86 protein-coding genes (1 of these 86 running past the window's edge) are annotated in these 115,343 nt (G+C 71.4%); 28 read left to right on the top strand and 58 right to left on the bottom strand.

Annotated features, from left to right (window positions below; all coding sequences use genetic code 11):
- Window positions 1-837 carry the end of a glycoside hydrolase family 15 protein gene (locus ACFV9D_RS24025; protein WP_385149775.1) on the top strand. It extends 987 nt beyond the left edge of the window, so 837 of the gene's 1,824 nt are visible here — the last part of the coding sequence; the start codon falls outside the window, past its left edge; its stop codon occupies window positions 835-837.
- On the opposite strand, the gene ACFV9D_RS24020 is transcribed toward ACFV9D_RS24025, so the two are convergent.
- The 8 genes from ACFV9D_RS24020 to ACFV9D_RS23985 form a co-directional block, all read right to left on the bottom strand.
- A complete protein-coding gene (locus ACFV9D_RS24020; RefSeq protein WP_385149773.1) occupies window positions 834-2,603 on the bottom strand; it encodes a cation:proton antiporter in 1,770 nt (589 codons plus the stop codon). The two genes, ACFV9D_RS24025 and ACFV9D_RS24020, sit on opposite strands and share 4 nt — an antisense overlap.
- 59 nt (window positions 2,604-2,662) lie before the next feature.
- Entirely contained in the window at window positions 2,663-3,721 is a 1,059-nt protein-coding gene (locus ACFV9D_RS24015; protein ID WP_385149771.1) for a cytochrome d ubiquinol oxidase subunit II, read from the bottom strand.
- On the bottom strand, window positions 3,718-5,199 hold the full coding sequence (locus ACFV9D_RS24010; protein WP_385149768.1) for a cytochrome ubiquinol oxidase subunit I: 1,482 nt from the start codon (window positions 5,197-5,199) through the stop codon (window positions 3,718-3,720). The genes ACFV9D_RS24015 and ACFV9D_RS24010 overlap by 4 nt, the downstream gene beginning before the upstream one ends.
- 35 nt (window positions 5,200-5,234) lie before the next feature.
- Window positions 5,235-6,074, bottom strand: coding sequence for an SDR family oxidoreductase (locus tag ACFV9D_RS24005; RefSeq protein ID WP_385149765.1), 840 nt, complete (start codon window positions 6,072-6,074; stop codon window positions 5,235-5,237).
- A 161-nt stretch (window positions 6,075-6,235) separates the two neighbouring features.
- On the bottom strand, window positions 6,236-7,840 hold the full coding sequence (locus ACFV9D_RS24000; RefSeq protein WP_385149763.1) for a GMC oxidoreductase: 1,605 nt from the start codon (window positions 7,838-7,840) through the stop codon (window positions 6,236-6,238).
- 121 nt (window positions 7,841-7,961) lie between these two features.
- Complete coding sequence (locus tag ACFV9D_RS23995; protein ID WP_385149760.1) at window positions 7,962-8,858, bottom strand: cyclase family protein; 897 nt, start codon at window positions 8,856-8,858, stop codon at window positions 7,962-7,964.
- 29 nt (window positions 8,859-8,887) lie between these two features.
- Window positions 8,888-10,369, bottom strand: coding sequence for a gluconokinase, GntK/IdnK-type (locus ACFV9D_RS23990; RefSeq protein WP_385149757.1), 1,482 nt, complete (start codon window positions 10,367-10,369; stop codon window positions 8,888-8,890).
- Window positions 10,370-10,430: 61 nt separating this feature from the next.
- On the bottom strand, window positions 10,431-10,844 hold the full coding sequence (locus tag ACFV9D_RS23985) for a hypothetical protein (protein ID WP_385149755.1): 414 nt from the start codon (window positions 10,842-10,844) through the stop codon (window positions 10,431-10,433).
- Between the two features lie 247 nt (window positions 10,845-11,091).
- On the opposite strand from ACFV9D_RS23985, the gene ACFV9D_RS23980 reads away from it, so the two are divergent.
- The 9 genes from ACFV9D_RS23980 to ACFV9D_RS23940 all read left to right on the top strand — a co-directional run bounded on the left by ACFV9D_RS23980 (window position 11,092) and on the right by ACFV9D_RS23940 (window position 25,204).
- Window positions 11,092-11,544: a DUF6325 family protein gene (locus tag ACFV9D_RS23980; protein ID WP_385149752.1), complete on the top strand. Its 453-nt coding sequence runs from the start codon at window positions 11,092-11,094 to the stop codon at window positions 11,542-11,544.
- A 36-nt stretch (window positions 11,545-11,580) separates the two neighbouring features.
- Complete coding sequence (locus ACFV9D_RS23975; protein ID WP_385149749.1) at window positions 11,581-11,877, top strand: SHOCT domain-containing protein; 297 nt, start codon at window positions 11,581-11,583, stop codon at window positions 11,875-11,877.
- A 170-nt stretch (window positions 11,878-12,047) separates the two neighbouring features.
- Window positions 12,048-15,782, top strand: coding sequence for a S8 family serine peptidase (locus ACFV9D_RS23970; protein WP_385149747.1), 3,735 nt, complete (start codon window positions 12,048-12,050; stop codon window positions 15,780-15,782).
- Between the two features lie 137 nt (window positions 15,783-15,919).
- Window positions 15,920-17,017 (top strand): transcriptional regulator TrmB, encoded by a 1,098-nt coding sequence (locus ACFV9D_RS23965; protein ID WP_385149744.1) that lies wholly within the window; start codon window positions 15,920-15,922, stop codon window positions 17,015-17,017.
- Window positions 16,995-17,129 (top strand): hypothetical protein, encoded by a 135-nt coding sequence (locus ACFV9D_RS23960; RefSeq protein ID WP_385149741.1) that lies wholly within the window; start codon window positions 16,995-16,997, stop codon window positions 17,127-17,129. The genes ACFV9D_RS23965 and ACFV9D_RS23960 overlap by 23 nt, the downstream gene beginning before the upstream one ends.
- A gap of 181 nt (window positions 17,130-17,310) precedes the next feature.
- Complete coding sequence (locus ACFV9D_RS23955; RefSeq protein WP_385149738.1) at window positions 17,311-21,219, top strand: Pls/PosA family non-ribosomal peptide synthetase; 3,909 nt, start codon at window positions 17,311-17,313, stop codon at window positions 21,217-21,219.
- A 44-nt stretch (window positions 21,220-21,263) separates the two neighbouring features.
- Window positions 21,264-22,655 carry a M1 family metallopeptidase gene (locus ACFV9D_RS23950; protein ID WP_385149735.1) on the top strand — a complete coding sequence of 464 codons (1,392 nt, stop codon included), beginning with the start codon at window positions 21,264-21,266 and terminating at the stop codon, window positions 22,653-22,655.
- A gap of 403 nt (window positions 22,656-23,058) precedes the next feature.
- The gene (locus tag ACFV9D_RS23945) at window positions 23,059-24,435 is read left to right on the top strand and encodes a nucleobase:cation symporter-2 family protein (RefSeq protein ID WP_385149732.1); all 1,377 of its coding nucleotides are present in this window, start codon (window positions 23,059-23,061) and stop codon (window positions 24,433-24,435) included.
- A 61-nt stretch (window positions 24,436-24,496) separates the two neighbouring features.
- Window positions 24,497-25,204, top strand: a complete 708-nt coding sequence (locus ACFV9D_RS23940; protein WP_385149729.1) for a transcriptional regulator — start codon at window positions 24,497-24,499, stop codon at window positions 25,202-25,204.
- Window positions 25,205-25,238: 34 nt separating this feature from the next.
- Here ACFV9D_RS23940 and ACFV9D_RS23935 read toward each other — a convergent pair whose 3' ends face one another.
- Window positions 25,239-25,787, bottom strand: coding sequence for a nucleoside-triphosphatase (locus tag ACFV9D_RS23935; RefSeq protein WP_385149726.1), 549 nt, complete (start codon window positions 25,785-25,787; stop codon window positions 25,239-25,241).
- Window positions 25,788-25,896: 109 nt separating this feature from the next.
- Here ACFV9D_RS23935 and ACFV9D_RS23930 point away from each other — a divergent pair, with 109 nt between their 5' ends.
- A complete protein-coding gene (locus ACFV9D_RS23930) occupies window positions 25,897-26,349 on the top strand; it encodes a YbhB/YbcL family Raf kinase inhibitor-like protein (RefSeq protein ID WP_385149723.1) in 453 nt (150 codons plus the stop codon).
- A 5-nt stretch (window positions 26,350-26,354) separates the two neighbouring features.
- On the opposite strand, the gene ACFV9D_RS23925 is transcribed toward ACFV9D_RS23930, so the two are convergent.
- Window positions 26,355-26,999 carry a protein-L-isoaspartate(D-aspartate) O-methyltransferase gene (locus ACFV9D_RS23925; protein WP_385149720.1) on the bottom strand — a complete coding sequence of 215 codons (645 nt, stop codon included), beginning with the start codon at window positions 26,997-26,999 and terminating at the stop codon, window positions 26,355-26,357.
- Window positions 26,989-28,092 carry a hypothetical protein gene (locus tag ACFV9D_RS23920; RefSeq protein WP_385149717.1) on the bottom strand — a complete coding sequence of 368 codons (1,104 nt, stop codon included), beginning with the start codon at window positions 28,090-28,092 and terminating at the stop codon, window positions 26,989-26,991. The genes ACFV9D_RS23925 and ACFV9D_RS23920 overlap by 11 nt, the downstream gene beginning before the upstream one ends.
- A 188-nt stretch (window positions 28,093-28,280) precedes the next feature.
- Between ACFV9D_RS23920 and ACFV9D_RS23915 the strand changes: the two genes are divergently transcribed.
- On the top strand, window positions 28,281-29,696 hold the full coding sequence (locus tag ACFV9D_RS23915; protein WP_385149714.1) for an amidase: 1,416 nt from the start codon (window positions 28,281-28,283) through the stop codon (window positions 29,694-29,696).
- Between the two features lie 86 nt (window positions 29,697-29,782).
- On the opposite strand, the gene ACFV9D_RS23910 is transcribed toward ACFV9D_RS23915, so the two are convergent.
- Window positions 29,783-30,586 carry an endonuclease I family protein gene (locus tag ACFV9D_RS23910; protein ID WP_385149711.1) on the bottom strand — a complete coding sequence of 268 codons (804 nt, stop codon included), beginning with the start codon at window positions 30,584-30,586 and terminating at the stop codon, window positions 29,783-29,785.
- A gap of 434 nt (window positions 30,587-31,020) precedes the next feature.
- Between ACFV9D_RS23910 and ACFV9D_RS23905 the strand changes: the two genes are divergently transcribed.
- The gene (locus ACFV9D_RS23905; protein ID WP_385149708.1) at window positions 31,021-31,977 is read left to right on the top strand and encodes a hypothetical protein; all 957 of its coding nucleotides are present in this window, start codon (window positions 31,021-31,023) and stop codon (window positions 31,975-31,977) included.
- Window positions 31,978-32,124: 147 nt separating this feature from the next.
- Here the strand turns inward: ACFV9D_RS23905 and map are convergent, their stop codons facing one another.
- The 12 genes from map to ACFV9D_RS23845 form a co-directional block, all read right to left on the bottom strand.
- Entirely contained in the window at window positions 32,125-32,892 is a 768-nt protein-coding gene (gene map / locus ACFV9D_RS23900; protein ID WP_385149705.1) for a type I methionyl aminopeptidase, read from the bottom strand.
- 114 nt (window positions 32,893-33,006) lie between these two features.
- Complete coding sequence (gene xdhC, locus ACFV9D_RS23895) at window positions 33,007-33,834, bottom strand: xanthine dehydrogenase accessory protein XdhC (protein ID WP_385149900.1); 828 nt, start codon at window positions 33,832-33,834, stop codon at window positions 33,007-33,009.
- Window position 33,835: 1 nt separating this feature from the next.
- Window positions 33,836-36,235 carry a xanthine dehydrogenase molybdopterin binding subunit gene (xdhB, locus tag ACFV9D_RS23890; RefSeq protein ID WP_385149703.1) on the bottom strand — a complete coding sequence of 800 codons (2,400 nt, stop codon included), beginning with the start codon at window positions 36,233-36,235 and terminating at the stop codon, window positions 33,836-33,838.
- Window positions 36,232-37,707: a xanthine dehydrogenase small subunit gene (locus tag ACFV9D_RS23885; RefSeq protein WP_385149700.1), complete on the bottom strand. Its 1,476-nt coding sequence runs from the start codon at window positions 37,705-37,707 to the stop codon at window positions 36,232-36,234. The genes xdhB and ACFV9D_RS23885 overlap by 4 nt, the downstream gene beginning before the upstream one ends.
- 379 nt (window positions 37,708-38,086) lie before the next feature.
- On the bottom strand, window positions 38,087-39,049 hold the full coding sequence (locus tag ACFV9D_RS23880) for an antibiotic biosynthesis monooxygenase (protein ID WP_385149697.1): 963 nt from the start codon (window positions 39,047-39,049) through the stop codon (window positions 38,087-38,089).
- 13 nt (window positions 39,050-39,062) lie between these two features.
- On the bottom strand, window positions 39,063-41,786 hold the full coding sequence (locus ACFV9D_RS23875) for a molybdopterin-dependent oxidoreductase (protein WP_385149694.1): 2,724 nt from the start codon (window positions 41,784-41,786) through the stop codon (window positions 39,063-39,065).
- Window positions 41,783-42,610, bottom strand: a complete 828-nt coding sequence (locus tag ACFV9D_RS23870; protein ID WP_385149691.1) for an FAD binding domain-containing protein — start codon at window positions 42,608-42,610, stop codon at window positions 41,783-41,785. The genes ACFV9D_RS23875 and ACFV9D_RS23870 overlap by 4 nt, the downstream gene beginning before the upstream one ends.
- A gap of 209 nt (window positions 42,611-42,819) precedes the next feature.
- Complete coding sequence (locus ACFV9D_RS23865; protein WP_385149688.1) at window positions 42,820-44,097, bottom strand: hypothetical protein; 1,278 nt, start codon at window positions 44,095-44,097, stop codon at window positions 42,820-42,822.
- 15 nt (window positions 44,098-44,112) lie between these two features.
- Window positions 44,113-47,481 (bottom strand): PQQ-binding-like beta-propeller repeat protein, encoded by a 3,369-nt coding sequence (locus ACFV9D_RS23860; RefSeq protein ID WP_385149685.1) that lies wholly within the window; start codon window positions 47,479-47,481, stop codon window positions 44,113-44,115.
- Between the two features lie 118 nt (window positions 47,482-47,599).
- Window positions 47,600-49,408: a hypothetical protein gene (locus ACFV9D_RS23855; protein ID WP_385149683.1), complete on the bottom strand. Its 1,809-nt coding sequence runs from the start codon at window positions 49,406-49,408 to the stop codon at window positions 47,600-47,602.
- A 102-nt stretch (window positions 49,409-49,510) separates the two neighbouring features.
- Window positions 49,511-50,719: an enoyl-[acyl-carrier-protein] reductase FabV gene (gene fabV, locus ACFV9D_RS23850; protein ID WP_385149897.1), complete on the bottom strand. Its 1,209-nt coding sequence runs from the start codon at window positions 50,717-50,719 to the stop codon at window positions 49,511-49,513.
- Window positions 50,720-50,861: 142 nt separating this feature from the next.
- Window positions 50,862-51,248, bottom strand: a complete 387-nt coding sequence (locus ACFV9D_RS23845) for a hypothetical protein (protein ID WP_385149680.1) — start codon at window positions 51,246-51,248, stop codon at window positions 50,862-50,864.
- A gap of 243 nt (window positions 51,249-51,491) precedes the next feature.
- On the opposite strand from ACFV9D_RS23845, the gene ACFV9D_RS23840 reads away from it, so the two are divergent.
- From ACFV9D_RS23840 to ACFV9D_RS23830, 3 genes are read left to right on the top strand one after another with little or no spacing between them, the layout of a single operon-like run.
- Window positions 51,492-52,253 carry a thioesterase II family protein gene (locus ACFV9D_RS23840; protein WP_385149678.1) on the top strand — a complete coding sequence of 254 codons (762 nt, stop codon included), beginning with the start codon at window positions 51,492-51,494 and terminating at the stop codon, window positions 52,251-52,253.
- Between the two features lie 46 nt (window positions 52,254-52,299).
- Window positions 52,300-53,061, top strand: a complete 762-nt coding sequence (locus ACFV9D_RS23835; RefSeq protein ID WP_385149675.1) for a class I SAM-dependent methyltransferase — start codon at window positions 52,300-52,302, stop codon at window positions 53,059-53,061.
- Entirely contained in the window at window positions 53,058-59,135 is a 6,078-nt protein-coding gene (locus tag ACFV9D_RS23830; protein WP_385149672.1) for an amino acid adenylation domain-containing protein, read from the top strand. Before ACFV9D_RS23835 ends, ACFV9D_RS23830 begins: the two co-directional genes overlap by 4 nt.
- A gap of 182 nt (window positions 59,136-59,317) precedes the next feature.
- On the opposite strand, the gene ACFV9D_RS23825 is transcribed toward ACFV9D_RS23830, so the two are convergent.
- The 11 genes from ACFV9D_RS23825 to ACFV9D_RS23775 form a co-directional block, all read right to left on the bottom strand.
- Complete coding sequence (locus tag ACFV9D_RS23825) at window positions 59,318-60,082, bottom strand: class I SAM-dependent methyltransferase (protein WP_385149669.1); 765 nt, start codon at window positions 60,080-60,082, stop codon at window positions 59,318-59,320.
- 82 nt (window positions 60,083-60,164) lie between these two features.
- Complete coding sequence (locus ACFV9D_RS23820) at window positions 60,165-61,460, bottom strand: MFS transporter (protein WP_385149666.1); 1,296 nt, start codon at window positions 61,458-61,460, stop codon at window positions 60,165-60,167.
- Complete coding sequence (locus ACFV9D_RS23815; RefSeq protein WP_385149663.1) at window positions 61,457-62,710, bottom strand: acetyl-CoA carboxylase biotin carboxylase subunit family protein; 1,254 nt, start codon at window positions 62,708-62,710, stop codon at window positions 61,457-61,459. Before ACFV9D_RS23815 ends, ACFV9D_RS23820 begins: the two co-directional genes overlap by 4 nt.
- On the bottom strand, window positions 62,707-64,011 hold the full coding sequence (locus tag ACFV9D_RS23810; protein ID WP_385149660.1) for an ATP-grasp domain-containing protein: 1,305 nt from the start codon (window positions 64,009-64,011) through the stop codon (window positions 62,707-62,709). The genes ACFV9D_RS23815 and ACFV9D_RS23810 overlap by 4 nt, the downstream gene beginning before the upstream one ends.
- A gap of 15 nt (window positions 64,012-64,026) precedes the next feature.
- A complete protein-coding gene (locus tag ACFV9D_RS23805; protein WP_385149657.1) occupies window positions 64,027-65,247 on the bottom strand; it encodes an aminotransferase class V-fold PLP-dependent enzyme in 1,221 nt (406 codons plus the stop codon).
- Window positions 65,248-65,250: 3 nt separating this feature from the next.
- Window positions 65,251-66,585, bottom strand: a complete 1,335-nt coding sequence (locus tag ACFV9D_RS23800; protein WP_385149654.1) for a pyridoxal-phosphate dependent enzyme — start codon at window positions 66,583-66,585, stop codon at window positions 65,251-65,253.
- Complete coding sequence (locus tag ACFV9D_RS23795; RefSeq protein WP_385149651.1) at window positions 66,582-68,048, bottom strand: Y4yA family PLP-dependent enzyme; 1,467 nt, start codon at window positions 68,046-68,048, stop codon at window positions 66,582-66,584. Before ACFV9D_RS23795 ends, ACFV9D_RS23800 begins: the two co-directional genes overlap by 4 nt.
- A gap of 102 nt (window positions 68,049-68,150) precedes the next feature.
- Window positions 68,151-70,046: a dipeptide ABC transporter ATP-binding protein gene (locus tag ACFV9D_RS23790; protein ID WP_385149648.1), complete on the bottom strand. Its 1,896-nt coding sequence runs from the start codon at window positions 70,044-70,046 to the stop codon at window positions 68,151-68,153.
- Window positions 70,036-70,896: an ABC transporter permease gene (locus ACFV9D_RS23785; RefSeq protein ID WP_385149646.1), complete on the bottom strand. Its 861-nt coding sequence runs from the start codon at window positions 70,894-70,896 to the stop codon at window positions 70,036-70,038. The genes ACFV9D_RS23790 and ACFV9D_RS23785 overlap by 11 nt, the downstream gene beginning before the upstream one ends.
- Window positions 70,893-71,879: an ABC transporter permease gene (locus tag ACFV9D_RS23780; protein ID WP_385149643.1), complete on the bottom strand. Its 987-nt coding sequence runs from the start codon at window positions 71,877-71,879 to the stop codon at window positions 70,893-70,895. Before ACFV9D_RS23780 ends, ACFV9D_RS23785 begins: the two co-directional genes overlap by 4 nt.
- A 23-nt stretch (window positions 71,880-71,902) precedes the next feature.
- The gene (locus ACFV9D_RS23775) at window positions 71,903-73,597 is read right to left on the bottom strand and encodes an ABC transporter family substrate-binding protein (RefSeq protein ID WP_385149640.1); all 1,695 of its coding nucleotides are present in this window, start codon (window positions 73,595-73,597) and stop codon (window positions 71,903-71,905) included.
- A 320-nt stretch (window positions 73,598-73,917) separates the two neighbouring features.
- Between ACFV9D_RS23775 and ACFV9D_RS23770 the strand changes: the two genes are divergently transcribed.
- The 5 genes from ACFV9D_RS23770 (at window position 73,918) to ACFV9D_RS23750 (ending at window position 80,131) form a co-directional block, all read left to right on the top strand.
- Complete coding sequence (locus tag ACFV9D_RS23770) at window positions 73,918-75,177, top strand: MFS transporter (protein WP_385149637.1); 1,260 nt, start codon at window positions 73,918-73,920, stop codon at window positions 75,175-75,177.
- 91 nt (window positions 75,178-75,268) lie between these two features.
- A complete protein-coding gene (locus ACFV9D_RS23765) occupies window positions 75,269-76,876 on the top strand; it encodes an ABC transporter substrate-binding protein (RefSeq protein WP_385149635.1) in 1,608 nt (535 codons plus the stop codon).
- Window positions 76,873-77,826, top strand: a complete 954-nt coding sequence (locus ACFV9D_RS23760) for an ABC transporter permease (protein ID WP_385149632.1) — start codon at window positions 76,873-76,875, stop codon at window positions 77,824-77,826. The genes ACFV9D_RS23765 and ACFV9D_RS23760 overlap by 4 nt, the downstream gene beginning before the upstream one ends.
- On the top strand, window positions 77,823-78,608 hold the full coding sequence (locus ACFV9D_RS23755; RefSeq protein ID WP_385149629.1) for an ABC transporter permease: 786 nt from the start codon (window positions 77,823-77,825) through the stop codon (window positions 78,606-78,608). The genes ACFV9D_RS23760 and ACFV9D_RS23755 overlap by 4 nt, the downstream gene beginning before the upstream one ends.
- Window positions 78,605-80,131, top strand: coding sequence for an ABC transporter ATP-binding protein (locus ACFV9D_RS23750; RefSeq protein ID WP_385149626.1), 1,527 nt, complete (start codon window positions 78,605-78,607; stop codon window positions 80,129-80,131). The genes ACFV9D_RS23755 and ACFV9D_RS23750 overlap by 4 nt, the downstream gene beginning before the upstream one ends.
- Window positions 80,132-80,347: 216 nt before the next feature.
- On the opposite strand, the gene ACFV9D_RS23745 is transcribed toward ACFV9D_RS23750, so the two are convergent.
- Together ACFV9D_RS23745 and ACFV9D_RS23740 are read right to left on the bottom strand one after the other, a co-directional pair.
- Window positions 80,348-80,641, bottom strand: a complete 294-nt coding sequence (locus ACFV9D_RS23745; RefSeq protein ID WP_385149623.1) for an anti-sigma factor family protein — start codon at window positions 80,639-80,641, stop codon at window positions 80,348-80,350.
- Entirely contained in the window at window positions 80,641-82,176 is a 1,536-nt protein-coding gene (locus ACFV9D_RS23740; protein ID WP_385149620.1) for an MFS transporter, read from the bottom strand. Before ACFV9D_RS23740 ends, ACFV9D_RS23745 begins: the two co-directional genes overlap by 1 nt.
- Before the next feature lie 239 nt (window positions 82,177-82,415).
- Between ACFV9D_RS23740 and ACFV9D_RS23735 the strand changes: the two genes are divergently transcribed.
- Window positions 82,416-82,919 (top strand): RDD family protein, encoded by a 504-nt coding sequence (locus ACFV9D_RS23735; RefSeq protein WP_385149618.1) that lies wholly within the window; start codon window positions 82,416-82,418, stop codon window positions 82,917-82,919.
- Between the two features lie 191 nt (window positions 82,920-83,110).
- Here the strand turns inward: ACFV9D_RS23735 and ACFV9D_RS23730 are convergent, their stop codons facing one another.
- The 8 genes from ACFV9D_RS23730 to ACFV9D_RS23695 form a co-directional block, all read right to left on the bottom strand.
- A complete protein-coding gene (locus tag ACFV9D_RS23730) occupies window positions 83,111-84,010 on the bottom strand; it encodes a TauD/TfdA dioxygenase family protein (RefSeq protein WP_385149615.1) in 900 nt (299 codons plus the stop codon).
- Window positions 84,011-84,033: 23 nt separating this feature from the next.
- A complete protein-coding gene (locus ACFV9D_RS23725; RefSeq protein WP_385149612.1) occupies window positions 84,034-84,402 on the bottom strand; it encodes a 4Fe-4S dicluster domain-containing protein in 369 nt (122 codons plus the stop codon).
- Complete coding sequence (locus ACFV9D_RS23720; RefSeq protein WP_385149609.1) at window positions 84,399-86,003, bottom strand: FAD-binding protein; 1,605 nt, start codon at window positions 86,001-86,003, stop codon at window positions 84,399-84,401. The genes ACFV9D_RS23725 and ACFV9D_RS23720 overlap by 4 nt, the downstream gene beginning before the upstream one ends.
- Window positions 86,000-87,355, bottom strand: coding sequence for an LLM class flavin-dependent oxidoreductase (locus ACFV9D_RS23715; RefSeq protein ID WP_385149606.1), 1,356 nt, complete (start codon window positions 87,353-87,355; stop codon window positions 86,000-86,002). The genes ACFV9D_RS23720 and ACFV9D_RS23715 overlap by 4 nt, the downstream gene beginning before the upstream one ends.
- A 101-nt stretch (window positions 87,356-87,456) precedes the next feature.
- Window positions 87,457-88,410 carry an ABC transporter permease gene (locus ACFV9D_RS23710; RefSeq protein WP_385149603.1) on the bottom strand — a complete coding sequence of 318 codons (954 nt, stop codon included), beginning with the start codon at window positions 88,408-88,410 and terminating at the stop codon, window positions 87,457-87,459.
- Complete coding sequence (locus ACFV9D_RS23705) at window positions 88,407-89,258, bottom strand: ABC transporter ATP-binding protein (RefSeq protein ID WP_385149600.1); 852 nt, start codon at window positions 89,256-89,258, stop codon at window positions 88,407-88,409. The genes ACFV9D_RS23710 and ACFV9D_RS23705 overlap by 4 nt, the downstream gene beginning before the upstream one ends.
- A 4-nt stretch (window positions 89,259-89,262) precedes the next feature.
- Window positions 89,263-90,330 (bottom strand): ABC transporter substrate-binding protein, encoded by a 1,068-nt coding sequence (locus ACFV9D_RS23700; protein WP_385149597.1) that lies wholly within the window; start codon window positions 90,328-90,330, stop codon window positions 89,263-89,265.
- Window positions 90,331-90,626: 296 nt separating this feature from the next.
- Window positions 90,627-90,710 carry a putative leader peptide gene (locus ACFV9D_RS23695; RefSeq protein ID WP_385149894.1) on the bottom strand — a complete coding sequence of 28 codons (84 nt, stop codon included), beginning with the start codon at window positions 90,708-90,710 and terminating at the stop codon, window positions 90,627-90,629.
- Window positions 90,711-91,467: 757 nt separating this feature from the next.
- Here ACFV9D_RS23695 and ACFV9D_RS23690 point away from each other — a divergent pair.
- The 3 genes from ACFV9D_RS23690 to ACFV9D_RS23680 all read left to right on the top strand — a co-directional run bounded on the left by ACFV9D_RS23690 (window position 91,468) and on the right by ACFV9D_RS23680 (window position 93,825).
- Complete coding sequence (locus ACFV9D_RS23690) at window positions 91,468-92,304, top strand: alpha/beta fold hydrolase (RefSeq protein ID WP_385149594.1); 837 nt, start codon at window positions 91,468-91,470, stop codon at window positions 92,302-92,304.
- 160 nt (window positions 92,305-92,464) lie between these two features.
- Entirely contained in the window at window positions 92,465-93,214 is a 750-nt protein-coding gene (locus ACFV9D_RS23685) for an LLM class flavin-dependent oxidoreductase (protein ID WP_385149591.1), read from the top strand.
- On the top strand, window positions 93,211-93,825 hold the full coding sequence (locus ACFV9D_RS23680) for an FMN reductase (protein ID WP_385149588.1): 615 nt from the start codon (window positions 93,211-93,213) through the stop codon (window positions 93,823-93,825). The genes ACFV9D_RS23685 and ACFV9D_RS23680 overlap by 4 nt, the downstream gene beginning before the upstream one ends.
- A gap of 256 nt (window positions 93,826-94,081) precedes the next feature.
- On the opposite strand, the gene ACFV9D_RS23675 is transcribed toward ACFV9D_RS23680, so the two are convergent.
- The 5 genes from ACFV9D_RS23675 to ACFV9D_RS23655 all read right to left on the bottom strand — a co-directional run bounded on the left by ACFV9D_RS23675 (window position 94,082) and on the right by ACFV9D_RS23655 (window position 100,800).
- Window positions 94,082-94,945: a carbohydrate ABC transporter permease gene (locus ACFV9D_RS23675; RefSeq protein WP_385149585.1), complete on the bottom strand. Its 864-nt coding sequence runs from the start codon at window positions 94,943-94,945 to the stop codon at window positions 94,082-94,084.
- Window positions 94,942-96,306 (bottom strand): carbohydrate ABC transporter permease, encoded by a 1,365-nt coding sequence (locus tag ACFV9D_RS23670; RefSeq protein ID WP_385149582.1) that lies wholly within the window; start codon window positions 96,304-96,306, stop codon window positions 94,942-94,944. Before ACFV9D_RS23670 ends, ACFV9D_RS23675 begins: the two co-directional genes overlap by 4 nt.
- A 10-nt stretch (window positions 96,307-96,316) precedes the next feature.
- Window positions 96,317-97,639, bottom strand: coding sequence for an ABC transporter substrate-binding protein (locus ACFV9D_RS23665; RefSeq protein ID WP_385149579.1), 1,323 nt, complete (start codon window positions 97,637-97,639; stop codon window positions 96,317-96,319).
- Entirely contained in the window at window positions 97,636-99,291 is a 1,656-nt protein-coding gene (locus ACFV9D_RS23660) for a glycoside hydrolase family 13 protein (RefSeq protein WP_385149576.1), read from the bottom strand. The genes ACFV9D_RS23665 and ACFV9D_RS23660 overlap by 4 nt, the downstream gene beginning before the upstream one ends.
- Window positions 99,292-99,525: 234 nt before the next feature.
- Entirely contained in the window at window positions 99,526-100,800 is a 1,275-nt protein-coding gene (locus tag ACFV9D_RS23655; protein WP_385149574.1) for an ABC transporter substrate-binding protein, read from the bottom strand.
- A gap of 123 nt (window positions 100,801-100,923) precedes the next feature.
- Between ACFV9D_RS23655 and ACFV9D_RS23650 the strand changes: the two genes are divergently transcribed.
- Genes ACFV9D_RS23650 through ACFV9D_RS23640 form a run of 3 tightly spaced genes read left to right on the top strand, consistent with a single transcriptional unit; the run spans window position 100,924 to window position 104,486 of the window.
- Entirely contained in the window at window positions 100,924-101,439 is a 516-nt protein-coding gene (locus ACFV9D_RS23650; protein WP_385149571.1) for a PadR family transcriptional regulator, read from the top strand.
- A complete protein-coding gene (locus tag ACFV9D_RS23645; protein WP_385149568.1) occupies window positions 101,436-102,191 on the top strand; it encodes an ABC transporter ATP-binding protein in 756 nt (251 codons plus the stop codon). Before ACFV9D_RS23650 ends, ACFV9D_RS23645 begins: the two co-directional genes overlap by 4 nt.
- A gap of 3 nt (window positions 102,192-102,194) precedes the next feature.
- Entirely contained in the window at window positions 102,195-104,486 is a 2,292-nt protein-coding gene (locus ACFV9D_RS23640) for an FtsX-like permease family protein (RefSeq protein ID WP_385149565.1), read from the top strand.
- A 66-nt stretch (window positions 104,487-104,552) separates the two neighbouring features.
- On the opposite strand, the gene ACFV9D_RS23635 is transcribed toward ACFV9D_RS23640, so the two are convergent.
- The 8 genes from ACFV9D_RS23635 to ACFV9D_RS23600 all read right to left on the bottom strand — a co-directional run bounded on the left by ACFV9D_RS23635 (window position 104,553) and on the right by ACFV9D_RS23600 (window position 114,916).
- Window positions 104,553-105,350, bottom strand: a complete 798-nt coding sequence (locus ACFV9D_RS23635; protein ID WP_385149562.1) for a VOC family protein — start codon at window positions 105,348-105,350, stop codon at window positions 104,553-104,555.
- Window positions 105,351-105,447: 97 nt separating this feature from the next.
- Window positions 105,448-105,654, bottom strand: a complete 207-nt coding sequence (locus ACFV9D_RS23630; RefSeq protein ID WP_385149559.1) for a Trm112 family protein — start codon at window positions 105,652-105,654, stop codon at window positions 105,448-105,450.
- Window positions 105,655-105,718: 64 nt separating this feature from the next.
- The gene (locus ACFV9D_RS23625) at window positions 105,719-106,600 is read right to left on the bottom strand and encodes a hypothetical protein (protein WP_385149556.1); all 882 of its coding nucleotides are present in this window, start codon (window positions 106,598-106,600) and stop codon (window positions 105,719-105,721) included.
- Window positions 106,601-106,604: 4 nt separating this feature from the next.
- Window positions 106,605-107,273, bottom strand: coding sequence for a class I SAM-dependent methyltransferase (locus tag ACFV9D_RS23620; protein ID WP_385149554.1), 669 nt, complete (start codon window positions 107,271-107,273; stop codon window positions 106,605-106,607).
- 176 nt (window positions 107,274-107,449) lie between these two features.
- Complete coding sequence (locus ACFV9D_RS23615; RefSeq protein WP_385149551.1) at window positions 107,450-108,760, bottom strand: condensation protein; 1,311 nt, start codon at window positions 108,758-108,760, stop codon at window positions 107,450-107,452.
- The gene (locus ACFV9D_RS23610; protein WP_385149892.1) at window positions 108,760-113,001 is read right to left on the bottom strand and encodes an alpha-(1->3)-arabinofuranosyltransferase; all 4,242 of its coding nucleotides are present in this window, start codon (window positions 112,999-113,001) and stop codon (window positions 108,760-108,762) included. Before ACFV9D_RS23610 ends, ACFV9D_RS23615 begins: the two co-directional genes overlap by 1 nt.
- Window positions 112,998-113,717, bottom strand: coding sequence for a class I SAM-dependent methyltransferase (locus ACFV9D_RS23605; protein ID WP_385149548.1), 720 nt, complete (start codon window positions 113,715-113,717; stop codon window positions 112,998-113,000). Before ACFV9D_RS23605 ends, ACFV9D_RS23610 begins: the two co-directional genes overlap by 4 nt.
- A complete protein-coding gene (locus tag ACFV9D_RS23600) occupies window positions 113,714-114,916 on the bottom strand; it encodes a glycosyltransferase family 4 protein (RefSeq protein ID WP_385149545.1) in 1,203 nt (400 codons plus the stop codon). The genes ACFV9D_RS23605 and ACFV9D_RS23600 overlap by 4 nt, the downstream gene beginning before the upstream one ends.
- Between the last annotated feature and the right edge of the window lie 427 nt (window positions 114,917-115,343).

The raw sequence follows: 115,343 nt of genomic DNA, 5'->3' as shown, positions 1-115,343 counted from the left end.
TCCTCCGACCTGGTCGAGGAGACCTTGGAGCACTGGGAGGGGTACTGCGGCTCCGCCCCCGTCCGCATCGGCAACGGGGCGGCGAGCCAGCTGCAACTGGACATCTACGGTGAGGCGCTCGACAGCATCTACTTCGCGCACCGGCACGGCATGCATCTCGACAACGGGGGCTGGACCGCGCTGCACACGCTGCTCGACTGGCTGGTCGACCACTGGGATCAGGCAGGGGAAGGCCTGTGGGAGACCCGCGGCGGCCGGAAGCACTTCACCTACGGCCGCGTGATGTCCTGGGTGGCCTTCGACCGCGCCCTGCGGATCGCCTGGGACGACGGCCGTCCCGCGGCCGGTGGCCGCTGGGGGGACGCGCGTGACCAGATCTACGCTCAGGTGCTCAGCAAGGGATGGGACCCGAACAAGCAGGCCTTCGTGCAGCATTACGGCGACGACGTACTCGACTCGTCGCTGCTGCGCATGCCGACGGTCGGCTTCATCACGCCGGACGATCCGATGTGGAAGTCCACCCTGGACGCGATGGACCGTGAGCTGGTCAGCGACAGTCTGGTCTACCGCTACAACCCCGAGGCGTCACCCGACGGGCTGCGTGGCTCCGAGGGGACCTTCTCCCTGTGCACGTTCATGTACGTCGACGCCCTGGCGCGGGCCGGACGCACCGACATGGCCAGGCTGGTGCTGGAGAAGATGCTCACCTACGCCAACCACCTGGGCCTGTACTCCGAGGAGGTCGGCCTGACGGGGCGACAGCTGGGCAATTTCCCGCAGGCTTTCACGCACCTTGCCCTGATCGACGCGGCGATCACCTTGGACGCGATGCTCTAGGGGTGGTCGGGGACGGGCCCGAGGAGGACGACGGTGTCACCCTCCTGCGGGACGGTCTGCTGCCTCTCCGTGACGGGATCCAGCCGGTGGTCGGCCCGCACCACGAAGAGCGTGTCGTGCTCCGGCGGCAGCGGGGAGGAGGCGGGCTGCACCACGAACCGGGCGCCCCGCTCGTAGCGTTCCGCCAGGACATGACGGACCAGGGGACGGCCGAAGAGGATGTCGCCGCCGGTGTAGGGAGCGACCACGCCATGGCTGTCGTGCGGTGGCCCGACCCGGTAGACGGGCCCCTCGACGTTGTCCTCCATCACGACCGAGGCGAGCGCGTTGAAGTCGTCGTCGTCGGTGGCCAGGAACACGGCCGTCACTCCCTCGAGCCGCGCCCCGGGGTTGATGGCCGTGGCCAGCAGATCGCCCTTGGCCAGATCGATCCCCGCCGCCTTGATCAGTTCCCGCTGCGCGTCGAGCCCCGCCCACATCAGCACGTCAAGTCCCGCGGACCGCAGGGCTCTTCCCAGGTCGACCACCCACGGCTCCCCGCCCACCAGGAGAATGCGCGTGCCCGCCGGTTTGACGACGCCCAGCCGTCTGGCCATGGGCGCCGCCGTCAGCGAGTAGAGCAGAACGGTTCCCACGATCACCAGAAACGTGACGGGAAGGATCCTCCCGGCCCCGCTCACCCCCCGGTCGACCAGGCTGGCGGAGAAGGCCGATGCCGTGGCTGCCGCGACGATGCCGCGCGGGTCCATCCACCCGATGAAGGCCCGCTCCCCTCGGACCAGACCCGATCGCGCCGTCGCGGCGAGGGCCACGAGCGGCCGCACCACCAGGACGAGGATCGCGATGAGGGCGAGCGCGGGAAGGAGCACCGGCACCAGGGATGCGGGGGTGACGGTGGAGGAGATGGAGATGAACAGCAGCCCGATGATCAGCTGGACCAGGGTCTCGAAGAAGGGACGCCGAGCAGGCATGTCGAACCCGCGGATGTTGGCGACGGCCAGTCCCGTGACGATCGCGGCGATGAGCCCCGTGTCGTCCCGCACGATGTCGCAGCCCGCCGACACGGCGATCACAGTGGCGAGTTGAGCCAGCGTACCGAGGGTCTCGCCGAGCCGAAGGGTCCGCAGAGTGAACCACAGCAGCGCGGTTCCCACGGCCCCGCCGACCAGCCCGACGGCCAGGCTGATGGCGAACTGGCCCAGCTGGTATCCACGGCCGATGTCGACCTGGTGCGTCGTGGCGATGGCGTGGAAGGTGAGCGCGCCGAGGATGCCGCCGATCGGGTCGGTCAGCGTCCCCTCCCAGATCAGGATGCGTCGCACCTTGTCGGTCGGCCGCACGAAGTCGAGCAGCGGACCCACGACGGTGGGACCCGAGACGACGAGGATCACGCCCAGCATCGCGGCCACGCGCAGCGGCATGTCGAACATCGCCGGTGACACCGCCGCGATGACCAGAAACGTGAGCAGCACCCCGTACACCAGCAGTCGTCCCACGATCCCCCGGGTGCGGCCGGTGAGCTTGCGCAGGTTGAGCCCCAGGCCGGCGTCGTAGAGGATCACCGCGACGGACAGCGACACCAGGTCGGAAAAGGCCGGCCCCAGCAACTTGTCCGGATGGATGACATCCGTGATCGCACCGGCGGCGAACCCGACCGGCAGCAGGATGATCAGGGCCGGGACGCGCAGCTTGCTCGCCAGGATCTGCGAGCCGGTGGCGAGCACCACCGTCAGGGCGAGTCCGAGAAAGATCTCGTCGTCGGTCACAGCGGCTTCCTTCGTCGGAGTCCGGGCGCGAGGGGGAGGGCCGGCGTGGGTCCGGGCGGTCAGCCGCCGGGGCCCGCACCGCCACCGTCTGTGCCGCTGCCTCTTCGCAGCTCGGCGTCGGTGAGTTCTTCCAGCTCACCGTGCGTGTCGAGCCAGTAGAGGAGGACGACGGCCGGCATGACGAGCACGAGGGCCACCAGGGTGACGATCGCCAGCCACGTGAGCGTGGCGGGTGCGCCCGCGGCGTCGGCCACGGTCAGCGACGTGGGGATGAGGTAGGGGCGCTGGGCCATGCCCCAGGCGATGACGGCGGAGGCGACGACCCCGACCGCCGCGACGCGCATCCACGCGCCCGGCGTCCGCAGGAGCAGCCACACTGTCGCGAGTGCGGCCACCCCGGCCACGACGACGAAGAGCAGCCCCAGGCCGTGGGTGAGTCCGTGCCACACGTGCGGGGAGTCCTCATGGGTGACGAACCCGGTGATCACCGCCAGGACGGTGAGCACGGCGAGACTGCCCAGCGCCCGCCACCGGAAGTAGCCGACCAGATCGGGCGCCTCGAACCGGCGGGCGTCCCCCGTGAGGAACACCGCGCCGAGGAAGGCGGTCGTCGCGATGGCGATCAGCCCGAACATCAGGGAGGTGGGGTTGGACCAGGCGTCCGCCGAGGCCTCGGTACCGGGCGCCACCCGTCCCGACGCGACCCCGCCGACGGCGGCACCGAGGAAGAACGGCGTGACGACCGAGGCCACGGCGAACACGGCACCGTACAGCCGCCGGCCCGCGAGCCGCCGCGACGGCTTGCGGAACGCGAAACCGGCGCCGCGCAGCACCAGGCCGATGGCGGCCAGGACCAGGGGGAGCCACATCGCCGTGAACACCGTCTGGAACAGGATGGGGAAGCCGGTCCACATGATCACGAAGACGAAGATCAGCCAGACGTTGTTGACCTCCCACACGGGAGCCATGGCGTGGTCGATGAGCCATCGGGGACGCTTGCCGCGTTCCGCGCCGCCGGCCGTCAGATCCCAGAAGCCGGCCCCGTAGTCCGTGCCGCCCGCGGAGGCGTACGCGGCCACGGCGAGGAGCAGCACCACGGCGATGAGGTCGGCGGTCATGGGCGGCCGTCCTCGGCCCCGGCGGCTCCGCGGTCCGCGGCGGGGGCGTCACCCGCGGGGACGGGTGCCCGCGGCCCGTACGGGGTGTCCGCCTCCGGCGCATGAACCGCACCTCCCGCGGCCCGCTCCTCGTCGGCCAGCCGCCACCGCGTGCGCATCTTGAGCAGGATGACGAGGAACGATCCGAACAGGAACACGTACACCGCCATCACCACGCCCAGCATGATCCACAGGGTGGTGGAGCGGGTCGAGGTCACCGCCTCGGCGACCCGCATGTTCTGGTAGACGATCCAGGGCTGACGACCCACCTCGGTGGCGATCCAACCCGACTCGACGGCCACGACGGAGGCGACGCCCGCACAGGCCGCGGAGCGGTAGAACCACTTCGAGGCGGGAAGCCGGCGGTGCCGCAGCCAGACCAGGCCGTACCAGAGGGCGAGCAGCACCAGGGCGGACCCGATCAGAACCATGATGTCGAAGGCCCAGTGGGCGATGGTCGCCTGAGTGGCCGTGGGGCGCTGGTCCGCCGGGACGGAGGTCAGTCCCACCACCTTGGTGTTCGGGCTGAATCCGGCCAGGAAGGAGTCGAGCAGAGGGATCTTGATGCCGCCCTTGACGGACCCGTCCTCCTGTAGACGCCCGAAGATGTACTCCGGTACCCGGGTGTCGGTCTCCCAGACGATCTCCAGCGCGGCGAACTTCACCGGCTGCTTGTGGAACACCGACCGGGCGATCGCGTCGCCCAGGACGAACTGCACCGGCGCCGCCACCGCGGCGATCGTGAACGGAACCGCGAAACCGAGCCGGTGGTAGTGGTCCCGGCGGCCGCGCAGCCAGCCCACGGCGTAGACACCGGACACCATGAAGCCCGCGGTGAGGACCATGGCCACGACGAAGTGCCAGTACTGAGGCCCGAACATCGGGGTGAAGATCGCCTTCCAGACGTTCACGTCGACCGGGTTGCCCTCGGAGTCGAGGGAGAAGCCCTGCGGCGTGTTCATCCAGGAGTTGGCGGCCAGGATGCCGAACGCCCCGAGCAGCGCGGCGGCCGGCAGCGGCAGCCCGAGCAGGAAGTGCGTACGGGGCTTCAGCCGCCGCCACCCGTACAGATAGATGGCGATGAGGACGGCCTCCAGGAAGAACGCCCAGGCCTCGACACCGAATCCGATGCCGAAGACGTCACCCCACCTGCCCATCAGCCCGGGCCAGAGCAGGCCGAACTCGAAGGAGAGCACCGTGCCGGTGACGATGCCGAGTGCGAACTGCACCGCCATGACGGCCGACCAGCGCCGCGCCAGGAGCAGCGCCGTCGCGTCCTTGCGGCGCAGCCCGCGGTAGTGCATGACCAGGGTGATGAAGGGGAAGGCCACGCCCAGGGGCACCAGGATGATGTGGGACGCCAGGGTGAAGGCCATGAGTTCCCGGGCCGGGAGAAGTTGGGCCGGGGCATCCGCCAGCAGGTGGAACGAGGTGGACATACACGCCTTCGCTGTTCGTGACGGTCCGGGAGAGGTCAGCCGCCGGTGGCGAAACCCGGGAAGAGGGTCATCCCGCCGTCGACGTACAGGGTGGTCCCCACCACGTAGTCCATGAGGTCGGAGGCGAGCGCGACCACGGCGTGGGCGATGTCCTCGGGGTCGCCGATCCGGTCGTACGGGATGAGCCTCAGGAGGTCCTCCCGGGCCTCGGGCGTCTCCCAGGCCGCGCGGTTGATCGGCGTCTTGATCGCCCCCGGGGCGACCGCGTTCACCCGAATCTTCTCCGGCGCGAGCTCCTGGGCCAGGGTCTGCATCATCATCTGCACACCGCCCTTGGAGGACGCGTAGTTGACGTGGCCCGACCAGGGGATGATCTGGTGCACCGAACTCATGCAGACGATCTTCCCGGCGGCGCGGGACACCTCGGGCACCACACCGCGGCGCCGGAACTCCTTGGCCGCCTCCCGGGCGCAGAGGAACTGACCGGTGAGATTGACGTCGATGACCTTCTGCCATTGGGCGAGGGTCATGTCGGTGAGCCGGGCGTCCCGCTGCAGTCCCGCGTTGGCGACCAGGATGTCGATGGTCCCGAACTCCTCGACCATCCGGTCCGTCATGGCCGTGACCTGGTCCTCCTGGGACACGTCCGCCTCGTAGGCCGCCGCACGCACCCCGAACGAAGCGATCTCCTCGACCACTTCCTCGGCCGCCTCACGTCCCGCCACATAGTTCACGACCACGTCGGCGCCGGCTCGGCCCAAGCCGATGGCCGTGGCCTTGCCGATGCCCGAATTGGCTCCGGTGACCAGTGCCTTCTGACCCTTGAGCAGACGTGCGGGGATCACACCCTGCGGTGCTTCCACGGTGGAACCCATGTTGCCCTGCCTCCTCGCTGCGCCGCTGCGCCCCGCCCGGCTGCCGCCGGGCGGGCACGGAGGTCACGCAATCACCGACTGCGGCGCGCGGCGCGCGGGGAGAACCGCCGTTGGGCCGTTGGGCCGAGCGTCTTCGTCCGATCGGGCCAGCAGCCCTGGTCTCAGCCCAGCCGGGCCAGGAGGTGGTCGCCGACCCGCAGGGCATTCGCGATGGCCGTCAAGGACGGGTTGACCGCGCCGATGCTCGGGAAGAAGCTCGTGTCGACGACGTACAGGTTGTCGAGGTCATGGGCTTTGCAGTTGACGTCGAGCGCGGAGGCGGCGGGGTCGGTGCCGAAGCGTACGGTGCCCGCCTGGTGCGCCGTCGCACCGATCGGCATGCCCTTGTGCAGGTAGAGGCTGCGGGACAACAGGTGGTGCTCGTGCATGCCCAGGTGGCCGAGCATGCCCTGCAGCTTGTGCCGCAGCCGCTTCAGGCCTTCGACGTTGTTCTTCTCGTCGAGAGCGAGACGGATGCGGCCGTCGCCGTCGAGGGTGACCCGGTTGTCGGCCAGCGGCAGGTCCTCACCGCACAGCCAGAAGTCGACGGCATGATGCGCCATCACCTCGAACGGCATGTCCGGTGTGACCGCACCGGCCCAACGCGGGGCCTCCCCGTGGATCTGCTCGGCGTCCGACTTGCCCAGCATCTGGATGCCGCCCAGCGGGAACTCCCAGTCGTCCGCGCCGAGGTACCAGTCGTGCAGGGCCAAGGTCTTCTGGAACTGGGTGTCGTTGGGTTCCTTCGACACCGCCATCAGGGCCATGTTGTTGTGCCGCATGTAGAACCGGCCGACCACGTCGGAGCTGTTGGCGAGGCCGTTCGGATGGTGCTCGTTCGCCGAGGCCAGGAGCAGCGCGGCGGAGTTGACCGCTCCGCAGGAGACGACGACCACGTCCGCCGTGAACCGGACCTCCGAGCCGTCGGCCGACCGGCCGACGACCCCGCTGACCGTGCGTCCACTCGCATCGGTCTCCAGGCGGACCACCTGCGTGTTCGTGACCATCTCGACGTTGGGATGCCGCAGAGCCGGCTCCACGCAGATGACCTCGGCGTCGGACTTGCCGCGCACCAGACACGGAAAACCGTCCACCCGGTTGCACCGGATGCACACACTGGAGTGGGTGGCCCGCCCCCCGTTCTCCTGGACGAGGTTGACACCGATCGGCAGGTGGAAGGGGTGCAGACCGCGCTTCTCGAGGTCGTCGCTCAACTGCTGGATGCGCGGCTCGTGCTCCACGGGCGGATGAGCGTACTGCGCGCTCACCGGACCCTCGCCGGGATCCTCGCCGTGCCGTCCATGCACGAGGTACAGGTGCTCGGCCTGCGTGTAGTACGGCTCCAGTTCCTCGTACCGGATCGGCCAGGCGGGGGAGAGGCCGCCGTGATGACGGAGTTCGCCGAAGTCCTCGGGCCGCAGCCGGAAGAGGGCGGCGCCGTAGAACTTGGTGTTCCCGCCGACGTAGTAGTTGACCTCGGGCGGGAACTCGTCGCCGTCCTTGTCCAGCCAGAACTCCGGTGCCCGGTACTTGCCCTTGACGAACACGGCCGTCGAGTCCCAGTTGTCCCGCTCACGTGGCAAGTAGTCGCCGCGTTCGACGAGGAGCACGCGCTTGCCGGAAGGCGCGAGCCGATGGGCGAGGGTGCCGCCGCCGGCGCCGGTCCCGATGATGATGACGTCGTAGTGAGGGGCGTCGCCCACGGCGACCACCGTCCTTGCGCTCATGGCCCTGCCCTGGCGCCAGGACCTGTCACTCCGCGCTGCGGAGACCCTGCCTTCCCACCCAGACGAACGTATCCGCCCTTCTGCCGAACGGCGACCGGGAGACGGCCGACCGCACCTGTGCTCACAGCACCGCGATCGGGTTCACGGGCGAGCCCGTGGCTCCGGGCAGCCGCAGGGGGGCGACCACACACAGGAAGCTCCAGCGCCCCGCCTCCGCGCAGACGGCGGCCAGGTCCTCGAACTGCAGGTAGTCCATCAGATGGATGCCCAGGACGTGGATCGCCAGGACGTGGACGGGGAAGGCGATGTCGTCCACCGCACTGGGCGCGGTGTCGTTGTTGCCGTCGCCACCCAGGACCGCGACCTCCCGCTCGGCCAGGAACCCCACGGCGGTCGGGTGGAGGCCGACCCGTGCCGTCGACGCGTCCCACGGCCCGAGTTCCGTACGACGGAGGCGATGCCCCACGCGGACGAACAGCAGGTCCCCCGGACCGACGCGGACCCCCTGCGAGGCCTCGGCGGCCGTCAGATCGTCGGACGTCACATGGTCGCCCGGCTCCAGCCAGGGCACGCCACGCAGCCGGGGGATGTCCAGGAGCACACCACGGCCGACGATGCCGTCCGCGACCAGGCCCACGGAGAGCGCACCGGCCCCCTCGGCCGTCACGCTGCTCGCCGGCACCCCGCCGTACAACTCCCCGTCGAACACCACGTGGCAGAGGGCGTCGAGATGGCTGTCCGCGTCTCCGTGCACGTTCATGGCGAAGCGGTCGGTGGCGAAGTGCAGCCCGTCCGCGGCGAGTTCACCCGGGGCGGGTCCGGTCATCCGGTGCTCCGCGGGCTCGGGGTCGTCGGGGCCCGGCACGGTCTCGATCGGAGCTGCCAGCGACACCGTGCGTCCGAGGCGTACCTCCGCACCGGCTGCCACGACGCGCTCGGGCGTCAGATGGCGGAGTGCGCCACGCCGACCGTCGCTCCGCAGTCGCTCGTAGAGCGCCCGGAAGTCGTGCGCGCTCATGCCGGATACGACCGGGGGCCGAGCGCGCGTCACAGGGACCCCCATGGGCTGAGGCCCCAGCGGAGCACGTGCGTGGCGCCCGCTTCCAGGACGGTGAGATCCGTGCCGCTGCGAAAGGCGTCCGGCGGACAGGACATGGCCTCGACGGCCACTGCGCGCCGCCTTCGTTCGGGGTCGGCCAGGGTGTCGCCCGTGTACACCTGGACGTACCGGGTGCCTTCGCCGAGCCACAGATCGACACCCCGTAGCCCGGAGGGGTCCGCCAGGCTGACGATCGCCCGGCCGCGCGCGTCGCGGTCGAGTCCGGTGAAGGCGGTGTCCAGTCGTAGATCGCCGATGGGGCGGGCGGTGCGGAAGTCGTACGCGGTGCCGTCGACGGGTTCCCTGCCGGTCGGCAGTCCCCGGTCGTCGGTACGGAGCCGGTACCGGGCGGGAACGGTCAGCAGCACGGTGTCGACGAGGTCGGTGCCGACCGTCAGATAGGGGTGCTGCCCGGCTCCGTAAGGTGCCGGCCCCGTACCGGAGTTGGTGGCGGAGATCGCGGTCTCGAGCCCTTCGGGACCGAGTCGGTACTCCGCGCAGACCTCGAGAAGGAAGGGATATCCGGGCTGAGGGCAGAGGGTCGTGCCGATTCTGACCGCGTCCTCGGTATGGGCGAGCAGCTTCCACAGGGTCCAGCGAAGGAGTCCATGGATCGCGTTGTTCTTCTCCGGTTCGGTCAGCGGGAGTTGGAGATCCTGGCCGCCGAAGCGGTAGCGTCCGCCGCCGACGCGGTTCGGCCAGGGGGCGAGCAGTTGCCCCCGCCCGCCGGTGATGGCGGACCCGGCGGAGAACCCGTCGAGCAGCGGTCTGCCGTTCATGGCGTAGTCGCGCAGAGCTCCGCCCAACTGGACGACCACGGCGCTCTGGCCGTCGCGGGTCAACTGCCACTGCGTACCCGTGGGGCTGGGGGACACGGAAGGCTCCTCACGTACGTCCGCTCGCTCGGTGCCGGCTCCGGCCGACGGACCGGCAGAGGCGGACTCCCCGCGCATCAGCGACAGCACCGCCGTGACGACGGCCTCCGGAGGCTGGTCGATCTCCACCACCAACGGGTGTTCGTCGGGCTCCGGCTCCTGCAGATCCGCGAGCTGGCTGTCCAACAGGTCCGCCGGGAAGAAGTGACCGTGCCGGGCGGCCAGCCGGGAGCGGATCAGCTCGGGCGATCCGTGCAGGTAGACCAGACGGACTCCGGGGCGCCCCGCCAGGAGCCTGTCCCGGTAGTCCCGCTTGAGTGCGGAGCAGGTCACCACGGCCCGGCGACGGGCCGCGAGCTCGCGATCCATCCACGCTCCGATGGCGTCGAGCCAAGGCCCCCGGTCGCTGTCGGTGAGAGCGTGACCGGCGGCCATCTTGGCGCGGTTGGCCTCGGAGTGGAACTCGTCCGCGTCCCGGTACGGCCGGCCGAGCCGCTCGGCGAGGAGGCGCGCCACCGTCGTCTTGCCCGACCCGGATACACCGACGACGAGCACCAGGTCCGGCAGCTGCCCGGTGCCCGTCCCGCGTGGCGCTGCATCCCTGGACGTGGGTCCCTCAGACCCTCGTCGGCCGGGGCGCGACGCACAGGCCCCAGATGATGAGGGCGTCGATCGCGATGATCAACAGTGCCCACCACGGCGTGTAGGGGAGCCACATGAAGTTGGCGATCATGCTGAGACCTGCCAGCACCACGCCGACGACCCTGGCCCACGTGGCGCCCGTGAACAGGGCCATGCCGGTGAGGGCGATCACGATGCCCAGGATGAGATGGACCCAGCCCCAGCCGGTGAGGTCGAGCTCGTAGACGTAGTTGCGCGTGGTCAGGAACACGTCGTCCTCGGCGATGGCCGAAATGCCGCCGAGCAGCGTCATGATGCCACTGAAGATCATGATGACGGCGGCGAACACCAACCAACCGCTCAGGTGCGTGTCCGCTCGCGAGCCGGGTTCGCTCACGTGAGTCGTCATGACAGGTTCCTCCCTGTCGTCTGGCCTGCCCGCCGACGTGTCTCCGTCCGGTGGGTCGGATACCTCCAATCTGACCCCCGCCGCCCCGCGGCGCATGTCGGCCGAACGAGCCACCCCGACGCTCCGCACGAGCGGCGACCGACCGGGACCGATGTGCGGCCACGGCGCCGCGATGCTGCAATGGAAAGCGGCGACGAGTGCGGTCCGCCCGTCGCATGTGGGGGATCGAGCCAGGCGAGGAGAGAGCATGAGCGTCGACGAATTCTCCGAAATGGGACCTGTCGACTACCTGATCTTGGAGTTTCCTGGCAATCGCATGACGGGTGAGGGCCTGCCACTGCTGCTGGATCTTGTCGACCGCCGCATCATCCGCATCCTCGACCTGTCCTTCATCCGCAAGGACGCGGACGGTACGGTCAGCGCGCTGGAGATCAGCGACTTCGACGGCGACGGCACACTCGACCTCGCCGTCTTCGACGGAGCCTCCTCCGGCCTGCTCGGCGAGGACGACCTCCAGGAGGCCGCGGCCGTCCTCGAACCCGGCAACTCCGCCGGAATCATCGTGTACGAGAACGTGTGGGCCGGGCCGTTGGCAGCGGCTCTGCGCCGCAGCGGGGCCCGGATGGTGGCCAACGGACGGATTCCGGTCCAGGCCCTCCTGGCGAGCCTGGAGGCCGCCGAAGCCGGGTCCGCCTCCTAGCGGCCGACGGCCGCCTCTACGACAAGGACGCGTGTCATGCCAGGTCTACTCCGCGGGGTCGCCCGCACCGCAGTCGTCGCCGGTACCGCCACTGCCGTCTCCAACCGGGTCTCGCGCCGTCAGGCCGGCCGCTGGGCACAGCAGGACTACGGGCAGGCCGCCGCGCAACCACAGCAGGGCTACGCCGCGCCCGCGCCGGCACCCGCGCCCGCAGAGGCGCCGTCGATGGAGACCAAGATCGGCCAGCTGAAGGAGCTGGCACAGCTGAAGGAACAAGGGGTGCTCACCGAAGCCGAGTTCGAGACCCAGAAGAGCCGCATCCTCGCGCTCTGAGGTCCTGACTCGGCAGCGCGGTGCACGGACCGGGGGAGAGGTTCGGGCCGTTCACACCACGCGAGCCCGCCCGGCATCGCGCGATGTACGGCTGACAAGTATGTGCCATGGCGAGGACTTGCCGTCATGGGGTCTTCACGACGGCGTTTGCCAGTCGATAGACCCATGGCATGTCCTCCCCTTCTCAGGCTTCCGCCTTCCGGCGCAGGCGTCGACGGCTGATCTCGGCCGCCGCCGCGGTGCCCCTGCTGGCGTCGGGTCTCGCAGTCCTGCAAGCACCCGCACAAGCCGTTCCGAGCAAGCCCACCGTTTCCGGCACACCCACGGCGACCCACAAGGTCACCCTGGTCACCGGCGACGTCGTCACCGTCACCACCACGGCCGACGGCAAGCAGATCGCCGACGTCGACCGGCCTGACAGCGCCGTCGGCGGCGTGAAACTCCAGGAGATCAAGGGTGACTTGTTCGTCATCCCCGACGAGGCGGTGCCCCTGCTGGGCACGAACAAGCTGGACCGACGGCTGTTCAACGTCACCGACCTGATCGAGATGGGCTACGACGACGCGAAGTCGGGCGCGGTGCCGCTGATCGCGACGTACACCGAGCCGAAGTCCCGCGCGGCCGTCGAGCCGACGGCCCCCCGGGGCAGCAATCTGACCCGCAAGCTCAAGGGCATCCGCGGTGCCGCGCTCAGTACCGAGAAGCGGCAGACCCGTACATTCTGGAACACCGTCGCGCCGCAGGGCAGCGCGACGCTGGGCGCGGGTGTGGCGAAGCTGTGGCTCGACGGTCGCGTGAAGGCCAGCCTGAAGGAGAGCGTGCCGCTGATCGGCGCGCCCGAGGCCTGGGCCGCCGGGTACAACGGCAAGGGCGTCAAGGTCGCGGTGCTCGACACCGGCGTCGACGTCAACCACCCCGACTTCGCGGGGCTGATCGACGGCACGGAGAGCTTCGTGCCCGGTGAGACGGTCACCGACGTCAACGGGCACGGCACGCACGTGGCCGGCACCATCGTCGGCTCGGGCGCCGCCTCCGCGGGAGACCACAAGGGCGTCGCCCCCGGCGCCGACCTCTACGTCGGCAAGGTACTCGGCGGCAAGGAGGGCTACGGCCAGGACTCCTGGGTCATGGCCGGCATGCAGTGGGCCGCCGAGTCCGGCGCGGACGTCGTCAACATGAGCCTCGGCGACTCCTACCCGACGGACGGCACCGACCCGATGTCGCAGACGGTCGACGCGCTGTCCGCGCAGTACGGCACGCTGTTCGTGATAGCCGCCGGCAACTCGGGCCCGGAGAGCATCTCCGCTCCGGGCGCGGCCGCCTCGGCGCTGACCGTGGCCGCCACGGACAAGCAGGACCGGCTCGCTTCCTTCTCCAGCACCGGGCCGCTGGCCCACTCCGGTGGCATGAAGCCGGACATCGCGGCGCCCGGCGTGGACATCACCGCGGCCCGCTCACAGGAGATGACCGACGGTGGTGAGGGCCTCTACCGCACCATCAGCGGCACGTCGATGGCCACCCCGCACGTGGCCGGTGCAGCGGCGATCCTGGCCCAGCAGCACCCGGACTGGACCGGCGCGCAGCTCAAGGAGCACCTGACGAGCACCGCGAAGGGCCTGGACGGTGGGTACTCGCCGTACGAGGTCGGCACCGGCCGCCTCGATGTGACCGCCGCCGTGCGCACCACGGTCCGCGGTACCGGATCGCTCTTCTTCGGCAACTACGCCTGGCCGCACGAGCCGAGCGACAAGGCAGTCACCAAGGACCTGACCTTCACCAACACCGGTTCCGCCGACGTCACGCTCAACCTGGCGCTGACCGACGACGGCGGCCCCTTCGCGCTGGGAGCCGCCTCGGTCACTGTCCCGGCGGGCGGCACCGCCGCCGTCCCGGTGACCGGCGACCCGCAGGCCGCCTCGGCCGGCCGGCACGTCGACTACGTGACAGCCACCGACGCGGCCACCGGGCAGCCGGTGACCCGCACGTCCGTGGCGCTGCTCAAGGAGGAGGAGCGCTACGACCTGAACATCAAGCTGGTCGGCCGGGACGGCAAGCCCGCCGCCGGCTCGGTCACGATCAACCTGGCAGGCGACTTCTGGCCGTGGCAGGTCTACGTCGACGGCTCGACCACCATGCGCATGGCACCCGGCCACTACACCGTCGCGGCGTACCTCGACGTGGCAGGCGAGAAGGCGGACCGCTCGGGTCTGGCCGTGCTCGTCGACCCGGAGACCGTGCTCAAGGACGGCTCCGCGGACGTGGTGCTCGACGCGAGCAAGGCACGCCTGCTGCAGACCGAGGCGCCGCAGCGCACCGAGGACCGACAGCGCAAGGTCGACTTCAACGTCCACTACAAGGGCCTCGACCCGTTCATGGACTACCGCAGCGCGTACGTGCTGCCGCCGACGTACGACGACGTCTACGTCGCGCCGACGGAGCCTATGAAGCAGGGCGAGTTCATGCTGACCACCCGCTGGCGCAAGGGCGAGCCGCAGCTCGCCCTGAGCACCATGGGCGGCCGGCTCCCGTTCGAGGCACTGGTGCAGGCGGGCAGCGCCCTGGGCACCGCCACGGACACGCTGAACGCCGTCTACGCGGGCACCGGCGCGGCGGCCGCTTACGAGAACGTGAGCGCCAAGGGCAAGCTCGTCGTCGTCGAACGCAGCGACGAGGTCTCGCCGCAGGAGCGCACCGAGGCCGCGGTCGCGGCCGGTGCGAAGGCGCTGATCGTGGTCAACGACCGTGCCGGTGCCCTGATGGAGTACGTCGGCGAGTCGGCCGTCCCGGTCGCCACCGTGCACCGCGACGCGGGCAAGGCCCTTGTCTCGATGGCCAAGGCCGGCAGCCTCAAGCTGACCGTGAGGCAGACCGAGTACACGCCCTTCGTCTACGACCTCACCCGGGAGTACCCCGGCCGGGTTCCGGACCGGGCCCTGGTCTACAAGCCGACCAAGGCGGACCTCGCCCGGATCGATGCCCGCTACTACTCGGCCACGACTGGCCAGGCGGCGCAGGGCTACCGGTCCGACTTCACCCTCAGCCCGTCCTTCAACTTCCCCGAGCGCGAGTGGCACCCGGGCACCCGCACCGAGTGGGTGACCCCGGGCCAGGTCTGGAGGGAGTTCCACGCGCAGGGCGTCGACGGGACCCTGCCGTGGGTGATGGTGTCGGGCGACAACACGTACGCCAAGGGCAGCACCACCCGGCTCGACTGGTTCGCTCCGGCGACCCGGCCCGGCCAGAGCGAGTCCTTCGGCGTGTACAACTCCCGCTGGCAGAACTACATGACCTGGAACGTGCAGGCCTGGGCCTCCGCCAGCGACACCATGCGGCTGGGCGGCTTCCTGCAGTGGGGTGAGACGCCGACCCACCTGCAGGTCTTCCAGGGCGACAGGCTGATCCACGACAACCCGTACAGCACGGACATGCAGTGGGTGGAGGTGCCGGCGGGCAATCTGCCCTACCGCGCCGTTCTCGACGCGGAGCGGCCCGCTGACGTCTTCCGGCTGTCGACGCGCACCCACACCGAGTGGACGTTCATGTCCGACACCGTGGACTCGGACTTCTTCGCGCCGTTCTCGGTGCTGAACCTGGACTACAAGCTGGAGTCGGACCTGCACGGCGACGTCAAGGCCAACGCGACGCAGAAGATCGCGCTCAAGCCGGTGTCGATGGGCCTCGGTACCGCGCCCGGCACCGCCACCTCGGTGAAGCTGGACGTCTCGTACGACGACGGCGCCACCTGGCAGAAGGTGACCGTGACCAAGGGCGCCGACGGCTACTGGACCGGTTCGTTCCGGACGGCCAAGAAGCCCGGCGGCTTCGTCTCGGTCCGCGCGAGCGCCGAGACGGGCAGCGGCTTCAGCGTCACGAACGAGATCATCCGGGCGTACGGCCTGCGATGAGCCGCACTGTCGGGCCCCGGGGAGGCGACTCCCCGGGGCTCTTCCCCTCACACCTGCTCCCAGCAGGGACTATTCAAGGTCTGCCGCCATCGCACATACTCTCCCCGCTGCGGCAAGCGGAAGAGAGTCGATCGCCGATGCTGGATGTCCTGGGCCTCGAACCCGAAGACGAGCGCGTCTACCGGGCGCTTCTCGGGCGGCCGAACTCCACCGCGATCCTCCTCTCCGACCTGCTCGTTCTGGCGCGGACCCACGTCGACGAGGCACTGACCCGGCTCGTCGAGTGGGGACTGGCGACCAGGTCGGCGGATGAGCAGTTCACCGCCGCGCCGCCGGCCATGGCGCTGGGCGCTCTCATCAGCCAGCGCCGTGACGGACTGCGCAGGGCCGAGCAGGCGCTGGTGACCTTCGCCGAGGAACACCGGGCGGCGATGACCGGGAGCAGCATCAGCGATCTGATCGAGGTCGTCACGGGCGTCGACGCCATCCGTCATCGCTTCCTCCAGGTCCAGCAGGCAGCCCGCACGCAGGTCCGCTCCTTCATCACCGCACCGTTCGTCGCCCTGCCTCCCGACGAGAACACGGCCGAACCCATGGCCCTCGGCCGTGGAGTGCTCTTCCGAGCGGTACTGGACCGGGCCGTGCTGTCGGAGCCCGGCATCGTCCAGGACGCGGTCGACTCCTTGCGCAACGGCGTGCAACTGCGCGTCGCCGACCAGCTGCCGATGAAACTCGTGCTGGCCGACGCCGACCTCGGACTCGTCCCGCTCGCGGTCACCCCGGACGGGGAGCCCGGCGCCGTGCTGCTGCACCGTAGCGGCCTGCTGGACGCGCTGGACGCGCTGTTCGAGACGGTGTGGCACGCGGCCCACCCGCTCGAGTTGTCGGGCACCGGCGGAGGAGCCGAACCCACCGTCGAGTACGGCGAGAAGGGACCGAGCGACCTCGACCGAAGGATCCTCGCGCTCCTCCTGGCCGGCCTGACGGACCTGACGGCCGCGACAGAGCTCGGTCTGTCCCCGCGCACGCTGCACCGGCGCCTGCGCCACCTCATGGACATCGCCGGAGTCCGGACCCGGATGCAGCTCGGCGCCTACGCCGTCCGACACGGCTGGACAGAGCCGGACCGAACAGGTCCGGGGAGCGACGGCGTCGCCCCGGCGGGCGATCCGGCACCGCAGGAGCCCGAAACCGGTCATCGGGACTCGCTCCATGGCCGGCCGCACCCGCGCTGAGCTGCCCCTCGCCGGCGCCCTCGGCCTGGCCGCCCGGGCCGCCGCGTACACCTGCGCCCACGAAAGAGCCGACCCACCGACGGCGGCGGAGCTGGGCACGCTCAGGCCCTGACGGAACCCCACGAAGAGCTGACGCATTACCGCCCTTCCTCGGCCACGCGCAAGGGCTTCGACAAGGAAATCCCGGTCGACGCACTAGACTGGCGGGCTGTTTGGCGCTGGACCGGAACAACCTGGGCAGACCCGGGCTCCACCGGCGACCCGGACGTTCCGGGAACGAGACGCGAGGGCCGATGTCAGCCACACCTGAGCGCGGTGAACTCACTCTGCTCGACGGCGGGGAGACGTACGGAGAGTCCGGCAAAGCGGCCCGGTTCTCGGCCGGGCCGGCCGCCCCGACCCGTACCCTCGTCGACATCCTCGACGCGACCGTCCGGGCGTACCCCGACGAGCTCGCCCTCGACGACGGCTCCACCCAGCTGACCTACCGCGCGCTGGCCACCGAGGTCGAGCGCCGGCGGCGCGCCCTCGCCGCCGCCGGCGTCGGGCTCGGCGACCGGGTCGGCGTACGCGTGCCCTCGGGGACCAACGAGCTGTACGTGGCCATCCTCGCCGTGCTCGCCGCAGGGGCGGCCTATGTGCCGGTCGACGCTGAGGACCCGGACGAGCGGGCCGAGCTGGTCTTCGGCGAAGCCGGGGTGCGCGCGGTGCTCGGCGCCGGACAGTCCGTCGAGGTCACCGGGGACCCGGGGCCCGGCCACGCCCCCGCCGCGCGCCCCGGGCCGGAGCACGACGCGTGGATCATCTTCACCTCCGGCTCCACCGGCAAGCCCAAGGGCGTCGCCGTCAGCCACCGCAGTGCCGCCGCCTTCGTGGACGCCGAGGCCGCGCTCTTCCTCACCGAGGAACCGATCGGACCCGGCGACCGGGTCATGGCCGGACTGTCGGTCGCCTTCGACGCCTCCTGCGAGGAGATGTGGCTGGCCTGGCGCTACGGCGCCTGCCTCGTGCCCGTCCCGCGCTCCCAGGTGCGCAGCGGCGCCGACCTCGGCCCGTGGCTGGTGGAACAGGAGATCACCGTGGTCTCCACCGTGCCGACCCTGGCCGCGCTCTGGGAGCCCGAGGCGCTCAACGAGGTCAGGCTGCTGATCTTCGGCGGCGAGGCCTGCCCGCCCGAGCTGACCCAGCGCTTGGTCACCGAGGGCCGCGAGGTCTGGAACACGTACGGCCCCACCGAGGCCACCGTCGTCGCGTGCGCCTCGCTCCTGACCGGTGAGGAACCGATTCGCATCGGTCTCCCGCTGAACGGCTGGGAACTGGCCGTGGTCGACGAGTCCGGCGAGCCGGTGCCCATGGGCGGCAGCGGCCAGCTCGTGATCGGCGGCGTCGGCCTGGCCCGCTACCTCGACCCGGAGAAGGACGCCGAGAAGTACGCCCCGCTGGAATCCCTCGGCTGGCAGCGCGCCTACCGCAGCGGCGACCTCGTCCGCGCGGAACCGGAAGGCCTGGTCTTCCTCGGCCGCGGCGACGAGCAGATCAAGCTCGGCGGGCGCCGGATCGAGCTCGGCGAAGTGGACGCCGCGCTCCAGGCCCTGCCCGGCGTCGCCGGCGCGGCCGCCGCCGTCCGCACGGCCCGCAGCGGCAACCAGCTCCTCGTCGGCTACCTCGTCACCCAGGAGGGCTGGGACCACGCCGCGGCCGTCGAGCGGCTGCGCGCCGAGCTGCCCGCGGCCCTCGTGCCGCTCCTCGCACCGGTCGACGACCTGCCGACCCGTACCTCCGGCAAGGTGGACCGGGACGCGCTGCCCTGGCCCCTGCCCGAACTGGAGACCACAGGGCCCGTCGAGCAGCTGTACGGCACCGAGGCCTGGCTCGCCGAGCAGTGGAGCGAGACCCTCGGGGTGGCGGTCACCAGCGCCGCCGACGACTTCTTCGCGATCGGCGGCAGCAGCCTCGCCGCCGCCCAGCTCACCACCCGGCTGCGCACCCGCTACCCGAGCGCGGCCGTGGTCGACATCTACCAGCAGCCCACCCTGCGCAAGCTGGCCAGGCGCCTGGAGAAGTCCGTGCAGGACGACGGCGCGGCCAGGACCGTCGCGCCGGTCCCGCTCCGGTCCCAGGTGACGCAGTCGCTGCTGCTGCTCCCGCTCCAGACCCTGGTCGGCCTGCGCTGGACGGTGGCACTGCTGGCCCTGTGCAACGTCCTGCACTGGTTCGGGCCCTACCCGTGGGCGCCCACCGCCTCGTGGTGGCTCGTCGCCGTCGGCGCGGCCCTGCTCCACAGCCCGCCGGGCCGGCTGGCGATCGCGGCCGGCGGCGCACGTCTGCTGCTGCGCGGTGTGAAGCCGGGACGCTACCCACGCGGCGGAAGCGTGCACCTGCGGCTGTGGACGGCCGAGCGGCTGGCCGAGTACGTCGGCGCGACCTCCCTCACCGGCTCCTGGCTGGAGCGCTACGCACGGGCTCTCGGCGCCAAGATCGGCCCCGAGGTGGACCTGCACTCCCTGCCGCCGGTGACGGGCATGCTCAAGCTGGGCCGCGGCTGCGCCGTGGAGTCCGAGGTGGACCTCTCCGGACACTGGCTGGACGGGGACCGGCTGGAGATCGGCCCGGTCAAGGTCGGTGCGGGCGCGGTGGTCGGTACCCGCAGCCTGCTCTTCCCCGGCGCGCGGGTCGGCAAGCGGGCCGAGGTGGCACCGGGCTCCGCCGTGGCCGGACAGATCCCCACCGGCCAGCGCTGGGCCGGAGCGCCCGCGGGCAAGCTCGGCAAGGCCAAGCGCAACTGGCCGAAGGAGCGCCCGCCGCGCGCGGTGCACTGGCGCGCGATGTACGGAGCGACCGGCTTCTGCCTCACGGCCCTGCCCGTCCTCGCAGCCCTGCCCGCGCTGCTCGTGGTCGGCCGGTTCGTGCCCGCCGACGCCGGGCTCGCCGAGGCGCTGCGGGGAGCGCTGCTCGGCGTGGTGCCCGGGGCGCTCGCCTTCGGGTTCGCGTACGCGCTGCTGCTCCTGGTCTCGGTGCGGCTGCTCAGCCTCGGGCTGCGGACCGGGAACCACCCCACGCACAGCCGGGTCGGCTGGCAGGCATGGACCGTCACGCAGCTGATGGACCTGTCCCGGGAGACCCTCTTCCCGCTGTACGCCGGGCTGATCACCCCCGTGTGGCTGCGGCTGCTCGGCATGAAGATCGGCCGGGGCGCCGAGGTGTCCACGGTGCTCGCCCTCCCGAGCCTGACGACCGTGGGCGAAGGCGCGTTCCTCGCCGACGACACCCTGACCGCCCCGTACGAACTGGGCGGCGGCTGGGTGCGCATCGGACACTCCGAGATCGGCCGCCGGGCGTTCCTCGGCAACTCCGGAATGACCGCGCCGGGCCGCAGCGTGCCCGACGACGGTCTTGTCGGCGTGCTGTCCGCCACCCCGAAGAAGGCCAAGAAGGGGAGCTCGTACCTGGGCCTGCCGCCGGTCAAGCTGCCGAGATCCGCCGCCGACGCGGACCGGAGCCGTACCTACGACCCGCCGGCGCGGCTGCTGTGGGCGCGGGGCCTGGTGGAGCTGTGCCGGCTCGTCCCGGTGTTCTGCTCGGTCGCGCTGGCCGTGCTGACCACGGCCGCGCTCTGTGCTCTGATCGCGACGAGCGAGCTGGGGACCGTGGGGACCGCGCTGCTGTCCGGGGTGGTCCTGCTCGCCGCCGGTGCGACCGCCGCGGTGGTCTCCGTGGCCGCGAAATGGCTGCTGGTGGGCCGGCACCGGACGGGGGAGCACCCGCTGTGGAGCGGCTTCGTGTGGCGCAACGAGCTGGCCGACACGTTCGTCGAGGTACTGGCCGTGCCCTGGCTGGCCGGATCGGTGCCCGGGACTCCGCTCCTCGCGGTGTGGCTGCGTGGCCTCGGGGCGCGGATCGGCCGGGGCGTGTGGTGCGAGAGCTACTGGCTGCCCGAGATGGACCTGGTGACCCTCGGCGACGCGGTCACGGTGAACCGCGGCTGTGTGTTGCAGACACACCTCTTCCACGACCGGATCTTGAGGACGGATACTGTGGTCCTCCGCGAGGGCGCCACCCTGGGCCCGGGCGGAATCGTCCTGCCCGGAAGCACGGTGGGGGCCCGCAGCACACTGGGTCCCGCCTCTCTCGTGATGGCCGGGGAATCCGTCCCCGCCGACACCCGCTGGCTGGGCAATCCGATCGAGGCGTGGCGGTCCTGAAAGGGCCACGGCGTACGAGCACAGCGCAGGGAGCGGAAGCGGCAGTGAGCGGCCAGAGGACAACGGCGTCGGACCCGTACTTTCCGGCCAACGGCGATCCCCGTTACCGCGTGCACCGGTACGAACTCGCACTGGACTACCGTCCCGGCCCCAACCGGCTGGCCGGGACGGCCCGCCTCAGCGCGATCGCCGGCCGCGCGCCGCTCACCGAGTTCTCGCTCAACCTGGCCGAGTTCAAGATAGGTCGGGTCCAGGTGAACGGCAGGGCGCCGCACTACACCCACCGGGGCGGCAAGCTGCGCATCCGGCCCACCAAGCCCCTCGCCGCCGGAGCCGCCTTCACCGTGGAGGTGCACTGGTCGGGCAACCCCAAGCCGGTACGCAGCCCCTGGGGCGGCCTCGGCTGGGAGGAGCTGACCGACGGCGCGCTCGTCGCGAGCCAGCCGGTCGGCGCGCCGTCCTGGTACCCGTGCAACGACCGGCCCGCCGACAAGGCCTCGTACCAGATCTCGGTCAACACCCCGTCTTCGTACACGGTGGTGGCCGGCGGCCGACTGCTGACGCGGACGACCAAGGCCTCCACGACCACCTGGGTGTACGAGCAGACCGCCCCGACCCCCAGCTACCTGGTCGGCCTGTCCATCGGCATGTACCAGACCGTGCTGCTCGGCGACCCCGGGCTCGGCGGTGTTCCGCAGAGCGCCCACGTACCGGCGCATCTGCTGCCGAAGTTCTCCCGGGACTTCGCCCGCCAGCCGGCGATGATGCAGCTCTTCGAGGAGCTGTTCGGCCCCTACCCCCTCGGCGAGTACGTGGTCGTCGTCGCCGACGAGGAGCTGGACGTGCCGGTGGAGGCCCAGGGGCTCTCCCTCTTCGGCGCCAACCACGTGGACGGCGTACGGGGTTCGGAGCGGCTCATCGCCCATGAGCTCGCGCACCAGTGGTTCGGCAACAGCGTGACCATCGCCGACTGGCGGCACATCTGGCTGAACGAGGGCTTCGCGAAGTACGCCGAATGGCTCTGGTCGGAGCGCTCCGGCGGTCGCACCGCGCAGGAACTGGCGGCCGCCGCACACCGGTTGCTGGCCTCCCAGCCGCAGGACCTGCTGCTGGCCGACCCCGGCCGCAAGCTCATGTTCGACGACCGCCTGTACCAGCGCGGGGGTCTCGCGGTGCACGCGATCCGCTGCGCGCTGGGCGACGGCGCGTTCTTCCGCATGCTGCGCGACTGGGCCACCGTGCACCGCCACGGCGTGGTGACCACCGCGGGCTTCACCGCCCATGTGGCCCGCTACGCGGCCGAGCCGCTGGACGACCTCCTCTCGTCCTGGCTCCACGAGCCCGCCCTCCCGCCGCTGCCCTCCCCGCCGCCCGCCCGCTCGCCGATCCCGGCCCGCCCCGGGTACCCGCCCACGAACGGCGGATCCGGGGGCTGACCCCGGCGGCGGTCCGCCGCCGCTCGCTTCGCGGCGTGAGAGTGACAACGAAATCCGCACCCGAGGCGGCCTTCGGCCATCGATTCAAAAGTTACCGAAGGGTTTTGCTTAAAAAAGCATGACCCTCCGTCTTGCGTGGTGCCATGCCTGTCCGGAAGGATCTGTGACCGGCCCGGGCTGTTCGCCCTGGCACCTTCACGCCTCCATGTCTGGACGCCTGGCCGCGCACCGGTAACCCCGTGCCGCCAGCCGGTGAACCGCCTGATCCGCGCGGCCGCCCGGACGACCCGTCGAGGCTCTCTGCGCGACCCGCGTCGCGCTCCCTCTCATTCACCTACCCTCAGGCAAGGCAGAGATGGCACCACTGGCCTCGCGCCGACGACCCCACACCACCCCCCACCCGGTGGACGAGGTCCTCCCGTTCCCCAGCCTCGCGCTCTACGGATTCCAGCACGTCCTGGCGTTCTACGCCGGTGCGGTGCTCGTACCGGTGATCCTCGGAAACAGCCTGGGACTCTCGCGGCAGGAGCTCGTCTACCTCATCAACGCCGACCTGGTCACCGCCGGCATCGCCACCATCATCCAGGCGTGGGGCTTCTGGCGGATCGGAGCCCGGCTGCCGCTCGTCCAGGGCGCGACGTTCACGGCCGTCTCCCCCATGATCGCCATCGGTCAGGGCGCGGGCGGCGGCACCGCCGGGCTGCTCGTGGTCTACGGCGCCGTGATCACGGGCGGTGTCGCGGCCTTCCTCTTCGCCCCGTTCGCCGGGCGGCTGACCGCGTACTTCCCCCCGATCGTCACCGGCACCCTTCTCACGGTCATCGGCATCGTCCTCATCCCGGTGGCGCTCCAGGATGTCGGCGGCGGTTCGGCGCTGCACGGCGGGCCCGGCTTTGGGGACCCCGTCAACCTCGCCTACGCGGGTGGGACTCTCCTGTTCATCCTTCTGGTGGTTCGGTTCGGCGGCCCGTTCCTTCGCAGTATCGCGGTGCTGCTCGGACTGGTGGGCGGAACCGCCGTCGCCTGGCTGCTCGGCGACGCAGACCTCGGGGCGGTCGACCAGGCCGACTGGCTCGGTGTCAGCACGCCCTTCCACTACGGCATGCCGCACTTCTCGGTCTTCCCCATGCTGGCGATGGTCGTCGTCATGCTCATCACCGTGGTGGAGACCACCGGAGACGTGTACGCCATGGGCGAGATCACCGGCCGGAAGGTCGACGGTGACACGGTCAGCCGTGCGCTGCGGGCCGACGGCGTCGCCACCGTGCTCGGCGGAGTGCTCAACTCCTTCCCGTACGTGGCGTTCGCGGAGAACATCGGTCTGGTTCGGATCTCCCGCGTCACCAGCCGGTTCGTCATCGTCGCGGCCGGTGTCTTCATGATCCTTCTCGGCCTGGTGCCGAAGGCCGGCGCCGTCGTGGCCTCCGTACCCCACCCGGTGCTCGGCGCGGCGGCCGTCGTGATGTTCGGAATGGTCGCCACCGTCGGCATCCAGATCCTCGGCAAGGTCGACCTGCGGGAGGAACGCAACTCCATCATCCTGGCCGTCAGTCTCGGCGCCGCGATGCTCCCGACCGCCGTCGCGCCGTTCTTCGAACGCATGCCCACCGAGGTGCGGGCCGTCCTGGGCAGCGGGATAACCCTCGGCACGCTGACGGCGGTCCTGCTGAACCTGTTCTTCCATGTGTTCGAGAGCCGCCGCAAACGGGAGGACATCGACTGGGACGGTCTTGCCGCGTACGACGACGGGACGGGTCCGCAGACTGCCACGGCCCGCTGACCCCGTTTCCGCTCCGCGGAGCCCGCCGCTCCGCGGAGCCGCCCACCGAGGTGATCCGCACGTGTCCCACCCCCCGTTCTCTCCCGCCCAGGCCCGGGCCGCCCGTCTCCGCATCGGCCTGACCCCTGAACAGGTCGTGGCAGCCATGGCCCAGTTGGGGGTGCGCCGCCTGGCGCAGGCCGTCATCGCCTGGGAGTCGGGGGCAGTGACGCCTTCGGAAACCGAACTCTTCGCGCTGGCCGACGCCCTGTGGTGCCCCGTACCGGAGCTCATGGCCCTGCAGCCGAGATCCCTGCGCGAGCATCGCCTGGCCCGGCGCTTCAGCGCGGAGCGCCTGGCCCAGCGCATCGGCATGGACGTACACGCGTACGCCCGCGCCGAGAACGACCACCACTGGAGCGGAACCGACCGGCAGACACTGTTCCTTGCAGACGCCCTCGGTCTCGAACCGGGCGAACTGCGGCGCGTCATCGGCCGGGCCGGCGAACTCGACGGCCTGCTCCGCCAGGCCGTCGAAGGCCGCTGGAAGCAACACACCGCCCCGCTCGCGCGGCTCGTCGGCGCACCCGAGCGCAGCGTGGTGCAGGCGCTGCGCACCCTGCACCAGGAGTACGCCCACTTCAACGAGCGCTACATGGGCCACCTCGTCGCCCGTAGCGACACCGCACGGCTGAAGGAGATCGCCGCGGAACGCGCCGAGTGGTTGCACGCCCTCTCGGACCGCTTCCTCCACCTCGCAGGACCTGACGCCCGGCCGCCCTCGTCCTGAGCGCCGCAACGGCGTCCCGGTACGGGAATCGCGGTCAAGGGGTCGCGGGCGTCCGGGGCTCCTGCAGCCGAGCCGCGAGCTCCCCGGGAAGCACGTCCCGGTTTGCCGGCGTGAGGTGGACGACGTCGATGTCGGGGCGCCGCTTGAGGGCGTCGGTGAACGGATCGCGGTGCATGTGGACCGTGGCGACGACGTCGACCTCCGCGACGAACAGCGCCTCGACCGCGTCACGGAAGGCCGTGGACGCCAGCTCCATCCGCCCCAGCTCGTCGACGAGCACCAGCCGTCCTGTTGCCTCCCCGGTCGCCGTCGGCTTCAGCGACGGCAGTGCCAGCCGTTCCATGACGCCCAGGTCGACGCCGTATTTCCCCACCCGCGGCGGACCGGGCAGGTCGACATGGGCGAGCACCTCCCGCCGGCCCGCCAGCGTCTCCAGGGCGAAACCGACCCGGGCGCCGGATTGCCGGATCTCCTCCGTGGTGAAGCCGGTGGCCGCGCGGGAGGGCAACAGCGCGGCCAGCCGACGGAGGGCGGTCGTCTTGCCCGCGCCAGGGCGGCCCTCGAGCAGGATCCTTGTCGGCACACTGCCATCTTCCCCCCGCTTCCGCAGGCGGCCCGAGTGGGCGCGGCCGAACGGGGGTTTTGAGGTGCGGACCGGTGCCGGTGCCTCCGTCGCGGGTAGGGCGGCGCCCATGAGCGAAATGGAACTCAGCAGCACCGCCTTCGACCACAACACGGTGATCCCCCTCCGCTACAGCGGGGAGGGCGAGAACCTCTCACCGCCCCTGACCTGGTCGGGGGTGCCCCATGAGGCCACGGAGCTGGTCCTGCTGTGCGAGGACCCGGACGCGCCGGGGGCGACCTTCCTGCACTGGCTGGTCACCGGCATCGATCCGGGGACCACCGGGGTGGCGGAGGGCCAGAAGCCCCACGGCGGCCTGCCGTGGCCCAACGGCTTCGGGCGCATGGGCTGGGGAGGGCCGATGCCTCCACCGGGGCACGGTCCGCACCGCTACTTCTTCCGCCTGTACGCCCTGTCCGAGCCGCTGCCGCTGCACGACCATCCGGGCGTCGAGGACGTGCATCGTGCCCTGAAGGGCAGGGAGCTGGCCTCCGGCACCCTGGTCGGGACCTATCAGCGCTGAGCGTGTCACCGCCGGTCGTAGCCGTGGGCCCCGTACAGCCGGACGAACCGGGCCGCGGCGACCGTCCTGCGGTGCACCAGGCCGCGGGCCTCCCGCTCGTACAGCTCGACGTGCTCCTGCCCGCCCTGCCCGATCGGCTGCACGAGCCGGCCACCGGTGCGGAGCTGCTCCACGAGCGGCTCCGGCACCTGCGGGAAGGCCGCGCAGACGATCACGGCGTCGTACGGGGCACGGCTCGGCATACCGAGGGTTCCGTCGCCCAGTACGACCTCGGCATTGCCGACGCCCCGCCCGGCCAGCCGCAGGCGGGCCTCGTGGACCAGGTCGGGCCAGCGCTCGACACTGACGACGTAGGCGGCCAAGCGGGCCAGCAGCGCGGTCTGCCAGCCGTACCCGGTCCCGACCTCCAGGACCTGTTCGTCACCGGTGAGGCCGAGCGCGGAGACCATCATGGCGACCAGTGAGGGCTGGGTGGTCACCTGCCCGTGGGGGAGCGGAACAGGCGTGTCCCAGTACGCCGACGCCACCTCGTCCGCAGGGACGAAGTCGGCCCGGGGGACGCTCCGTACGGCCTCGAGGAGACGGTCGTCGGTCACGCCCACGACGCGGGCCGCGCGGACCAGGTTCTCGGGGGTGCCTTCAGGGGCCATCGGACCACTGGGGGTCGGCGTACCGCAGCAAGGCGCCCACGCCCTCGTACAGTCTCAGCTCGCCCTCCGGTACGACGACCAGCTCGGCACCCGTGCCGACGAGGGCACGGACAAGTGCCTCGTCGGCGCGTTCCTCGCGCGGGGCCCGCACGCCGAAGGACGTCAGCTCCGCCTCGGTCAGGGCGAGTTGAGTGGGCTGGGAACCCACCCAGAGCCGCAGCGAGGAGCCGGGCGGCCGGTTGAGCAGCAGTGCCGCCACCTGGCCGCGTTGGAGGGCGGCGACGGTGGCGGCCAGCCCCTCCGTCATGGGCCCGTCCAGGGCACGCCGACCGATGAAGATGTCCACGAGTTCCCGGTCGTGCGCGGCCATGCGGCCCCGGAAGACGCCGTCGAGCTGCGGCTCCAACAGGGCGCGTCCGGTGTCGGTGGGTGTCCGGCCGCCCACGCGCACGACCTTGTCCCGCAGGGTGTGCGGCAGCCGGCGGATCAGTACGTTGCACGCCCACTCGTCCCCGCCCACGACGACAGCATCGGCATGGGCGCGCCGCGCCCGTTCGTCCAGCCGGTGGCCGAGCCGGACGCAGGTGCGGTGCCAGGTCGCCACCGCGACCCTGCGGTGCAGCCGCGCACCCGGGGTGACGGTGGACGTGGGCCAGGTACCCGTCTCCGCCTCCAGCACCACCCAGCCGTGGGTCTCAGCGGTCGGAAGGCCGCCGTAGTGGACGACCACGGCCATGTACGGGATCTCCGGAACGTGCTGGGTGACCAGGGGCATCGCGTCCGGCAGGGTGCTGTAGCGCGCCGAGTCGTGCTCGGGCGGCCTGGGCAGCTCCCCGTCCAGGACGAGCGTGCCGTGGGCGGCGAAGACGGCCTGCCCGTGCACCCCCGGAACCTCGGTGTCGGCGCCGACCACCTCCTCCAGTACGTTCAGCAGCGCCGGGTCCGCTCCCTGACGGGACAGGCTCGCCCGCAGCCGCCGCCAGCGCTGCTCGATCGCCCGCTCGGGATGCTCGACGTCCCGGGAGGTGTCCAGATACACGGAGGCGTACGGGCCCGGCTCTGCGTAGAGGGGCTCAAGGAACGACAACCTCATCGCCACTCCTCGTCGATGGTCTCCCCACCTTCGATGATGCCCGCCTCGGACGGCGATGGAGCCCGCCGGACCCGACGATCGGCCTGGCTCGGCCACTGGGCCCTTGCCTGTGCGGAACCCCTCCCGTGTTACTTGTCGGTAAGCAATGATGTCGGGACAACCATCCACACGCGGGGGCTGAGGTAGCGGTGACGACTTTCGAGGAACGGACCAGGGTGCACGCCTTCCGGGACGACGCCCTGGGAGATCACGACGCCGTCGGTCTCGCCGCGGCGATCCGCCGGGGTGAGGTCGGTGCCGCCGAGGTCGCCAGGGATGCGGCGGAGCGGGTGCGGGCGGTCGAGGCACGACTCAACGCCGTCCAGGCGCACGTCGACGTCCCGGTGCCCGTCACCGGCGCGGGCGGCGCCTTCGCCGGAGTGCCGACCTTCATCAAGGACAACACCGACTATCTGGGTCTGCCCACTGGTCACGGCAGCGCAGCCTTCACTCCGAGGGCCGCGCGGCGGCACGCGCCGTTCGCCCGGCAGTTCCTGGGCAGCGGCGTCACGGTGCTGGGCAAGACCCGGCTGCCCGAGTTCGGGTTCAGCCCGACCACGGAGTACGAGGGCGCCGAGCCCGTTCGCAACCCGTGGAACACGGGGTACTCGGCGGGTGGTTCGTCGGGCGGCAGCGCGGCGCTCGTCGCCGCCGGCGCGGTGCCGATCGCGCACGCCAACGACGGCGGTGGCTCGATCCGTATCCCCGCCGCCTGCTGCGGTCTCGTCGGTCTCAAGCCCACCCGTGGCCGGGTCGTGGCGAACGCCCAGAGCCGTCAACTGCCTCTTGACATCGTCTCCGACGGGATCGTGAGCCGTTCCGTGCGGGACACCGCCGCGTTCCTCGCCGCCGCCGAGACGTACTGGCGCAACCCCGAACTGCCGCCGGTGGGCCGGATCGAGGGCCCTGCGGAGCGACGGTTGCGCGTCGGGTTCCTGCTGGACTCGCCCAACGGTGTCCGCTCCGACCCCGCCACCCGGGCGGCCGTCACGGAGACCGCGGCGACGCTCGAACGGCTGGGTCACACCGTGGAGCCGGTGGAGTTGGCGATCGACCCCCGCTTCACCGACGACTTCCTCACCTACTGGGGTCTGCTGTCCTTCCTCATCGGTACCACGGGCCGGACCCTGGGCGCCGACTTCGACCGGCACCGTATGGACGGCCTCAGTCGGGGGCTACGCGACGCGTACCTCCGGAATTGGCGGCGCACTCCGGGCGTGCTGCGGAGGCTCAAGCGTACGAGGGAGGCGTACGCGGCGTCATTCCGCGGGCTCGACCTGATCCTTTCCCCCGTACTCGCCCACACCACGCCCCCGATCGGTCACCTCGGCCCCACCGTTCCCTACCCGACGTTGATCGAACGCATCCTCGCGTACGTCGCGTTCACGCCCATCGACAACGTCGTCGGCACACCGTCGATCTCGGTGCCCGCCCCGAGCGCGACCGAGGACGGGCTGCCGGTCGGCGTCATGCTCTCCGGCCGCCCCGGCAGTGAACGGACGCTGCTGGAGGCTGCGTTCGCGCTGGAGGCCGAACACCCTTTCCGGCGTATCCAAGGCTCCTGACAGGGCCGCACGGTGGTCACCTGGTGATCACCGTGCGGCCGTCCGCGGGGCGCGGCCGCCCGTGGCGGGAGTGACTCGGTGCAGCTCTACCAGATCGCTTCGACCCACTCGGGGTGGTCGATGAACGGGTTGCGGTTGCCCTGGTAGGTGCCGTAGATGACGTCGTTGCGGCGTTCCTCGAAGGCGCTCGGCGGGTCCTGCTCGTTCCACTGCTTCAGGATCGAGAGACGGCCGTGCCACGGGATGCTGCCGTTGGAGGACGACTCGTTGGGCTCCAGGTCGGCCCAGGCGTCGTCACCCTCGTAGCGGACGGCCATGTAGAGGATCATGCGGGCCACGTCTCCCTTGTCCGCGGCGCGCGGCTCGAAGGAGTTGGAGTCCGTGTAGCTGCCCGAGGCGCCGCTGACGGGGCTGCCGCCGTTGTCCCAGTCCTTGTTCCCGCGGGTGCTGTTGACCTGGACGTCGCAGGCGCGCAGGTGGTGCAGGTCGGTGCCGGGGCCGGCCGAGGTGCCGAAGCTGCCGTGGGACTGGGCCCACACGTGCTCGCGGTTCCAGTCGCCGACGTCGCCTCCGTTGAGGGTCTTGCTCCGCGAGGTGCCGCTGTACAACAGGATCACGTTGGCACTGTTGTTGGGGTCCTGGTCGGTGACCTTCAGCGCGTTCCAGACCGCGTCGTACGAGATCTTGTTCTGGCTGCTGATGATCGTGTGCAGCGAGGACTTCAGGCTCGTACCGGTCTTGCCGATCGCGTTCTTGTAGTACGTGCTGTCGTACGCGTTCGTCGTGGCGCTCGCGGGAGTTGCGGCGACCGTCGGAAGGGTGAGGCCGACGAGGACGGCGGACAGGGCTGTCGCCAACGCCTTCCATCTGCCTATCTGCACAGCGAACATGGGGGTTCCCTTTCCCGGGGGCGGCATACGTGAGACGGGGCGCTCAACTCAACGGAGCGGCTGTCTACGCGTGTTGATGTCGTGCAGCCAGGAGAGTGGCATGGAGGAGGGGGTGGCCGTGTAGCCAGGAGGAGACGTTTCTGTGACGTTCTCGCATACGGCGCAACCCTGGAGGGGCGGCCCGCGGCTCCTGGAGCCGAACCGGCGCCGCGACGGCGTGAGAGCCGGGACCGACCTCGTCGGCCTGCTCCGGGACGAGCGATCCTGTCGGGCGGGCGGGACGTACTTTTCGCTCGGTCGGCCCAGTGGGGCCGCCCCCGGATGGCGCAGTGTCACGACCTGAGCACTACTTGTATTCGAGTGTGCGCATTCTGGTGCTCACGAGACAGTCACGGTGGACGCCTGACGGTTGTTCCACGAACGGAGCCCGCATCATGACCCCCGACCCCGACCCCTTCAACAGCAATCGGGCCGAAGACGACAGAGCCGCCGTGCGGAGTGCCCCGGAGGCGCCCGACCCGTCCGAGACGGGCGACGAGGCGATACGCACCCTTCTTTCGACAGCGGCGACCGAGCGGCCCGTGACGGAAGTCGCCGCGCTGGTCGCCCGCCTCCAGGAGACCGGGGAACTGTCCAGCCCCGCGGACGTGGCTCTCCGCGCAGCCGCCGTCTCCCGCCCCCTGGACGAAGTGCGGCAGCTTGTCGCGCTGCTCAACGAATCGGGGTACGACCTCCGGCAGGCCGAGACCACGCTGCGCGCCGCGGCCGTCGGGCGGCCGATCGAGGACGTGGTGGCGCTCGTCACGATCCTCGGCACCGACAGCAGCGACTGGCGCCCCGCCGGCGCGGATACCAAGGAGCGGAACGTCTGGCGCGGCCAGGACGCTGCCGCGGTCGGCCCCGCCTCCTCGAAGCGGCCGCGAGGATCTGCGAAGCAGCAGAGGTCGGTCCTGGACGGCGCACTGGCCGCAGGTCCCGGCAGCCACACCGCCTCCCCGGCGATGCGGTCGGCGCTCCGTTGGCCGGCCGCGGCCGCCATGCTCGTCTGCGGCCTCGTCCATGTGCCCACGGATCTCGCGGCGTTGCGCGCGGGCGGCCAGGCGGAGATGCTGTCCGTTGTCGTCACCGTGCTGTGCCTGCTGTGCGGCGTATGGCTCGCGGTGCGGGACACCATGATCGTCTGGGGCGCCGCTACGGGGCTCGCTGCCGGAGTCATCGTGCTCCACGCACTGGAGAGCGCCGGCACGGTCGATCTGCTGAACAGCGGCCTCGCCTTCACGTTCACCTGGGCGAAGGCAGCGGCGCTGCTGAGCGCCGTGGCCGTGGTCGTACTGGCCGGCTCGACCCTGGTGCGCTACGCGAAGACGACAGGCGCGGCGGACAGCGCCTGAAGCGTCGAGATCGCGCGGCTGGCCGGGCCGCCGGCACCAGGCGGCCTGGTCGGCCACCGCCGTGATCGACTTGACCCTCCGAACCCGGCGCCGACACGGTGCTCGCGGTTCTCGCCGACATCTCCCGGCGCCTCGATCGAGAACCGGTCAGGGCAGGGTCAGGACGCGTGGGCCTTCTTCGGTGACGGCGATGGTGTGCTCGAAGTGGGCTGCTCGGCTGCCGTCGGTGGTGAGGAGGGTCCAGCCGTCGCGTGCGGTGTAGTAGTCGTCCTGTCCGCTGGCCATGAGCATGGGTTCGATGGCGAGGGTCAGGCCGGGCCGGAGGGGAAAGCCGCGGCCGGGGCGGCCTCGGTTGGGGACGTGGGGGTCTTCGTGCATGCGGCGGCCGATGCCGTGACCGCCGAAGTCGGCGGGCATGCCGCAGCGGGCCGCTGCGGCGATGGTGCCGATGGCGTGCGAGATGTCGCCGATGCGGTTGCCGGGGACGGCGGCGGCGATGCCGGCGTCGAGAGCCTGCTGGGTGGCGTTGATCAGGTTCAGGTCGGCGGGCCGAGGGGTGCCGACCGCGAAGGTGATGGCGGCGTCCCCGGTCCAGCCGTCGAGCTCGGCGCCGCAGTCGATGCTGACCAGGTCGCCGTCGCGCAGCCGGTAGCCGGTGGGGACACCGTGCGCCACGGCGTCGTTGACCGAGGTGCAGATCACCGCGGGGAAGGGGGTGGGAGCGAAGGAGGGTCGGTACCCGAGGAAGGGCGAGCGGGCCCCGGCCTTGGTCAGCACCGTGCGGGCTGCTTCGTCCAGTTCTTGCAGGGATACCCCGACGCCTGCCGCTTCCCGGGCGGCGGCGAGGGCCTGGGCCACGATGCGCCCGGCTTCCCGCATCGCGTCCAGCGCCGTGTCGGTCTTGATCTCCACCATGTCCCGCGACTCCTCGTCCCACCCTCGCGTCCAATTTTTATACCGGTATTAGTATCACGGACGCGAGGGTGGGGAGGGCGGGGATGAGCGCAGTGGAGCCTGCGAGGACCGCCGCTACCGTGTTCGGCAGCGTTCAGCGGCGTCCTTTTCGAAGGTCCGAAGCAGGTCCGCCGCGATGCTCACCGCGATCGTGGCGGGCTCCTTGCCGGTGATCTCGCTGATTCCGACCGGGGTCTTGATCCGGTCGATGGTGGCGGCGTCGTGGCCGCCCTCCGTGGCCAGGCGCCGGCGGAACCGCGCCCACTTGGCGGCCGAGCCGATCAATCCGATCGAGCCGAGACCGGCGGTGCGCAAGGCGGCGTCGCACAGCGCGGCGTCCTCGGCGTGGTCGTGGGTCATGATCAGGACGTGGGTGCCGGGCGGGAGCTCCGCGAGGACCTCCTCCGGAAGCAGCGGTGTGTGGTGCACGTGGATCTGCGCCACCGCATCCGCGAGCACGCCGAGCCGTTCGTCGGTGAGTACGTCGGGGCGGGTGTCGATCAGGTGCAGATCGAGGTCGTGGCGGGCGAGGATCCGCGCCAACTCCAGTCCGACGTGCCCGACGCCGAAGACCGCCACCGCTTGGACCACCGGCAGCGGTTCGAGCAGCACGGTGACGGCTCCGCCGCAGCACTGCACGCCGTGCCGGCTGGTGACCTTGTCGTTGAGGGCGAACTCCATCAGCTCCGGCTCCGGATCGGCCGTGACGTTCAGCTCCCGCGCCCGATCGATGGTGACGGCCTCGATGTTGCCGCCGCCGATCGAACCCCAGGTCTCGGTCAGTCCCACGACGAGTTTGGCACCGGCCCGACGGGGCGCGTGGCCGCGCACGGTCGCGATGGTCGCGAGCGTGCCGGGCTCCCGGCGGGCTCGCAACCGCGCGACCGCGGCCACCCAGGTCATGTCAGGCATCGCTCAAAGCACTTGCGTCGGCGGGGATCTCGCTGCCCCCGCGAGCGTGGCCGTTGCTCTGCACGTCGCTCCTGCGGGCTGCTTCGATCGCCCAGTACACCGCCTCCGGTGTCGCGGGGGAGGCGAGCTCCACGCCGACCCCGACGGGCCCGAATGCCGCGGCGGCCTGCCGCAGCGCTTCTCGGACCGAGAACGCCAGCATCAGCGGAGGCTCACCCACCGCCTTGGACCCGTAGACCGCGCCCTCCTCGGTGGCGTTCTCCATCAGCCTGACGTTGAACTCCTCGGGCATCTCCGAAAAGCTCGGCAACTTGTACGTACTCGCGGCCTGGGTCAGCAGCCGGCCGCGGTTCGGCCCGTCACCTGCGTCCCAGCGCAGGTCCTCGAGCGTCAGCCAGCCGGCGCCCTGGACGAAGCCGCCCTCGACCTGACCGATGTCGATCATCGGGGACAGGCTGTCGCCGACGTCGTGCACGATGTCCACCCGCCGGATGCGGTACGCGCCGGTGAAGCCGTCCACCTCCACCTCGGTGGCGGCGGCGCCGTAGGAGAAGTACTTGAACGGCGAGCCCTGGAACGTCGTCGCGTCCCAGTGCAGGCCCTCGGTCCGGTAGAAGCCGGCCGCCGACAACTGAACCCGCTGGAAGTACGCGGTGCGCACCAGGTCGTCCCAGGCCAGTTCCTTGTCGTTGCCGATGACGCGCGCGACGCCCTCGACGATGCGTACGTCCGAGGCGTTCGCACCCAACTGCGTGCCGGCCACCTGCAACAGCCGCTCGCGCAACTGCTCGCAGGCGTTCTTCACCGCCGCACCGTTGAGGTCCGCCCCGGAACTGGCGGCGGTGGCAGAGGTGTTGGGGACCTTGTCGGTACGCGTCGGGGCCAGCCGCACCTTGTGCAGCGGGATGCCCAGCGCGGTCGCGGCCACCTGCAGCATCTTGGTGTGCAGGCCCTGCCCCATCTCGGTGCCGCCGTGGTTGATCAGGACCGAGCCGTCCTTGTAGATCAGCACCAGCGCGCCGCCCTGGTTGAAGGCGGTGAGGTTGAACGAGATTCCGAACTTGATCCCGGTGATCGCGAGCGCTCGCTTGGTGTTCGGGTGCGCGGCATTGAAGGCCGCGATCTCGCGCTGGCGATCGGCGATGCCGGCGTCGTCCTGAACCTGCCGCCAGAGCGCCGAGATCCGTTCGGGGTGAGTGACCGGCTGTCCGTACGGCGTCGACTGGCCCTGCCGGTAGAAGTTGCGCTCGCGCAGCTCCATGGGATCCAGGCCGAGCAGCGGCGCGCACCGGCCCATGATGTCCTCGATCACCAGCATGCCCTGAGGTCCGCCGAAGCCGCGGAAGGCGGTGTTGGAGACCTTGTTGGTCTTGGCGATGCGACCGGCGATGCGCGCGTTGGGAATCCAGTAGGTGTTGTCGATGTGGCACAGCGCGCGGGCCACCACCGGCTCGGACAGGTCCAGGCTCCAGCCGCCGTCCGCGGTCAAGGTGGCGTCCAGGGCCCGGATGCGGCCGTCGGCGTCGAAGCCGATCTTCCACACGGCGTGGAACCCATGGCGCTTACCGGACATGGTCAGGTCCTGGGTCCGGTTGAGCCGCACCCGAACCGGCCGACCGGTCAACCTGGCGCCGAGCGCGGCGACGGCCGCGAACCCGTGCGGCTGCATCTCCTTGCCGCCGAAGCCGCCACCCATCCGCAGGCACTGCACGGTCACCTCGTGGCTGTGCAGGCCGAGCACGTGCGCCACGATCTCCTGTGTCTCCGAGGGGTGCTGGGTGCTGCTCTGGATGAACATCTGCCCGCTCTCGTCGACGTGCGCCAGCGCCGCGTGCGTCTCGAGATAGAAGTGTTCCTGATCGGAGAACTGGAACTCGCCGGTGAACACATGCGCGGAGTCCTCGAAGCCGGCGTCGACATCGCCGGTCAGCATCACGGGCCGGGCGCCGTGAAAACTCTCCGCCGCGATCGCTTCCCGCAGCGTGATCAGGGAGGGCTGTTCATCGAGTTCCACCTCGACGGCCGCCGCTCCGAGCCGGGCCGCCTCCAGGGTCTCGGCGAGCACCCAGGCGACGGCGTGGCCGTGGAACATGACCTCGTCGGGGAACAGCGGTTCGTCGTGCTTCATGCCGGCATCGTTGACGCCGGGCACGTCGGCACCGGTCAGCACGCGGACCACGCCGGGCACGGCGAGCGCGGGCTCGGTGCGCAGCGCGGTGATCCTGCCGTGGGCCTTCATGACCTGGACCGGGTACGCGTGCAGCACGTCCTTGGTGCGATGGACCAGGTCGTCGGTGTAGAGCGCGGCGCCCGTGACGTGCAGGACGGCGCTCTCGTGCGGCATCGAGACGCCGACGACGGGCTTCTCGGGGCGCTCGGACAGATGACTCATGACGAAACCGCCTCGGTGGTCTGCGCGTACAGCTTCAGCAGGCTCTGGCCGAGCATCACGGAGCGGTAGTCGGCGCTGGCACGGTGATCGTTCATCGGTGTGCCCTGGGCCTGAAGCACCCGGGCCGCGGCCTCGACGGTCTCCGCCGCCCAGGGCTCGCCTTCCAGGGCCGCTTCGGTGGCGAGGGCGCGGATCGGGGTGGCGGCCACGCCGCCCAGGCCGATGCGTGCCTTGCGGACGATCCCGTCCTCGATGTCGAGCGCGAAAGCGACCGCCACGCTGGAGATGTCGTCGAAGCGCCGCTTGGCGATCTTGTGGAAGGCCGTGACCGGTGACAAAGGCAGCGGGATGCGCACCGCGCGGATCAGCTCCCCGGGACGGCGCACGCTCTGCCGGTAGCCGGTGAAGTAGTCCGCCAGCGGGACCTCGCGCTCACCGTCGGCGTCGGCGAGCACCACCGACGCCTCCAGCGCGAGCAGCACCGGCGGGCTGTCACCGATGGGGGAGCCGGTACCCAGGTTGCCGCCGAGCGTCGCACTGTTGCGGATGAGCCGGGATGCGAATTGCGGGAACAGCTCCGCCAGCAGCGGTACGCGGCCGTCGAGGCGGCGTTCGATCTCGGTGAGCGTCTGCGCCGCCCCGATCTCGATGTGGTCGGATTCGGCTCGCAGCTCCCGCAGTTCGGGCAGTCGGTCGACGGCGACCACGCAATTCGCCCGGCGGGAACGGATGTTCACCTCCACACCCCAGTCGGTGCTTCCGGCGACCACCACCGCATCGGGCCGCTCGCGCAGCAGCCGCACCGCCTCGGCCAGGGTGCTCGGCCGGAGGAACGTGCTGTCGTCCTGGGTGTATTCGGTGGCGACCGGTTCGGGCGGGGACTGCTCGCGACGCTGCGCCAGGGGGTCGTCGGCGGTGGGCGTACCGACCGCGAACGCGGCATCGCGAATCGGGCGGTACCCGGTGCAGCGACACAGGTTTCCGCTCAGCGCGTGCAGATCGAAACCGTTCGGACCGTGCTCGGAGTCGGTGCCGTCGGCCGGGTCCGAGTCCGAGTCCGTGTGCGCGCAGCGGTCGGGTCGGTAGTACTCGGCGGCCATGCTGCAGACGAATCCCGGTGTGCAGTACCCGCATTGGGATCCGCCGCGGACCGCCATCTCCTCCTGCACGGGGTGCAGCGTGGACGGCGTGCCGGATTCGCCGGCGGTGGCGAGACCTTCGGAGGTGGTGACCTCCTGACCGTCGAGCGCCGCGACCGGGACCAGGCAGGCGTTGACCGCCACCCAGTCAGTGGGTTTGTTCACCCCGGGACGGGCCACCAGGACCGAACAGGCGCCGCATTCACCCTCGGCGCAGCCCTCCTTGGTGCCGGTGAGGCCACGCTCGCGCAGAAAATCCAGCACCGTGGTGTGGGGTGCGGCAGGTGAGATCGGTGTTTCTTTCCCATTGACCGTGATCCGCGCCGCTACCATGGCACGTCCTCATTTCGGGGCGCGGTCGATCCGACTTTCGTAGTCGCCATTTCAGGAGCTTTCTGTTTCGGTGGCGCAGCTCGAGAACACGCAGCGCGCAACACGGGCACGCAACACGTGCCGCAGGCGGTGACAGAGAGGGGAAGGTGCCGGGGCCACAATCGGGCACGCCGGAAGAGGGCTGGTCAGCAGCCGTGTGCTACAAGACCCGGAGCCCAGGCAGTCTGGTGGGAGAGGCGAGAGAGTACGGAGATGGTCGACATCCGATTCGCCTCCTTCCAGCAGCTCGCGAGTCGGTGCGCCCGAAGCTACGTTGCCGCAGGTTCATCGGTCAAGCCTCTGTGGGGTGCCCACGGGCCCCGTCCCCTGTCTGCCGTACTCAAGGGAGCGTCCAGATCTGGGTCGTCACGAGGTAGAAGACGACCGCCCAGATGACGGTCACCGCGGCGACGATTCCAAGGCCGATGAGGTTGGTCCTCGTCGGCGATTCGTCAGGCGACGGCCGCAACCAGCGCTTGAGCAGTCGGTTCACGTAGTAGGGCATCGTGACGAAGCTCATCAGGAAACTCGAGAGCAGGTTGCCCACCAGGAGCCCGAGCCAGAACGGCATCCCCAGCGGATGGAGGGCGAGCGACAGCAGCACGACGGTCGGGTACAGGCCGACCCAGACCGCGATGGACGTCTTGGTCTCCGAGGGCGGAGGCGCTTCCCTTCCGTTCTGGTCGAAGGCGAACCAGCTGCCGAACGAGTTGTCGATGGTGCGCAGCTTGTACTCGCTGAACCGCTCGCCCTCGGCGAGCAGCTCCTGCCGTCTGGTCGACGTCAGCCAGGCGTCGAGGTGCTCCGCGTTGTCGTATCGGTACAGCGTGGTCCATTCGTCCTGAAGTCCCTCGATCGGACGGAAGAGCTCGGTGCCGCGGAAGCCCTCGAATCTGCTCTCCTCCTGGGCCATGCGATGCTGCCAGTCGAGGAAGTCGTCGACGCTGTGCGGATGGATGCGGTGGGTGACCACCACGGTCACCAGCGGATCCGTCGGTTCCGTACCCCCACTGACCACCTGCTGGGTCGCGGGGCCGTCGCAGTACTTGCTTCCGCTGTCGAGGAACCGCTGCCGGGTCGCGCTGTTGATCCAAGCCTGCAGATGGGCTATCGAGTCGAAGCGGTAGACGACGACCCAGTCGGGTTGCAGGGCTGTCGGCCGGGCGATCTCCGCTCCGAGGAATCCGGCGTAATGGGCGGCCGCGGCATTGACGTCCTCCTGCCACATCTCGTACTCCCGCTCCGCCCCGGGGAGGACCTTCTGGCCGATGATCGCCGTCGCGGCGGTGTCTTCGAACTTCATGGTGTTCATGTGCTCAGGCCGCCGACTGTGCCGACCGACTCTCGTTCAGCCGGCTGTAGATGCGTTCCGGAGTCAGGGGCAGCGCGCGGTAGCGAATGCCCGTGGCATCGTGGAGCGCGTTCGCCAGCGCGGGCGCCACCGGGTTGATGCAGCATTCCGCCATACCCTTCGACCGCATGGGCCCGTACGAGTCCGTCGACTCCACCAGGAGCACGTCGGTCCGGGGGATGTCGGCGTAGGTGGGGATGCGGTAGTTGCGGAGGTTCGGGTTGACCATGACGCCGTGCGCGTCGACGTGGAAGTTCTCGGTCAACGCGAAACCGATTCCCTGGGCCACGCCGCCTTCCACCTGCCCGCGGACCTGCGCGGGGTTGATGACCACCGCGGCGTCGGTCGCCTGGACGCTGTAAAGGATCCGGATCTCACCCGTCACCCGGTGGACGGCGATGCGGAACCCCTGCGTATTGGAGGTGACGCTCCGGGGTGATCCGTACGCCTTGCGGGCCGCGGTGAATCGGATGCCGCGTGCCCGGGCCAGGGCGACGAGTTCGGCCAGCGACACGCGCCGGTCGCCGCAGACGACACCGTCGTCGTCCATCGCGCACATGACGAGATGGACCCCTGTGTGGGCGGCGGCGAATTCCAGAATGCGGTCGCGTACGGCGTTGGCCGCTCGCAGGACCGCGTTGCCGGACACGAAGAGACCCGCACTCGCGAAGGCCCCGGTGTCGAATCCCGTGCGGTCGGTGTCGGACTGCACGAGCCGGATGCGCGAGGGCGTCGTGCCCAGCTGGCCGGCGGCGATCTGGACATGGGCCGTTGACGTCCCCTCGCCGAACTCGACCGTTCCGACAGCCAGTTCGTACACGAGGTCGTCGCCGAGCGTGACCCACGCCTCCGAGATGTGCTCGGTGGGGGGTGCGGTCTCGTGCAGGGAACTCGCGACACCGGTCCCGACGAACCACTCCGGGCCGGGGGAGGACTGCCCCGCCGTGCGGGCCATCGCCGCGTCCACGAGGTCGATGCACCGGGCGAGTCCGTCCTCGGTGAACATCACGTCATCGGGGCCGTCGTGCAGGGCCACGAGCGGATCGCCCGGTCGCACGATGTTGCGTCGGCGCAGTTCGAGCGGATCGATGTGCAGGGCGCGTGCCAGTTCGTCCATGGCCGATTCCACGGCGAACGCCGGCTGCGTCATCCCGTATCCGCGCAGCGCTCCGCTCGGGACGGTGTTCGTGTAGACGGAGTACGCGTCGTACTTCTTGTTCGGACAACGGTAGAGCATGACCGCGGCACCGCCCGCGTACAGCGTCTCGCCCCCGTGATTGCCGTAGGCGCCCGTGTTCGACACGTTGCGGACCTGGAACGCCGTGAGCGTTCCGTCCGCCTTCGCTCCCAGCGTGACCGTGAGCGTCATCGGATGGCGGGGCGAAGCCGTCGTGAACTCCTCCTCGCGGGTGTACTCGAACGAGACGGGCCGTCCGGTGTCCAGGGTGGCGAGGGCGACCAGATCCTCCGAGATCACTTCCTGTTTGCCGCCGAAGCCGCCGCCGACCCGCTTGCAGAACACACGGAGCTGGTCCGGGCGGAGCGCGAACAGGTAGGCCAGCTTCACCTTCGCGATCGACGGCGACTGCGAACTGGTACGGACGTTCAGACGGCCGTTCTCCATCCACGCGATCGATCCGTGGGTCTCCAGGTGCGCGTGCTGCACGCGCGGTGAGGAGTACGTGCCCCGGTGGATCACGTCCGCCTCGGCGAAGCCCGCGTCGACGTCACCGATGTCCGCGTGGATCTCGAGGAGGATGTTGTGGACGGGATCGAGGGCGAACGGATCGTGCTCCGCGCCGTGCAGCTGCGGCGCCCCCTCGGCCATCGCCTCTTCGGGTTCGAACACCGCCGGGAGCACCTCGTACTCGACGACGAGTTGTCGGCAGCCCTCCTCCGCGGCTCCGACCGTGTCCGCCAGGACCGCGGCGACCCGCTGGCCGATGAAACGGACGGTGTCGTCGAGAATGAAGGTGTCGTCCGGATCGACGAGATGGTCGGTGTGGATCGCCGTGGTGAAGCGCCTGCGCGGGACGTCTTCCCAGGTGTAGACGCGCTGCACGCCGGGCACCGCGAGCGCGGCGGTCTTGTCGATCGACACGATCCGGGCGTGGGCATGCGGTGCGTGCACCACCTTGAGGTGCAGCATCCCCTCGATGTGGGTGTCCATGGTGAACTCGGCGCGACCGGTCACCACGTCGTCGGCCGCCGGTGCGCCGACGCTCGTCCCGACGGCCTTTCCCGGCGCCGCAGTCTCCACGCCCACGACGCCCTTGACGGCATCCTCGATCCCGCGATAGCCGGTGCAGCGGCACAGGTTGCCCTTCAACGCCCGCGGCAGGTCCGCCTTCTGGGCCTCGGTGAACGTCGCCGAGGTCATGATCATCCCAGCGGTGCAGAACCCGCACTGGAAGCCCGGGGCGTCGCGGAACTGCCGCTGCATCGGATGCAGGCCGCCGGGTGCTCCGAGCCCCTCGATCGTCGTCACCTGACGCCCTTCGGCGCGGAAGGCGGGGGTGATACAGCTGTGGACCGGTTCACCGTCCAACCAGACCGTGCAGGCACCGCAATCCCCCGCGTCGCACCCCTTCTTGACGCCGAAGTGGCCGAGTTGGCGGAGGAACGTGCGCAGGCACTGGCCGGGTCGTGGTTCCGCGTCGAAGCTCTTGCCGTTCACGGCATAGGTCATGACAGGCTCCCCGCCATCAGCTCGCCCCGTATCTCTTCGGCGAAGTGCTTGGTCAGGTGGCGACGGTGATCGGGGGTCCCGTTGGGATCGGTGAGCCAGACGTCGCGGGGGATGGCGTCGATGCTCTGCTGAAGGGTTCCGGCGTCGGGCAGGGGGTCGAAAGCCAGGCGTACGGGCCGGGTGGTGCCGGCCGTGACCGTGAGCGTCATGTCGTTCACTCCCGGCGTCTGCGTGCCGACGAGGAACACCGTCGAGCGACCGAGGTGGGTCAGCGTGAAGCGGCGGTGCGCGGTGCGTTTCCTCAGGGCGCGCACCGGAATCTGGATGCGGCGCAGGAGTTCCCCGGGGGTGAGTACGTTCTGATGGTCGCCGGTCACGAAGTCGAGGGCGTCGACGGTGCGCACGGACCCGTCGGGCGCCTGCAGCTCGTACTGTGCCTCGAGCGCGACCGTGAGGGTGATCATGGGGCCGGCGGGCAAGGACATGCAGATGTTCCCGCCGACGGTCGCCGCGTTCCAGACCTTGAACGAGGACAGGAACGCCTCACAGCTCTGGGCGAAGAGCGTGCCCGCGGTCCAGTCACGCGGCGGCACATAGGCGTACAGCTCGCGGATGGTGCATGTGGCGCCGATTTCGAGGCCGGTGCCGCTCGGGACGAGACGATCCCACCGCAGCGCCGTCAGATCGATCAGGCGGCGCACCTCCGGCTGCTCGACGGAGTACAGCCATGTGCCGCCCGCGAGCCAGGCGTCGCCTTCGCGCCAGTCCCCGCCCGGCCGATCGGACGGCCGCCGGACCACTTCGGTGACGGTGTTGAGATCCATGGGAACTGATCTCCCTCACGACGACAATCGTGTGCAATCGTGTGGCGACCGGATGCCCGCCGGGAGCAGCACCCCAACAGCGAGCGACAGCACCGGATGTGGCCCACCGCGGTCGACCTGCTCGACGAGGGACCGGCGGAGACGGAGACTCCGTTCCAGGATATCGCCGAAGAGGCCGGCCTCGCCAAGTCGGGGCGCGGCCGCGGTGATCACGGACTCAGCAGTCGCCCCGCGGCGACCGCCGAGGCCACCGTCCCTCCGGCCACCACCGCCGAGGCCGCGAACAGCGGAACCCTCGGGGTCCACGTGCGCAGCGTGCGGGAGCGGGAGACGCGGTCCAGCAGCGCGTCCCGTCCACGGAGCACGATCAGACCGACGCCGGCGAGCGTCAGGGCCATGCCGACTCCGAACGCGGCGACCATCGCGAGTGCGATGCCGACCTTGCCGGTCAGCAGTCCGGTGAGCAGGACGAGGAAGGCCGACGGCGAGGGCAGCAGGCCCCCCGACGCACCGAGGAGCAGGAGTCCGCGCCAGGTGAGGAGTGACGGCGCGGCCGGGATGTGATGGCTGTGGCCATGGTCGTGGTCGTGGGTGTGCCCATGGTCGTGTGCGTGGCTGTGGTCGTGTGCGTGCCCGTGATGGTGGTGCTTCCGGTGGCGCAGATGCCTCCGGACCAGGCTCACGCCCACCCCCGCCACCACGAGCGCCGCGAGCAGTTGGAGCCACCCCGTCAGCGCCGCGATGTCCGGCGTGCTGTTCGCCGCCAGCCACCAGCCGACCGCCAGCGTGGCGACCGAGAGCGTGTGCATCACGGCGACGATGCCGCCCAGCCACACCGCGTCGCGCGGCCTGCCCCTGGCGCCCACCAGGTACCCGGCGGCCAGCGACTTCCCGTGTCCCGGCGCGCAGGCGTGAAGCGCGCCCACGGCCGCGGCGATGAGCAGGGCCACCGGAAGAGTCGCGCCGTGGTCAAGGAGTGACGTCAGGTCGGTGCTCCAGGCTGCCCAGCCGGAAGCGGCGGGTCCGGCCGCGGCCTGCGCGGCCGCCGGTGTCAGCGGCAGCGTCCGCGTCGGCTCCTGCGCCGTGTGCAGCCCGCCCGCGCCCGTGTCCGTCACCGACAGCGTCCGGTACGCCCGGTCGACGTCCGTCAGCGCCGTGACCGTCAGTTCGATGCGGTCCACCGGCCGCGTGCAGACGAAGTGGACCTTCGTGTCGTCCGCCCGGTCCACGCGGCAGGGGCGGCCGTCCTGGCGTACGACGATGTGCGCGCGCAGATAGCCTGCCTCGTCGCCGCCGGACACGTCCTTCAGGACGGCGACGTCGTCCCGCTGCGCGGACCAGGTGGCGTCGACGGTGGTGCCCGTCGCCTCGATCTTCACAACAGGAGGGGTTCCGAAGGGGTGCGCCTGCGCCGTCCCCGCGCTGCCCAGGAGCAGCGCGGGGACGGCGGCGAGCAGGAGCAGCACCCCGGTGCGGAGTGATCGCACGGTGGTGCGTCCCTTCTACTTCCGGCGGGCGGCGAGCGCGTGGACCGTGCCGTCGTCCGTGAGGACGAAGAGCCGGTCACCGCTCACGGAGAGGGCCGAGGCCACTCCCGCGCCGAGGTCGTACGCGGTGACCTGCGCGCCGCTCACCCGGTCGAGGACGAGCAGGCGGCCGTCCCACGTTCCGACGTACACGTGGGACTTCGTCACGAGCGGGTGCATGGTCGGCGAGCCCGCACCGACCGAACAGCCCATGGCAACACGCCACTTGTCGTCGAGAGGACTCTCCCCCGGCAGATAGCCGGAGGCGGCCTCCCACACCGGCTTCGAGGGATCGGCCGCGCTCGTGTCGTAGGCGCGTACGACACCGTCCCGGCCCGCGACGTAGGCGGTCTCGCCCCACACGGCCGGGCTGGTGAGCGGGGCGCGCCCCGGCTCGCAGGTGCTGCCGCCGCCGAGCCTGGACTCCCAGGTGACCACGCCCGTCTTCGGGTCGTGGCCCCGGGCTCCGTACGCCGTGAACGTCACCAGTTTCGTCCGGCCGCCCTCGGCCGGGTCGGTCAGTACGGGCGAGGAGTGGCTGTCGATGTCGCCCCCGGTGTCCTTCACCCAGAGCTGGGCGCAGGTCGCGAGGTCCATGGCGATGACGGTGTTGCTCGACATGGAGTGCAGGTAGGCCGTGTTGGTACCCGGCTCGCGGATCACCGTGCTGTGGGCCTGACCCCAGGAGAACGCGGCGCCGAAGCCGCCCGGCAGCATCCCGCCGGTCTTCGCGTCCCGGCAGCGGACCGTGGAGGCGTCCTGGTAGACGGCGACCGTGCGGTCGCCACCGCCCGCGAGGGCGAAGACGCTGACAGGTCCGCCCGCTCGGCCGTAGCGGCGCACGGTGTCCCCGTGGGTCTCCTCGCGGTCGATCGACTGCCAGACGATGCGTCCGTTCGCCGCGTCGAGCGCGTAGACCCGCCCGACACCGGTCGTCAGATAGACCTTGCCGCCGTGGAGCGTCGGCGCGGATTCGGCGTCGCCGTCCAGGTAGGTGCGCCACAGCTCCCGCCCGGAGGCGAGGTCGTAGGCGAGCATCATGCTGTACGGCGAGTCGAAGGCCCGGGACGAGACGATGAGCCTGCCGTCCGCGACGACCGAGCCGTTGAGGTTGAACTGCTCGCCGGTGTGGCGGGCCCACGTGAGGTCGAGCTGCGCGCCCGGCTCGTCGCCGCTCGCGGACCGCCCGGCCTCGTCGCCGCCCTGCCGCAGCCAGTCCTGGCCGGTCTTCGGCTCGGCGAGCTCGGAGTCCCGTACGACCTCGAAGGTGCTCCTGACGACGGGGAACCGCTTGCCCCGCGTGTCGTACGCGACCGACTCCGCGGTGTACGTTCCGGGCCGCAGCCCGTGCAGGGCGCCGCTCGCGCGGGTCCAGGCGCCGCGCGTCTCGGGGCAGGGCTCGGGCGTGCCGCCGGGCGGGGTGTAGCAGTTCTCGATGCCGGGGCGGGACCTGTCCTTGCCGAAGCGCACGTCCGTCCGCTTCACGAGGTGGCCGCGGCCGTCACGGACGGTCAGTACCGCCGTGGCCGGGGTACGGCCGTCGTCCTCCGCGTACACCTCGACGGGGACTCCGGCCTTGGTGCCGTGCACACTGCCCTGCGCGGGGCTGACCAGCGCGGCGTCGTCGTCGATGTCGAACTGTCGGTGGATGCCGGTCACATGGCCGGTGTCCTCGTTGCGGTGCGTGCGCGGATCGTCCGTGATGGCGCTGAAGTCGAGGACCTTGTAGTCGGGGCGGGCACCGTCGATGCCGTACGTGCCCTGGTTGTTGATCTCGACGGACCGCTTGAAGGCGCCGCGCCGGAACTCGGCCTGCTGGTTGTGGCCGGCGGCGACCATCCGCACGTCGTACTTGGCGAGTTCGTCGATCGTGGGCTGCATGCCGGCGCCGGGGCCCCACTGGGTGAACAGCGAGCGGTGCGCGAAGACGAACACCTGCTTGCCGACCGCGTGCCGGGCGAGGTCCTGGCGCAACCACTCCAGCTGCGGCTTCAGCCCGCTCGCGTCGTAGTTGTCCTCGAGGACGACGATGTGACGGCCGTTGCGGTCGAAGCTGTACCACTCGGGGGCGAGGTTGCGGCGGTAGTACTCCAGGCTGCCGGCGTAGCCCTGGGAGGTCGCCGTGCCGCCGAAGTCGTGGTTGCCCATCACCGGGTAGAAGGGGTGGCCGAGCCGGCCCTCCTCCAGGCCCTTGCTGAACAGGTCGTACGCGCCCTGGCGGCGCGGCTCTGCGGCGTAGTCGGTGACGGTGAGGTCGCCGGTCGCGATCTGCATCGTCGCGCCGTCGACCTCGCTCATCGCCTGGACCTGGCCGGTCCACTGGGGCAGGGCGCGCCGGGCCTCGTCGTCGGTGCGGTTGCCGACCTCGGAGTCCGAGTTCATCACCCACTTCTCGGTGGGGTTCGAGGCGTTGCGGTCGGGTACGAGCGCGAAGTCGACGCCCGTGCCGCCGGTCTCGGGGACCTTCCGGAAGAACTGCGGGATGTAGTCCTTGCGCAGGGCGGGCGTGTATCCGTCGGGCGAGACGATGCCGACGAGGTCGGTCTCGCGCCGCTTCGGGTCGATGCTCAGACTGTACGCACCGTCCGCGCCGGTCGTCGTCCATCCGGCCCCGTCGGTGACGTCGACGCCGGGCATGGGCTGCTCGCCCGTGTCCCGCTTGCCGTTGCCGTTGCGGTCGTTGAAGACGGTGCCCTCGACGGTGACCGTGGCGTCCGGCTCCGCGGTGTCGTCGGCGAAGGCCGCCGGGGGCGCCAGGAACGACAGGGCGACGGCGCCGGCCGTCGCGAGCTGCCAACGCCGCCGGGAGCGGCGCACTCCGTGTACGAGGGCGGGCAGCCGCAGGGCGACCAGCACCAGGACGACGCCGGCGGCCGTGACGAGCGCGACGGTCGACCACGGGAACGACGGGAGGGCGTGTGCGCCGCGCACGTCGACGAGCGGGGTGGCGGCGGAGGCGTCGACCGCGGTGCCGTCGAACTCGACGACTACCTGGGTCAGTCCGCCCCTGTCGATGAGCGGGCTCAGGTCGAGCGCGTCGACGTGGCAGCTCCACGCCAGTTCGACGACGACGCCGCCGGGCACACCGCCGTCGTCGCCCGGCACGCCGGAACCGGTGACCGGGCAGGGGGCCGAGAGCAGCGCGGACGCCCACGCACCGGCCTGCTCGGGAGCCACGACGGCGTGGTGCACGATGAGGCGGCCGCTGGTGACGTCGTCTCCGGGCGCGACAACGAGTTCCGCGTGCTCGCGCGAGACGTGCGCGAACGCGGGCTGGGCGCCGATGCCCAGCATCAGGAAGAGCAGCGCAAGGGCGAGCCCGGCTGCTCTGCGTATGTGATCCATGAAGCGGAGGCTATTGATCCGCTGACGGGTTACCCGTCGGTACTGATCGACTTCACGGAGCGGCCCGGAACTGTTCAGCGTCCCGTTCGCGACCGTTGGACCATCCGGCCGCCACAGGTCAGGCCGTCGGCCCCTCCCTCCTGCAGACCAGCTGCCAGGCCTCGGTGAACAACTCCGGGAGCGTGCCCGGGAAGAGCTCGAAAGCCCTCACCTCGCTCCCGTCGGCGCTCAGCTGCGCGCCGATCAGGGGCGCTTTCCAGGACTCCATCGGAGGCAGCGGCTTCTTGGCGTGCGCCCACGGGCCCGGCAGGAAGAGCGTGCGGCCCGCGCGGGCACGGCGGTCCTCCACCGCCAGGCCGCGTGCCACCAGCTCCGCCGCGGCCGCCTTGTGGCGGGCCGGTGTCCAGGCGTTCCAGCGCCGTACGTTCCGGTCCGACGGGACGGGGAGGACCAGGAGCTGGAGGTAGAGGGTGGCGGCGTCCTCGGCCAGGTCGAGGGTGGCGACGACGTCGGCGACCACTTCGGGGGCGCAGGCGCGCGGGTCGGACTCGTAGCGTCCCGGAGGCAGGTCGTCGGCGGTGATGCGGGCCATGACGCGGTCGCAGGTGCCGTCGGTCAGCCAGTCCCAGCGTCGGCTCCCCCTGTCGCCGTGGGTCACGCCCGCGCAGAGGACCCGGGCCGGGGAGTCGCGGCCGGCCAGCACCTTGCGCAGGTGGCGGACGGCCTCCGGCGCCCCGGTGCGTACGGGGTCACCGGCAGGGAGGTCGGCGTACGCCCACGGCAGGCCGGCGAAGACGGCGTCCGCGACGGTGTCGCCGTCGTAGCTTCCCATGACGTCCCATGCCGTGCGCAGATGGCGGTACTCGGGCGGACAGGGCCAGATCCGCAGGTAGAAGCCCGGCGGCAGGGTGGCGTTCGACGGGTCGAGGAACAGATGGCACAGGTGGGTCGCCGGCATCCGGGTCTCCAGGGCGACCGCGGACTGCCAGGTGCTCCACGGCGGGTGCGGGCGGGCTCCGTGCTGCTCCGCCCAGGCCGCTGCGATGCGCTCCGCGACACGGGCGAGGCCGCCCGGCTCCCAGAGGTCCGCGACGTCCGCGGGCATCACGTCGGCGAGCAGGGCGAGTCGGTCGTCGTCGTGCAACATCGACAACTCGGACCGTGCCGACTCGAGTTCGCCGAGCTTGAAGCCGTACGCGGCGCGCTCGTGCGCGTCGAGGAACGGCGTGTAGTAGCTGCCCGCACCGGGGTTGCCGGCCAGGACGAGGGCCGCGGCGGGGCGGCTCAGGCCGGTCGCCTCGCTCAGGGCGAGTGCCGCGTCCACGTCCCAGGGAACCGGGCCGCGCTCCCGGACGAGTTCGACGAGGCGCCGCAGCTGCCCCGAGGTGCCCCAACCGCGGTGGCAGTCCACGGCGTAGAGCGGCTCCTCGGGGCGCGGGGCGGCCTCGCCGCCGGGGAGCACGGCCTCGAAGTAGCGGGTCTCACGCCGCGCCGGCAGGTGCTGGCCGAAGGAGGCGCCCTGCTGGTCGCGGACGGTGAACGAGGTCGTTCCGGCGAGCCGGCCCAGACGGAAGCGGTAGGCCGGGTCGGCGAACGGCGTCCGCGCCCACATCTCCAGGAAGTCGAGCAGCACCTCACGGCGCTCGGGCCGGGTCGCCGGGGCGGCCGCCCGCAGCGCGACCGCGCCCATACGCCCTATGAGCTCCGTCCAACTACCGGCCGCGGGCGGACGGACCTCCCGCTCGCCCGGCTCGGGAGCCCAACTGCCCTCGATATAGCGGCCGATGCGCCTGATGTCGGCGAAGGAGTCCTCGTTCCAGCAGCCCCCGGCCCCGACGAGACCCTGCAGGGCGGCGGATGAGGCGAACCCGCTCCACCTGCGGGGGGTGTAGGGAGCGTGGGGTGCGGCCGTGTCGATCTCGTTCATACGTCCGATCATGACGGACGACACTGACAACGGGCCACGCCGGCCGTGGCCGCGCACCCGACCAGTGCGACGGCCGTGCCGAGACGGACCCGCCCGCGCGGGTCAGAAGGTGAGAGTGGGCCAGGGGACGTCGGTTTCGACGGCGGCGGTGTAGTCGACGCCGGGGACGGAGAAGCCGTAGAGGCGGCGGACTTCGTCGCTGAACCAGTCGAGGTCGGCGAGTTCGGTGATGGTGTCAGTGGTGGCGGTGGACCAGCGTTCGGCGACGGCGTTCTGCACGGCGGGGTCGAGTTCCCAGGTGTCGAGGCGGACCCGGCCCTCGTCGTCGAGGTCGAGGGGGCGGGCGCCGGTCAGCTGGTCCCACAGCTCCACCAGTTGACCGATCGGGGCCACCATGGCGTCGCCGAGGACGCCGCGCAGCAGCCCGACGTACAGGGCGATGCCCGGGATGGCCGTGGAGGACTGGGTGACGGCGGCGGCGTTGACCGAGGTCACGGCCCGGCCGCCCAGGGTCTTGCCGAGGCGCTCGTCCAACGTGCGTGCGGTGGCTTCCAGATGGGACTTCGCGGCGCCGATGGTGCCCTGCCGGTAGATCGCCGCGGTGAGCGGCGAGCCGATGTAGGACAGTGCGGCGGTGGTGAAGCCGTCGGCGAGCAGGGACCGGTCGGCCAGGAACGTGATCCACCGTTCCCAGTCGGTGCCGCCCATCACCGCCACGGTCTGCTCGACGTCGTCGCCCTCGGCCGGAGCGGTGGTGACCTCCTTCACCTCCGGGGCACCGGACTCGTCGAAGACGAGGGTCTTGGTGGTGTACGGCGAGCCGATCGGCTTGAGGACCGAGGCGTACACGTGGCCGGTGTCCGGTTCGGTGCGGCGAGGCGCGGCCACCGAGTAGATCAGGAAGTCGAGTCGTCCCCCGAACCGCTCGGTGAGGAGGTCGGCGACCTGCTCCTTCACCGTGTCGCTGAACGCGTCGCCATTGACGAAGACCATGTCCCGCCCGTGCTGTCGGGCGAGCCGGGCGGTGGCGGCGGTGCGATACCAGCCGGCCGTGCCGGTGCGCCGCGCGGGCGCCTTCTCGAAGCACACGCCGATGCCACGGATACCGACCCGGGCCAGGCCCGCGATCGTAGCGGCCAGGCCGTACCCGGCGGACGAGCCGATGACCAGAGCCACCGGCCCTTCGCCCCCGGCGGCGACCGGCGCGGGAACGGCCTGCCACATCTCGTCCACCAGCTGTCGGCAGCCGTCGGGATGGGAATCGAGGAACAGGAAGCCCCGGCTCTTCGGCGCAATGACGCGTTCGCTCACGGTGTGGTGCCCCAGGTGTGTCGTCACGGACAAGGACGCGGCGGCCGCCTCGGCCACCCCGTCCCGCCAGTCTGCGGCCGTACGGATGAACACGGTGATCTTGACCGGCACAACGATGTCCAGCCGGGCTTGGAGGGTTCCGCTAGGAAGTGAAGAGGGTCTCGTCTGCGTCGTCGAGGACGAATCCGTTGTCGAGGCGGACGCGGACGGTCACGCTGAGTTTGTGCTCCTGGTAGACGATCCACGCGGGTTCCAAGGAGCCGACCTGATCCTCGAGCTGCTTCCTGCTCCCCGGGGGCATCTGCGGACCGAAATCGTCGAGGAGCGACTTGAGCCGTACGTACTCGCGGACCTCCTGGCTCTGCTCCTGAGGATGTCGGTCCACCCGCTCGACGGTGCCCTCGGTGCCCGCTGCCAGGGACAGGAACCCGACGACGGCCCCCGTCGACGCGTCCTCGGCCAGGGTGACCGAACCAGTCAGCCTGAGGTCTGCCGCCAGCTTCACCCGCTGGCCGTCTTTGAGCGCCATCGATCCTTCATCTCTCCGGTTGGTTCGGGCCGCGGCACGCGCGCGTGGAGGACCCGGCTGCTGCCATTATCCGGACCTCCGGTTCTCGGACGTGCGGCAGTACACGTGACGCGCGTTGTCGGCCTGGCCGGAACCTGTGGTCGCGCGAGGCTGCCTGAAGATCACCGTTTCCTACGACCGGAGCGGTCGTTGCACCCAAAGATCCATTGGGGTGACTGAGCGTCACCAGCGAGTCGAAAGTGTGTGCCATCCGTGAATGTCATCTCCGAAAACCTGTGGTTTCCCTCTGAACGTTCCGTGGGGGGCCCGCTCGGTGCCCGACTCTTCTGTCTCCCGCACGGCGGGGCGGACGGGTCGGTGTTCGGGTCCTGGCACAGCATGGTGAGTCCCGGGATCGAGGTCGTGCCCGTTCAGTTGCCAGGGCGCGGGATCCGGATGACGGAGTCTCCCGAAACGTCGATCGTCCGGCTCGGCGAGCGGCTTGCCGGGCCGATCGCCGACCGGGCCGACGGACTTCCCTATGTGCTGTTCGGCCACAGCATGGGGGCCCTGCTCGCCTACGAACTCGGCCTGGCCCTCCAGGACGGTCCCCGTCCACCGGCGGCCGTGGTCGTTTCCGGCAGCGTTCCGCCGCATGTCTCCCGCAGCACCCCCGCGATGCACCTGCTCCCGGACGAGGAGTTCCGGAGCTGTCTCGGCGCGCTGGGCGGCATTCCGCCGGAGCTGCTCGCCGAGGAGGAATGGCTGGAGCTCTTCCTTCCGGTGCTGCGCGCCGACTTCGAGGCGGCAGAGACCTACCGGACCAGGAACACGCTGTCGCCCGGTGTGCGGCTGATCGCCCTCGGCGGCGCCGACGACCCGGCGGCCCCGCCCGCCGAGGTCGAACGCTGGCGCGAGCTGGGCACCGATGTGACGGTCCGGATCTTCGCCGGCGACCATTTCTTCCCCTTCGAGTCGACCGACCAGGTCCTCGCCCTCGTGTCGGCCCTCTGCCGCGCCCGCTGATCCTCGCCCCATCCGAATCGGCATCGTGAATCAAGGAATGTCTTTCATGAGCAACACATCTTTGCGACGAGGGCGCTACGGCGTCGACGGCCCGGGCTGGCTGCTCGCCCTCGGCGGCGGGGTCGTGGCACCTCTGGCGGCGGTCGCCGCGGGCGGACCCCGCCGGCTGCTGTCGATCCCAGCGGTACTGGCGGTCCCGGCAGGGCTGTACCTGCATGCGACCGTTCGGGGCAAGTTCCTCCTCTGGGAAGAGCAGTTGGACGCTCTCGACCTGCAGGGCGACGAAAAGGTCCTGGACCTGGGCTGCGGGCGCGGAGCGGTGCTGACCGCTGTGGCGCGCCGGGTGCCGAAGGGCCGGGTCACCGGCGTCGACATCTGGCGCTCGGTCGACCAGTCCGGCAACGGCCAACGGGCAGCCGCCGGCAACGCCGAGCTCGAGCAGGTCGCCGACCAGGTCGACCTGGTCACAGCGGACATGCGACAACTCCCGCTCAGTGACGGCACGTTCGATGTCGTGGTGTCCAGCATGGCGATCCACAACATCACCGGCGTACGAGGGCGCGAGGAGGCCGTGCGTGAGGCCTACCGGGTCCTCAGGCCGGGCGGCCGGATGCTCATCGCCGACATCTTCCACGCCCGCCGCTACCTGGAGACCCTGCTCGCTGCGGGCGCCGTCAACGCCACCTGCACCGACGCCGGACACCGGATGTGGTGGAGCGGGCCCTGGGCCCGGACCCTGCTGGTGAGCGCGGAGAAGCCGGCCGGCCACTCCGGTGACGACGACCGAGACGGGAAGCAGCAGTCATGAACCTCTCCGCACCCTTCCCGCAAGCGCACGGCCGTCGGCCGGGCAGCTTCGTCGACCTGCTGCGGTCACGGGCCGCGCGACAGCCCGACCGCCTCGCGTACGTCTTCCTCGACAGCCACGGCGAGGAGGAGTCCCGCCTCACCTACGCGCAACTCGACCACCGCGCACGGGTGGTGGCGGCAACCCTCCAGGCGGATGGCAAGACCGGCGACCGGGTACTGATCCTGCACCCGCCGGGCGCGGACTACCTGAGCGCGTACTTCGGCTGCCTGTACGCGGGGGCGATCGCCGTACCCTGCCACCCGCCGCACTCCCGCAACCTGGCCCGGCTCCGGGCCGTCGCCGCGGACGCGGCACCCACCGCCGCACTGACCGGCGACCGGATCACCGTCGGCGTCCGCAGGCAGCTCCTCGACGCACCCGAGCTGCGAGCCGTCACCTGGCTGCCGACCGGCGCCCTCACCGGCGACGCCGGGCAATGGACCGATCCGCTCGTCGGCACCGACAGCCTCGCGTTCCTGCAGTACACCTCGGGCAGCACCGCCGCGCCGAAGGGCGTGATGGTCTCGCACGGCAACCTGCTGCACAACTCCGCCCAGATCCTGCGGCGTACGCGGACCTCGGAGGACTCCTGCACGGTGAGCTGGCTCCCGCCGTACCACGACATGGGCCTCATCGGCGGCATCCTGCAACCCCTCGTCGCCGGATGCCCCGGAGTCCTGATGGCGCCCGGCACCTTCGTACTCGACCCCCGCCAGTGGCTGCGCGCGATCTCCACCTACGGCGCCACGGATTCCGCGACACCCCCCTTCGCCCTGGACCTCTGCGTCGAACGGATCGATCCCGCCGACGACGAGCCCCTGGACCTGAGCACCCTGGACACCGTCGTCGTCGGCGCGGAGCCCGTACGGGTCGCGACGCTGGACCGCTTCGCCGACCGCTTCGCCTGCTGGGGGTTGCGCCGGGAAGCGCTGCGGCCCAGCTTCGGGCTGGCCGAGGGCACCTTGATGGTGTCCTGCGGGGATCACCTCACCCGCTCGTCCGCCTTCACGGTCGACGTCCCCGCCCTGGAGGCGCACCGCGTCGTCCCCGGCTCCGCCGACGCCGGGCCGGGCCGGAGCCGGGACGTCGTCGGATGCGGCTCCGCCGTCGACGGGCAGCGGCTGCTCGTCGTCGATCCGGCCACGGCGGCGGTCTGCGGCCCCGAGGGGGTCGGTGAGATCTGGGTGAGCGGGCCGAACATCGCCCACGGGTACTGGGGGCGTCCGGAGGAGAGCACGGCAGCCTTCGAAGCGGAACTGGCCACCGGAGAGGGACCGTTCCTCAGGACCGGCGATCTGGGGTTCATGCGCGACGGCGAACTGTTCGTCACCGGCCGCAGCAAGGACCTGATCATCGTCCGGGGCCGCAACCTCTACCCGCAGGACATCGAGCGCTGCGCGGAGCAGAGCCATCCGGCTCTGCAGGCCAACTCCTCGGCCGCCGTGACCGTCGACGACGACGGGGCGGAACACCTCGTACTCATCGCCGAGATCCGACGCGGGGCGGAGCTGCCGCCTGCGGCCGAGGTCGCACGGGACCTCGGCCGGGCGATCGCCGCGGAGTTCGACGTCCGCCTCCACGGCCTGGTCCTCGTGCGTACCGGCACCATCCCCAAGACCTCCAGCGGCAAGATCCAGCGGCGGGCCACCCGGCAGGCCCTCCTCGACGGCACCCTCACCGTCGTCGGAGAGTGGACCGCCGGTGCGGCCACCAGCCCGTTACAGCCTCTCGCCGGCCACCGACACAGCGCCGTCGAGGCATATCTGAGCGGCCTGATGGCGACCCTGGTGGCGGACTGCGCGGACGGACCCGACCGGGAGCGCCCGCTGCTGGAACTGGGCCTGGACTCGCTGGCCACGCTGCGGCTCGTCGGCCGGATCGAGCGCGACCTTGGCGTGGACGTCTCCGACGCCGTGTTCGACGGCGATCCGACCATCGCCACACTCGCGGCCACCGTCCTCCAGCGGCGTCCGCAGGGGCTCCCCCTCACCGACGGCGGCCTGCTGATTCCGGCCGAAACCCCGCCCTCCACCACAGCGACCACCACCGAACCCGGCGCCACCGGCATTTCGGCCGTGTCCACGTCGGCCACCGCCGGGGCCGCCGAACCCGCCGTCCCGCACACCCCCTTCCCCCAGACCGACACCCAGCAGGCGTACTGCCTGGGACGCACGGGCGCCTTCGAGCTGGGGAACGTCTCCACCCATGTCTATCTGGAGTTCGACGCCCCCGACCTCGACCTGCCCCGGTTCGAAAACGCCTGGCGGCGGGTGATCGACCGGCACGAGATGCTGCGGGCCGTCATGCTGCCCGACAGCAACGAGCAGCGGATCCTCTCCGAGGTGCCCCCGTACGAGATCCGGGTGACCGATCTGCGCGGCCGCGAACGGCACGAGGCCGAGGCGGAGCTGGCGGCCACCCGGGACCGGCTGTCGCACGAGGTACGTCCGGCCGACCGGTGGCCGCTGTTCGAGGTCGCCGCCACCCGGCTGGACGAGGGCCTGCGCATCCACCTCAGCGTGGATTCGCTGATCGCGGACTTCTCCTCAGGGCGGCTGCTGTTCGACGACCTGTCCCGCTTCTACGACGAACCGGACGCCCGGCCGCCGGCCCCGGAGAAGACCTTCCGCGACCACGTGCGGGCCGAGGCGGAGCGGCGCGACGGAGCCGCGTACCGGCGCTCGCGCGACTACTGGTGGAGCAGGCTGCCGCAGCTGCCCCCGGCACCGCAGCTGCCCGCCGCCGCCCGCGCCGGATCGATCGACCGGCCGCGGTTCACCCGGCGGGAGACCACACTGCCCGCCGAGCTGTGGCAGGACCTCAAGGAACGGGCAGGACGGGCCGGACTGACCCCGACCGGACTGCTGCTCGCGGCCTACGCCGAAGTCATGGCCGGCTGGAGCACCAGCCGGCACTTCACGCTCAACGTGCCGCGCCTCACCCGGCCCGTGGACGACCCCGGGTACCACGAGGTGTTCGGACAGTTCGCGTCCTTCACCCTGCTGGAGGTCGACTTCCGCACCGGCGCCACCTTCCGGGACCGGGCCCGCGGGCTGCAGCGGCAGCTCAGGTCCGACCTACGGCACCAGGACGTCAGCGGCGTGGAGGTGCTCCGCGAACTGATGCGGCTCCAGGGCGGATTCGACCAGGCGCTCATGCCGGTGGTCATGACCAGCAACCTCGCCTTCGCCACCGCGGCGAGGACACCGCTGGAGGAACTGCTCACCCCGGTCTTCGCCGTCTCACAGACCCCGCAGGTCTCCCTCGACGAGCAGGTTCACGAAGAGGAGGGTGCGCTGCTCCTGAACTGGGACGCGGTCGACGAGCTCTTCCCCGCCGGACTCCTCGACGACACGTTCGCCGCGCACACGGAACTGCTGCACCGGCTCGCGACCGACGAACGCACCTGGTCGCGGAGCAGGCCGCTCGCCCTGCCACCCGCACAGGGGGAGCGGCGCCGGAGGAGTGCGGGACCGACCCGCGCCGTCCCGGACATCCAGGTGCAGAACCTGTTCGAACGACACGTGGCCGCCCGCCCCGACGCCCCCGCGGTGATCGCCCCGGACCGGACCCTGTCCTACGCCCAACTCGACACCGCCGCCCGGCAGGCCGCCGACTGGCTCCGCGCGCACGGTGCCAGGCCCGGCCGACTCGTCGCCATCGTCATGGACAAGGGCTGGGAGCAGATCGTCGCCGCCTACGCGGTGCTCTTCTCGGGCGCCGCGTACCTGCCGATCGACCCGGACCTGCCCGGCCCCCGCCTCCGTCGGCTGCTCGACAAGGGCGAGGTGGACCTCGTCCTCACCCAGTCATCGCTCGACGACACCCTGGACTGGCCGACCGGAACGCTGCGGCTCTGCCTTGACCGGCCGCTGCCCGCCGTCACCGGCGCACCGCTCCCCTCCGGCGGCAGCCCGACCGACCTCGTGTACACGATGTTCACCTCCGGCTCGACGGGCGAGCCGAAGGGCGTGATGGTCAACCACCGGGCACTCGTCAACTGCCTGGTGGAGACCATCGAGGCGTTCCGGATCGCCGAGGGCGACCGCTGTCTCGCGGTGACCGCGCTCCACCACGACCTGTCCGCCTTCGATGTCTTCGGCGTGCTGGGCGCGGGCGGCACGGTGGTCGTGCCGGCCGTCGCCGACCGCCGCGACCCGGTGCACTGGACCGAACTGATCGTCACGCACCGGGTCACGGTGTGGAACTCGGTGCCGGCCATGATGGACATGCTCCTGGAGAGCGGCGGCGCAGGCGACCGGCTCACCTCGCTCCGGTTGGCCGTGCTCGGCGGCGACTGGATCCCCCTGACCGTGCCGCGCCGACTGGCGGAGTCGGCACCGGGCATCGAGGTGGTCTCCGTCGGCGGCCCGACCGAGACGACCGTGTGGAGCATCTGGTACCGCGTCGCCGAGGTCGATCCGGCCTGGCGGAGCATTCCGTACGGCACCCCCATCGCCAACGTCGCCTACCACGTACTCGACGAGCAACTGGGGGAGTGCCCGGACTGGGTGACCGGCGAGATGTACGTCTCCGGCACCTGCCTCGCCGACGGCTACTGGCGCGACACCGAGCGCACCGACGCGGTGTTCACCGCACACCCCGACACCGGGGAGCGGATGTACCGCACCGGGGACCTCGGCAGGTGGCGGCCGGACGGCACCATCGAGTTCATGGGCCGGGCCGACTTCCAGGTCAAGATCCGCGGCCAGCTCATCGAACTCGGCGAGATCGAGGCGGCACTGCTCGCCCACCCCGCCGTCGCCTCGGCCGTCGTCACCGCCACCGGCCGCCACGACCGGCCCGGCCACGACGGCCTGGTCGCCTACGTCATCGCCCCGTCAGCCGGTGCCGCCGGGCCGGATGCGGCCGGGCCGGACACGGCCGACGTCGAGGAGGCCCGCCGCAGCGGCATCACCCTGCTCGACCCGTTGAGCCGGGCCACGTTCAAGCTCGCCCGGCACGGCCTGCGCAGGGAACCCGAACGGCCCAGGGTCGTCCTTCCGCGCGTGCCGGACGAGCCGTCGCCGCGCCGCAGTGACCGGGCGTTCCTCGCCGAGCCGATCGCCCTCGCCGAACTGAGTGACTGCCTGGGCGTCCTGCGTCAGGACGAGGTGGACGGGCTGGCCAAGTGCCGCTACCCGTCCCCCGGCGGGCTCTACCCGGTCCAGACGTACCTGCATGTGAAGGCAGGTGCAGTGTCCGGCCTGCCGGCGGGAACGTACTACCTCGACCCGCAGGAGAACGCGCTGGTCACCCTCGACGAGGGCGCGACGGTCGACGCCGGGATCCACGCCGCGCACAACCGCGCCGTCTTCGAGGCAGCCGGCTTCAGCGTGTTCCTCGTCGCCGACCTCGACGCGATCGAGCCCATGTACGGCTCGCTCGCCCGCGAGCTGTGCCTGCTGGAAGCCGGGTACATGGGGCAGGTCCTGATGGACCGGGCGGCGCGCACCGACATCGGCCTCTGCCCGATCGGAGCGCTCTCCTTCGACCCGGTCAGGCGGCTGCTCGGGCTTGGCGAGCGCCACGTGCTGGTGCATTCCATGCTCGGCGGCCGCGTGGACCGCAGCGTCCCCGCCCGGCCTGCCGCGCCGCTCGCCGAACGGCTCCGGGGGTGGGTCGGTGACCGGCTGCCCGCGCACATGGTCCCCGATCACGTGGTGACCCTGGACAGCTGGCCGCTGAGCGCCAACGGCAAGGTCGATCGACGTGCTCTGCCCGCCCCCAGGCAGGCCGGTGACGTGGCCGGGTTCGTCGCGCCGCGCACACCGACCGAAGAACGGCTCGCCGCCCTCTGGTGCGAAGTCCTGGACCTGCCCCGGGTCGGTGTCCGCGACAACTTCTTCGAGCTCGGCGGGAACTCCCTGGCCGCCACCCGGCTGGTCGCCCGGATCCGCGACGGGTTCCGGGTCGCGATCAGCCTGCGCGAGATGTTCACCTCCCGCACGGTCGCAGAGCTGGCGGTCACAGTCGACCGGCTCCGAAGCGAGACGAGCGAGGCGAGCGAGGCGAGCGAGGTGAGCAGGTGAGCAGGTAGAGGCAGTCGGGCAGGTCGACGACGGTCCGGTCGGGCCCCGTTCCGGCGAAGGCGTACCCGAGGGCCGGTGTGGTGGAGGAAGCCCGCCACCACACCGGCCCTCATTCAATGGAGTGGAACGGCGGTGCCAGGAGCGCCGGTGACCGTGGTCATCCGGAGGCACGACACCCGCGATCACCGCCGTACAGCAGCCAGGACCACGCTGTGGCCGCACTGCCAGACCGTGCCCACCGCCCCGAATCCCGCCTTGCGCATCAACTCCGCGTGCTCCCGGGCGCCGAGCCCGTTGTCGCCGCCGGGGTCGGGGCCGCGCCGCGCCCGCTCCTCCAGCAGCTCGTCGAACGTTCCGGCCGCGGCCGCCGCCGCCCACCAGCCGGCCCAGTCCTCGGCGGGCCGCTCGGCGCGCCGCGCCGCTTGCCCGCGCCCCACGGCGGCGGCCAGCTCACGCACCGGCGCGTCGTCCTGGAAGAGGTGGTCGGCGTTGACGAGCACGCCGCCGGGCCGCAGCAGGTCGTGGACCTGCTCGTACACAGTGGCGAGCTCGTCGGCCGGCAGGTAGTGCAGGGCGGTGGTGGACACCACCGCGTCCAGCGGGCCGTCCCCTGACACCGCCCCGGTCCACGGTCCCTGCCCGATCCGTGCGTCGACGAAGGCGACGGTCGCGCCGTGCACCGCCCGCCCGAGCGCCAGCAGGAACGGATCGTGGTCGACCCCGAGCACGCGGGCGTGCGGCAGCCGGTCCGCGAGCCGGGCGGCGAGCGAGCCGGGACCGCAGCCGAGGTCCGTGATCACGGGCCGATGGCTGCGGCCGCAGGCGTGCGCGACGACGTCGGCGACGACGTGGAAGCGTTCGGTACGGGCGGTTGCGTAGAGCTGCTGCTGGATCTCCCAGCGCTCCACCCACGGGGCGGCCTCGGCGGTCGTCAGGGGTCGTGCCATGGTGCTTTGCGTCCTTGCTGTGGTCGTGCGTCGAGCTCGTGCGTCGAACGGTCGGTAGGGGCGGGCCGGAGCGGTACGGGTGTCAGCTCGCGGCCTTCTCCGGTATGCCGCCGGTGGCAGGCGCGGCGTTCTCCAGTCGGCCCACGGCCGCCACCGCCGCGGCGACCGCCGTCGCCGCGGCCGCGGCGAGGAAGCCCCAGACATGCCCGCCGGGACGGTCGACCACGACCCCGGTGACCGCCGAACCCAGCGCGGCCATCGAGAGGTTGACGGTGGTGAGCCAGGTGTACGCCTCGTTCAGCATCGGCTCGGGCACCGTCTGGGAGACCAGCTCCGCCTCCACCGTCAGCGCCGGGGCTATCACCGCGCCCGACACGAGGAGCAGCGCCCCGAGCGCGTACGAGTTCGGCATCAGCGCCCACGCGGCGTACCCCGCCGCCAGTGCGGCGAGCAGTACCAGGAACCGCCGCGCGAGCGGACCCTCGAAGGTGCGGCTGCCGTACCAGAGCCCCGCCGCCGCGCTGCCGATGCTCCAGACGGCGATGAGGACGCCGGTCACGCTCTCCGCCGACGCGCCGTCGTGTGCCTTGGCGTATGCGGCGATCGCCACCGGCGACCCCCCGAAGGAGAACGCGATGCCCGCCGCGCACAGCAGCAGCATCCGCAGTGCCGGTTCCCGCAGTGGGCCGATGCCGCGGGTCGGCGCCCTGCCGCCCGAGGGCAGCGCCCGCATGGCCCGGCCGCGCGCCACCCCGTACGTTCCGAGGCCCGTGCACAGCGAGGCGAAGACGAGTGCCGTCGCCGGGCCCGCCGTGGCGGCCCCCGCTCCGAACACGTCGCCGAGCGGCGTGCCGAGCAGCATGAACGCGGAGAAGATCAGCGGTCCGACGACGAAGACCAGCTCGAACAGCGTGGACTCGGCGGCCATCGCGGTCTGCCGCAGTTTCGCCCGCCCGCTGTCCTCGTTGGTCAGCGTGGTCCAGGCGGCCCGCAGCGCCGGGCTGATCGCCGGGAACGCCGCCCCCGAGAGCGCCCCGAGCAGGCACAGCAGCACCAGCGGCAGCCGGCCCAGGACCGCCGCGAGCAGCAGCAGTTGCAGGACCGCGTAGGCCGTCGCGTACAACGGAAGCACCCGGGCCGGTCCGAACCGGTCGGCGAGCCGGCCGGCCACGGGTGCGGTCGCCGCGGTGGCCAGCGAGATGCTCGCGCCGACCAGGCCGGCCTCGCTGAAGCCACCGGTGGTCTCCTTCACCAGGAGCAGCCAGGCAAGGACGGTGACGCCCTGACCGAGCCGGGCCACCACCCCGCCCGTCAGCAGCAGCGGGGCCCCGGGCACCCGCCACAGCCGGGCGTACTGCGCCATGCCGGTCGCGGTCATCGGTCTCCTCCACAGCTCTCTCCGGTCACCCGGAAGTCGCGGGCGGTCGCCTCGACGGCCGCCGCCACGGTCGCACCGTCACGGCCTCGGAACCGGAACCGGCCGCCGACGTGCTCGTAGTACGCGTCGGCGTCCGGCAGTATCTCGCCCGGCCGCAGCAGTTCCTCCGCGTACGGACCGGGGGAGCGGCCGGTCATCGGCGTGACGTCGGTGATCAGACACGGGCGCGCCGCCGGTGCCGGGGCGAGCAGCCATCCGGCGATCGAAGGCGGACCGGGGGGCGGCTCCCACACCTGGGGCGGCTGCCCCAGGGCGATCCGGAAGGCCGCCTCCATGAGGTCGTAGCCGTGCACCTCCCGCCACACGTACGGGATCTCCGCGCCACCGACCCGGGCCCCGACCTCCAGGAAGGTGACGGCCGGACCGCCGGGCGCGTCGGCGTCGACGAACACCTCCAGGTGGAACGGCGTCGGCGCACCGGTCAGCGCCTTGAGAGCTCGTTTCGCGAACGCGCCGATCGCGGCCGTGACGTCGGGCCGGTCCTCCTCGACGGAGCCGAGCGCGGTGCCCTGCCGGAAGCCGAGACAGGTGTTGAGATAGCGCGAGGCCTTCCAGCACAGCAGCCGGTCCCCGTCGAAGATGCCGTCGACGTGGAACACCGGGTGCGGGATGTGCACCTGTGCGATCAGTGGCCGGTCGGCCGCGAACGACACCTCGTCCAGGCCCTGGTCGTCCTCGACGAGCACGACCCCCTCGCTGCTGCTGCCGATCGTGGGTTTGACGACGACCGGGCGCTCGTGCGAGTCCGCGAGGGCGCGCACCTGCTCCGGTCCGGCGACCCGGGCCGTCGGCGGCACGGTGAGCCCGGCCCTGGCGACCCTCGCCGTCATCAGGTACTTGTCCCGGAACGGGAGCAACTCCTCCGGGCGGCGGGCGGCGCAGCCCCACTCCTGCGCCAGCTCGGCGGCGACCAGCAGGTCGTCCTCCTTGAGGGCGACGACCGCGCGCGGGGCGCCGTGCCGGGTTGCGAGGCCGTCGACCTCCTTGCGTACGCGGGCGAGGTCGTCCGTGGCGGGGACCAGGACCACCTCGGCGGCTCCGTCGGGCACGGCCGCCTCCCCGACTTCGGTGGTCACGTAGGTGACCGCGTGGGCGTCGTGGTCGACGTACCGCTCGTAGTGCGCGTAGTGGGCCCGCCACCGGTGCAGCACCACGAGGTGCGGCCGGGCCACCGCGGACGGGCCGCTCACGCCGGCCCTCCCGGGTCCTTGAGGACGTAGAACCCGGCCCCGTCCAGGTAGTGGACGGTGTTCAGGTCCCGTGCGAGGACGCTCTCCGAGGCGTGTGCGAGGCCGATCATCATCGGCTCGGAGGTGTCGTCGACGGTCAGCGGCAGCTGTCCGCCCTCGGGTACCGCGATGTGCACGTTGTGGAAGCTTTCCAGCGCCTCCACCTGCGGCAGCAGCGGGTACGAGGCCAGCGTGCCGCTGACCGGTGAGGTCAGGTACGCCATCGCGACGTGCCGCTCGACCTGGTGCGCGTCGCCGACGGCGGCCAGGAACCGCTCCGGGTGCAGATAGGCGTCCACGGTCCGCTCGATCTGCGACTCGCCGGCCGCGAGGCGGGCGAAGTACGCGGCGTCCGCGCCGCACAGCCGGATGCCGGCCTCCACGAGCCGGGGCCCGTCCGGCGTCAGCATGATCTCCAAGTGGGCGGGCCCGTGCCGGACTTCGAGGGCGTCGAGCACCTCGAAGGCGTACTCCACCAGGCGGGTGCGCTCCGCGGTGCCGGGGTGGACCGAGACCGCGGCACTGATCCGGTCGGTGACGCCGTTGGCGGAGATCTTCATGTAGCGCCACACGTCGGTGACCCGGTGTCGGCCCTCGCAGCTGACCGTGTTGACGACGAACTCGGTGCCGTCCAAGTGCTCTTGGACGACGACCCCCTCGTTGCGGACGTCGAAGATGTTCGTCGCCGCCATGATCTTGTCGTAGGCGGCCGCCGTCTCCTCCGGCGCACCGCAGAAGGTGACATGGTCGTTGCCGGCGCTGCGCACCGGCTTGACGACGACCCGGCCGCCGCGGTCCGCGTGCCACCGTGCCGCGTCCTCGCGGGACTCGGCCAGGTGCTGCGCGGTGCCGGGCAGCCCGGCCGCCTTGATGGTCTCGATCTGGGTGTGCTTGTGGCGGCGGGCGGCGCTGAGTCGGGTGCCGTTCCCGGCCAGGCCCAGCGCGGCGGCGAGTCGGTCGGCCAGCTCGACGCCCAGCTCGCCGCCGGTCAGCACGGCGACGGGCCGGTGTGCGGCGACCGCGCGGACGGTGGCGTCGAGGTCGCCGGTGTGGATGATGTTGTCGGCGAACTCGGTGGTGTCGAAGCTGCCCTGGTACACGGGCGGGACACCGGGGGTGCTCTGCACCCGGACCACCGGATGTCTCGCCTCCTGGAAGGCGCGGGACAACCGAAGGGTCGGCGCGTAGACGTCAACCATGACGACCGTGCCCCGGTCGTCGGCCGTGTCGCCGCGTTGCCTGTCGTCGCGCGTGTCGCGCACGTCGTGCATCGTTTCTCAGCTCTCCCGGTTGAGGCCGGCCAGGACGTCCAGCAGGCGGTCGATGTCGTCGGGGGTGTTGTGGACGTGCAGGCTCACCCGGACCGAGGACTCCTTCTCGCCCGCATGGCCCTGGCAGTGGCCGTCGGCCCGCACCATCAGGCCGTGGCTGGCGAGGATGAACCCCAGGTCGTTGGAGCCGATGTCGCGGTGCCGGAAGGTGACGATGCCCTGTCGGCGCTGCACGGTGGACGCGGCGTCGAGGCTCAGCGGGCAGCCGAAGATCTCGTACGAGCCGAGCCGGGCGAGCCCGTCGGTGAGCAGCGCGCCCAGGCCCACCGTCCACCGCTCGATCCGGTCGAGGCCCGCCGCGTCGAGCCAGTCGAGCGCCGCGTGCAGACTGACCACGCCGCTGGTGTTGGGGCTGCCGCTCCAGCCGCCGGGCTCGAACGCGGGACCGCGTTCGCCGCGCGACCAGATCGCCCCGATGCCGGGCAGAGCCATCGCCTTGTGCCCGGAGAACACGGCGAAGTCGACGTCGAGCGCTGTCAGGTCGACCGGCTTGTGGCCGACGCTCTGCGCCGCGTCCAGGCAGATCACCACGTCCGGACCGGCCGTGGCGCGGATGCGGTGCACGTTCATGTCCGCGCCGTACACGTGGTGGACGTGCGTGGCGGCGACGAACCGCGTCCGCGGGGTGATCAGTTCGGCGAGCGCCGTCTGGTCGTAGTCGCGCGAAGCGTCCTCGTACGGCATCTCCCGTACGACGATCCGCACGCCGCGCTCGGCGAGCAGCCGCTGCGCCTCCAGCCACGGCAGGGCGTTGGCCTGGTGGTCGGCGAACGGGACGACGATCTCGTCGCCGTCGCGCAGGTAGCCGGTCAGCCAGTCCCGGGCGACGGTGCGCAGCCCTTCGCTGGTGCCGCTGGTGAAGTGCACCCGGGACCGCTCCGGGCTCGGGTCGTCGAAGAACTCCTTCACCCGGTTCCGGGCCTGCTCGATGAGCTCGGTCGTGCGGTTCGCCCACGGGTAGGTGCCGCGTCCCGCGTTGGCGTTGCTGGTGGTCAGGTAGTGGTGGACGGCGTCGAGGACCGCCCGCGGCTTCTGCGCGGTGGCGGAGCTGTCCAGGTAGCGAACGTCCGGGTGTCCGGTGACGATGGGGAACTGATCCCGCAACTGGTTCTGCCAGTCGAGCAGTTCGGTGTTGAACGGCGCGGTGGCCGTGGTGTCGATCGACATGGTTCAGTCCCTCACCAGCTCGCCGCCGGCGTCCCGCCAGGCGATGATCCCGCCCTCCAGGCTGCGGACGTCGGTGTGTCCCATCCGGGTGAGCAGCGCCGCGTACCGCACCGACTGCTCGCCGACCGGGCAGGCGAGGAGCACCGGCTGGTTGCGGCCGAACGGCAGCCCGCCGTGCAGGAGTTCAGCGAAGATCTCGTCGACGATGTTGACCGATCCGGGGATGTGCAGCGCGTCGAAGGCGAACGCGCCCCGCAGGTCGACGACCAGGGGCCGCGCGTCGTCGATCCACCGACGGGCCTCTCCGGACGCGATCGTGGGCGCGGCCACGAGCTCGGACTCGGTCAAGGTGGCCACGGAGTTGCGGCGGGCGGGCTGCCGCAGCAGCTCCGGCCGGCGCTGCCGCACGTAGCTCATATAGCTCTCGACCCGGTCGCAGACGATGAAGACGGCGGTCTTCCGCTCGGTCAACTCGGCGTCGATGCCCTGCAGATGGCGGACGGCGCCGAAGTAGGCGGCGCCTCCGGTGGGGCCGGCGAGCATGCCGCAGCGGCGGACCAGGGTGAGCATCCCGTCGATCGCCTCGTCGGCCGACACCGACTCGATGGTGTCGTACGTCGCCGGGTCGAACAGGCCCACCTCGTGGACCTCGTCGATGTTGCGGATGCCGGGGATGAAGTCCGACTTGTGGGCGACCAGGCCGAGCACGCCGGTGCTCGGGTCGTGGTCGCGCAGGGCGCGGGCGGTGCCGGTCGAGGATCCCGCGGTGCCGACGGCGGCGATGAAGTAGTCGGGGGCCGCGCCGCCCAGATCCTTGATGATCTCCGGTCCGGTCGCGGTGCGGTGCGCCTCGATGTTCAGCGGGTTGTAGTACTGGTCCGTGTGGATGTACGTGTCCGCCTCGGCGGACAGCATGTGGTGGATCTTGGTGAGCGGGTCCTCGGTGTTCGTCGGGTCCAGGCACTCGGCCTGCCCCGGCAGCTCTTCGATCTCCGCGCCGAGAAGCAGGAGCAGGTCCTTGATCTCCGGGACCTTCATCCGGTTGGTGACGCTCTTGAACGGCAGGCCGTGCATGCCTGCGATGACGGCCAGGGCCTTGGCGGTGTTGCCGCTGGAGAGCTCGACGACCGTGCGCCGCGCGGCGCCCCCGTCCGCGCCGGCCTCCTCGGCCAGCAGCGGCTGCGCCATGTTCCAGGCTGCGCGGTCCTTCACGGAGCCGAAGGGGTTGAGCATTTCGAGCTTGGCGTACAGATCGATGTTCTGCAGGCCGTGTATCTCAGGCGCTATGCGCACGAGCGGCGTGTCACCGATGACGTCGGTGATCGAGTCGTACCTCAACAGTCTTCCCCCGTACAGTGGTTCGGCCAGTAGTTCTCGTCCAGGCACCAGCGCCATTCGGCGCCGTCCTGGTACGCCGCGACCTTGCGGGCCACGGGCTGGTGCAGTGCGTGGTCGGCGCTGAAATCCATGAAGTAGCCCGCCGTGTTGGCGAAGGCGAGCAGGTCCCCCGGCTGCGGCCGCTCCGGCAGGAAGACCATGCGCCGGGTGATGAAGTCGGCTTCCAGGCACAGGTTCCCAATCAGGTACACCCCGACCGGACCGCTTCCCGTGTCGCCGCCCCCGTGCCCCGGGCGGCGGACGAGCACCGGGTCCATCAGGACGCCGTGCTCCTCCAGACTCACGTCCGAGGCGTTCATCTCCAGCCGGACGAAGGTCTCCCCGGCCGGAGTGTCGCGGACCTCGAGCACCCGGGCGAGCGCGACACCGCACTGGTCGACCAGGGCGCGCCCCGGCTCGACGTGCAGGTCGTACAGGTTCTCCAGGAGCAGCGTGGCCAGCGGACGGCCGAGGGACTGCCCCCGGGTGGCGAGGAGTTCGTCGAAGTAGCGCGGCCCTGAAACCGGCCGATGGGCCGGGTAGAGCCCGAGCGCGCCGCGCAGGGTCCCGGCGTCGTTGCGCAGCCCGTAACCGTGCCCCTGCCAGGTCAGTGGCGGTCGCCGGCCGAGTACGGCGCTGGTCAGCTCGGAGGTGTACGCCTGCCACTGGGCGCCGTCGGCGAGGTAGTCCACGCCGAACCCGCCGCCGATGTCGACCGCGCGGGGCCGGAAGCCGCGGGCCGCGCACTCGTTCAGGACGCGGACGCAGCCCTCAAAGGCGGTGGCCTTCTCGGCCGGCCCGATGGTGTCGAGGTGGTACGCCACACCGATGAGGTCCAGCGAGTCGCGGTGCTTGTCCAGCAGATCGAGCAGTTCCGTGGCCGCGCCGGCCGGAGTGCCGAACCGGCTGCGCCGGCTGAGCACCGTGACGCCTGTGCTGTCGAAGTCCGACAGCCGCAGCAGCACGCGGGCCTGGGGCAGTCGATGCTTCTCCACCAGTGCGGCGAGTTGGGCGAGTTCGTCGCTCGAGTCGACGTTGACGGTGACGCCCGTTCGTGCGGCGAGCCACAGGAACTCGGGACTCTTGGGGCCCGTCGCCATGATCCGGTCCGGGGCGAAACCGCAGCCCAGGGCGTGCTGGAGCTCGCCGAGCGAGGCGATGTCGATGTGCGCCCGGGTGGCGGCGAGGCGTCGCACGAGCGCGCTGGAGCGGTTTGCCTTGTGGGCGAAGTAGATGTTCCCGGCGAGCCGGTGCTGGTCGTAGACCTCCTGGAAGCGGTCGACGTTGTCGGCGATGCCGTCCGGCAGGACGACGTTGAGCGGTGAGCCCAGGGCGTGCGTGAGCTCGTGCAGGAACCCCGCCTCGTCGAGCAGTGAGGCGAGCCGGGATTCGAGTCGTGGTGCGAGGTACAGCGGAGTGCTCATGGAGGTGCGAACTCCTGGTCTACTCGTCATGGGTGCTTTTCCCGGCAGGATGAAGAGCGCCGGAAGAAACAACGCGAGCGTAAGCTGCAACGAGAATCGTTTTCAACTGTGGAATGCAACCCGCCGCTTCTGCATGTCTGCGTGGCAGGCCGCGAGTTGACCGTGCCCCTCGCCGGGCGGGCCGACCTGGACCAGGCCGGGTCGCGCGCCCTCGCACAGCTCCCGTACGGCGGCGTCGAGCGAGGGCAGCAGCGGGCACCTGGACCGGAACGCGCAGCCCGCGACCGTACCGGTCGGCGCCACGGGATCGCCGCGCAGCACGATCCGCTCGCGGCTTCGCTCCCGTACCGGATCGAGCGTCGGGGAGGCGTCGATCAGGGCGCGGGTGTACGGGTGACGGGGCCGCTCCAGTACGTCGCGGGTCCGGCCGCTCTCCACCACTCGGCCCAGATACAGCACCGCCACCCTGTCGGCGGAGCGCCGCACCACGTCGATGTCGTGCGACACGAGCACGTACGACAGCCCCAGCGAGGCGCGCAGTCCGTCGAGGAGGTCCATCACCCCGGCCCGCAGGGCGACGTCGAGCGCCGACACCGGCTCGTCGAGCAGCACCAGCCGGGGCCGGGTCGACAGCGCGCGGGCGATCGCCACCCGCTGGCGCTGCCCGCCGGACAGCCGGGTGGGCCGTACCCCCGCGACCTCTGCGGGCAGCTCCACCAGACGCAGCAACTCTGCGGCCCTGGAGGCTCGTTCGGCGGCCGGGACGCCGTGCACCGCGAGGGGCTCCGCGACGATCTCGGCCACCCGCATCCGCGGGTCGAGGGAGGCCGCGGGGTCCTGGAGCACCACGCCCACGTCGCGCCGCACCTCCCGGCGGGCAGCGGCGGAGAGTCGTGCCGTGTCGTGCCCCAGCACCTCGATCCGGCCCGCTTCGGGTGCCCTCAGCCGCAGAATCTCGTTCAGTGTCGTCGACTTCCCGCATCCGGACTCGCCGAGCAGCGCCAGCGCCTCGCCCGCGCGCAGCGCGAAACTCACCCCGTCCACCGCGCGGACCGGAGTGCCGCGTCCCGACAGCCGGATCGCGCCGGCCGCCCGGTAGTGGCGGCGCAGTCCCTCGACGCGCAGCACGTACGGTCCTTCCGCTTCCGTTTGCGGTTCCGCTTCCGGGCCTTGCGCCGTAGCGGACTCCGTCATCCGCCGGGTGGCCGCGAGGAGTTCGCCCAGATGCCCGCCAGCCGGCCGACGGCCGGAGAGCAGCGGCCCCACCTCGCCCTCCTCTGTGAGGGCGCCCTCCCGCATCACCGCGACCCGGTCGCAGGACCGGGCCACGACCCCCAGATCGTGCGTGATCAGCAGCAGCGCGCAGCCGGTGTCCCGGCGCACCGCGTCCAGCAGGTCCAGGATCTGCGCCTGCACCGTCATGTCGAGGGCGCTCGTCGGCTCGTCAGCGATCAGCAGCTCCGGATCGTTGGCCAGAGCCATCGCGATCGCCGCCCGCTGCCGCATACCGCCCGAGAACTCGTGCGGGAAAGCCCGGGCGCGGCGCGCCGCGTCCGGGATGCCGACCCGGTCCAGGAGCCGCACCGCCCGCTCCCGGGCCGCCGGGCGGGGCACCCGCCGGTGCACCAGGACCGCCTCCGCGATCTGCCGGCCCACCGTCATCACCGGGTTCAGCGCCGCCAGCGGGTCCTGGAACACCGTCCCGATCCGGTCCCCTCGGATCCGCGACAGCTCTCGGTCCGACAGGCCCAGCAGCTCCCGCCGGTCGAAGCGCACCGACCCGCGCACCGCCGCCGCGCCCGGCAGCAGCCCGATCAGCGCCGACGCCGTGACGGACTTCCCGGAGCCCGAGCGGCCCACCACCGCGAGTGCCTCGCCGCGGGCGAGCGTCAGGTTCACGTCGCGGACCGCGTGCGTGCCGGAGGCGAAGACGACCGACAACCCTCGGACGTCCAGGAGAGGCCTGTCCCGCGTCGGCGCCATCAGGTCAGTCCCCATTGCTGTCCCCCTCGTCGAGTACGCGGCGCAGGGCTTCGCCAAGCAGTCCGACTGCCGTCACCGTCGCCACCAGGAAGCCCACCGGGGCGAGGAACACCCACGGATACGTCAAGGCCGAGCCGCTCCCCGCTGCCACCAGGGACCCCAGCGACACGTCGGGAGGCTGGATGCCGAAGCCGAAGTAGCTCAGCCCCGCCTCGGCGAGGATCGCCGCTCCCACGTGGAGCGTGCAGTCGATCACCAGCAACGGCACCAGATGGGGGAGGAGGTGGCGGCGCAGGATCCATCCCCCCGGCGCTCCCGCACAGCGCGCCGCCCTGACGAACTCCCGCCGCCGCAGACTCACCGCCCTGGCCCGGATCACCCGGGCCGTCAGCATCCACTGCGTCAGCGCCAGAACCAGCACCATCCACAGCCAGGACCGGTGTCGGAGCACCGGCGAGAGCACGGCGACGATCAGGAAGGACGGCAGGATCAGCAGCATGTCCACGCCCCACATCAGCGCCCGGTCGACGATCCGCCCGACGTAGCCCGCCGTCAGACCGACCGCCGCCGCGAGCAGCGTCGACAGGACGGCCACCGACACCCCGACGACGAGGGACTTCTGCAGCCCCCGGACGCACTGGGCGAACAGGTCCTCGCCCAGCCGCGACGTGCCGAGCCAATGGTCCTGGGACGGCGGGACGAGCGCCGCGTCCGCGTCCTGGGCGATGTGGTCGTACGGCCGCAGGAACGGTCCGGCGACCGCGGCGGCGGTGATCAGCGCCAGCAGGACGGCCCCGCACACCGCGAGCGGCGTGCGCACCAGCCGCCCCAGCAGCGGCGACGGCGCGGCCTCGGCCGCACTCACCACGCCTCCGCCCTCCGAACCCGGGGGTCGAGCAGTGCGAGCAGCGCGTCGCCGAGCCAGCCGGCCAGAACAACGAGGACGGCGATGAAGAGCGTGACGGAGGCGACGATCGCGGCGTCCTCGTGCTGGATGCCGATGAGCAGCCAGTCGCCCATCCCGCTCCAGCCGAAGATCCGCTCGGTGAAGACCCCGCCCGTCAGATGCAGGCCGAAGGTGAACGCGAACAGGGTGACCATCGGGATCAGCGCCGTGCGCAGCCCGTGCCGCAGCACCGCCGTGCGTCGGCGCAGCCCCTTGGCCCGGGCGGCCCGCAGGAAGTCGCTGCCGAGCACGTCGAGCATCGCCGCCCGCTGGTAGCGGCTGTAGAAGGCGGCCTGCGGGAGCGCGATGGCCAGGGTCGGCAGTGCCAGATGCCGCAGCCGGTCGGACACCTCCGCCCAGCCGGTGAGCGACGATCCCGGGGTCGTCTCGGCGGAGAAGTACAGCAACTGCGTCCCGACGGCCTCGTTGACGGGCAGCCAGGCCATCTTGAGCACGGTCCCGAGCACGAACACCGGAATCGCGAGGAGGAGGAGCGAGCCGAGCAGCGACAGCCGGTCGCTCGCCCGTCCGTCGCGCAGTGCGTTCCACACGCCCCACAGCACCCCGGCCGCCATGGCGAGCAGACTGCCCGCGAGGAACAGCCGCAGGCTGATGCCGCAGCGCCGCCACAGCTCGTCGGCGATCGGCTGCCCACCGACCGTCTCCCCGAAGTCACCCCGCGGCAGCCCCGCCAGCCAGTCGAGGAAGCGGACGGGCAGCGGTGTGTCCAACCCGAGCCGGTGTGCCTGCGCGTCGATGACCGCCTGGGACGGCCGCGGCTGCTGGCCCCGCAGCTCGGCGAGCGGGTCGAAGCTGAGCGAGGCGAGCACGTACGCGACGAGCGTCGCCGCCAGGCACAGCCCCAGCCGCCAGGCGAGCCGCCGCAGCAGTCGTAACGCCACCGCTCCCCTCTCACCAGGACGGGTCACTTCAGATACCCGGCGCGCTCGAACCCGTACGAACCCAGGCCCCGTGCCCCGTAGTTGGCCAACCCGGACCGGACCGCATAGGCCCCCGAGCCGGCGTACAGCGGCAGATGATGGGCGTGCTTCCAGGCCAGTACGTCGATCCGGTCGGCGATCGAGCGCCGCCGGGCCGGGTCGAGCTCGGCCAGACCCTGGTCGTACAGCGCGTCGATCTCCGGGACATGGATGCGCCCGAAGTTACTCCCGTAGTCGTCGCCGCTCGGCTTCTGGAACACCGGCCGGTCGTGGGCGAAGGGGGAGGCAGACTTGGTCCACTCGAAGGCGATGAGGTCGAAGTTCCCGGGCAGCAGGTACCCGTCGTAGAACTTCTCCAGCGGTACGGACTCGGTGCGCGCCTCGATGCCGACGGCCCGCAGCTGTTCCCGGAGCAGGCTGCCGACCGCGCGGCCGACCGGCGTGGCCTGGACGACGAGGCGCAGTGTGAGCCGTCGGCCGTCCCGCTCCCGGTGGTCGCCGGTGCGCCGCCAGCCGAGCGCGTCGAGCGCCTTTCCTGCGGCGTCGGCGTCGTGCGGCAGCGTCGCGGAGTTGTCCCGGTAGCCCGGGTCGCCGGGCGGCAGGATGTGGTTGCCGACCGGCTTCGCCCCCGGGACGATCCTGCCGAGCAGCGCGCTGGTGATCGCCTTGGGGTCGATGGCCTGTGCGACGGCCCGGCGCAGTCCTTCGTCGGCGAGCGGAGCGCCGGCCGCCCCGTTGAAGGTGACCTGGCCGGCCAGCCGCTCCGGGGCCTGCCGGATCTCCACGCCGGGCATGGATCGGGCGCGGGTGTGGAGGTCCAGGTCCGCGCCGATCGGGTAGAGGTCGATGCCGTGGTTGGCGAGTTCGTCGGCGCGCGCGGCCGGGTCCAGCACCCGCAGCACGACCCGGTCCAGCGGCGGCTTCTCCGCCCACCAGGACGGATTGCGCCGGAGCGTGACGACCTTCCCGCTCTTGTCGATCCGCTCGACCGCGAACGGCCCCGCGGTGATCGCGGGCGACTCCAGCCACCCGGTGTTGAAGGACTCCGGCGTGGCGGTGACCTCCTTGGGCAGCAGCGGAGTGAACAGCCCCTGCCACTCGGCGAACGGCCGGCGCAGCGTCACCACGGCCTCGCGGTCCGAACGGCCGCGCCGCACCGAGGAGATGTCCGCGTAGCCGACGTGGTTGTAACCCTCGTACGCGGTGTCGCCCCCACTGAGCGCCCGCCACTGGCCGCGCAGATCCTCCCAGGACAGCGGGCGGCCGTTGCTCCAGGCGGCACCCTCGGCGATCGTGTACGTGATCACCTGTGGGGATGTCGAGGTCAGCTCGGCCGAAGCGAAGAAGGCGCGGTTCAGGGCGGGTTCGCCGTCCGGTCCGTCATTGAAGGTCCGGGGCAGGATCGCCTCGGCGAGCTGCCAGGTGACCACCCGTGCGCCGTTGACCTGGATCGGGTTGTAGTTGGTCGGCAACGCGTCCACGGGCAGGCGCAGTTCGCCGCCGTCCCGCAGGGCGCTGAGCGGCCTGGCGTTGATGTCCTGCGCACCGCGCGCCGCGGACCGGGGCGGCGCTCCGTCCGCACCGTCGGGCGAGCTGCAGCCGCTCGACAGGACCAGACAGCAGGCCGCCGCCGCGGCGGCCCCGCGTCGTATCCGCGGTCGTATCCGCGCTCCGGGCATGGCTCGACGTCCCCTCCCGCCCAGCGCGTCCGGCCGGGTCGGCACTCACCATATCGATAGTGGTAATCGTTTTCACTAACTTCGGAGGATCGACCTCCCGGCCCTGTCGTGCCGCAGGTCGTCCGGTGGGCCGTCAGATGACAATGAAAACGATTATCGATAACGTATGGCCCCGTCAAGGCGGGACGGCCCGGGACGGGCGTCGTCGCCCGTGTGTCCGGAGATCTCAGCCTCACCAATGAAGGGGGAGCCATGTCAGATCTGTCGATGGGCGAGAGCCGGACCGGCATCGGCGCCGCCCGGAACGAGGAGCGGCGCCGGTGAAGACGTGGCACGAGGTCCGCGGCTTTCCGCTCGCCATCCGGCTTCTCCTGGTCAACCAGTTCGGTGTCAACACCGGCTTCTATCTGCTCATCCCGTACCTCGCCGTCCACCTGACCGAGGACCTGGGCATGGCTGCCGCGGTCGTCGGCATCGTCCTCGGCGTACGCAACCTCAGCCAGCAGGGCCTCTTCCTCATCGGCGGCTCCGCGTCCGACCGGCTCGGGGCGCGCGGGGTCATCATCGCCGGATGCGCGCTGCGCACCGTCGGCTTCGGGCTCTTCGCACTCGGCGACGGACTTGCGGTACTGCTCGCCGCCTCCGTACTCAGTGGACTGGCCGGAGCCCTGTTCAACCCCGCCGTGCGCGCCTACCTCGCTCTGGAAGCGGGGGAGCGCAAGGCCGAGGCATTCGCCCTGTTCAACGTCTTCGCCACCGCCGGCGCCCTGATCGGTCCGCTGCTCGGCAGCGTCCTGCTCCTGGTCGACTTCCGCGCCTCCGCGCTCACCGCCGCCGGGATCTTCGCGGCGCTCACGATCGCCCAGGCCCTGGTGCTGCCGGCGCGCGAAGCCGCTCCGAGCGAGAGCAGTGTCCTCGCCGACTGGCGGGAAGTTGCCTCGAACCGCCGTTTCCTGGCCTTCTCCCTGGCTGTGGTCGGCCTGTTCGCCATCGAGAGCCAGCTGTACCTGCTCCTGCCCGACGGAGCCCGCAGGGCCACGGGCTGGGACGGTGCGGCAGGCATGGTCTTCCTCGTCGGCACCCTCGCCCACCTTTGGCTGCAACTGCGCATCACACGGAAGCTGAAGGAGCGGGGCAGTCGCGCGAAGTGGATCGGTGCAGGGCTCGTCCTCATGGGCCTCGCCTTCGTCCCGCCGATGACGGTGACCGGAAGCGGACCTGCACACGGTGGCGTCGGCGAGGCACTGATCCGAGTGCTGCCCGTGCTGGCCGGTGTGCTGCTGCTCTCCCTGGGCGTCATGATCGCCCAGCCGTTCGTGATGGAACTGATCCCGTCCTTCGGCCGCCCCGAGCTCACCGGCACCCACTTCGGACTGTTCTACGTGGTCTCCGGCATCGCGGCGGCAGCGGGCAACGCAGCCGTCGGCTGGGCCATGGACACCGGTGCACGCACGGGGGCGCACTGGCTGCCCTGGGTGTGCTGCCTGACCTTCGGACTCACCTCCGCCACCGGCGTCACCTGGCTCCACCGACTGCGGGCGCTTCCCGCCCTCCCCGCCGGCGTACGGGCCACCGTGTGACGCCCGCCTGACGCACCGTCGCTCCCCCTTCCTCACTGCCCCGTTCACTCCCGCCCCCAGCCATATCCACACGTACAGCAAGGACACCGCCATGCGCGAAACCTCCGTCTCCTCCGTCGACGCATCCCGCTACCCGGGCCTGCGCCGCCGGGGCTTCCTCGCCGCCGCCGGTGGAATGGCCGGCCTCGGCGCCCTCGCCCTCACCGGCTGCGCCGACTCCGGTCCCGCCGACGCAGCCGACTCCGGCAAGGGGGACGGCAAGCCACAGCGCGGCGGCCGACTGCGCGCAGCCTTCGCCGGCGGTGGCGCAAGCGAGACCCTCGACCCGCACCTCGCCAACCTGTTCGCCGACGTAGCCCGCGCCAAGGCGCTCTTCGACAAGCTCGCCGACTACGGACCCGACCTCTCCGCCCAGCCCCGCCTCGCCTCGGCGTGGGAGCCCGACGCCGGCCTGGCACGCTGGAAGATCACGCTGCGCGAGGCGACCTTCCACAACGGCAAGCCGGTCACCGCCCAGGACGTCCTCTACAGCTACCGCCGCATAGCCGACCCCGCGAAGGCGTTCCGCGCCAAGGCGTCGCTGGAGCCCATCGACCTCAAGGCCAGTCGCGCCCTCGACGAGCGGACCGTCGAGTTCGTCCTCAAGCGTCCGACCGCCGAATTCCCCAACGTACTGGCGGCCTTCGGCGCGTACATCGTCCCCGACGGCGCGCAGGACTTCGACAAGAACCCGGTGGGCAGCGGACCGTTCCGCTTCGCTTCCTTCACCCCTGGAAAGTCCGCGGTCTTCAAGCGCAACGACGCCTACTGGGAGGGCGCGCCGCACCTCGACGAGGTGGAATTCCTCGTCGCCAACGAGGAGTCGGCGCGCGTCAACGCCCTCCTCGGCGGCCAGATCGAGTACGCGCACGAGCTCAACCCCACCACTGGCCGTGCCCACGAGAAGAACGGCCAGATCCGGATCGTCCGGCTGCGGAACAGCGCGATGCAGGGCTTCGTCATGAAGACCGACCGGCCGCCGTTCGACGACAAGCGGGTCCGTGAGGCGTTCTTCCTGATCGCCGACCGCAAGGAGCTGGTCGACGGTGCCCTCTCCGGAGCCGGCGAGATCGGCAACGACCTCTTCGGCAAGGGGTACGAGTACTACGCCGCCGGCCTGCCCCAGCGGGTACAGGACATCGACCGCGCCAAGGCGCTGCTCAAGCAGGCGGGCGCCGAAGGGCTCAAGGTCACCCTCGACACATCCCCCGTCGCCGCCGGATTCACCGAGGCCGCGACCATCTTCCGCGACCAGGCCGCCAAGGCCGGTGTCACCGTCACGATCAGGACCGGCAGCAAGGACAGCTACTGGAAGGACATCCTCGACTCCGGCACCCTCTGCTCCTACCGCTCCGGAGCGATGCCCATCGAGGCGCACATCTCCCAGCGCCTGCTCACCGGCTCCACCACCAACGCCAGCCAGTGGCGGCACAAGGACTTCGACGCCCTCTACCAGCAGGCGCAGTCCACGAAGGACAAGGCGGCACGCGCCGCAGTCCACGAGCGCATGCAGCGCCGCCTGCACGCCGAAGGCGGCTTCCTGATCTGGGGCTTCGCCGACTGGATCATCGGCACGGCCCGCACCGTCCGTGGCGTCGAGACGAAGGCTCCGGCCAACACCCTCGACTGGGCGCGCTTCGACAAGGTGTGGCTGGCGTGAGCGGACTCCGCTCCTGGGCCGCCCGGCGGCTGCTGCTCGGCCTGGGGCAGACGGCGGCCGTCGTGCTGCTCGTCTTCGCCCTCACCGAGGCGCTGCCGGGCGACGCCGCCGTGGCGCTCGCCGGCGACCAGCCGGACCCGGAACGGATCGCGGCCATCCGCGAGGCGATGCACCTGGACCGGCCCGCCCACGAAAGGCTCACGGACTGGGCGGCGGGGCTGGTCCACGGCGACCTCGGCGCATCACTCGCCTCCGGCCGGCCCGTCTCCACGTACATCGCCGACGGCTTCGGACCGACGCTGACGCTCGCCGCTCTGACGGTGGCCCTGCTGGTGCCGGTCGGGGTCGGTCTCGGTGTGCTGGCCGCCCGGCACGAGGGCCGGCTCGTGGACCGTCTCGTCAGCTCGGTGACGCTCGGCGTGTACGCGGTACCGGAGTTCGCGTTCGGGGTGCTGCTGGTCACGGTCTTCGCGCTGCGTCTGGGCTGGCTGCCGCCGACCGCCGTCGGCTACGGCACCGACCTGCTCGCCCACCCGGCGGCGCTCGTCCTGCCCGTCCTCGTCCTCCTGTCCCGGCCCGTGTGCTCCCTGGCACGCCTGGTACGGGCCGGCATGATCGACGCACTGGCCTCGCCGTACGTCGCCCACGCCCGCCGCTGCGGTATCCCCGGCGCCCGCGTCAGGTACGTGCACGCGCTGCCCAACGCGGTCGCGCCGGCCGCCCAGCAACTGGCGCGCACGATCGACTGGCTGCTGTGCGGTGTCATCGTCGTGGAGGCGCTGTACGTGATCCCCGGACTGGGCACCGTACTGATGAACGCCGTCGCGGAGCGCGACGTGCCCGTCGTGCAGGGCCTGGCGCTGGTCTTCGGCATCACCACCGTCGCGCTCAACCTCGGCGCGGACCTGATCACCCATCGGTTCGCTCCCCGGGCGGGGGTGGCGGCATGAAGTCGCGCTTCGCACTCGGCGCGCTTCTCGTGGGCGTCCCACTCGTTCTGGCCTTGCTGGGGCCTCTGTTCGCCGGTGAACCCGGGCCGCGAGCCGCCTCCTTCACCCTCGGCGGGGGACACTGGCTCGGCACCGACTTCACGGGCCGGGACGTAGGGCGCCAGGTTCTGCTCGGTGGACGGTCCGTGGTGCTGATCGCGCTCGCCGCGACGGCTCTTGCCTACCTGGTGGCGCTCCCACTCGGACTGATCAGCGCGCTCACCCACCGGACCTGGCTGGAGGAGCTGTTGATGCGGCCGCTGGACGTGCTGCTGGCCGTGCCGTCGCTGCTGATGATCCTGCTCGTGGCCGCGGTCCTCACCCCGGGCGCGGTGGGTCTCGCGCTGCTCGTCGCGTTCGTCAACATCCCCGACGCGGCCCGGATCGTGCGAGCAGCGGCGGCCGAGGTGGCCGCCCGCCCGGCGGTCGAGGCGCTGCGCATGCAGGGGGAGACCTGGTGGCGCACGGCCTTCGGGTACGTCGGCAGGTCGGTCTCGCGCACGCTGGCCGCCGACGCGGGCGTACGGCTGACCGGTGTGCTCTACCTGGTGGCGACCGCGGCGTTCCTCGGCGTCGGGGTCGCGTCGGACGCCTCCGACTGGGCCGTGATGGTGGACCGCAACCGCACGGGGCTCTTCGTGCAGCCCTGGGCCGTGGTCGTGCCCGCCCTGCTGATCGTCACCCTCACCATGGGGAGCAACCTGCTCTTCGACGCCGTACTGCAGAAGAGGAAACGCACGTGAACGCGGTCGCCGAAATCAGGGATCTGCGGGTCGGCATCGGCGACCGGGCGATCGTCGACGGGGTCAGCCTCCGGGTGCTGCCCGGGAAGATCACCGCGCTGGTCGGCGCGTCCGGCAGCGGCAAGACGACCACAGGACTCGCGCTGCTCGGCGAGTACCCTTCGGGCGCACGGGTGAGCGGTGAGGTGCGCGTCGCGGGCGGCCTCGTGGGGTACGTGCCCCAGCACCCGGGCTCCGTCCTCAACCCGGCCCGCCGGGTCGGCGCGCTGCTCCGGGACATCGCCCGCGCCCAGGCACGAACCCTGCCCCGAGCCGAGCGCCGGGCCGCCGCCCGGGAGCGCATCGCGCACGCCCTCTCGCTGGCCCAGCTCCCGGAGGGCGAGCTGCTACTGCGTCGCTACCCGCACCAGCTGTCGGGCGGTCAGCAGCAGCGCGTCGTCCTCGCCCAGGCGCTGCTCCTCGGCGCCGGAGTCGTGGTCGCCGACGAACCGACAACGGGACAGGACGTACTGACGAAGCAGCGCATCGTCGACCAGTTCGCGAAGGTCGCCCGAGAAGGCATCGCGGTGGTGCTGCTCAGCCACGACCTGGACGTCGTACGCGCACTGGCCGACGAGGTCCTGGTCATGCGCGCGGGCCAGGTGGTCGAATCGGGACCGGTCGAACGGCTGTGGCACGCACCGCGACACCCGTGGACCCGAGAACTCCTCGCGGATTCCGGGTTCCCCGAACCCTCACCGGCGGCCGGGCCGGGCGAAGCCGTGCTTCAGGTCCGCGACCTCGCCGCCCGGCACGGCCGGACCACTGTCCTGCGCACCGACACCCTCACCCTGGACCCCGGCGAGTGCCTGGCCGTCGTCGGCCGTTCCGGCAGCGGCAAGACCACACTGGCCCGCTGCCTGGCCGGGCTCCACCGCGACCACGACGGCGACGTCCTGCTCGACGGGACGCGGCTGCCCCGCAGCCTGCGCGCCCGGACGCGTGAGCAACTGGCCGCGGTGCAGTACGTCTTCCAGGACGCGCGAGCCGCCTTCGACGAACACCGTCCGGTCCTGGACCAGGTGGCACGCACGGCGGTCCGGCTGCGCGGGTCCCTCCCGGCCGAGGCCCGGGACGAGGCGCTGGCCACTCTCGCCACACTCGGCCTCACGGACGCGCTGGTACGGCGCCGGCCGGGGCAGCTGTCCGGTGGCGAGCTCCAGCGCGCCGCGCTGGCACGTGCCCTGCTCGCCCGGCCGAGGGTACTCATCTGCGACGAGATCACCTCCGGCCTCGACACGGTGACCCGGCGCGCCCTGCTGAACCTGCTCGCAGCCCTTCGGCACGACCGCCCGGACCTGACCCTCGTACTGATCACCCACGACCTCGACGTCGCGGCCCTGGCCACCCGTATCGCCGTACTGAACGCCGGCCAACTCGTCGAACAGGGGCCGACCCACGAGGTGCTGACCACGCCACGGCATCCGTTCACCGTCTCTCTCACGGAAGCGTCGGCGCGCATGACAGCGGCGACGCGGCCATAGGCAGGTCAGGCGGTGGCGCGATCGGCCGCGCCGTGGCACGCGCCTTCGCGTCGGAGGGGGCCATTCCACGGCGGTGTTCATGGCTTCCGACAAGGCGAGCGGGATGACCGGAACCACCGTCAACCTGACCATGGGAACCCTGGATGACTGAACGTGCCGCAGAAGCTGCCGTGCCCGGGGCGCGGGCGCAGCCGGTTCACGGCCGCGCGGGGCGCCCTAGCGGCGGCGTACTTCGCGGAGGGTCGCCATGATTCGGTCACGCACATAGGGTTCGAGGTCCGCGACGTCAGCCGTGCTCAGCCGTCCCCCGAGGGCGGCCACGGTACGCCACTGCGCGAGTGCCGTCCGGCAGCCTTCGCAGTGCCCGAGATGTGCGTCGATGCGTCGGCGGGTCCGGGTCGGAAGGGTGCCGTCGAGATATGCGGTGATCAGTTCGACGAAGTCGATGCAGCGCTGGTCGGCCCCGTTCGTGCCATCCTGCGGGTCGGACTCGGACGCGGACTCGGCCATCAGGACGTCCTTCCTTCGGCGTATCGCTCCAGCCGGTTTCGTACCAGCCCACGAGCCTGATGCAGACGGCGGCTCTCGTCCGCTGCGTTGATGCCGATGATCTGCGCCGCCTCGACGGGCGACCGGCCCTGGACATCCCGCAGGACGATGACCCGTCGCAATTCCGCCGGCAGCTCCAGGATCGCCGCACGCACTTCCGCGAGGGCCTCGTCGCTGCCCGGGTCGAGGCCGAATGCCTCCCAGGCGACGGGCGGGACCGCCCAATGGCCCGGCCATTCCGGGTGGTCGTCGGGGAGGAACCGATCCGCGGGGAACGCGGGCTCCGGTTCCTTCTCCGCAGGCACGGCCGCCGTGGGGACCTGCGCCGTCGGCAGCACCACGATCATCAGGATTCCCGCGGCGACCGCGACCGCGACGAACAGCCAGCCGGCGTCGCCGACGCCGCCTCTGTCGCTGACGAACCCGACCGCCAGTGCGAACGGCACGAAGGCGAGCCAGGTGAGGGTGCTGACGCCGGACGCGACTCCGGCGCGAACGGTCGACGGCACCGCGTCGTGCAGCTGGTGCATCACCGGGATACTCACCGCGACGACCGCGAGTGTGAGCAGCACCTGGGCGACGATCACCACCGCCGCGCTGGTGATCGTCGCCAGCACGCAGCAGCAGCCCACCATCACGGCGGCCAGAAGCGCCACCGGCACTCGTCGCCTCATCCAGCGATGCGATCCGAGCAGACCGCCGAGGCCGAGTGCGGACGTCAGGCCCGCCCAGTGCGGCCCGTACCAGAACGCCGGAACGGCCAACGCCACCAACCACAGCGGGCCGAACTCCAGCATGCCCTGCATCAGGAGGGCGCCGAGGACGGTCAGCGTGATCACCGTGCGCAGCCGACCGCGCTGGAGCAGCACACGGTAGGTGGTGGCGATCTGACGGCGGAGCGGTTCGGCCTCCTCGGCCTTGTGCAGCCGTGGTTCGCGGAAGAAGTACAGCGCGAGCCCCGCCCCGAGCAGTGGCGGCACGGTCAGGAAGTACGTGTCCCGCAGGGAGAGGACTTCCGCGACAGCGCCTCCGGCCAGTGCGCTCGCGACGAGGCCGACGCTTTCCACCACACGTACCCGGCCGATGACCCGCTCAAAGGCGTCGCTGGACCCGGTCTCCTCGAGCAGGGTGTCGTAGACGACCGACTCGAACGTCCCGGACTGCATGGCGAAGAAGACCCCGAGGAAGAACGCTGCCGCCATGTACATGGGAACGTTCTGGCTCAACCCCCCGATCACGACACTCACCACCGCCGCCACGCACGCGAGGACCAGCACGCCGCGACGGCTCCACCGGTCGGCGAGCAGGCCGGACGGCACCTCGAAGACCGGCACCACCACCGAGTACACGGCTGCCATGACTCCCACCCCGGCCGCGTCGAAGCCGATCTCGGTCATGAAGAGCTTCTCCACGGGCACCCAGAGCGCCAGGTTCTGCAGGAAGGCCGCCGCGTACAGCGGTGCGAGACGTCGGCGCAGCGTCCGTGGAGCCGTCATACCCGGACCTTCGGGAAGGCGTCGCTCATCCACGGTCTCCACTCGTCGGCCACGTTGCGCGGCCACCGGCCACCAGTACGGGTGTAGCGGAATTGAGCCTAATTGTCCCCTGGTCGCCGAGGCGGCATTGAAGCCATGCCCTGCCGGACGCGCGGCTCACCCCGCACGAGCCGCCTGCCCGCAGAACTCTCCGGACAAGCGGAATGTAGGATTCCCCGATCCATGAAAGAAGGAACGGCATGCTCGACTCCACAGCCTCCGGCCGCGACCTCGGTCGGTTCCGGGCCTCTTCGGGCCCCCGTCCCGGCTCTCCGGCGGGTCTCATGCCGCGCAGCGCCGCAACTGCCATCGACCTGGTCATCGCTGTCGCGGTCATTCTCGTTCCGCTGGTCGGCCTCGACCGGATTCTCACGGCCGCCGGTGTCGCCGACGGTGCCGCCGCTCTGATCTGGCGGACCACCGCCGCACTCTGGGTCGCGGCCTTCTTCCTGCTCTACTCCCCGCTGAGTGTGTCGCGCTGGGGCGCGACTCCGGGCAAGCGGGCCCTGCGCCTCGAAGTGGTGCACTTCGAGACCGGCGGGCGCGTCGGCTACGGCTCGGCCGTCGCCCGGCACCTGACGAACCTCGTGGTGACCAACATCCCGATTCTTTGTGTCGCCAACGTCTCGTGGATCAACCTCAGCAAGGACCGCCGTGGCGTGCACGACAAAGCTTCGGGCAGTGCGGTGATCCACCGCCGGTGACGGCGCGGTCAGGGCCGGCACAGGGGTTCAGGCCCACCGGCAGCGGCGGCCCGGTCGGACGCCATGCGGCGACTGCCGGAAGACGCCGGATCGTGGATGGGCGAGGCGCGTTGAGAGCCCGGTGCAGCCGTCCGCCGGCGTCCGTCGCGGGTGGGCCGCCGGGCAGGACGCCTGCCCGGCGGCCGGTGGGCTCAGGCCGCCGCGGGGGTGTAGTGGGTGGCGTCGTCGCCCTCGATGACGTGGCTGAGCGTGCCGTCGACACCGGCCGGGACGTCGCCCGCGACGGTCACACGGTGCAGCAGTCGCGGCAGGTCGCCGTAGTCGTCGGGGGCGTAGTGCTGGGTGATGCGGTTGTCGAAGAGGACGAGGTCGCCGGGCTGCCAGGCCACGCGCACGATGTTCTCGGGGCGGGTGACGTACGACTGGAAGATGCGCAGCAGGTCACGGGATTCGGAGGGGCCGAGGCCGACGATGCTCTGGGCGAAGCCGCCGATGAACAGCCCCCGCTCCCCGGTCTCGGGGTGGACCCGGACGACCGGGTGGGCGGTGCGGTACCTCCGGGAGACGAACTGCTTGCGGTGCTCGGCCGCCTTCTCGTTCTTCGGGGCGGCGTAGTCGTAGTCGTTGGTGTGCACCGCCCACAGCTTGTCGGCCAGCTCGCGCAGGGGCACGGGCAGGTCCCCGTAGGCGGCGCCCGAGTTGGCGATGAGGGTGTTGCCGCCGTAGGGCGGGACCACGATGCTGCGCAGCGTGGACGCCTTCGGCGGCGTACGGACGAAGGTGACGTCCGTGTGCCAGTGGTTGGCGCGGATGCCCTCGTCGCCGTCGACGGGCAGGATCTGGGGCCGGCCGTCGACGGACGGCACGGTCGGGTGCGCGGTGGTGAGCTCGCCGAAGAGGGAGGCGAAGCGGAGCTGGCCCGCCTCGTCGAGCTGATGGTCGCGGAAGACGAGCGCCTTGTGTTCCAGGAGCGCGGAGTTGATCTCGGTGACGACGGCGGGGGCGAGGTCGGCGCCGAGGTCCACGCCGAGGATCTCCGCGCCGATACGCCCTCCGATCCTGCGGACGTCGAAGCCGGTACTGGTGGTCATGGGAGGGTCCTTTCGGGAGGCGATCAGGAGGTGATGGGCAGTGAGTGGCCCTTGGAACCAGGCGTTCCGAGGGGAGGGCCGACGGCTCGCAGCGCGCCGGGTGTGCGGCCGCGTCCCCAGCCGATGTGCCGGCGGTAGCTGCCGAGCAGTCCGGTACGGGCCAGGTACTGCTCGTCTCGGGCGGTGTCGCCGTCGGGCAGGGGGCGGGTCTGGGGCGCGACGTACAGTGCGTCGGCCGGGCAGTTCGCCTCGCACTGGAAGCAGGTCTGGCAGTCGTCGCGGCGGGCGAGTACCGGGATGCCGTCCTCGCCCCGGTCGAAGACGTCGGTGGGGCAGACCTTGATGCACTTGTCGCAGGCGATACAGCGTTCCGCCGAGACCAGTTCGATCACGAGGCCACCTCCAGGGGCACGTCCGGTGCGGTTGTCAGGGGTTCGGGCCGGGTCCACACCCGGTCGAGGCCGCCGGTGACGATGCGGTGGTGCTGCCCGGGGTCCTGTGCCGGGAAGTCGAGTCGCTTGGCCATGCCGCGGGTCTCGGTGCGGGCGAGCGCCGCGGCGTACATCCAGCGGGCGTGCGCCGCCATCGCCGACGCCTGCCGGGCCCGCACCACGTCCCCGCCCTCGGCGTGCAGCGTGGCCCGCAGCTCCTGCCAGACGCTGTCGAGGACCCGGAGAGAGGCGGTGAGCTGCTCGCCGTGGCGCAGATAGTTCTTCTCGTACGGCAGCACTTCGGCCTGCACCGCGGCGACCACCTCACGGAAGCCGTCGGCCGGGCCCGGTGTTCCGGTGGGCCGGATGCCGGCCTCGCCCGCTGGGACCGTGTGGCGCGCCGCGGAGCGGAAACCGAGCGAGAAGGCGTGGCGGGCCGCGCCCTGGCCGGCCCACGTGCCGGAGGAGATGGCCCACGCGGCGTTGTGGCTGCCACCACCGGTGAAGCCGCCGCAGATCGGCTCACGCGAGGCGGCGTCCCCGGCCGCGTACAGCCCGGGGACGGTGGTGGAGCAGTCGTCCCCGGAGATGCGGATGCCGCCGGTGCCGCGCACGGTGCCCTCGGCGATCAGGGTGATGGCGAAGCGCTGCGTGAAGGGATCGATGCCGAGCCGGTCGAAGGTGAGGAAGAAGTTCGGCTGGGCCAGCCGCATCGCCCGCCGTGCGGCCGAGTCCGCCCGGTCCAGGCGGCAGTACACCTTCTCGCTGAGCAGTGTCCTGGCGATGACGGACCGACCGCCCTGGCTGGCCGCACCCTCCAGGACCGTGCCGTCCTCACGGTAGAAGGTGGCGAAGGAGTAGAACGCGGTCTTGGTGACGGAGGTGCCCTCGGGCGCGATGCCGTACGCGTTGGAGAACTCCATGCCGGACAGCTCCGCGCCCGCCTCGGCGGCGAACAGGGCACCGTCGCCGGTGTTGACGTTGCAACCCAGCGCGCCGCTGAGGAAGGCGCAGCCGCCGGTGGCAAGGACGACCGCTCCGGCGCGCACCCGGTACGGCTGTCCGGCCTGGCGCCGGTGCCCCCTGGCGCCGGCGACCGCTCCGGATCCGTCGGTGAGCAGCTCGGTGACCGGGCTGTGGTCGAGGATGCGTGCCCCGGCCCGCTGGACGCGGATCCGCATCCTGCGCATGTACTCCGGCCCTTGCAAGCCGTTTCTGAGCTGCTGTCCGTCCGGCCCCGCCGGGAAGGGGTAGCGCCCCGCCGCCGCGAGTTCGTTCATGCCCGCGTACGTCTGGTCCAGCACCCGCGCCATCCAGCGCCGGTCGGCCAGGAACCCGCCCAGTGCCTCCCGGCTCGCCATGGCCGCCTCGCGCGCCTCGGGATCCGGCGGGACGTACCAGACTCCGGTTCCGCTCGAGGCGGTGGCGCCGCTCGTGCCGCAGTAGCCCTTGTCGGCGAGGACCACGTCCGCCCCGGCCTGGGCCGCCTTGAGCGCCGCCCACGTCGCCGCGGGGCCACCCCCGACCACCAGGACGTCCGTGGTGAGATCGAGTCCGGTCATGCGGTCCGTCCCTCTGCCGCGGCCGCCGCGGCCAGCCGGTTGGCGGGGCGGGCCAGGCCGTAGTGCTCGCGCAGCGTGCGGCCGCTGTACTCGGTACGGAACAGGCCGCGGTGCTGCAGGATCGGTACGACCTGGTCGACGAAGTCCTCCAGCCCGCCCGGCAGAAGGGGCGGCATGATGTTGAAGCCGTCGGCGGCTCCTTCGGTGAACCACTCCTGGAGCTCGTCGGCGATCTGCTCCGGAGTGCCGGCGAAGACGCGGTGGCCGCGCCCACCGCCGAGGCGGGCGATGAGCTCGCGTACGGTCAGGCCGTCGCGCCGGGCGAGCTCGGCGACGAGCGTGAAACGACTCTTGTTGCCGTTGATCTCCCGCTCCTCGGGCAGCTCGGGCAGCGGCCCGTCCAGCGGCAGTCCCGTCAGGTCGGTGCCGAGCATTCCGGACAGCTGGGCGAGCCCGTACTCGGGGATCTGCAGCTCCGTGAGCTCCTGCTCAAGGGCGCGTGCCTCGGCCTCGGTCGAGCCGATGACGGGGGCGATGCCCGGAAGCACCAGCAGTTGGTCCTCGCGACGGCCGTGGCGCGCCAGCCGGGACTTGAGGTCCTTGTAGAACGCCTGGCCGTCGGCGAGGGTCTGCTGGGCGGTGAAGACGGCCTCGGCGTACTGCGCGGCGAACTCCTTGCCGTCCTCCGACGAGCCGGCCTGCACCAACAGCGGGTGGCCCTGAGGACTGCGGGGAACGTTCAGCGGACCTCGTACCCCGAAGTACTCCCCACGGTGATCGATCTCCCGCACCCGGTCGGTGTCCGCGTAGACCCCACGCTCACGGTCGAGCAGGATCGCGTCGTCCTCCCAGCTGTCCCAGAGCTTGGTGGTGACCTCGACGAACTCCCGAGCCCGCTTGTAGCGGAGCCGGTGCTCCAGGTGTTCCTCCTGGCCGAAGTTGCGGGCCTCGTTCACGGTGCCGGAGGTGACGATGTTCCAGCCGGCCCGGCCGCCGCTGATGTGGTCAAGGGAGGCGAACTTGCGGGCGGTGTGGAAGGGCTCGTTGAAGGTGGTCGAGACGGTGGCGATCAGTCCGACGTGCTCGGTGACCGCCGCCAGCGCGGACAGCAGCGTGAGCGGTTCGAAGCCGCCGAGCACGTTGTACCGGGCGTTCCCCCACAGGGCGAGACCGTCGGCGAGGAAGACCGAGTCGAGCAGCCCGCGCTCGGCGGTCTGGGCGAGCTGCTGGAAGTAGAGCAGATCGGTGACCCGTTCGGGCTGGGTACGGGGGTGGCGCCAGGCGGCGTCGTGGTGGCCGGCGTTCATCAGGAAGGCGTTGAGATGCAGTCGGCGGGGGCTGGTCGCGGTCATGGGGTTCCTCGGATCGGGGGCGGTGAGGCGATCGGGAGCGACAGGGAGCGATCGGGGCGGTGAGGCGATCGGGGGCTGCGATGCGGGGAGGGCGGGCCGGATCAGTCGCCGGCGGATACGCGCCAGGAGCTGAGCCGGCGCTCCAGGACCACCAGGAGCTGGTTGAAGGTCACACCGATGGCGGAGATCGTGACGATGCCCGCGTACATCTGCGGGATCGCGAAGTTGTACTGCGAGGCGTTGATCAGATAGCCGAGCCCCGCCTTGGCCCCGATCATCTCGGCGGCGACCAGCACCAGGATCGACCCCGCTCCGGCCAGCCGGATGCCGGTGAACATCACGGGCACGGCGGACGGCAGGATGACCTTCTGGAAGAGACGGGGTGCGGACAGGTCCATCGACTTCGCGAGCTTCAGCAGCGTGGGGTCGACATGGCGTACGGCGCTGATCGTGTTGAGCAGGATCGGCCAGGTGCACGCGTACACCACGATGGAGATCTTCGAGGTCTCCCCGATGCCCAGCAGCAGGACGAAGACCGGCAGCAGGGCCAGCGCGGCGGTGTTGCGGAACACCTCCAGGAGCGGTCCGAGCAGATCGGCGACGGGCCGGTACCAGCCGATCAGCAGGCCGAGAGGTACGGCGACGGCCACGGCCAGACCGAATCCGCTGAACGAGCGCACCAGGCTGGCGTAGGTGTTGTCGGCAAGCTGACCGTCGGCCGCCAGCGCCCACCAGGCGACGGCGACCTCACTGATCGGGGGCAGAAATGTCCGGTCGACCAGCCCGAGCCGTGGCGCGGTCTCCCACAGCACCAGCAGGGCAGCGATCGCCGCAGACTTGATGACCCCGGTGGCCAGGAGGGACGTCAGCCGTCGGAGCGCGTGGCGGACATGGGCTGCCCGGGAGGGGACTCGGGGCGACAGCGCCGGTGCCGAAGACGACGGCGTTACGGACGAGGAGACGGCGGGGGAGTGGGTACCTTCGTCGAGGCCAGCCGGGACCGGCGGGGGAGTCTTCTCGGTGGTGGTGGTCGTGGTGCGGGTCGTGAGGCTCATACGGATGCCTCCTGCTTCTCCAACTGCTGGGCCCTGGCCACCTCGTCGTGCAGCAGCGACCAGATCTCGTGACGGTGGCGTGCGAACTCGGGAGTGGAACGGATGTCCTCCGTGCTGGTGCGTGAGTCGAGGGCGACCGGCACGACCTGTTTGATGCGGCCCGGCCTGGACGTCATGACGGCGACGCGCTGCCCCAGGTAGACGGCTTCGTCGATGCTGTGCGTGATGAAGACGACGGTCTTTCCGGTGCGCTGCCAGATGCGGAGCAGCTCGTCCTGCAACGACTCACGGGTCTGGGCGTCCAGCGCGGCGAACGGCTCGTCCATGAGCAGCACGTCCGGGTCGTAGGCCAGGCTGCGGGCGATCGCCACCCGCTGCCGCATTCCGCCCGACAGCTCGTGCGGGTGCCGGTTCTCGAACCCGGACAGGCCGACCAGATCCAGGAACTCCCGGGCCCGTGCGGCCCGTTCGCGGCGCGGTACGCCGGTGGCCTCCAGGCCGAACTCGACATTTCCCAGCGCCGTGCGCCAGGGCAGCAGCGCGTACTGCTGGAAGACGATGCCGCGGTTCAGGCCGGGACCGGTGACGGGTTCGCCGTCCAGCAGGATCCGTCCGCCGGTGGGCCGGGCGAGGCCGCCGAGCAGATCCAGCAGCGTCGACTTGCCGCAGCCGCTGGGACCCACCAGGACGACGAACTCGCCCGACGCTATCTCCAGGTCGATGCCGTCGACGGCCGTGAACTCCCTGGACTTGCGTGTCCCCGAACCTCCCTTCGTCGTGGAGTCCTTGACCGTGAAGACCTTCCGTACGTCCTTGAACACGATCTTGGGTGTGGTGGATGCCGGCATGGGATCAGCTCCCGCTCGTCGAGGCGGAGGGGGCCGGTGAGGTGCCTGCTCCGTTGCCCTCACCGGCGGTGTTGAACTCATTGGTGTAGAGGTCGTCGACCTTGACCTGGCCCTTCTGGATGTCGCCGCGCTCGGCCAGCCAGTCGATCCAGAGCTGGAGTTCCTTGCCGGTGATCCGGCCCGCCGTCTCGGCGACGCCGTAGGACCGCCAGTACTTGAGGGGTGCGGCGTCCTCGTTGCGTCCGCGCTTCTTCACGATGTCCGTCATGCGGGCGACGACCTCCGCGCGCGGAGTGGTGCGCGACCACTCGATGGCCCGTCCCACCGCGGTGACGAAGGTCCGGGCCGTGTCGGGGTTCTGCTTGAGGAAGCGGTCCGTCATCACATAGGTGCCGGCGCTGAAGGCACCGAGCAGTTCGAAGTCCGTGAAAAGCGGCCGGATTCCACCCGTCGCGAGGGCCTTGTCCCGCAGAATGCCGCCGAGTACGGCCACCTCGATCTGCCGCTGGCGCAGCGACTGCTCGGTGTTCACCGGGGGCACGACCAGCGGCTCGACCTTGCCGATCTCCGCCTCGGACAGACCGCCACGCTGGAGATAGATGTCGAGCATCGCCTCCGCGTGGGCTCCGAGGGTGTTCATCCCGACCTTCTTGCCGGTCAGATCGCGGGCGGAGCGGATCGGGCTGTCCTGGAGGACGTAGTAGCCGTTGTAGGCGTGCTGGTCGGATCCGTAATAGCTGATGACAGCCTTGATGGGGGCCTTGTTCGCGGCCAGTTTGACGACCGCGCCGTTGAACGCGCCGCCGAAGTCGGTCTGCCCGGTGGCCGCGGACTGGATGTCCTGCGGCCCACTGATCGTGTTGCCGACCCATTCCAGCTCGACATCTCCCAAGTAGCCGAGGTCCTCGGCCAGCTCCGGCAGGGTGACCTGTCCTGCCCAGCCCTGGTACCGCAGCGTCCGGGTCTGGCCCTTTCCGGAGGTCCCTGTGGCGGTCGTGCCGCAGCTCACCGCGACCGCGGAGAGACCGAGCAGGGTGAGGAACCGTCGTCGGGTCGACGCCATCGTGGTCATGGAAAGTCCTGTTCACGTTCGATGGAGCGGCTGGATGGTGCTTCTGCTGAGTTCTTCTGCGCATATCGCGAGAACTGACATCGAGACGGGTTGTCCGGCTCGGAGTAGGCGCGTTTCGGGAAAGGGCGCGCCAGGATTCTGGACAGAGAAATGGGAACCGCCGAACGGCGGGAAAAGGGAACCTTTAGGGAATCTGGTCCGAAACTCTGGCGGGGAGTCCGGTCAGTTACCGCGGGTCAACGGCACTGCAATCCACGGTGGAGAGAAGAGCAGGAGAGAGAGGCCTGTCGGCGGGTCTATCGACCGACGGCACAGATGGCGCTGGCTTGACGTCGAAGATCGACGTGGAGCCGCGCGGCGAGGTTCTCGAAACTGCTCACGACCAAGAGACTTGCAGCGAAAACCGGACGCGTCAATGTCTCGTCCGGCTGCGTCTCGCATACTGAATCTCATGCCATACGCGTGAAGTACGGCGTTCACAACAGACCCCCGATACGAGGCGCAGAGAAACACTTCTTGTTGCGGCCCGGCTCTCGCCTGGTGCATGCGCTCATCGCGCGATCGGGCCTGGTCGCCTGGTTGCCTGGTCGGGCAAGCAGAGACTGTGGCCGCGGAGCGGGTGATCGCAGCGCCGGCGGTCGCGCCTCCCGCCGTGGCGGTCGGGCCCTGGTCCACGACGGGGACGTGGCACAGCGGTTGCGACGGTCGACAGCACCTGGAACGCCGGGTGGACGAGCAGCCCGAGGGCCGGGCCGAGCAGGACCAGGACCCCTGCGGCGATGCGGACTTGACGCTCCATCCCCCAGACCGCCCGCACGGGGCCGGGCGGGAATTCGAGCAGGTGGCCGGATGCGATCCTGCCCGGGGTGCGGACGTCGACCACGTTCAGCTCGGGTAGTCGTGGCTCGGCTTGGCCGACGGTGAGGGTGTGGAGGTGCTCATGGCGAACCTGCCCTTGGCAGCGACCGGGAATCGCGGGAGCAGACGTGCACGTACGGAACGCTGCACTCATGGGCAAGACGTAGTGCGTGGCGCGACAACAGGTGGCGCTTCCGCGGCCGTAGCGTGACGGAGTTACGTGCCGCACAGAGGCGCGGACCAGCCACTTCGCATCGAATCGCATAGAGGAGACAACCCATGCCGCACATCACCGTGGGCCAGGAGAACACCACCGCCATCGACCTCTACTACGAGGACCACGGCGCCGGGCAGCCGGTCGTCCTCATCCACGGATTCCCGCTCGACGGCCACTCCTGGGAGCGGCAGAGCGCCGCACTGCTCGACGCCGGCTACCGCGTCGTCACGTACGACCGCCGCGGCTTCGGGCAGTCCTCCCAGCCGACTACCGGCTACGACTACGACACCTTCGCGGCCGACCTGAACACCGTGATGGAGACCCTCGACCTGAACGACGCCGTCCTGGTCGGCTTCTCCATGGGCACCGGCGAGGTGGCCCGCTACGTGTCCAGGTACGGCTCCGCCCGCGTCGCCAAGGTCGCCTTCCTGGCCTCGCTGGAGCCCTGCCTGCTCAAGACCGACGACAACCCGGACGGGGCCGCCCCGAAGGAGTTCTTCGACGGAATCGTCGCCGCCGTCAAGGCCGACCGCTACGCCTACTACACCGCATTCTTCAACGACTTCTACAACCTCGACGAGAACCTGGGCACCCGGATCAGCGAGGAAGCGCTCCGCAACAGCTGGAACACCGCGGCCGGCGGCGGCTTCTTCGCCGCGTCGGCCGCGCCGTCGACCTGGTACACCGACTTCCGCGCCGACATCCCGGCCGTCGACGTGCCCGCCCTGATCCTGCACGGCACGGCCGACCGCATCCTGCCCGCCGAGAACACCGCGCGCCCCTTCCACAAGGCACTCGCCTCCGCCGACTACGTCGAGATCGAGGGCGCTCCGCACGGTCTGCTGTGGACCCACGCGGAGGAGGTCAACACCGCCCTCCTCGCCTTCCTGGCGAAGTGACGCCCCACCCGCCGATTCACACGGGGTGAGCGCATCGCCGTGCGGCAGCCGGGGGAACCGGCCCGGCTGCCGCGGTGGGTGATGCCGAAACCCCCGCGTCACTACGCGTTCCACGGCCACCGCCGCAGGATCCGGACAGGACCAGGAGAACAGAGACCTCATGCGGTTCGGCATATTCACCGTGGGGGACGTGACCCCCGACCCCACCGACGGCCGTACTCCGTCGGAACACGAGCGCATCAAGGCGATGATCGCCATCGCGCTCAAGGCCGAGGAGGTCGGCCTGGACGTCTTCGCGACCGGCGAGCACCACAACCCGCCGTTCGTCCCGCCGTTCGTCTGGCACGGATCCATCAGGTCCCCGGAGATCGCGGAGCAGGCGGCGTTCTACGGCGACGGCTTCTTCCACAACAACATCTTCTGGCCGGCGGACCACACCAGGCGCATGGTCCAGCTGTCCCGGCGCCGGTACGCCCACCACGGTCACGGCCGTCCGGAGGACGCCGTCGTGGGTCTCGGCGGACAGGTCTTCATGCGGAAGAACTCACAGGACGCCGTACGGGAGTTCCGCCCCTACTTCGACAGCACGCCCGTCTACGACCACGGCCCGTCGCTGGAGGACTTCACCGAGCAGACCCCGCTGACCGTGGGCTCTCCCCAGCAGGTCATCGAGCGGACCCTGACCTTCCGCGAAAGCGTCGGCGACTACCAGCGCCAGCCCTTCCTGATGGACCACGCGGGCCTGCCCCTGAAAACCGTCCTGGAGCAGCTCGACATCCTCGGCGAGGAGGTCGTGCCCGTGCTGCGCAAGGAGTTCGCGAACGGGCGTCCCGCCGATGTTACGGACGCGCCGACGCACGCGGCGCGGGTCGTCGCCGCCGCGACGCAGCGGGGAGCGACCGCCGCATGAAGCTCACCGTCGTTTCCGCGGGACTGAGCACGCCCCCTTCCACCCGCCTGCTCGCCGACCGGCTGGCCGAGGCGGCCCGCGACGAACTCGTCGACCAGGGCCACGCCGTGTCGATCGAGGTCGTCGAGCTGCGGGCACTCGCCGGCGACGTCGCCAACCAATTTGTGACCGGTTTCGCACCGCCGCGACTGGCCGCCGCGATCGACACGGTGACGGGATCCGACGGCCTGATCGCCGTGACTCCGGTGTTCACGGCTTCCTACAGCGGGCTGTTCAAGTCCTTCTTCGACGTGATCGCACCGGACGCTCTCACGGGGCAGCCCGTCCTGGTCGCGGCGACGGGCGGTACCGCGCGCCACTCCCTGGTCCTGGAGCACGCCCTGCGCCCGCTCTTCGCCTATCTGCGCGCCGCCGTCGTTCCCACCGCGGTGTACGCGGCGTTCGAGGACTGGGGATCAGGGGGAGACGAGTACACCGACGGCCTGCCGGGGCGCATCCGGCGGGCGGGCGGCGAGCTGGCCACGCTCATGGCGGCCCGCCCGCCCCGGGCCGAGTCCGAGGACGACGTGACCGCCCTCGAACGGCAACTCGCCGACCTGCGCTTCGACTGAGGGCGCCGGTCCGCGACAGGGAGGCGGAACTGGCGTTCATCGACGCGCGACTCGACTTGATCGCCCATGGCGAAGGCGGGATCGTCCGTATCGAAGGCCCCGCGGGGGCATCGGCGAGTCCAGGAGCTTCTTCAGAACGACGGCACCACGGTGAGCCAATGGGTGCGACGACGCGGGCTGGAGTCCTGCGGGATCGAGTCGGGCCGATCCAACCGGAGGGCCCCGCGCCCGTGCGCGAGGCCCCCCGTCCGGGCGGTCACTTCACCGAACCCGCCATCACCCCCTGCACGAAGTGACGCTGGAAGGCGAAGAAGACCACCACCGGCACGATCAGGGAGAGGAAGGCACCCGGCGCCAGGACATCGATGTTGCTGCCGAACTGCCGTACCTGCGACTGCAGTTCCACCGTCAGCGGCTGCGAGGAGCTGTCGGCGAAGAGCAGCGCCACCAGCATGTCGTTCCACACCCAGAGGAACTGGAAGATCGCCAGGCTGGCGATCGCCGGGCGGCCCACCGGCAGCACCAGCTGCGTGAAGATCCGCCATTCGCCGCCCCCGTCCATCCGCGCCGCCTCCAGCATCGCGCGCGGGATGTCGGCGAAGTAGTTGCGCAGCAGGAACACGGCGAACGGCAGCCCGTAGGCGACGTGGAAGAGCACCACGCCCGGGATCGTGCCGAACAGCCCCAGCTGCCCGAACAGCTTCGCCACCGGCAGCAGACCCACCTGCACCGGAACCACAAGGAGCGCCACCACACCCAGGAAGATCCAGTCCCGGCCGGGGAACTCCAGCCAGGCGAAGGCGTATCCGGCGAGCGCCGCGACGACGACGACCAGGACGGTCGTCGGCACCGAGATCAGCACCGTGTTCCAGAAGGCGCGGGTGATGCCCGCGTTGCCCAGCAGGGCGGTGTAGTTGTCCAGGGACAGCTGACCGGGACCGGTCAGCGCCGTCCACCAGCCGCTCGCCGCGTTGTCGCTCGCCGACCGCAGCGAGGACAGCAGCAGCCCGGCGACCGGGGTCACCCAGATCAGGCCGACCACGGCCAGGAACGCCTGGACCAGGCCGTTGCCCAGCCAGCGGCGCAGCCGGCCGCCCGGCATCGTCGCGGTCGCACTCATGACTGACTCCTGCGGAAGCGGCGGACGTTGAACACCATCGCGGGGATCACCAGCAGCAGGAGCAGCACACCGAGCGCGCTGCCGAGCCCCTGGTCGTTGCCGCCGCCGAAGGACACCAGCCACATCTGGGTGGCCAGCACCGTGGCGTCCTCCTGCACGGGCCCCGGCGCGATGATGTAGATCAGGTCGAAGACCTTCATCACATTGATCACCAGCGTCACGAAGACGACGGTCAGCACGGGCGCAAGCAGCGGCACGGTGATCCGGCGGAAGACCTGCCACTCGTTCGCCCCGTCCATCCGCGCCGCCTCCAGTGCGTCGCGGGGCAGGGAGGACAGCCCGGCGCCGATGAGCACCATCGCGAAGCCCGTCCAGATCCACAGGTACGCGCCGATGATCGCCGGTGTGACCAGGGCGGGGCCGAGCCAGGAGACACCCTCATAAGGCGGCGCGAAGTTCTCCGCGGGCAGCCGGACCGTGTACGCGCCCGCCCCGAGGCCGGTGAAGCGGAACGATCCGTCGGCCGCCGTGGTCGCGGTGGCGACCGTCTTCCCGTCGCGCACCGCCTCCACCGTCATGCCGGGCAGCCCCCGCTCCGTGGCGTCGATCGCGCCCGGCCGCCCCCCGCCGCCGGGCGTGAAGTCGAGGAACACGGCTCCGGCCACATCCTCCGGACCGGCCTGGCCGGCTGCCGCCGGCTTCGCGTCGGCGGGCAGATCCTTGGGCGGTACGCCGACGAGGCCGAGGGCGACGCTCTGCCCCGGGGAGACCGCGTCGGCCGTCCCGTAGGAGCCGTCCGGCCGCCTGTCGAGCCCCTGACCCTCGCGGGCCCGGGCCTTCGGGTACGACGAGGAGTCCTGGAACGCGTCGTGCACGCCGACCACCGCCGCGTTCAGCACGCCCTTGTCCGGGTCCTCCTCGTACGCGAGGCGGAAGATGATGCCCGCCGCCAGGAAGGACACGGCCATCGGCATGAAGAGCAGCAGCTTGAAGGCGGTGGCCCAGCGGACCTTCTCCACCAGTACCGCGAGGATCAGCCCGAGCCCGGTCAGCAGCGTCGGCGCGACGACCACCCAGATGGCACTGTTGCGGATGGCGGTCAGGGTGGCCGGGTCGCGGAACATCTCCGCGTAGTTGTCCCCGCCGACGAACCGAGTGCCGCCCGCGTCGAAGAAGCTGCGGCCCACGGAGAACAGCACCGGGTAGACGACCAGCGCGCCGAGGAGCAGCAGCGTCGGCAGCACGAAGGCCACGGCGATGATCCGCCGGCGACGCCGGGCCCGGTCCCGCGGCCCGTTGTCCCGCCGGCCGCCCTTCGCGGCGTCGACCCGGGGTGGTGGGGGAGCGGTGACTGCGGTCATGACGGCCGCCTCAGCCCTTGTACGCCTTGGCCGCCGCGCCCTCCAGCGCAGCGGCCGTGGCGGCCGGGTTCGACGGGTCGCGCAGGAAGTCCTGGAGGATCTTCCACTCGCCCACGCCCTTGGTGCCGCCGAATGCCGCCGGGGCCTGGTCCGACATGTCGAAGCGCACCGAATCCCCGGCGTCCATCAGCGACTTGGCCGTCTCGCGCAGCGTGTCGTCGCCGTAGGAGGCGAGGTCGAGCTTCTTGTTCGGCGACAGGAAGCCGCCCGCCCCGGCCCACACGGCCGCGGCCTCCGGCGTCGCGAGGTACTCCAGGAACGCCGTCGCCGCCTCCTGGTTCTTGCCGTCCTTCAGGACGACGGCCGCGTCACCTCCGCTGACCACCGGCGCCTTGCCGCCCGCGACCGCAGGGAAGGGGAAGAAGGTCGCGTCCTCGCCGATCTTCCTGCCGAACTGGTCCTTGGCGACGCCGGCGACGAAGTCGCCCTCGTACACCATCCCGGCCTCGGGCTTCGGGCCGAAGACCTTCTCGACGGAGCCGGGGAAGTCGGTGCCCAGTGCGCCCTTCTGGCCGCCCGCGATCAGCTTCTTGTCGGAGAAGAGCGTGCCGAGGGTGGTCAGCGCCTTCACCACGGTCGGGTCGGTCCACGTGATCTCGTGCTTGGCGAGCCGGTCGTACTTCTCGGGGCCGGCCTGGGAGAGGTAGATGTTCTCGAACCAGTCGGTGAGCGTCCAGCCGTCCTCACCGGCGACCGCGAAGGCCGGCAGGCCCGAGTCGGAGATCGCCTGCCCGCTCTTGAGCATGTCCTCGTACGTCTTCGGCGGCTTCACGCCCGCCTGGTCGAACGCCTCCGGGCTGTACCAGACGGTCGACTTGTGGGCGGCCTTGAAGTACAGGCCGTACAGGGTGCCGTCGACGGAGCCGTAGTTCTTCCACACCGGCGCATAGTTGGCGTCGACGGACTTCTTCGCGGTCTCCGACAGCGGCTTGAGCCACTTCTGCCGGGCGAACTGCTGGAGCACGCCGACCTGCGGGACCATCACCACGTCGGGGGCGTTGCCGCCCTCGATCTTGCTGCCGACGACGGTGGATACATTGTCGCCGGTGGACACGAACTGGGTCTTGGCGCCGGTCTTCTCGGTGAAGGCGTCCAGCACCTTCTGGAAGTTCTTCTGCTCGGCGCCCGACCAGACACCGGCCACATTCAGGGTCTGGCCGGACAGTTCCTTGTCTCCGCCGCCGGCGCTCACCGGGCCGCCGCCGCAGGCGGTGGCGCCGAGCGCCAGGGTGAGCGCGGAGCAGCAGGCCATCGTCATCCGTCGCATGGTCATCGCAGTCCCTCCAGGGTGGTGTCGTCACTGATCCACCAGGCGGCGGTGGACCCGGGCAGTGCGCCGGTCGGGCACGGTCCGCTGGACAGCAGCGGAGCGCCGGAGACCGGGGCGGGCACCGGAGCGGTGCCGAAATTGACGGCGCAGACGAGGCCGTCGCCGCGCAGGAAGGCCAGCACGCCGGGCGGCGCGTCCAGCCAGCGCAAGGTGCCCTCGCCCAGCTGCGGCAGTCCGTGCCGCAACTGCAGGCCCTCGCGGTACAGGTGCCAGAACGAGCGGGTGTCGGCCAGCGCCCGGTCGGTGGCGTGCTCGGCGAACCAGCCGGGCTGCGGCAGCCACGGCTTGGCGCTCTCCGCCCCGGTGCTGAAACCGAACGGGGAGGCGTGCCCCGACCACGGCAGCGGCACGCGGCAGCCGTCGCGGATCCGGGCCCGGCTGCCGGTGCGCCGGAATATCGGGTCGGTGAGCACCTCGTCCGGCAGGTCCACGACCTCCGGCAGGCCCAGCTCCTCGCCCTGGTAGATGTAGGCGGCGCCGGGCAGCGCCAGCATCAGCAGGGCGGCGGCCCGCGCCCGGGCGGCCCCGAGCCCGCTGCCCTCGGTGCCGGACTCGCCGTACCGGGTCACCGTGCGCACCTGGTCGTGGTTGTTGAGCACCCAGGTGACGGTGGAGCCGGTGCCCGCGATGTCGCGCATCGCCTCGTCGATCACCTTGCGGAAGGTGTCGGCGTCCCAGGGCGCGCCCAGCAGGTCGAAGAAGAACGCCTGGTGCAGCTCGTCGGGGCGGACGTACATGGCGTGCTCGCGGGCGGTCGGCACCGACACCTCGCCGACAAGGAGTCGCTCGCGCCCGTCCCGTGCCGTGTACTCCTCGCACACCGACCGCCAGTGGCGCCACACGTCGTGCACCTCGGGCTGGTTCCACGCGAGCGGGTTGACCGAGTCGCGGGTACGGGCGTCGGCCTCCGGGTCGGGGGAGTCCGGCAGTTCGGGGTGCTTGAACAGTCCGGCCGCCACGTCGATGCGGAAACCGTCGACGCCCCGGTCCAGCCAGAAGCGCAGGGCGTGGTCGAAGTGGGCGCCGACCTGGGGGTTGCGCCAGTTCAGGTCCGGCTGTTCGGGGGTGAACATGTGCAGGTACCACTGGCCGGGCGTGCCGTCCGGCTCGGTCACCCGGCTCCAGGCCGGACCGCCGAACATGGCGTGCCAGTTGTTGGGCGGCAGGTCGCCGTCCGGGCCGCGGCCTTCGGCGAAGTGGAAGCGCGCGCGGGCCGCGCTGCCCGGGCCGGCGGCCAGGGCCTCACGGAACCAGGCGTGCTCGCTGGAGCAGTGGTTGGGGACGATGTCCAGCAGCACCTTGACGCCCAGGCGGTGGGCGTCGGCGACCAGCAGGCCGAATTCGGCGAGGTCGCCGAAGACGGGGTCCACGTCGCAGTAGTCGGCGACGTCGTAGCCGTGGTCGTGCTGCGGCGACGGGTAGAAGGGGCTCAGCCAGATGCCGTCGACCCCGAGCTTCTTGAGGTACGGCAGGCCGGCCCGGACACCGGCGAGGTCGCCGATCCCGTCGCCGGTGCTGTCCAGGAAGCTGCGGACGTACACCTGGTAGATCACCGCGTCGCGCCACCAGTGACGGCGGCTTGGGGCTGTGTGCATCACCCGTTGACCTGTATTTCTGCGTGAAGGGGTGCGCGCCACCCAGAGCGGGTAGCGGTTATGCATGCATGTTAAGTAGGCGTGACGAGAGGGTGTCAACGAAGCTGCCGAAATTCGGCGCTGGTTGGGGTTGAATGTCCCGGTTTATGGCAGTCGTCAGGGCATGCAGGTCCGCATGCTGATACCTAACAGGTAAGTAGGATGCCCGGAGGTGAAAGAGTGATGACGGAGGCGTCAGCGACGACGGGCGATGGCCGCGAGCTCGCCCGCGAGCCGGCGCACCGCCGCCTCGGGCGTCTGGTGCTGCGCCATCGCGTCATGCACCACGGCCTGCACGGCGAGGCTCACCTGCTCGTAGTGCGGGCTCTTGGGGCGCGGCGCGGCCGCGAGCACACTCGCCCGCAGCGCGGGCAGATACGGGAAGCGCGCCACCAGCGCCGGATCCTCGTACAGCGCGGCCCGCACCGGCGGCAGGGAACCCTCGCCCAGGACGCGGCGCTGCACCCGCTCGCTCGTGAGGTACGCGATCAGGTCGCGCGCCGACTCGGGGTGTCGGGCATGGCTGCTCACGGCCAGATTGGAGCCGCCCAGCACACTCGCGCCCGGACCCTCGGGGCCCGGCAGCGGGACAGCGCCGAACTTCCCCGCGACTCTCGACTGCGCGCCGGAGGCGCCGGCGTACGTGTACGGCCAGTTGCGCAGGAAGAGCAGCCGGCCGTTCTGGAACGCCTGCCGGGACTCCTCCTCCTTGTACGTCAGGGCTTCCTTCGGTATCCAGCCGTCCCGCACACCACGGGCGAGGAACCCCAGCCCCTCGCGGGCGGCCGCCGAGTCGACCGTGACCCGCTCGCCCTCGTCCCCGAGGATCGTCCCGCCCGCCGAGTACACCGCCTCGGCGGCGTTGACCGTCAGCCCCTCGTACGGCAGGAACTGGCCCGCGTACCCACCCAGGGCGTGTTTCGGGGCGATGGTGCGGGCCTGTCGCTCCAGCTCCGCCCAGGTCCGCGGCGGGCGCTGCCCCTCGCGGTCGAGTACGTCCTTGCGGTAGAAGAGCATCCCGGCATTCGTCACATACGGGACGGCGTACAGCCGCCCTTCGTACGTCGCGGTGTCCACCACCGGCGGCAGGAAGCTCTCCAGCGGGAACCGGCCGCGCTCCAGCGGTGCGATCCACCCCGCCGCGGCGAACTCCGACGTCCACGCGACATCGATGTTGAGCAGATCGAACCTGCCCTCACCCGACCTCAGATCCGTGATCATCTGGGCCCGGGTCTCGTCGGCCGAGTCCGGCAGCTCGACCAGGGTGACCTTCTCCGCCGGATGCGTGCGGTTCCAGCCGTCCAGGACCGGGCCGAGATAGCCGGTGAGATCACCGGCCGTCGCCACCGTCATGGGGCCGCGCCCGCCCTCGCGCTCCGCGCCGCCCGACGGGGCGCCGGAGGCCATGTGACCCGTCAGTACGACCGCGACAGCCAGGAGACCCCTACCCGCGGCCCGTATCCACCGCATAGGTTCCTCCCAGAGCACCGCGCCGTACACCTTCGTTCAGCGACAGGGCATGTATACCCGTTAGGCATGGGCGATACTAGAGCCCACATCACACCGGGAGCACGGCAAGGGAGGACAGCACGGGTGCGCCATCCCCTCCTCGCCCTCCTGGCCAGGGGCCCCGCCCACGGCTACGAGCTCAAGCAGGACCTTGAGCAACTGCTGGGCTCCGCGTACCCTCCCGCCAACGTCGGCCAGATCTACGTCACCCTCGGCCGGCTGGAGAAGTCCGGGCTGATCGAGGGCGAGGAGATCGCCCAGGAGAGCCGCCCCAACAAGAAGATCTACCGCCTCACCGACGCCGGGCAGGAAGCACTGCGCGCCTGGTTCGACGAGACGGCGGACGAACCGAGGGTCCGGGACGAGTTCTTCATGAAGCTCGCCCTCGCCCCGCGCACCGGTCTCGCCGACCAGATCGCCCTCATCAACAAACAGCGACGCGAGTACCTCACCACCATGCGCAACCTGTCCAAGCTGGCCGCCACCGAAGACCGGGACAACCGCATGGCCCACCTGCTGATCGAGGGCGCCATGCTGCACCTCCAGGCCGATCTCGACTGGCTGGAGCGCTGCCAGGAGGAGCTGGAGGAGCTGCAATGACGGACTCCGCCATACCCGTGCCGCTGCTGCACGCCGAGGGCATCGTCAAGACCCACCACGGTGAGGGCGCGCCCGCCCACGCCGTGCGCGGCGTCGACCTGACCGTGCGGCGCGGCGAATTCGTCGCCGTCACCGGCCCCTCCGGCGCCGGCAAGTCCACCCTGCTGCATCTGCTCGGCGGCCTCCAGCGTCCCGACAGCGGCTCGCTCCGGCTCGACGGCGAGAGCACCGACGGCTGGACCGAGGCGCGCTGGGCGGTGGAGCGGCGCCGCCGCATCGGCATCGTCTTCCAGTTCTTCAACCTCGTCTCCAACCTCACCGTCGCCGACAACGTCGAACTTCCCGCCCTGCTCGCCGGCACCCCCGCCAAGCGGGCCCGCGCCGAACGCGAGAAGTTCCTCGCCGAACTGGGCCTCGAGAGCAAGGCCCGCAGCATGCCCGGCGAGCTGTCCGGCGGCGAACAGCAGCGCGTCGCGCTCGCCCGCGCCCTGGTCAACCAGCCGCGGCTGCTCCTCGCCGACGAACCGGCCGGCAGCCTCGACAGCAAGGGCACCCGCGAGGTGATGCGGCAGCTCGCCCGCTTCCACCAAGGCGGCCAGACCATCGTGCTCGTCACCCACGACGCACGGCTCGCCAGCGCCGCGGACCGGGTGATCAGCTTCTTCGACGGCCGGATAGCCGACGACGCCGAACTGGGCGGCACGCCGCCGCGCGGCACCGGCCTCGCCGGCGTACTGGAACTGAAGGACTGACCCGTGCGGGCCATGCTGCGCTGGGCGCACGCCGATCTGCGCACCCACCGGGGCGAGGCGCTCTTCATGGTCGCCGCCACCGCCGGGATCGTCGCCTCGCTGCTCCTGGCCACTGCCCTCTTCGGCTACGCCACCAACCCCTGGCAACGGGTCTTCACCGAGTCGCGCGGCGCCCACGTGTGGATCCACACCGGCCCCGCCGCCGACACCGCCGCCCTCGCCTCCCTGGACGGCGTCGAGCAGCTTTCCGGCCCCGCCCGCACCGCGGCCGACACCGTTGCCTCCCGTGGCGCCCGCGCCGGCGTGGAGCTGCGCGCCACCGGCGCCGAGCCCCCGGCCATCGGCCGGCCCCTGCTGACGTCGGGCCGCTGGCTCGACGACGCCGTCCCCGACGGCGTCGTCCTGGAATCCGGCCTCGCCCGAGCCCTGTGGGCCGAACCGGGCGACCGCCTGACCCTGCCGACCGGCCGAACCCTGACCGTCCTCGGCGTCGCCGACAGCGCGGAGCCCCGCTACCGCCCCGGCGAGCGGCCCGGCACCGTCTGGGCCCTGCCGCGCGCCGTGCCGTCCGAACGCGGCGGCGGCCAGGTCGTCGGACTGCGCCTCACCGACCCGGACGACACCGACTACGCCGTCCAGCGCGCCGTCACCACGCTCGGCGCCGGCGCCGTCACCGACGTCTCCACCTGGCAGCAGGCCCGCGCCGACGCGCAAGGCGACACCAAGCTGCTCGGTCAGGTCCTCGGGCTCTTCGGACTCGGCGCGCTGATCGCCGCCGCCCTCGCGGTGTTCGGCGCCATCAGCACCCGGGTGCGCGGCCACCTGCGGGACATCTCCGTCCTCAAGGCCATCGGCTTCACGCCCGGCCAGGTCGTGCGCGTCTTCCTCGTCCAGCACCTCGCCTTCGCCGTGCTCGGGGCGACCCTCGCCACGACGGCCGTCCAGACGCTCGGCAACCGCCTGCCCGGCCGACTCGGCGACGCCGTCGGCGTCTGGCAGGGGCTCCAGGGCCACACGGCGGCGCTGCTCGCGGTGCCCGTCGCGGCAGTGCTGTTCATCGGGGCGGCCACCTGCCTCGCCGCGTGGCGGGCCGGGCGGGTGGAGCCCGTACCCGTTGTCCCCGCCGCCGCGACACCGGGCGGGGGAGGGCTGTCCCGGGCAGCCCGAGGCGCGCTCGGACTGCGCGTGCCGGCCACCCTGGTCCTCGGCTGGCACCGGGCCTTCGGCCGAGGCCGGCGCGCCCCGGCCACCATCGTCCGCCTCGCCCTGCCGCTGCTGCTGATCACCGTGGCGCTCAGCGCCTGGACCACCATCGAAGGCTTCGACAGCCGCCCCGAGCAGCTCGGCCACGCCGCCGCGCTCACCGCCCGCCCCGACGCGACGCTCACCGACCGCGAGGCCGCCGCGCTCCTTCAGGCCAACGACAAGATCACCGCCGCCCACCCCGGCCTCGAGGTCGCCGCCCTGGTCCCCGGCCAGACCGGCACCATCGCGCTGCGCGGCCTCGGCACCCGCGACGAGCCCTACCCGTACACGATCGCCGAGGGCCGCCCCACCCACGGCCCCGACGAGGCCGTCGCCGGCCAGGGCCTGCTCGACCTGCTGGACGTACGCGTCGGCGACTGGGTCCGCGTCACGGTCGGCGGCCACCCGCAGGTGCTGCACCTCGTCGGCCGCAGCATCGAACCGGAGAACGGCGGCAAGGTCATCTCCACCTCGCTCGACACCCTGCGCGAGAACGACCCCGCGCTGAGCCCCACCCTCTACCAGCTCCGCCTCGAGCCCGGGGCCGACCCGCGCGCCGTCCGCGCCGAACTCGCCGACGCCTCCAGGGGCCACCTCGACGTCCACGAGGTCACCACCCCCGCCGACCGGCTCTCCGCCCTGCGCGGCGTCGTCTTCGGCCTGATCATCGTCCTCGCCCTGATCGGCCTGACCGAACTGTCCACGGCCATCGGCGGGAGCATCCGCGACGGCGAACGCGACCTGCTGGCCCTGAAAGCCATCGGCCTCTCCCCGCGCCAGATCACCGCCGTCACCGTGACGGCCATCGGCAGCACCGCGCTCGCCGCCGCCCTCGCCGCGACGGCCCTCGGCGTTCCCTTCGCCCGCTGGCTGATCGACCACGAGGCCCACACCACCGGCATCGGCTCCGGCATCGCCCAGGCCCCGCCCGCCGGGTACGTCACGGCCATGAGCGCTGCCGCCGTCCTCGGCGCGATCGCCCTGACGGTCCTCCCCGCGGCCCGCGCGGCCCGCCGCCGCCTCGCGGACACCCTGAGCGCGGTCGCCTGACGTCCTGCCGTATGCGTACGCCACCGAGGAATCCTGTGGGGAGACCGCTGCCCGGCCCGCCCGGTCTCAGCTGCTGACCGGGGTGAGGACCACGAAGTCCGCGTTCGACGGGTCGAGGCAGACGGCGAGCCGGCCGACGCCTTCCGCGTCCTCCGGTCCCATCTGCACGCTGCCACCGCTCTCGACGACCTTGGCGACCGTGGCGTCGCAGTCGGCGACGGCGAAGACGGGGTGCCAGTAGGGCCGCCCGCCCGCGAGGGCCAGATTCTCCTCGGGGAGCTCCATGAGGCCGCCGTGCATGCGCTCCTCGGGAAGTCCGGCGGGAGTGATGAGGGCGTACGTGCCCCCGCCGCCGGGCAGCTCCATGTCGTTGAACTGCCAGCCGAAGACGCCGCCGTAGAACTCCTTCGCGGCCGCTGCGTCGCTCGTGTACAGCTCGGTCCAGGACAGTGAACCCGGCTCGTCCACCAGGTCGACGCCCTTGTTCTTCCCCGGCTGCCAGACGGCGAACTGTCCCCCCAGGGGGTCGCTGTACTGGGCCATCCGGCCCCAGTCGTCGAGGTCCATCGGAGCCACCCGAACCGTGCCGCCCGCGCGCTCCACCGCCAGGGTGGTGGCGTCCGCATCCGTGACGCTGTAGTAGATCATCCAGGCCGAGCGCGCGCCCTTCTCGGTGAGTTTGCCGAGCCCGGCGACGGTCTTTCCGTCCTTCCGGAACATCCCGCCTTCCATGTCCTCCCCGTCGCCCATGGACTCGTACTCCCATCCGAGCACGGTGCCGTAGAAGGCCGCGGCGGCCGGGACGTCGGGGGCGCCGAGGTCGAGCCAACAGGGGGAGCCAGGGACGAAGTCAGTCGTGATCATGGTGATTGCCTTTCGCAGATCCCGTAGGGCCTCAGCGTGGCACCGGACACTGACACACGCCCGTCGACCGTTCCGCTTCCGTGGAGAACACCATGGTCTAGTCCGACGAGCTCACGTACCGCTCGTGCTCCTCGGGGGAGACACGGCTGCCCGAGGAGGGGAGGAGCTGCGGAATGCCGTCCACGATGGGATAGCGGAGGTGCAGCCGCGGGTTGTAGAGCACGTCCTGGCCGGCCGGGAGTGTCAGCGGTCCCTTGTCGAGCGGACAGGCCAGGATGCGCAGGAGCGGGTCGTCGGAGTTCATGAGGGTCCTCGGTGGTCGGTGGTCGGTGGTCGGTGGACGGTGGTGGTGAGGTTCGGGCGGTACGTCAGGTCTGCGGGTCGTGGCGCGGCATGACCAGCAGAACGGACAGGGCCAGCGCCGTGCCGGCGACGCGCAGAGTCAGCAGCAGCGGATCGTCCGGGAGCCTCTCGCCGAACGTCAGCGTCCCCACCACCGCCGTGAACAGGCACGTCACCGTCGTGCAGACGGGCACGATCAAGGAGGCACGGCACCTCTGCAGCGCCGCCTGGGACATGACGAGTCCGGCCCCGGCCGTGAACAGAAGCAGATACGGGTACGGGGAGCCGAACAGCGCCCTCATCGCCGCGCCCGCGCTCTCGGCGGTGAGGCGGCCCGACGCCCCCTTGATGGCCAGCGAGCTGACACCGTAGAGCAGCCCCACGGCCACGCCGTAGCCGATGCCGCTGGTCGGCACCCGATGGCGTCTGCGCCCGCGCCGCTCGACCTGGCCGTACAGCAGCAGTCCGGCCACGAGCGTCGGCACACAGACGACGAGCACCACGGCCCACGGCGCCCCCGTGCTCACCGCGTCGTCGCCCTCGCGCACCGACGCCACGACCATGAGCAGGGCGACGAGCACCGCCCCGAGCGCATGGCGCTCCCGGCCCGAGGGCTGTTCGCCGAGCACCGCCGACGACAGCAGGAGGAGCAGGACGAGACCCGAGACGAAGATGCCCTGCGCGGCGGCGATCGGCAGCGCCCGATAGACGATCAGCTGGGCCACGAAACCGGCGGCGAGCGCGAGGGAACCGGCCATCCACAGCGGGCTGGTCAGCAACACCCCGACCACACGCAGCGGGCGCCCGGCGGAGAGCGCGGGCAGCGAGCCGAGGGCCCGCTTCTCCAGGACGAAACCCACGCTGTAGAGGAGGTTGGCGACCAGCGCCGCGCCCACACCCCACCACATCCCGCTACCTCCGCCGGGCGTGCGCCAGCAGAATGGACGCCGCCGACGGCACGGCGCACGCGGCCCGGTCGATCAGGCGCAGCCCGCGCGGCACCCCGTGGAACGGCGCCCCCGTGATCCGTACGTCCTCGAAACCGGCCGACAGCAGGAACGAGCGCAGCGCACGCGCCGTGAACAGCCGCAGATGGCCCACCACTTCGGAACCCGGCCGGCCGTGGATGCCGCGCAGACTCACCTCGGAGAACACCGGCTGCCAGCCGGCGAGCAGCAGCCCGCGGTTGTACCAGGCGGCGAGGTTCGGGGTGGAGAGCATCAGATGACCTCCCGGCCGCAGGATGCGCCGCAGTTCGTCCACAGCCCGGTCCGGGTCGACGAGATGCTCGACCACCTCGCTGAACAGCACCGCGTCCGCGCACCCGTCCGCGAACGGCAGCCCGCCGTGGTCCAGTTCGCCGCGCACCACATGGGCCAGGCGCGGCCGGGCGCGGCGCAGCGCGTCCTGCGACCAGTCGACCCCCACGATCCGGTGCCCGGCGAGAATCGGCCCCGCGGTCGCGGCCGCGGTGCCGTCCCCGCAGCCGACGTCGACGACGAGCGCGCCCGGCGCCCCGAGGGCGGCGGCCAGCAGCCGCGCCTGCCGCCGGCTCCGGGCGTCACCGGACGCCACAGGCACGGCGGGGTTCTCGTAGAAGTCCCGCAGCCCGGGAACGGAGTCGGGACGGGCCGTGTCAGGGGCAGGGTGGAGGGATGCGGTTCCTGCGGGATCGGGCCCCCGAACGTCGGGTGCCCCGCGTCCCCCGCTGTCCCTCGCACCACTTCCTGCCGTGGCCGCTTCCACGGTCTGCCTGTTCACAGCGCCTCCGCATCGGTCGCCGCCAGCCGGCCGGCGAACATCTCGCACAGCCGGACGCCGTCCTCGTCGCCCAGCAGAGTCCGGGACCAGCGCAGCACCAGGTGGAGCCGGCCGCCGGTCGACGCCGTCGTGAACGTCAGCCCACGCGGCATCCCGGCCGGCGCCGAGAACCAGACCGCGTGCGCGCGGCCCGCGGGACCGAAGTCCAGCGGGTACGGGATCCGCCCGATGTTGCTGAGCAAGGTCGTGGACGTCCACGGCGCCACGAGCCGCCGCACCCCCCGCGTCAGCGCCGCCCGGGCGGCGACCGGCAGGACCGGGGCGGTCAGCATCGCGGCGCCGCGCCCCAGTTGGGGACGGTCGCGCGCCTTGAGGGCGCGGGTGCGCTCCGCGGTGCTGCGCAGCAGCGCGCCGAGGTCGGGGGCGGGGCCGGTCTCGGCGGGCGTGAATCCGACCTCGACCAGGCGGGTGCCGTTGCCGATCGGCATCGCGGGCCCGCGGGTGCGGTCGTCGACGGGCATGGTGATGCGCAGCGGCCGGTCGGGAGCGCCCTGCCGCCGGTTCCAGTCGGCGACGGTCAGCGCCGTGGCCACCATCAACTGGTCGTTCACGGTGTACGGGGCACCCGGCTCCCGCCGGGGCACCGGGAGTTCGGTGACCAGCATCGCGTTTCCGGGCGTGGGCCCGGGGCTCCCCGCCGCGACCCGTGCGGGCCGCGCCGCCGCCGGCGCACCCCCTGGTGGGAGCGCCGGTCCGGCCGGCGGACGGACCGGCGCCGGGACGGGCGGGGCGGCGCGTCCGCTGTAGATCTCCGCGGCGGTCGCGGCGATCCGCAGGCAGGCGGGACCGTCGAGCGCCGTGTGATGGACCGTGAACAGCAGGACGCAGCCCTCGGAACCGGGCTCCTCGACCACCTCCAGGCGGAGGGGTGGTGCGCAGAGCAGTGACGGAGCCTCGGTGAGGGCCCGCTGCCGGGCCCGTGCGAGGGCGCCGGGCGCACAGGGCGGGAAAGAGACCGCATCGGTGCCGGGACCGTCGGTCAGCTCCCACTCGTAGCGCCGTGCGAACGGCCCGCGCCCCCGCTCCCGCATCAACACCCGGGGATGCCGGGCGAGCGCCCGCTCGAACGCGTCGCGCAGCCGGTCCGGTCGGACCCGCCCCGGCAGATGGATCTCGATGTGCACCGTGTTCGGCTCACGGTCGTCGGCGCAGTGCCGGGCGATCTCGTCCACGACGGCGAACGGCACGCGCGGCAACTCCCGCCCCGCCCCGGCGCGGGCGACGGCCGCGTCCTGATCGGTTGCCATCAGACACCCCTTCTCTCGGTCCGCCCCGCGTCCGGCCCGTCCGGCCCGTCCGGCTCCCCGGACCCGTACGGTCCCTGCGCCCCCCTCGGTGCTGCGCGGTGCCCGCCCGTCCGGGTACCGTGCGCACGACCCACCGTCACCAGCGCCGCGAACAGCGCCGCCAAGGCGAGGAGTTGCGCCGTCGGCCCGTACGCGCCCCGGCCCATTGCCGCCGCCTCGCCGCTGCCGGTGAGGGCGACGACTCCCGCACCCGCCATCGCCGTGAAGGCGATCGGGGCGAGCAGCGCCGGGCGCCACCAGGCGATCGCCGCGAGCAGGGGTACGGCCACCGCGACGGGACCCGCGATCACCACGCCCACCAGCGTCAGCGCGACCGTTCCGAGCAGCAGCCCCGGTGCGGGCGGTGTCCCGTCGGTGCCCAACCCGGTGCCAAGGCCCTCGGCCGTCGCGCCGGACCGGCGGCGGCCGACGAGCGCGAGCCCGGCGAGCACCACCAGCAGCGCCCCGGCGGCGATCAGCCCGGCGTCGTACACGCGGGACGGCTCGTACAGCAGCGTCACCGTGCCGCCTTGGCCGGCGGGAACCAGCCAGGCCTGCTGCCAGCCGTCGATGCGCAGCGGGCGCAGCTCCTCGCCGTCGAGCGTGGCCTTCCAGCCCGCGTTGTGGTTCTCGTGGAGCTGCAGGTACGAGGCGTCGCCCGCGCCCACTCGGAGGGTTCGCCGGTCGCCGCCGCCCGAGACGACCTCCACCGCGCGCGAGGCGGAGGCGGCGGTCCGCGCTTCACCGACCGCGAGCTCGATGCCGGTGACCGCGAGCGGGCCGGTGTCACCGGCCTCGACGGTGTGCGTGCGACGGTCGAGGGAGACGCGGCTGCCGTCGGTGCACAGGGAGACGGCGATCGGCCGGCGTTCCGTCAGGTCCCGTACAAGCCCCTCGGCACGGGTCTCGAGGAACCGGCCGTCGACCGACACGATCGGACCCTTGCCGCACGGCAGCGTGAACTTCTTCGCCGGGTCCGGCTGCGGCGCCCGGTACTTCTCCAGCGCCGGGATGTGCAGCTCGCTCAGCCCGACCGGCAACTGCAACTGCTCGTCGGCGACCGGGTTGTGCAGAGTCAGCGGCGCGACACGGGAGATCGTGATGTCCATCCGGTCGGTCGTGATGGGGGAGAACCGCGCCAGGCCGTTCTCGTCGACCGCCGCGATCGCCGTCCCGTCCGGCGAGCTGATCTGCACCTGCTCCGGCCGGGTCGCGAGCCCGCCGGCCGCGGCGAGGACGATCTCGCCGACCGCGGTCTTCTCCGGCCAGGTCAGATGCAGCACGGGCCGTTCGCCCGCGACCCAGGCCGTGGTCAGGTCGCCGTCCGTCAGATTGCGCGGACTGAGATTCGTCCCCAGCCGAGCGGTCGAGTCCGCGCTCACGACGATCTTCTTCCGTTGCCCGGTGAGGTCGAACAGCAGGTCGTCGAGCTCCTTGCCCGGTACGGGCAGGGCGGTCGCGCGCACCGTGTAGTCGGCGGCCCGGGCGGCCTCGAACTGCCGGTGCAGCCCCACCTCGGCGGACACGGCGGACAGCCCGCCGGGATCGCTGCCCCGGGACAGCGTGTAGACGACCGGGCCGGCGACGTCGCGCGGCGCGTCGGCGGGCAGTTCCAGCATCCGGGTCACCTGCACGCCCGGGACGGAGATCTCGGTGAACCCGGCGCCGGTAAGTCCCGGGCGGCCCTGCTGCGACTCGAGGATCGTCACCTTCAGCCACGTCGCCTCGCCCTCCGGCGCGGCGACCTGCTGGCTGCTGCCGTCCGGCCGCAGCGGGCCGACCCGGCTGCCCCGGTCGGTCTCCACCCGCACGACTGTGGGCGCGGCGCGCACATTGCCGCTGGGCAGCGGCGTCAGGTTCAGCGTCCCGGGGATGCGGGTCGGGCCGGTGAAGTCGATCCGCAGCCACTCGCCCTCGGGGGAGCCGGGAGAGCCCTCGGCCCAGCCGGTGTCCGGATTGCCGTCGAAGGCGTTGACGGGGTCGTACTGCGGGAGATGGAACAACCAGTTGCCCACCGACGAGGCGGTCACGGACTCCGCGCCGCGCAGCACCGCGGTCGTCTGGTGCCGGATCCCGGACAGGGGCAGGATCTGCCGCGGTTCGTCCCCGGGGTCCTGGACCGCCTGCTCCGCGTTGCGCTCCTCGCGGGTGTACGTGTGCGACGTGCCCGAGTTCACCAGTCCGAACCGGGTGTCGGCCCGGCGCATCCCGTCACCGGCCGCGTACAGCGACGGCCGGTCCACACCCGGGTGCGCGTCGCCCGCGAGCACGGTCGGCCGACCGGCCAGGGCGCCCGACGCGGACAGCGGCAGCAGGGACTCCGGACCGCCGCTGACGACCGCCGTGCCGGAGACGGGCGTCATGCGTGCCGGACCGGGGCGCGGGGTGCCGGACGGCGGTGCGTAGATCTCGACCGCGCGCTGGCGCGGGTAGAGGCCCTCGACCTGGACGGGGGTGTCGTCGGCGATCCGGCCGTCGGTCAGCAGCGGGCCGAACCCGGTCACGCGCCGGTAGCCGGAGGCCTCCAGCGTCCGCTTCACCGTCGCCGTGGGGACGTGCCCGAGCTGGTCCGGGTCGAGGTCGTTGCGCACGACGACGTGGTACAGCCCGGCCCGGGCGAGGTACGCGGCGAGCCCCGGCACCTCGCCGCCCGACGTGAGGGCCTGCTCCACGGCGTCCATCGCCCGCCGGTTGCCGGGGGTCCCGAACGGCACGTAGTCGCGCTGCGCCCACGGGGACCGGGCGAGGACGTCGAGGGGCTGGTCGATCGGCGAGCCCCAGGTGTAGACGCCGTGCGCGGTCGCCGGGACGACGAGGGCACGGTCGTCGGGTGCGTGCTCGGTCAGCCATGCCGCGGTCGCCTCCCAGTACCCGGGCAGCTGGCGGAACGAACCCGGCTGCAGGATGGAGCCGTTGACGTAAGGCCAGGCCAGGCCGGGCAGGACGAGCACGGCGGCCACGACGGGCGCGAAGCGGCGGGACCGGACCGGTAGCGACCGCGGGAGGGCGGTGGCCGTCAGGTGCATGAAGCCCAGTGCGAGCGCGAGGGCGAGCCCCGTCTGGAACTTGTAGATGTTCCGGAACGGCACCAGCGGCCCGTTCAGCCACTCCTGAACCGTCTCGTGGAACGGGCCGCCCAGCGCGCCGCCGTACCCGGCGAGCGTGACCAGCGCGGCGACCGTCGCCGTCAGCACAAGCCAGCGCCGCTCGGGCAGGTCCCGCCGGGCGAGCCCGGCGAGTCCGAGCGCGGCGGCGAGGGCCGAACCGGCGATCACGACGGCCGAGGTGGCGACGGTCCAGCCGGCGGGCAGCCAGGCCTCGCCGAAGTGCAGATAGCCCACCCAGTTGCCGGCCCCGCGCAGCACCTCGGCGGCCGACATCGTCGCCGTGGTGGTCTGCGAGGACTCCACGTACGGCATGAAGTTCTCGCCGTACGTCCCCAGGAGAAGCAGCGGCACGACCCACCAGGCCGTCGCGAGGATCACGCACGGCGTCCACCACGCGATCAGGGCGCGCTTGCGGGGACCGCCAGGACGGGACAGCAGATACAGGCCGACGGGCAGCAGCGACGCCAGCGTCGACGCGGCGTTCACCCCGCCCATGAGCGGGATGATCAGCGCGGAGCGGGCCGCGGCAAGGCGCGGGCTCGTCCGCGGGTCCGTCAGCGGCAGCAGCACCCACGGCAGCACCGCGCCGGGCAGGGCGGCGGCCGACGTGGAGCCGACGACGATCGTGTACGTCGGCCACAGGGCGTACACCGCCGAGCCGACGAGCCGCGACGTGGGCGAGCCGACGCCGAAGCGCTCGGCGAGCCGCAGGGCGCCCCAGAACGCGGTGGTGACCACGAGGGAGAGCCAGAGCCGTTCGGCCAGCCAGACGGGCAGCCGCGCCAGGTCGGCGGCGGCGTGGAACGGCAGCATCGGGATCGCGTAGCCGACGTACTGGTCGGCGATGCCGCCGAAACCGTCCCGGTCGTGCCACAACTGGCCCAGGTCGCGCAGGAACCGCCACGGATCGGTGACGACCCCCAACTTGGTCTCGAACGTCATCCGCCCCGGCGACACGGCGAGGAACGCCACGAACACCGCCGCCCAGAAGCCGAGCAGCCAGCGCCGGGAGCGCCGCCGCGGCTCCGGCGTTCCGGGCGCGGGCCCGGGCGCGGCCGGGGAGGCAGGCGGGCGGGCATGGATGGTGCTGGTCATGGACACCGCCGGAGGATGAGGAGGAGGTTCCACGTCGCGAATTCCCGCAGCCCCGGCACTCGCGGAACGACCTCCGGGAGGACCGGCCAGTAGCGGGAGCGGGCGGAGACGATCTGCACGTCGTCCCGGCTCCTGACGTGGCGCAGGGTCGGTCCGACCCCGATGGCGAACAGGTTCTCGCCGAGCCGGTGCTTGGCGGCCCGGCCGCTGCGCCGCTCGTAGCGGGCCCGGGCCCGCTCGGCGCCCAGGTAGTGCCAAGGGGCCCATTCGTGGCCGCCCCACGGCGAGAGCCAGTTGGTGAAGGAGACGTAGATCAGTCCGCCGGGCCGGGTGACCCGGACCATCTCGCTGAGGAACGTGCCGGGATCCCGCACGTGCTCCAGCACGTTGGACGAGAAGCAGACGTCGGCGGCGCCGTCGGCGAGCGGCAGCAGATAGCCGTCGGCGACCACGGTCCCCGCCCCCGGTGCGACGGCGAGTTCGGCGAGGTCCGGCTCGAACAGGTAGCCGTGGGCCCCGCGGCGGCGGAACTCCCGGGTGAAGTAGCCGCGCCCGCCGCCGACGTCGACGACGACCCGGCCGTCCAGCCGGACATGGCGTTCGACCTGGTCGACCGCGTCGCGGGCCAGTAACTCGTACGCGGTGTGCGGATCGTCCTGCTCGCGCAGGAACGCCCGGAAGAGGGTGAGGGAGCGGCGGAACGACGGGTCCTTCACGTGCGCGCACCCTCCGACTGCGCGCCCCGGCCCTGCGAGCGCGCGCGGTGCACCGCCTCCGCGGCGACGGCGCGGAACCGCCGCACCGTGCCGCTCCACCGGAAGTCGGCGGCGTGCTCGGCGGCGGCCCTGCCCATGGCCTCGCGCCGGACGTCGTCGAGTGCCAGCGTGCACCAGGCGGCGGCGAACGACGAATCCCCGCGCGCCAGGAGGCCGGTGACGCCGTCCTGGACCGAATCACGCAGCCCCGGTACGTCGAACCCGAGCGTCGGCGTGGAGCGGGCGCCCGCCTCGGTCACCACAAGACCCCAGCCCTCGACGGCCGCGGGATGCAGCAGCAGCCACGCCTCGCACAGCAGCCGGTGCTTCTCCTCCTCGGACACATGTCCTGTGAACTCCACACCAGGCCCGGCGAGTTGTTCGAGCCGCTCGCGCTCGGGCCCGTCGCCGACGATGACGAGTCGGCCGCCGGTGACGGGCCGGACCCGCTCCCACAGCCGCAGCAGCAGATCGATCCGCTTGTACTCGACCAGTCGGCCGAGGGCGACGAACATCGGCGTCGCCGACCGCGGGGCCCGCGGCCCGGGCTCGTGGACACCGTTGTGCACGACGCGGATCTGCTCCTGCGGCACGCCGATCGCGCCGAGCGCGCCGGCGGTCGAGGGCGACACGGCCACCAGCAGATTGCCGCGGTGGGCCCGGGCCAGGGCCCAGTGTTCGAGCAGCCGGCCGGCGCGGGCGACGGGTCCGGGGAAGCGCATGTCCCACAGTTCGGTGTGCACATGGTTGACCAGGCACACCGTGGGACCGTGATGCCACAGCGGGGACAGGTACGGCATCCCGTTGCACACCTCGACGAGCAGGTCGCAGGCGCCGACCTGGCGGGCGAAGGCGGAGCGTGCGCCGACGAAGTGGCCGAGCCCGCCGCCGGCCGACACGACGCGGTACGGCCGGTGCGCCGCGGGGCCGCCGCACAGCAGCGTCACGTCGTGGCCCAGCTCGGTCAGTCCGGAGGCGAGCCGGTCGACCAGCAGCTCCGAGCCTCCCGCGGCCGGGTTGCCGAGGTCGCGATGGGCGAGAAAGGCGATGCGCCGGGGTGCTTCGGCCCCGCGTGCACGGGCGGGGGTGTGGCTGTCGAAAGGCCGCGGGACCGGCTGCGGAACCAGGTCGAGCTGTGGGGGAGGAACGTGCTGGGGCATGCGTGCTCCAACTCGTGTCAGGGTGCGAAGAGGGTGGGGGGAGACGAGCGGTGGGGGGAGACGAGCGGTGGGGGCGTGAGGTGGGTGGAGACGAGCGGTGCGGGACTGCGCGGGAACGGTGGGGGTGACCGGGAGGGGCCGTGCTCGGTTGGGTAGGCCAGTCTTCGGTACGTGTTCGATCGGCGGCTACTCACCGGTATGACAACTTCGGCCTTCCTCAGGCGGATTGATTCGTCATCAAGTGAGCATCCGGGACGTCCGGTTCGGTCCGGCGCCCCCGTACGACGAGTGCCCCGCCGACCAGAGCAAGCACCGAACCGAGCACCCCGGCCCCTAGGCCATGTCCGTAAAGTCGTCGGCTCGTTGCTCTATTCGTGGTGCGTCGACATGAACTGACGGATGAGTCGTGGGCGTTGATCGCTCCGTT

The sequence above is a fragment of the Streptomyces sp. NPDC059875 genome, assembly GCF_042731085.1.
Lineage (GTDB): Bacteria > Actinomycetota > Actinomycetes > Streptomycetales > Streptomycetaceae > Streptomyces.
The sequence above is the reverse complement of the archived record's forward strand: the minus strand, read 5'-3'. Positions and strand labels throughout refer to the sequence as shown.

Coding starts and splice junctions, on each gene's coding strand:
- ACFV9D_RS23995 (WP_385149760.1), bottom strand. CDS start 8,858: ATGAGCGCGCACGACTTCCGGGCGCTCTACGAGCGACTGCGGAGCGAC.
- ACFV9D_RS24005 (WP_385149765.1), bottom strand. CDS start 6,074: ATGGGTTCCACCGTGGAAGCACCGCAGGGTGTGATCCCCGCACGTCTG.
- ACFV9D_RS23925 (WP_385149720.1), bottom strand. CDS start 26,999: ATGGCCCCTGAAGGCACCCCCGAGAACCTGGTCCGCGCGGCCCGCGTC.
- ACFV9D_RS24000 (WP_385149763.1), bottom strand. CDS start 7,840: ATGAGCGCAAGGACGGTGGTCGCCGTGGGCGACGCCCCTCACTACGAC.
- ACFV9D_RS23615 (WP_385149551.1), bottom strand. CDS start 108,760: ATGGCAACCGATCAGGACGCGGCCGTCGCCCGCGCCGGGGCGGGGCGG.
- ACFV9D_RS23765 (WP_385149635.1), top strand. CDS start 75,269: ATGCGCGAAACCTCCGTCTCCTCCGTCGACGCATCCCGCTACCCGGGC.
- ACFV9D_RS23625 (WP_385149556.1), bottom strand. CDS start 106,600: ATGTGGTGGGGTGTGGGCGCGGCGCTGGTCGCCAACCTCCTCTACAGC.
- ACFV9D_RS23700 (WP_385149597.1), bottom strand. CDS start 90,330: ATGACCACGATGGCGTCGACCCGACGACGGTTCCTCACCCTGCTCGGT.
- ACFV9D_RS23680 (WP_385149588.1), top strand. CDS start 93,211: ATGAAGCTCACCGTCGTTTCCGCGGGACTGAGCACGCCCCCTTCCACC.
- ACFV9D_RS23630 (WP_385149559.1), bottom strand. CDS start 105,654: ATGAACTCCGACGACCCGCTCCTGCGCATCCTGGCCTGTCCGCTCGAC.
- ACFV9D_RS23610 (WP_385149892.1), bottom strand. CDS start 113,001: ATGACCAGCACCATCCATGCCCGCCCGCCTGCCTCCCCGGCCGCGCCC.
- ACFV9D_RS23730 (WP_385149615.1), bottom strand. CDS start 84,010: ATGACCACCAGTACCGGCTTCGACGTCCGCAGGATCGGAGGGCGTATC.
- ACFV9D_RS23985 (WP_385149755.1), bottom strand. CDS start 10,844: ATGACGACTCACGTGAGCGAACCCGGCTCGCGAGCGGACACGCACCTG.
- ACFV9D_RS23675 (WP_385149585.1), bottom strand. CDS start 94,945: ATGAGTGCGACCGCGACGATGCCGGGCGGCCGGCTGCGCCGCTGGCTG.
- ACFV9D_RS23820 (WP_385149666.1), bottom strand. CDS start 61,460: ATGACCGCGACCGGCATGGCGCAGTACGCCCGGCTGTGGCGGGTGCCC.
- ACFV9D_RS23830 (WP_385149672.1), top strand. CDS start 53,058: ATGAACCTCTCCGCACCCTTCCCGCAAGCGCACGGCCGTCGGCCGGGC.
- ACFV9D_RS23970 (WP_385149747.1), top strand. CDS start 12,048: ATGTCCTCCCCTTCTCAGGCTTCCGCCTTCCGGCGCAGGCGTCGACGG.
- ACFV9D_RS23910 (WP_385149711.1), bottom strand. CDS start 30,586: ATGTTCGCTGTGCAGATAGGCAGATGGAAGGCGTTGGCGACAGCCCTG.
- ACFV9D_RS23875 (WP_385149694.1), bottom strand. CDS start 41,786: ATGACCTATGCCGTGAACGGCAAGAGCTTCGACGCGGAACCACGACCC.
- map (WP_385149705.1), bottom strand. CDS start 32,892: ATGGTGGAGATCAAGACCGACACGGCGCTGGACGCGATGCGGGAAGCC.
- ACFV9D_RS24015 (WP_385149771.1), bottom strand. CDS start 3,721: ATGACCGCCGACCTCATCGCCGTGGTGCTGCTCCTCGCCGTGGCCGCG.
- ACFV9D_RS23775 (WP_385149640.1), bottom strand. CDS start 73,597: ATGCCCGGAGCGCGGATACGACCGCGGATACGACGCGGGGCCGCCGCG.
- ACFV9D_RS24010 (WP_385149768.1), bottom strand. CDS start 5,199: ATGTCCACCTCGTTCCACCTGCTGGCGGATGCCCCGGCCCAACTTCTC.
- ACFV9D_RS23685 (WP_385149591.1), top strand. CDS start 92,465: ATGCGGTTCGGCATATTCACCGTGGGGGACGTGACCCCCGACCCCACC.
- xdhC (WP_385149900.1), bottom strand. CDS start 33,834: ATGACCTGGGTGGCCGCGGTCGCGCGGTTGCGAGCCCGCCGGGAGCCC.
- ACFV9D_RS23645 (WP_385149568.1), top strand. CDS start 101,436: ATGACGGACTCCGCCATACCCGTGCCGCTGCTGCACGCCGAGGGCATC.
- ACFV9D_RS23735 (WP_385149618.1), top strand. CDS start 82,416: ATGCTCGACTCCACAGCCTCCGGCCGCGACCTCGGTCGGTTCCGGGCC.
- ACFV9D_RS23805 (WP_385149657.1), bottom strand. CDS start 65,247: ATGTCGATCGACACCACGGCCACCGCGCCGTTCAACACCGAACTGCTC.
- ACFV9D_RS23710 (WP_385149603.1), bottom strand. CDS start 88,410: ATGAGCCTCACGACCCGCACCACGACCACCACCACCGAGAAGACTCCC.
- ACFV9D_RS23790 (WP_385149648.1), bottom strand. CDS start 70,046: ATGGGGACTGACCTGATGGCGCCGACGCGGGACAGGCCTCTCCTGGAC.
- ACFV9D_RS23905 (WP_385149708.1), top strand. CDS start 31,021: ATGACCCCCGACCCCGACCCCTTCAACAGCAATCGGGCCGAAGACGAC.
- ACFV9D_RS23870 (WP_385149691.1), bottom strand. CDS start 42,610: ATGGATCTCAACACCGTCACCGAAGTGGTCCGGCGGCCGTCCGATCGG.
- ACFV9D_RS23655 (WP_385149574.1), bottom strand. CDS start 100,800: ATGCGGTGGATACGGGCCGCGGGTAGGGGTCTCCTGGCTGTCGCGGTC.
- ACFV9D_RS23660 (WP_385149576.1), bottom strand. CDS start 99,291: ATGCACACAGCCCCAAGCCGCCGTCACTGGTGGCGCGACGCGGTGATC.
- ACFV9D_RS23880 (WP_385149697.1), bottom strand. CDS start 39,049: ATGAAGTTCGAAGACACCGCCGCGACGGCGATCATCGGCCAGAAGGTC.
- ACFV9D_RS23885 (WP_385149700.1), bottom strand. CDS start 37,707: ATGGTAGCGGCGCGGATCACGGTCAATGGGAAAGAAACACCGATCTCA.
- ACFV9D_RS23705 (WP_385149600.1), bottom strand. CDS start 89,258: ATGCCGGCATCCACCACACCCAAGATCGTGTTCAAGGACGTACGGAAG.
- ACFV9D_RS23740 (WP_385149620.1), bottom strand. CDS start 82,176: ATGACGGCTCCACGGACGCTGCGCCGACGTCTCGCACCGCTGTACGCG.
- ACFV9D_RS23845 (WP_385149680.1), bottom strand. CDS start 51,248: ATGGCGCTCAAAGACGGCCAGCGGGTGAAGCTGGCGGCAGACCTCAGG.
- ACFV9D_RS23980 (WP_385149752.1), top strand. CDS start 11,092: ATGAGCGTCGACGAATTCTCCGAAATGGGACCTGTCGACTACCTGATC.
- ACFV9D_RS23635 (WP_385149562.1), bottom strand. CDS start 105,350: ATGATCACGACTGACTTCGTCCCTGGCTCCCCCTGTTGGCTCGACCTC.
- ACFV9D_RS23930 (WP_385149723.1), top strand. CDS start 25,897: ATGAGCGAAATGGAACTCAGCAGCACCGCCTTCGACCACAACACGGTG.
- xdhB (WP_385149703.1), bottom strand. CDS start 36,235: ATGAGTCATCTGTCCGAGCGCCCCGAGAAGCCCGTCGTCGGCGTCTCG.
- ACFV9D_RS23860 (WP_385149685.1), bottom strand. CDS start 47,481: ATGGATCACATACGCAGAGCAGCCGGGCTCGCCCTTGCGCTGCTCTTC.
- ACFV9D_RS23715 (WP_385149606.1), bottom strand. CDS start 87,355: ATGACCGCGACCAGCCCCCGCCGACTGCATCTCAACGCCTTCCTGATG.
- ACFV9D_RS23690 (WP_385149594.1), top strand. CDS start 91,468: ATGCCGCACATCACCGTGGGCCAGGAGAACACCACCGCCATCGACCTC.
- ACFV9D_RS23755 (WP_385149629.1), top strand. CDS start 77,823: ATGAAGTCGCGCTTCGCACTCGGCGCGCTTCTCGTGGGCGTCCCACTC.
- ACFV9D_RS23745 (WP_385149623.1), bottom strand. CDS start 80,641: ATGGCCGAGTCCGCGTCCGAGTCCGACCCGCAGGATGGCACGAACGGG.
- ACFV9D_RS23960 (WP_385149741.1), top strand. CDS start 16,995: ATGGCCGGCCGCACCCGCGCTGAGCTGCCCCTCGCCGGCGCCCTCGGC.
- ACFV9D_RS23855 (WP_385149683.1), bottom strand. CDS start 49,408: ATGAACGAGATCGACACGGCCGCACCCCACGCTCCCTACACCCCCCGC.
- ACFV9D_RS23920 (WP_385149717.1), bottom strand. CDS start 28,092: ATGAGGTTGTCGTTCCTTGAGCCCCTCTACGCAGAGCCGGGCCCGTAC.
- ACFV9D_RS23835 (WP_385149675.1), top strand. CDS start 52,300: ATGAGCAACACATCTTTGCGACGAGGGCGCTACGGCGTCGACGGCCCG.
- ACFV9D_RS23600 (WP_385149545.1), bottom strand. CDS start 114,916: ATGCCCCAGCACGTTCCTCCCCCACAGCTCGACCTGGTTCCGCAGCCG.
- ACFV9D_RS23665 (WP_385149579.1), bottom strand. CDS start 97,639: ATGACCATGCGACGGATGACGATGGCCTGCTGCTCCGCGCTCACCCTG.
- ACFV9D_RS23965 (WP_385149744.1), top strand. CDS start 15,920: ATGCTGGATGTCCTGGGCCTCGAACCCGAAGACGAGCGCGTCTACCGG.
- ACFV9D_RS23825 (WP_385149669.1), bottom strand. CDS start 60,082: ATGGCACGACCCCTGACGACCGCCGAGGCCGCCCCGTGGGTGGAGCGC.
- ACFV9D_RS23955 (WP_385149738.1), top strand. CDS start 17,311: ATGTCAGCCACACCTGAGCGCGGTGAACTCACTCTGCTCGACGGCGGG.
- ACFV9D_RS23795 (WP_385149651.1), bottom strand. CDS start 68,048: ATGAGCACTCCGCTGTACCTCGCACCACGACTCGAATCCCGGCTCGCC.
- ACFV9D_RS23720 (WP_385149609.1), bottom strand. CDS start 86,003: ATGACCGGACTCGATCTCACCACGGACGTCCTGGTGGTCGGGGGTGGC.
- ACFV9D_RS23670 (WP_385149582.1), bottom strand. CDS start 96,306: ATGACCGCAGTCACCGCTCCCCCACCACCCCGGGTCGACGCCGCGAAG.
- ACFV9D_RS23975 (WP_385149749.1), top strand. CDS start 11,581: ATGCCAGGTCTACTCCGCGGGGTCGCCCGCACCGCAGTCGTCGCCGGT.